Here is a 113,626-nt window from a genome sequence, read left to right on the forward strand (position 1 = left end):
TCCTTGCCATTAGTAGGGCGCCGCCCCATCGAACGTCCGCAGCGGACGGAAGTGGGCAGTCGGGGCTGTTGGCCTCCGTGCCAGTCTAGCATGGAGTGGCCTTTGCAAAGCCGCCGCGCTGCATGAAATCCGGCGGCTTCCACCCCTCACGCCAACTAAAGTGCCGCGCGCTACGTCAAGCGCCCTATTCGCGGGTCCGCGAATAGGGCGCTTGCTGTTCACCTTTATTGAAAAACGCCCCATGTAAGAGAAGGCTTACATGGCGTAAGCATTTGCCCTCAACGGCACGACCAAGGTCAAATTTCCGGTTCGTTACGTAGCATTACACGCGGCAAAACGTTAGCGTGACGGTAAAGCGGGCTTAAGCGAAGACCCGCCCCTGAGATCTCGCAGGTGGACGAACCTTGGATGTTTCGATCCTCTTTGAAGCAGTAAAACCGCTGTGGTGGTTGCTTCCCGTGGCGCTCACCCTGAGCGTCCTCAAGTCTCGCTGGTTCAAGGGCCTGTTCGGCGAGGCGTTCGTCAAGCTGATCGCCAGGGTACGGCTGTCGGCGGAGGAGTACCGAGGCATTCACAACGTCACGCTTGCCACGCCCGACGGTACCACCCAGATCGATCATATCCTGGTCTCCCGCTACGGCATCTTCGTCATCGAAACCAAGCACATGACGGGCTGGATCTTCGGCAGCGAAAGGCAGGGGCAGTGGACCCAGAAGCTCTACCGCAAGACCTTCAAGTTCCAGAACCCGCTGCGCCAGAACTACAAGCACGTGAAAGCGCTGGAAGCCCTGCTCGACGTGCCCTTGGAAGCCATTCACTCAGTGGTGGTCTTCTCGGGTAGTGCCGTCTTCAAGACCAACATGCCGGACAACGTCACCATCGGCGGTGGCTATGTGCGCTACATCAAGTCGTTCCGCGTGCCCGTATTGAACGATTTCCAAGTCCAAGAAGCATTGGAAAGAATCGAAACCGGCCGGTTGGCGCCCAATCGGGAAACGCACCGCAAGCACGTCAAACAGCTCAGGGCCCGCTTCGAATCCAGCTCCGACCGAACCTGCCTGAAGTGCGGAAGCGCAATGGTGCTACGCACCTCGAAACGCGGCGCAAACGTCGGCAACCGATTCTGGGGATGCTCGGCCTATCCCAAGTGCCGGGAGGTGCAGGACGTGGCGTAGGGCCGGGTAACTGCATCATTCGGTTTTTTCTCAAGATTCCTGTACGCAAGCCGATGATTCATAAAGCAAGCCAAAGTAAATAAATGGCTCAAATCGGATTCTAGCGTCATCCGGTGAAGGCATGTAGGCGGTCTGTGATCGTCGGGGAAGGGGGCTGATTAACAGCATCTCCTGGCGGTAGCGTGCCTGAACGTCTCGATGTTCCAGAGGGCTACGCATTCAGCGCTTGGTTCTGTGTGGCGGCTGCCACATAGCGTTCCACCGTAAGGTGCTCCAAGAAGCACGTACCTCGGGGCTTCCCATTCTGGCAGGGGTGTCGCACGCCCTGGAAGCGGATGAAGTAGCGTATCCAGTAGCAGTAGAAATTCTCAGTACGTGGGCTGTCGCGTTTCACACGCATGGTAGCCTTGACGCGGTAAAATCGTTCTAAAGCCGGGCCTTTTATGCATAAAGAGTACGGCTGATACAAGATGCTCTCGATGCTGGTTCATTCGCGAATTTTAGATTAAGTCGAGGAGACTGACATAAAATGACAGAAAAAGAAGGGGAAAAGCTGGTAAGCAGTAAGATTTTAGCAGTCGGTGCTTTGTACATTTTTACCTTTATAGGAGGTCATGCGCTCTATGTAGGTCGATATCGATGGGCGATGCTGTATATAACGCTAACGCTGCTGTTTTGGGGCAGTGCGTTCACACCTGCTTTAGGAAAGGGTGGGGCCTATGTAGACATAGGAACGTATCTGCGAATAGGGATTATGGTGCTCGGTATTATACTTGTGGTTGTTGATTTTGTGAGGATTGTTTTCTTTAAGTTCTGTGTAGTAGACGTGAAGCGAGCGAGCTTTAGTGCTTCGAGCCCCCCCTTCACCCTCTGAATAAAGCCATTACGCGATAGCTGTCGCTGAATCACTTCTTTCCAGTTGCTTCCCCTGGCGTTCCACAGCGAGGTACCAGGAAGGCGCGTACCTCGGAACCTCCCATGCTGGCAGGATGAGGCACGTCATGGAAGCGAATGAAGTAGCGTATCCAGTAGCAGTAGGTTTTCTCGGTACGTGGGCTGTCGCGTTTCACACTCATGGTAGCCTTCACCCGGTCCATCAGCTTCGGCGGTCGCCTGTGCGCGTCCATAAGCTGCTCCTTGCATTCCTTTTTCTGGTTTTTTATACAGCATATCCATTCCGGCTAAATGCGCAAGAACGCGAATTCTGTATAGGTTGCCTAGCTATTCTTAGTCTAATGAGATATCAATGGGTTAGGTGCGCAGCAGCAGGCTAGATAAGATTGTTGAACGCGCCGGCGCGTTCAAGATGATGAACGAGCGTGCTATCCAATATCTGTTATACGAAAATACATCAGAGCATGCATGGACACATTTGAGTTTAACGTCGACGAACAGCTAAGACCTGCAGTTGAGAGAAAGCTGACTGGCACAACTGTAATGGATAGTGAGATTTCGAGTCTTGCTTTGCCTGATGAAACTCATTTAAAACTAGCCGTTATCTTGTTGCGCACCTATCGGAAACTTGCACCAAACGCTATGCGGTGCAGATGTGTATTTGATCCAAGTTGCTCTCATTACAGCGAGCTAGCGTTTAGGCAGCACGGCTTACTAAGTGGAATAAAACTAACATATCACCGACTTGCCAGATGCAAGCCTGGTACTGGCGGAATTGATCTATCACACGTAAAGCATGGAGCTTGAATTATGCAATATAAAGTTGAATCTATTGGCGCAGAGTTTTCTGACAAAGCTATCAAAACACTCGAAAAGCGTTTTGAGTCAAAGGCATCTGAAGGGTTTAAATTTCATTCCGTCTTTCAAGTTTCTCAGCCTGGGTGTCTAGGTATTGGTAAAGGAACAACAACGTATTTAGCCGTTTATGTAAAAGAGTAACGTATAACAATTGGTTCAAACCGTTCGCTGCGCTCACTGGGACGGGCTAAAGCCCGCCCCTTAACCAAACGTTAGCAGCCAACTCAAGAATTCTGCGTATGAAATTTAAAGAAAGATTAATAAAACTGAGCAACACTGCGGGCCGCATTACTCGCAGACTTATAATTTACTTTTTATTTTTGATAAGTAGTACAACCCTGTTTGCTGTGTTAGAGCATCACGCCCAAAACTTAAAATTTCAAAATTTAGGTCTAATCGTGCTTTCGCCTTTAGCAATTCTAATTGCATTTAGCGGCCTAATGTATAATAGAGCAAGAGCAATCGACTCACCATCACAGCGATTCAGAAGCCTTTACTCCGCGGAAAGAACCCTAAGCGCATGCGTTCTCTATCTAGCTGCGCTCATTCTAGGGTTTGCAATAACAGTTCTACTACAGCCATATACCAGCGCGGACACTCCCGCAGCAAAAAGCAAATTCCTCATCTATTATTTCGCACCAATCATGCTCTGCCTTTGGTCGTTTGTAGAGTTTTCCAATGCCCTATTGGCCGCCTCGAAAAATCGGTTCCCAAAGCACTACTCCATCGTCGCCCGACAAGTAAGACGACTACAAAAATAGTGTAGGCTGCTAACAATGCGCTCAAATCGCTCACTTCGTTCGCCGGGACCGGCTAAAGCCGGCCCCTTAGCTTAATCGTTGGGCAGAATAAGTAGGAGGCCGTGTGGCTGAATCAAATGCGGATGTAGGGCAGCGAATTCAGGAGAAGTTCCAGTTCTACATACTGGGTCTAACATTTACGTTGCTCGGGCTAGCAATCCAGACCGCGACGTTTGGTGTTTCTGCGGTTTCAGATTCGCTTGAACTGCTGGGTTGGGCGCTCCTTTTTATCTCCGCTCTAACATTGGCGTCTCGCCTTGAATGGACTCCGCAGATTTACCACCTTTTTGATGTACAGCAAGAAATTGAACAGCAGCAACGCCAACTTCATGACGCACAGTTGCAGGGTACTCAGCATGTGACAGTACGAGGGACAGGAGAGAATATATATATTGAGGAAGTCCTGAGGCGTTTAGATTCCAAACTGAGTACTGCTAGAGGCCAGATTGAGCGAATTGATAAGGGTGCGGGAACGAAGTACAAAATTCACCGCTATGGATTTGTCCTGGGTTTAGGGGCTATTTTGATAGCGCGCGCTTGGACGCCCGCTATCGGGCTCTTCGGAGGGGCATGATATGCCCAACAAGGCCATGCAGTTGACGCTCCTGACGTCGCGCAACTGATGGCTGGCGTTAGGCCCTTATGCATAAGCGCAAAGTTAGGTGGATGCTCACCGCCCTCTTTCTGGGCCCTCTGATTTCGGCTTTAGTATGGATGTCGCCCATCTCGAGTGACTCCGGCAGCTTCGACACGGCTCAGGTACTGGTTATGGCCTTTGCTGTGTACGTTTTTTCGATGCAGGGACTGCTTATTATCGGTATACCTGCCCTCTTGATTGCACATCGTCTCAAGGTGGCTCACTGGTGGGTTGCGCTTGCCGTTGGGCTAGCCGCAGGCAGTATGTTCGGTGTGTTACTCAATCAGAGCGGGGTGTATTTGCTGCGCTACGCCTTGGCTGGTGGAGCACCCGCGGTCTTTACCTGGTGGTGTTGGAACCGTGCATACCAGCATGCCGACACGCGCGTTGAAGCCTAACTGCGCGTTCCAGCGGAACGCACCAGCTAGCGCTGGCGCGTCCGCTGAACTTGGGTGTTATAAGTCATGATGAATTTCACTGCCATAGAAAAGGAAGCCTTGCTCAAGTCGATCCAATATTGGATTGATAAGTGGGATTTTGAATGCCCCACATTGTTTGGTCTCGAAAAGTCCGACCTGATAGAGGTTGTAAAGAAGTGGCCGGCCTCATTGAGTACCGATGAGAAACGCACTTTGACTGCATGTCTTGGAAGCCTTCGAGAACTATTACATGGTGCGAGCGCTGTTTCCAGGGCAGTAGTGCCTGAAATAATAGGCATCCAGTACGAAGAGGCTTCCTCTTTGTGCGGGAAAATTCACAGCGAGTGCCAAAATGCCTTATAACAAGCCGCTCAAATTCGTTCCGGCCACAAAAGGCGTGGCCTCCACCGGACTCGCTAACGCTCGCCGTTTAGCGGGGCGTTAGATTTCTCAAGGGGGTCATGAGTAATGTACAACCTTTTAGTTACTGCCCATGATGGCGCATGGGATCTTCCAGCCTATGAGTACACAAGAGATAGATTTCTTGAGCATACTAATGACAAAGAAAGAACTCTATTTAAGGTTCTCACCGCTGAGCACATTGAGTTGCTAAAATCGTTCCCTTGCCTATTTGCTTATGAAGGTAAGAGTGAACCAGTACGAGTCGGATACATTCGCTCTCTCAAGGAAAGAAGTCGTTCGATTATGATCGAATATGAGTTTGAGAGTGATATTTCCCCAATTCCATTTTCAGACATAGCACCAATTCGCAACCTGCTGGATATAGGCGAATGGGAAATGAATCGTACTCACTGGGCTGTAAAAGATGAAGATTTGTTTGGTCGGTTACATTCAGCCGGGTTAATTGATCGGAAATTCATCAACCCCGTGGGACGAACAGGTAAGCTGGAAGAGCTGAGGTTTAAGGTCGCATTTTCATTCCCGGGCGAAGTTCGAGAATCCGTTCTGTCCATTGTAAATAGATTGAAAAGCTCGCTGCCAGCGGGAAGCATCTTCTACGACGATGACTTTACGGCGCAACTTGCGCGCCCCAATCTCGATAGTCTACTTCAAACTGTCTACCTCAAGAACTCAGATTTGATCGTGGTTTTCCTTTCAGGAGACTACGAAAGGAAAATGTGGTGCGGTATTGAGTGGCGCGCGATTCGGGGGATCATCAACAATAAGAGTGATCATGCAGTTATGTTCATTCGGTCAGATGATGCGGAAATCCCAGGAGTATTTGCACACGATGGGTACATTGACATGAATAGATTCAGTCCCGAGCAAATGGCTGATTTCATACTGGATCGAATCCGCCTCAACGAGCAGTGAGAAATCTAACAATCGGCTGTTGTCGGACGTTCCTACGCTGCGCTCCGGCACGCCGCAAAGCCGGGCGTTAGCACTCAAGGAGCTACATCAATGAAACATACCCAAGAAGAAATAAGCCAAATCTGGGATAACGTGAAGAACAATAAATATGCAGGGTCTTCAGCTCAACACCAGCCGGTGATATGCAGCGACGATGACGCGGAGCAATGTATTAGCATTCCGAACTCAGAGGGCACCGACCGAGAAGTTTATTCACGCAAAAACGAAGATGAAGAATGGAAAGTCGTACCATATGTAGGTGAACGTCACGCATGAAACTGGAGTTAACTTCTTACAAGGCCGGGCGCGGCTACGGTATCAGAAAGGAAAGGTAATGGCGCAGTTGGACAAGCTTGCTCAAATAATCACTCGGCGAAAAGAAAAAAAATTATCTGAGTTAAATTCGGGAATCCTCGCGATCATAGGTTCAGCATCATTTCTTATCGCGGGTTATTGGGGGCTTATGCTGTCGACAGTCGTCCCAGATATGGTGAAAGCGACAAATGAGCATGGTCTCCCTCCGCTGGCAATTGGGCTATGGCTGCTCTTGGGTGGGTATTCGGCTATTGTATGGTATTTTGGCTGCATCGCCTCACGTTGCCATTCTTTATTATACGAGCGTTGGTTCAAGTGATCTGCTGTGCTAACAATCGCAGGCATGGCGACGTCTTTTCCATTGCGGCTTCGCTCCATTCCAAAGCCGCGCATGCTGCGGGCGTTAACCACCCCCTGTCGATTTCGGTCAGCTCCGTTCGACGTTAGATTGCTACTCACAGCAATCACCGACAGAAGGGAGCCGATCATGAAGAACATGGCAAAGAACACGATCTGCCTTTGGTACGACGGCGGCGCTGAGGAAGCCGCGCGATTTTATGCCGAGACCTTCCCCGATTCGTCGCTCGATGCGGTGCACCGGGCCCCTGGGGATTACCCCTCGGGCCAGGAGGGGAGCGTCTTGACGGTCGAGTTCACCGTGCTGGGCGTGGCGTGCCTCGGGCTGAACGGCGGGCCTATGTTCAAGCACAGCGAGGCGTTCTCGTTTCAGGTGGCGACTGAGGACCAGGAGGAGACGGATCGCTACTGGAATGCCATCGTCGGCAATGGCGGCCAGGAGAGCGAATGCGGGTGGTGCAAGGACAAGTGGGGCATCTCTTGGCAGATTACGCCGATCGCGCTGACGAAAGCCTTCACCAGCCCCGACCGCGCCGCGGCCAAGCGGGCGTTCGATGCCATGATGACGATGCAGAAAATCGACATCGCCAAGATCGAGGCCGCCTTTCGCGGTTGAGAAAAAAGGACGGGCTTACCCAAAGCCGCCGACGCTACCCCAGCGTCGGCGGCTTTTTCTTTTCTATGGCCTCAACCCTCACGCTTCGATCCACACCTCATCGCCCTTGAAGCTCACCTTCCAGGTGCGCAGTTGCACGCTGTCGTCTTCCAGGCACTGGCCGTCTTCCAGGCGGAAGTGCTGCTTGTAGATCGGCGAGGCGACGACGAGCTGGCCCTTGAGGTCACCGACGATGCCGCGGGCGATGACGTTGGCGTTGGAGAAGGGGTCGTGGTGGTCGAGTGCGTAGAGTTCCTGCGCCTGACCGGGAAGGTAGAAGACTGCCACTTGGGCGGGGCCTACGGGGGTTTCCACCCAGGCGGCGACGCCGGAGAAGGGCACCAGGTCGGCGCGGGTGCAGAGGGTTTGCCAGGTTTGGGTCATGGTCTTGGCTGCTGCGTTGGCGATTGTCATAAGATGATTCCTAGCAATGGTATCGGGAAATCGGCGAGCGATTCGCACGCACAGCCATTTCCTTTAAGCCGGGCGGAGCTGGCCGCGCTCGGTGGTATAGATAATGTCCGGGTCCGGGCGCGCGTCGTTGACGAAGCTGCGGAAGCGCTTGAGCTTCTCCGGGTCGCTGATGGCGTTGGCCCATTCGCACTCGTAGGTATCGATCACGGCCTGCATTTGCCGGTCGAGTTCTTCGCCGATGCCGAGGCTGTCCTCGAGGATCACCTGCTTGAGGTAGTCCAGGCCGCCTTCCAGGTTCTCGCGCCATACCGAGGTGCGCTGCAGGCGGTCGGCGGTGCGGATGTAGAACATCAGGAAGCGGTCGATGATGCGGTAGAGCTGTTCGTCGTCGAGGTCGGTGGCGAACAGTTCGGCGTGGCGCGGGCGCATGCCGCCATTGCCGCACACGTACAAGTTCCATCCGTTCTCGGTGGCGATCACGCCGATGTCCTTGCTCTGGGCTTCGGCGCACTCACGGGTGCAGCCGGAAACGCCGAACTTGATCTTGTGCGGCGCGCGCAGGCCCTTGTAGCGGTGCTCCAACTGGATCGCCATGCCCACGCTGTCCTGCACGCCGTAGCGGCACCAGGTGCTGCCCACGCAGGATTTCACCGTGCGCAGCGACTTGCCGTAGGCGTGGCCGGTCTCGAAGCCGGCTTCGATCAGCTCGCCCCAGATCGCCGGCAGGTCTTCCAGGCGGGCGCCGAACAGGTCGATGCGCTGGCCGCCGGTCACCTTGGTGTAGAGCTCGTACTTCTGCGCCACCTGGCCCAGCACCACCAGCTTGTCGGGGGTGATCTCGCCGCCCGGCACGCGGGGAACGACGGAGTAGGTGCCGTTCTTCTGCATGTTGGCCATGAAGGTGTCGTTGGTGTCCTGCAGCGGGATGTGGGCTGCGTCGGTGATCGGCTCGTTGAAGCAGGACGCGAGTATCGAGGCCACCGCCGGCTTGCAGATATCGCATCCGAGACCGTGACCCACCTTGGAACCATGCTTTTCCATCAGTTCGCTGAAGGTCTTGATGCTCTCCACCCGCACGATGTCGTAGAGCTCCTGGCGGGTGTAGTGGAAGTGCTCGCAGATCGACTTGTCGACCTCCACGCCGCGGCTCTCGAGTTCGTGATCCACCAGGTTCTTGAGCAGGGCGGCACAGCCGCCGCAGCCGGTGCTGGCCTTGGTCGCGCCCTTCACCGCGCCGAGGTCCACGGCGCCGGCGTCGATCGAGGCGCACACGTCGCCCTTGGTGACGTTGTGGCACGAACAGATCATTGCCGTTTCCGGCAGGGCGTCCGGCCCCAGGGCGGGGGCGGCTTCGCCACCGGCGGGCAGGATCAGCGCGGCCGGGTCCTCGGGCAGGTCGATGCGGTTGGCGTAGTACTGGTGCAGGGTGTCGTAGTAGCTGTTGTCGCCCACCAGCATGGCGCCCACCACGCGCTTGCCGTCGCTGGAGACCACCAGCTTGCGGTACTGCTGCTTGATGGGGTCAAGGAAGCGGTACTGCCGCGCGCCGGGAGTGCGGTCGCCGTGGGCATCGCCGATGGAGCCCACGTCGACACCCATCAGCTTGAGCTTGGTGCTCATGTCGGCGCCGGCAAAGGTGGTACCACCTTCCAACAGCGTGGAGGCGGCGGCCTTGGCCATCTGGTAGCCGGGGGCCACCAGGCCGAAGATGCTGTTGTTCCACAGCGCGACCTCGCCAACGGCGAGAATCGCCGGGTCGCTGGTCAGGCAGTTGTCGTCGATCACCACGCCGCCGCGCTCGCCGATCTCCAGGCCGCAGTCGCGGGCCAGTTCGTCGCGGGGGCGAATGCCGGCGGAGAAGACGATGAGGTCGGTCTCCAGCACCTTGCCGTCCTGGAACACCATGCGGTGGCGGCTGGCCTCGCCGTCGACGATCTCCTGGGTGGCGCGCCCGGTGAGTACCTGGACGCCGAGCGCCTCGATCTTCTCGCGCAGCAGTTCGCCGCCTTCGCTGTCGACCTGCATCGGCATCAGGCGCGGGGCGAATTCCACCACGGCGGTGTCGAGGTTGAGCCCGCGCAGGGCGTTGGCGGCTTCCAGGCCGAGCAGGCCGCCGCCCACCACCACGCCGGTGGTGGCGGTCTCGGCGGCTTCGCGGATGGCGTCGAGGTCTTCCAGGGTGCGGTAGACCAGGCAGCCTTCGCGCTCGTTGCCGGGAATCGGCGGCACGAAGGGGTAGGAACCGGTGGCCAGCACCAGGCGGTCGTAGGCGTAGCGGCCCTGTGGCGTCACCACTTCGCCCTTGTCGCGGTCGATCTCGGTGACCGCCTCGTGCAGGCGCAGCTCGATGCCGTGCTCGGCGTAGTACTCGGCGGTGGAGAGTGCCAGCGAGGCGGCGTCGCGACCGCTGAAGTACTCGGAGAGGTGCACCCGGTCGTAAGCCAGGTGGCGCTCCTCGCCGAACACGGTGACTTCATAGCGCTGCGTGGCGCCCTGTTCGACCAGTTGCTCGACCAGGTGGTGGCCGACCATGCCGTTGCCGATAACGATCAGTTGCGGTTTAGCGGGCGTGTTCATGCGGCCTCCTTCGCGGGGCTTTGCGGTGATTCGTTCAGTGCATCGTCGAGCAGGAGTTGGGCATCGGCGGCGCCGAGCAGCAGGGCCGAGCGGCAAGCGGCCAGGTCGCGGCTCGCCAAGGCCTGCTCGAAGTACCAGGGGCCGGAGGCGGTGTCGCCGTAGAGCACGGCGCCTTCCAGGCGGCCGTCGCGCAGCAGCAGGCGGCGGTAGTCGCCCTGCTGGGGGTCGCGATAGCTGAGCACTTCATGGTCGGCTTCGGGATCGGTAGGGCCGAAGGCGTAGAGCGAGACGCCGCTGACCTTGAGCTTGGTGGCAGTGGGTGCTTCGACGTAACCGGTGCCGGGCTTGCCACAGAGACAATCGGCAAGTACCTCGACCTGACGCCAGATCGGTTCGACCAGGCCGTAGAGGTTGCCTTGATGCTCGCAGCACTCACCCAGGGCGTGGATCGCGGGGTCGGAGGTGGTCAGCCACTCGTCGACGACCACGCCGCGGTTGACGTCGAGCCCGACGCTGCGGGCAAGCGCCGTGTTGGGCACGATGCCGATGGCCACGACCACGCAGTCGGCGGCGAGCCGGGTGCCGTCGGCCAAATGCGCGGCGCACACCTGGCCGTCGGCGCCGGCTTCCAACCGTTCGAGCTGGGCATCGATATGAATATCCAGGCCGCGGCCACGCAGCTCCTTCTCGAGCAGGCGCGCGGCGGTGAGGTCGAGCTGGCGGTTCATCAGGCGGTCGTCGCGCTGCAGCAGGCTCACCTGCATGCCACGCTTGCGCAGGCCTTCGGCGGCTTCCAGGCCGAGCAGGCCGCCGCCGATCACCACGGCATTGCTGCCTTGTTCGGCTGCATTCGCCAGGGTGTCGGCGTCGTCCAGGTCGCGGAAGACGTGAACGCCCGGTAGCTCCAGCCCCGGCACCGGCGGGCGGGCCGGATTTGAGCCGGTGGCCAGCACCAGTCGGTCGTAGCCCAGTTCGCGGCCGGCATCGGTAGTCAGGCGCCGCGCGCTGCGGTCGATGTTCTCCACGCGCTCACCCAGCACCAGCTCGATGCCTTGTTCGGCGTACCACTCGGCGTCGCGCAGGGTGAGTGCCTCGCGCTCCATCTCGCCGGCCAGCAGGGGGGAGAGCAGGATGCGGTTGTAGGCCGGTGTCGTTTCGGCGCCGATCACGGTGATGCGAGCGGGTCGCTCCGGCCGGGCGACGAGCGCTTCGACCAGGCGATGGCCGGCCATGCCGTTGCCGACGATGACCAGGTGCTCGCTGGATGTCGTTGCGGGATGTCGCTGACCCATGGCTGACAGCTCCTCTCGATGCGCTTGCAGTAATGACGGGGCTAAAACGCAACGACGCCTCGGCGCGACCCCTATCGATCTGGAATCGAATCGGGAAGCGCAGAGACGTCGTTGTCGCGTTCAATGTCGGGCGACCGTCATTGGCCGCCGTTTACTCCATGAGTTTCAAGAACCCGGCCAGAATGCCGAAAGGGAGAAAATTTTACTTAGCGTACAGTGGCTTGGAATGGAGAGAGTGGCCGGCGTGAGTGCGTGCTCCCGCCGGCCATGCACATCACTGGTGCGTTGCGGCATCGAAATGCACAGGGCTGTAGCATGCCGCCAGCAGTGCCGGATCGAAGCGTCCACCCGCTTCTTCCAGCTGCCTGACGATGGGCGCGGCGAAATGCAGCGCTGCCTGCGGGGTGGGGCGCAGCATGTCGTTGCCGTAGAGCTGCTGATGGATCGGCGCAGCATCGAGGTCGAGCGATTCCAGGTGGCGCACCGAGCGATCCAGATAAGGCGGCAGGGCGAGCCAGCCGAGCGCCTGGCGGCGATTTTCGGGCGAGGTGGAAAGCCATTTGCTGGCATCGCGCAGGGCACGCAGCAGGGCGGCCAGCGTGGCCGGGTAGCGCTGCGCCCAGGAGCGCGTCACGCCGAGGACCTTTTCGGGGTGATCGGGCCACAGCTGGGCGCCGGTAGCCACCAGTTGACCCGTGCCGCAGTGGCGGGCCAGGGTGCCCCAGGGTTCGCCGGCACAGAAGCCGTCGATCTGCCCGTCGCGCAGGGCTTCCACCATGCGCGGCGGTGGCAGGGCGACCAGCTCCACGTCGCGGTCGGGGGCGATGTCGCCCAGGGTGAGCCATTCGCGCAGCTGGTAGTGCTGGCAGGAGTAGGGGTAGACCATGGCCAGGCGTGGGCGCTTGCCGCTGCCCGGCCCGCGCAGCCAGTCGCCCAGGGCCAGGGCGCTGTCGGAAGGGCTGTCGGTGAGTTCGGCACCGCTGGCCTCGCTCAGCGGCGAGGAGAGCGTCACGGTATTGCCGTTGCGGCTGAGCAGCAGCGGGGCCAGGGTATCGCAGGGCGCGCGGCCCAGCCCCATGCTCATGGCCAGCGGCATGGGGGCGAGCATCTGGGCGCCATCGAGCAGGCCGGCGGCGACCTTGTCGCGCAGGGTGGCCCAGGCGTTCTCCCGCGACAGGCTGACGTCGAGCCCCTGGGCGGCAAAGCAGCCCCGTTCGCGGGCGACGATCAGCAGGGCGGCATCGATCAGTGGGACGAACCCGAGGGTGATGCGCTCGAGTTCCGGCGAGGTGGCGTGGTGTTGCGGGCGGCTCATGAGCGGGATCCCCGTTTGTCGGCGGCTCGCCCTGGGGGCGAAATCGGGTTCAAGCGGTCGAGAATGTCGATGACGTTGTCTGCCACTTCGGCGATGCGTTGGCCGCGGTCCATGGCCAGCTTGCGCAGCATGCGGTAGGCCTGCTCCTCGTCGCAGTCCTGGTGCTTCATCAGCAGGCCCTTGGCCCGCTCGATGCGCTTGCGCTCGGTCAGTTGGTTGCGCGCCTTGTCGAGCTCCTGGCGCATGCTCTGGAAGGCGTCGAAGCGGGCGATGGCCACCTCGACGATGGCTTCGACCCGCTCGGGGACCAGGCCGTCCACCACATAGGCGCTGACGCCGGCCTTGAGCGCGGCCTGCAGCATGTCGGAGTCGTGCTGGTCGGCAAAGAACACCACCGGGCGCGGGTTCTCGCGGTTGAGCAGGGCCATGCTCTCGAGGGTGTCGCGGTCGGGGCTCTCCATGTCGATGATCACCACGTCGGGCTGGTGGCGCTCGACCATCTCGTTGAGGCTGGCCGGGCTCGAGAGCCGGCAGATGACCCGGTGCCCTTCGGCCATCAATGCCTCCTCGACCATGGCGGCACGTACCACCTCGTCGTCAACCAGCAATATGTTCAAGGGGGATGGCATGGTGGCGTCGCTCATTCCTGGCTAAGGCGTCTACCAACTTTCTAGCAAGAAGCATTCCAATTGCGGCTTCCCAGGCGACTTCCACCCTGCGGCAAGTGCCTGCCGCGAGTGTGATTGATGCGGCGCAGCATGGAAATCGCCTCTCCAGCACCAGTCTGGTGCATTCAGCCGTCGGCCGTGCCGGTGCATGGTGCGCTGCCGCATAATGAGGACGCCTGAGGTGCAACGGAGGAAAATGCATCTGGCTGAAACGCGCCGATTATTCGCCACATGGCATGCTTTCTGCTTGATATGAATCAGGTAAATTCAATGGGGCGCAATGTTCAGCGCCCCGAGCGGCAACGACGCCCGCCAACCGCCACCCCCTTGTGGGGACGGCCGTTGGCGGGCGTTGTCGTTTCGCGTCAAGACAGGAGATTCGCCATGCGTGAGGCCCGAACCACTTGCCCATACTGCGGCGTCGGCTGTGGCGTGCTGGCCAGCGTCGAAAACGGCGAGATCGTCGACGTGCAGGGCGACCCGGAGCACCCGGCCAACTTCGGACGGCTGTGCGTGAAGGGCTCGGCCCTGCACGAGACGCTGGGCAGCCATGGCCGCTTGTCCCAGCCCCGCGTCGACGGCGTCGAGGTCGACTGGGAAACAGCGCTGGCCACGGTGGCCGAACGGCTCACGGCGGTGCAGGCCACCCGTGGCCGCCAGGCGGTCGCCGCTTACCTTTCCGGGCAGCTGCTGACCGAGGACTATTACGTCGCCAACAAGCTGTTCAAGGGCTTTCTCGGCACGCCGCACCTGGATACCAATTCGCGGCTGTGCATGGCCTCGGCGGTGGCCGCCCACAAGCGTGCCTTCGGCGCCGATGCCGTGCCGTGCAGCTACGAGGACCTGGAAGAGGCCGAGCTGGTGGTGCTGGTGGGTTCCAACCTGGCCTGGAACCATCCGGTGCTCTACCAGCGCCTGAAGGTGGCCAAGCAGCGCAACCCGCTGCTGCGGGTGGTGGTGATCGACCCACGGGTCACCGATACCTGCGAGATCGCCGACCTCTATCTGGGACTGAAGCCGGGTAGCGACGCCCGCCTGTTCACCGGGCTGCTGGCGTGGATGGCCAAGCGCAACAAGCTCGACCGGGTCTACCTGGAAGCCCATACCCAGGGCTTCGAGGAAGCACTCGCCGCGGCGCGGGAGCAGGATGCCAGCGTGGAGGCCATTGCCGCGGACTGCGACGTCGATTCCGAGCGCCTGGAAACCTTCTTCTACTGGTTCGCCAGCCACCTGCACGTGGTCACGCTGTTCTCCCAGGGCGTGAACCAGTCCTCCAGCGGCACCGACAAGGGCAATGCCATCATCAACTGCCACCTGGCGGGCGGCAAGATCGGCCTGCCCGGCGCGGGACCGTTCTCGATCACCGGCCAGCCCAACGCCATGGGTGGGCGCGAGGTGGGGGGGCTTGCCAACCAGCTCGCCGCCCATATGGACTACGACACTCCCGGCGCGCGGGATCGCGTCACGCGCTTCTGGGCTACCGGGCGGTTGGTGCCGTGCCTGCCCGACGGCCCCGGGCACAAGGCGGTGGCGCTGTTCGAGGCGATCGAGCGCGGCGAAGTGCAGGCGCTGTGGATCATGGCCACCAACCCGGCTGTGAGCCTGCCGCGGGCCGACCGGGTGCGTGCGGCACTCGAGAAGTGCCCGCTGGTGATCGTCTCCGAGTGCATGGCCGACGCCGACCTGCTGGCCTATGCCGATATCGTGCTGCCGGCCTCGAGCTGGTCGGAGAAGGATGGCACCGTGACCAACTCGGAACGGCGCATATCGCGACAGCGCGGCCTCCTGCCGCCGCCGGGGGAGGCGCGCCACGACTGGTGGATCGTCTGCGAGGTGGCCAAGCGGCTGGGCTTCGGCGAGGCCTTCGACTACGCCCACCCGAGCGAGATCTTCGACGAGCACGCCAGGCTCTCCGGCTTCGAGAACGGAGAAGGCCCTGGCGAGGGCCGCCGGCTGTTCGATATTTCCGGCCTGGCCGGGCTCGACCGGGCCGCCTACGACGCCCTGGCGCCGATCCAGTGGCCGGTGAATGCCGGCGCCCCCCATGGCACCGCCCGGCTGTTCATCGACGGCCGATTCGCCACGCCGGACGGTCGTGCCCGCATGCTGCCGGTGCGCCCGCGCCCACCGGCCCAGGCGCTGGACGACGCCCGGCCGCTGCGGCTCAATACCGGGCGCATTCGCGATCAGTGGCACACCATGACCCGTACCGGGCGGGCGCCGCGGCTGATGAACCACCGCGCCGAGCCGTTCATCGAGATCGCCCCGGAAGATGCCGCCGAGCTGGGCGTGGCAGAGCATACGCTGGCCCGGCTGGAGGGGGCGGGCGGCAGCTATATCGGCCGGGTGCGGGTGTCGCGCGGTCAGCGCCGCGGCGAGGTGTTCGTGCCGATGCACTGGAGCCGCCATTTCAGCGCCACGGCGGGCATGGGGGCGCTGCTCGAGCCGCACCTCGACCCGATTTCCGGCCAGCCGGAATCAAAGCACGGCGCAGTGGCGCTGGAGCCGTTGCGGGTGGGCTGGGAGGCCACGCTGCTGGTGGCCGACGACCTGGGCGTGGCGCAGGCGGCCTGGTGCGACGAGAGCCGCTACTGGGCGCGCATTCCCTTGGGTGACTGCCAGCGCTGGCAGCTGGCCGGCGGTGAGCCAGAAGCGGCGGAGCGCGACTGGCTGGCCTGGCTGGAAGCCGAGCTGCCAGTGGCCCCCACGCTGTGGTGCACCGACCCCGCCAGCGGCCGCCTGCGCGCCGCCGGGGTCGATGCTGCCGGCCGTCTGCGCTGGTGGTTCATGTCGGGGCCGCCCAGGGAGCTACCGAACCTCGCCTGGCTGGCCGCGCGCTTCGGTGAGGCTACCAAAGGCGAGGGCCTGGAGCCGCCGCATCGTCGCCGCCTGTTGGCTGGCTGCGACGACGGCGCCGCCAACCAGGGGCCGGTGGTCTGTAGCTGCCATCAAGTGGGTCAACGCGCTATCCTAGGGGCCATACGCGAAGGCGACGACAGCGTCGAAGCGCTGGGCGCCAGGCTGGCTTGCGGTACCCAGTGCGGAAGCTGCATTCCCGAGCTGAAATCGCTTATCGAAGAGGAGAGGGCCCATGCGAGCGCTGAGCCAATTGAAGTCACTGCTGTCGCCTGAGCTGTTCCGTAAGGCACAGCTATCGAAGGCGCAGCTATCGAAAGTGCTGGGGCAGGCGGCTTTTTCGAGGCTGCACGGCCTGGGGCATATCGTGCGCTCGCCGTTCGGCCGCTCCACTCGCGCTGTCGCACCCACCGTGACCCTGGACGGCGACTGCCATGCCGGCCGTGTCTACCTGGTGGGGGCGGGCAGCGGCGATGTGGAGCTGCTGACGCTCAAGGCCGCACGGCTGCTGCAGCAGGCCGACGCGGTGGTCTACGACCGCCTGGTGGGTGACGACGTGCTGGCGCTGATTCCTGCCGGCCACGAGCGTTACTACGTGGGTAAGGAGCGTGGCCATCACAGCGTGCCCCAAGCCGAGATCGGCGCGCTGCTGGTGAAGCTGGCTGGGCAAGGCAAGTCGGTGGTGCGCCTCAAGGGCGGCGACCCCGGCGTGTTCGGGCGCATGGGTGAGGAACTGGCCGCGCTGGCCGAGGCCGGGGTACAAGCCGAGATCGTGCCGGGCATCACCGCCGCCTCGGCGGCCGCGGCCGGCATGGGCATTCCGCTGACCGACCGCGCCCACGCCCAGCAGCTGCGCTTCATCACCGCGCAGCTGTGCCGCAAGGATGGCGAGCCCGACTGGGCCGAGCTGGCGCGCCAGGACGAGACGCTGATCTTCTACATGGGCCTGACCAAGGTCGATGCCATCTGCACCGGGCTACGCCGTGCGGGGCTGCCCGACGACTGGCCGATCATGCTGGTGGCCAATGCCAGCCTGCCCGAGCAGGCCTCGCTTGTGGGTACCCTGGCCGACATGCCGGAACAGCTCGCCGCCAAGCCGCTGCCCTCGCCGTGCCTGATCGTGGTCGGCAGCGTGGTGCGCATGGTCGCGACCAGCCCGGCCGCGGCGCAGCCTGCTGCCGAGCCGCTGGTACGCTGAACCCACTCATCCGCTGGCCCGCCCGCTGCACCAAAGGCGGGCGAGCGGCACCCGCCTTGCACCGTCATGAACGCTCGGCTTGCTGACGCGAGGCAAGCCGCGTCGCCGAACTCGCCCAACCGGACTGCGCTGAACGCTGGCAAGTCGCCACTATCACGCCTGATTCTAATTTTCCTGAATACTTGGGTGCCAAACTGGCATGCAACGTGCTTGTTATCAGGCATGGGCCGTTCGTGTCCGCAGGTATCAGGTCAACGACGATCGACGTCCTGCCTGAGCGGTCCCTGACACAGCAACGAATCGCAGTAAGAAACCAGTGACGAACACAGGCAAAGGCGCCTGGAGCCGGCTTTCGGCTCCAGGCGCCTTTGCGTTCGTACGCCAGCCACGACCACTTTGCGAGACATTGAAAGCCATGTCCTATCTGCTCCCTTCCGAATTCGCGACCAAGATGGTGGATGCCGGCGAGTCCAAGCTCTACATGGCCACGCGGGATGCGCTGCTGCGCTCCTTCATGGCCGGCGCCATCCTGGCCCTGGCCGCCGTGTTCGCCGTCACCATCACCGTGCAGACCGGCTCGGCCATCCTGGGCGCCGCCCTGTTCCCGGTGGGCTTCTGCATGCTCTACCTGATGGGCTTCGACCTACTGACCGGGGTGTTCGTACTTACGCCCTTGGCCTGGCTCGATAAGCGGCCGGGGGTGACCATCAATCGAATCCTCAAGCACTGGGGGGTGGTCTTCACCGGCAATCTGCTCGGGGCGCTGACGGTGGCTTTCCTCATGGCGATCGTCTTCACCTATGGCTTCTCCACGCCGCCGGATGAGGTGGGCGTGGCGATATCCGAGGTGGGCAAGGATCGTACCCTGGGCTACAAAGAGTTCGGCGCCGCGGGCATGCTGACAGTGTTCATCCGCGGTGTGTTGTGCAACTGGATGGTTTCCCTCGGCGTGGTCGGGGCGATGATCTCGACCACCGTGGGCGGCAAGGTGATCGCCATGTGGATGCCGATCATGCTGTTCTTCTACATGGGCTTCGAGCACTCCATCGTCAACATGTTCCTGTTCCCCTCGGCGCTGATGCTGGGCGGCGATTTCTCGATCATGGACTACATGATCTGGAACGAGATCCCGGTGGTCGTCGGCAACCTGGTCGGGGGTATCTCGCTGACCGGCCTGACGCTGTACGCCACCCACGTGCGTACCGCACCGCTGCGTGACATCTGAGCGAGGCGTTGTGTTTACCCAGCGCGTGCTTGCCCAACGAGGGACGAGCGTGACGAGCCGCCTGCGCGTTGCCCTGGGCCAGTGTTCGGAACCGGGGCGCAAGCCGGTCAACCAGGACTTCCACGGTGCCTACGTGCCGCATGAGCCGCAGCTTTCGGCGAAGGGCATCGTGGTGGCGCTGGCCGATGGCATCAGTACCAGCAGCGTGAGCCAGGTCGCCAGCGAAGCGGCGGTGAAGGGCTTCATCGAGGACTACTACTGCACGGCCGAGAGCTGGACGGTGAAGAAGTCCGCGCAGCGGGTGCTGATGGCGACCAACTCCTGGCTGCATGGCCAGACCCGGCGCAGCGAGTTTCGCTGGGACAAGGATCGCGGCTATGTCTGCACCTTCACCGCGCTGGTGCTCAAGTCCGCCACGGCCCATGTCTTTCACGTCGGCGATGCGCGGCTCTACCGGTCGGTGAGTGGTGGCCTGGAGCCGCTGACCCATGAGCATCGGGCCTGGCTCTCGGCGGACAAGAGCTGTCTCAGCCGGGCGATGGGCGTCAGCGAACAGCTCGAGATCGACTACCAGGCGCTGCCCATCGCGGCCGGCGATCTGTTCCTGCTGATGACCGATGGCGTCTACGAACACCTGAGCGAGGCGCGTATGCACCAGATCCTCACCGAGCACGCGGCGGACCTGGATGCCGCTGCCCGCGCCCTGGTGCAGGCAGCCTTCGATGCGGGTAGCGATGACAATCTCACGGTGCAGGTCGTCAGGGTGGAAGAAGCGCCGCTGGGGGAGGCCGGCGAGCTGGGTTCGGGCGTGGCAGCGCTGCCGTTCCCGCCCCAGATCGAACCGCGCATGCTCTTCGACGGCTACCGCATCGAGCGCCGTGTGCACGCCAGCCATCGCAGTCACGCTTTCCTCGCGGTAGACCTCGACACCTCGGAACGCGTATTGATCAAGGCACTGGCAACCGAACTGCGGGAGGATCCGGCCCACGTGGAGCGCTTCCTGATGGAGGAGTGGGTCGCCCGGCGCATCGACAACCCCCACGTGGTGAAGGCGCACCGGTTGCAGCGTCGTCGAAGCTATCTCTACAACGTCACGCAGTATCTGGAGGGGCGCACCCTGGCCCAGTGGATGCGCGACAACCCGCGCCCCGAGCTGGAGACGGTGCGTGGCATCGTCGAGCAGATCGCCCGCGGGCTACGGGCCTTCCACCGCCTGGAGATGGTGCATCAGGACCTGCGTCCCAACAACGTGATGATCGATGCGGCGGGCACCGTCACGCTCATCGACTTCGGTTCGGTGCGCGTGGGCGGGATAGCGGAAAGCCGGCCGGGGCAGGGCAACGAACTGCTGGGCACGGCGGGCTATACCGCACCGGAGTGCTTTCTCGGTGAGCCGGCGACACCGCGTTCGGACATGTTCTCGCTGGCGGTGATCGCCTACCAATTGCTCACCGGGGCGCTGCCCTACGGCACCGAGGTCGCCAAGGCGCGCACTCGCGCGGCGCAGCGGCGGCTGGCGTATCGCCCGGCGCTTGCCACCAATCGCGATTTGCCGCCATGGCTCGACGAGGTGCTCAAGAAGGCGCTGCACCCCCAACCCGAGCGGCGCTTCGAGGCGCTCTCGGAGTTCGTCCACGAGCTGCGCCAGCCCGGCCCCGCCTTCCTCAAGAAGGCACGCCCGCCGCTGATCGAACGCGACCCCGTGCTGTTCTGGAAGGGCGTTGCCGCGCTGCTGGCGCTCCTGGTGCTCGTGCTGCTGCTCGAGTGAACCTGCTAGGCTAAAGCTGCATGGCGCCCGGAATGGCGCCGCTTGAATCTAGCCAGGCAGGGAGCCGACATGGCCGACAACAAGGAGGGTGGCGCCAAGAAGAGCGGCGTCAAGGAAGGCGGCGTTGAGACGATCTCGAGGTTCACCAGGCGGGCAATGATCTTTATCGGGCTCGCCAGCCTGGTCGCGATACTGCTCTATTTCGCCGCTCAGCTTCTCGATGTGCTTCTGCTGGTGTTTGCCGGCGTTCTGGTTGCCGTGTCGATCGATGGCGCGGTGCGTCTGTGCCAGTGCTACTTGCCGTTGTCACGTCAGTGGGCGTTGTCGCTCGCGCTGGCACTTATCGGCCTGCTGTCGTTCGGACTGTGGGCGCTGGTGGGGCCGCGCATGGCAGAGCAGATCCCGCAGCTGTTGCAACAGCTGCCCCAAGCGTTTCAACAGCTTCTCGCCTTGATGCGCGATCTGCCAGGCATCGAAACTGCGCTGAACGAAGTAGAGGAGCCGGCTCAGTTGCTCGGTCAGCCACTCATCGACCGATTCACTGGCTTTTTCTCCACTACCTTCGGCGCCATCGCCAGTTTCTTCCTGATCCTGCTGATAGGCTTCTACCTGGTACTGAGCCCGGCGAAGTACGTCAGCAACATGGTAATGCTGTGTCCGCCTGCCCACCGGGAACGCATGCAGCAGGTACTGTGCATGCAGGGCCGCGCGCTGCGCCTGTGGCTGCTCAGCCGGCTGGTGTCGATGGCATTCGTCGGGCTCTGTATCGGTATCGGCTTGGCCTTTCTCGGCGTGCCCATGGCCGGTGCCTTGGGTCTGATTGCGGGGCTATTCACCTTCATTCCCTACTTGGGGCCGATTATTGGCGCCATTCCCACCGTGCTGATCGCGTTGCTCGAGTCGCCCGAACTCGCGCTCTACGCCGTCGTGCTCTACTTCGTGGTGGAAACGCTGGAGTCCAACCTGGTGATGCCGCTGGCGGCGAAGGGCATGGTGCGCCTGCCGCCCGCCTATACCGTGGTCGTTCAACTGGCCGGGGCGGCCGTGGCCGGTGTGGCGGGCGTGATTCTCTCCACGCCGCTGGCGGTAGTCGCCGTGGTGGCGGTGCAGGCGCTCTACATCAACGACGTGCTGGGCGATGAAATTGAGGTGCTGGGAGGGCGCAAGGAAGAGTAGCGGCTAGGCCGCACTGCTCATGCGCCCTCTGCGCCTTTACTCAGGTGTCGCTTCTGCATCTCCTGGGCGGTAAACCAGAATCGTGAAGCGCGTGCCCTCGGCCTCTTCCAGGTTCATGAGTTTGTTCAGCAGATGCTGATTGAGCCGCTTGCCCTCATGTAGCAGCAACATGCCGCTGGTGGAGTGGATGTCCTTGGCAAGGATCATGCCCGGTTTTACCTGGCGGGTTTCCAGGGCCAGCACCGCTTTGCCGCCGGTTTGCAGTTCGGGGGTTTTCTCGCTGCAAAGCTTGACGAAGGCCTGGCAGAGTTCGGGATCATAGATGCGCCCGGCGAACTTGCGCAGCAGTGACAATGCCTGTGGGCGAGGCACCTGGCGTGGTAGAACCATGCCGCGCTGAAGCTCGATGAAATCCACGGCGATACCCAGCAGGCGCGCCCCATAGGGGATGGCTTCACCCTCCAGCCGATCGGGAAAACCGCTGCCGTTCCAGCGCTCACGGTGGTGGCGAATGATCCTGCCCACTCCCTTCAGGCGATGCAGCGCTATCACCAGGCTCTCGCCCATGATGGGATAGTGCTGATAGGTGACTCGCTCTTGGGCGGAAAGCTGCTCGGAGGGGGTGGAGATCAAGTGGTCGTCCCAGGTCAGCTTGCCCAGGTTGTAGAGCGTGGCTGCCAGGTGTAGGTCTTGCTGCAGTGCTTCATCCAGGCCGTAGGTCTCGCAGAAGGCGCTCAGCAGCGCGTCGACCTGATCATTAGGCTGTAGCGAGCGTGGCAGGCGCTGATGTATCAGGTCGGAGAGCATGCGGGCGGTGCTTACGTGCTGATGAAGGAGCTCATCGTATGTGGTCTCCAGCATCGCCTCGGTCTGTGTGAGCTCCTGCTGGCAGGCCTCGATACGCTGCTCCAGCAGAGCATTGAGCCCAAGAAGCGTTTGATTCTCGTCCTCCAGCGCCTTGAAGCGAAGCAGGGAGTCGATCTGCGTGAATAACACCATATCCGCTGGCTCAGAGGCCAGGCATGCCAGGGCAGCCTGAACGTTGTCCGAGCTTTGGACGGTATAGCCTTCTTGTTGCAACGATTCTGGCAGTGGCGATGTAGCCTGGGGATCGTCATCGACCAGGATAAGCTGTGTAGTTGGTATAACGGTTTGCGTGGATGACAGGTCTTGCGACAACTCTGGATTGCGTGTCGCCTCGTCGTCCATAGCTTCCTCCCCATTCTGGTGAGAACTGCGCCGAAACGGCTTTCACCTTGAGTTATCGGCAGACGGGAAGGAAGCTTTAGGGATCAGTTTGGAAGTTGTTCGAGGATGGTATCGACGCTGCTCTTGTCGACCACGCCGCGTTCGGTGTCGATGCCCACATAGGTGACCACGCCATCCTCGGCGATCAGCGCGAAGCGCAGGCTGCGCACGCCCATGCAGGCGCCGCTGGCGTCTTTCTCCATGCCGAGGGCGTGGGTCAGTTCGGCGTTGCCGTCGGCCAGCATCAGGATCGCCTCGGCGTTCTGGTCCTTCTGCCAGGCGCGCATCACGAAGGCGTCGTTGACCGCCATGCAGGCCAGGGTGTCGACCTTCTCCAGCACCTTGTCGGCCTTGATCACGAAACCGGGCATATGAGTATTCGAGCAGCCGGGCGTGAAGGCGCCAGGCACGCCGAACAGTACCACGCGCTTGCCGGTGAAAATCTCGCTGGTGGAGATGTCTTCGGGACCATCGGGGCCGATGGTCTTGATCTTCACGTCGGGGATCTTGTCGCCTACGGAAATGGGCATTGGCAGCTCCTGATCATGTCGTTGGTGGGAACACTGTAGTGCAATTCGGCAACCGGTTGCGTTGCCGAGTGTAGCCTTGGTCAGGTGCCCTGATAGGCGTCGAAGACTTCTTGACCGGTCATGTTGCTGGTCTCGTTGGCGAAGCGGTAAAACGCCGGTTTCTGGTCGATAAAGATCTGGGAGTCGAAGCTCCATGCCTCGCCGCCGTCTACCAGGCCTACCGGAATGGCATAGTGTTTGCCGGTCTTGAGACGGTAGAAAAGGTGGGTGCCGCAGCGCCGGCAAAAGCCCCGTTCGGCCCACTCGGAAGAGGTGTAGACCGTGATGTTCTCTTCGCCTTCGATCTCGACGTCACTGACCGACTCCAACGCCAGCAACGGGCCGCCGCCCCAGGTACGGCACATGTCGCAGTGGCAGGCGCCGACGTTCTGCTTGCTTACGGCCACGGCAACCTTCACTGCTCCGCACAGGCAGCTACCGCGTGCATTCATTCCGTCATTCATGGACTTCCCTCCGTCGGGCATTGGAATAATCTCCATGGCGAAGGATAGCCTCCGCAGTGAGGATTCGCAGTCTGTTGGCGCCAGGAAACGCAGCCGTGCGCGCCTATTGCTTTGGCGAGCCGGGATCCTCGAAGATGAAAGCTTGGCGGTGGAAGGCGGCTGCCGCCTTGGCTTCGGCCACGCCGACGAGCCCAGGCGTGGGGGCCTCTTCGCCGGCCAATACTGCCAGTACCGTTCTCACGCCACGAGACAGTGAGAGCAGGTGATAGCCGCCTTCCAGCACGAAGACCAACCGACCATCGCAGTGCTTTTGGGCCAATGTCTGTAGCATGCGCGTCATGATGGCAAAGCCTTCGTAGGAGACATTGAGTGCAAGGTCGAACGGGTGGGGATCGAAGCCGGCCGAGACCAGAATCAGGTCCGGCTGGAACCAGTTCGCTGCGGGGACCAGTATCTCCTCGAAGGCCTTGAGGTAAGCCTGGTCGCCGGCTCCTGCCGGCATGGGCACATTGACGGTGGTGCCTTCCCCGAGGCCCACCCCGACATCCTCGAGATGACCGGTGCCGGGATAGAAGGGTGAGGCACGGTGGATATCGAAGAGCATCACGTCGGGGTCGGCCCAGAAGATGTCCTGGGTGCCGTTGGCGTGATGGGCGTCCCAGTCGACGATCAATACGCGCTCGCAGCCAAGCTCGGCCCTGGCATGGGCCGCTGCCACCGCCACGTTGTTGAACAGGCAGAAGCCACGGGCACGGACGGGCTCGGCGTGATGTCCAGGTGGCCGCACCAGGGCGAAGGCGCTCTGGGTTCGCCCCTCGATGACGGCTTCCACTGCGGCGATGGTGGTGCCGGCGGCCACTTCTGCCGCCTCGACGCTCCCGGGAGAAACGGCGGTGGTATCGACGTCGAGCCAGGCGTTCTGGCCGCGCAGGTCGTAGACGTGATCCAGATAGGAGCTGGTATGGACCCGCCCCAGCTGCTCGCGGGTAGCTGCCTTTCCCGTTTCGAAGGCAACGCCGGGTACCGGTTCGAGTTCCAGCAAGTGATGGATGGCGGTCAGTCGTCCGGCATGCTCCGGATAGACCCAGGGAACCTTGAGTGCCGAGAGCAGCTCGCGCACACGTTGGTCCATTCTTCCCGGAAGGAAAGGTGCCTCGGAATCAGGCTGGTGAGATAAAACTCGTTCGTCATAAAAGGCGATCACGCTATTGGGTTCGGCCACGTGCTGCTCCTGGGCTGGGTCAAGGTTCATTTCCAGCATAGCGCCTATAACGGGGCTAGCGGCTTGAATCCAAAGTTGCCTCCTGAATCAGCATACGTAGCGCCGCAGCAGCAGCCGAGAGCGGATGGCGATGGCGTATGACGATGCCCAGCGGGCGCTCGACGTCGGGTGTCGTCAATGGCCGGTAGTCGATGCCGTCGGTAGCGATCTGGCGAAAGCTGAGCCGCGGCAGCACGCTGATGCCCAGCCCCGCGGCCACCATACGGCCCACGGTGGCGATCTGGCTGGCGTCGCAGAGGATCTCCAACGGCGCACCCACCTCGGCCATGATGCGGTCGATGTCCTGGCGTGAGCTGGAGAGACGGTTGATGCCGATGAATGGATGACCGGCCAGCTGCGCCCACTTCACGCTTTGCTGTTCGAGCAGCGGATGCCCAATGGGGCAGACCGCCACGTAGCGATCCACCAGCACCGGCTCGAAGGTGAGTTCCTCGGTATCGTGCGGTGCCACCGACAGGCCCAGGTCAGCGCGGCCCTCGCGCACCATCTGGCTGACCTGCTCGGCGAGTACGTCGTGCAGGCTCAGGTTGATGCGCGGGTAGCGGGCGTGAAAGGTGGCGATGATGCCCGGCAGCAGCCCCGCCGCCAGGGTGGGCAGGGCGGCCACGGTGACCTTGCCGCGCTGCTTGGAGAAGCGTTCCTCGAGGTCCTCGAAGGCTTCGGACCAGTCGTTGAGCAGGCGTACCGCCACAGGCAGGAAGGCTTCGCCCTCGGGGGTCAGGCTGAGCTGGCGCGTGGTGCGCGAGAACAGTGCTCCGCCAACCGTCTCCTCCAGCTTGCGCAGGGTGATGGAGATCGCCGGCTGGGAGAGATGTATGCGCTCGCTGGCTTCGGCCAGGCTGCTCGATTGTGCCACGGCAACGAAGGCACGCAGCTGCTTGATGCTCGGTTTCATTTATAAAGTAAAACACAAGTTAAAAACTATTCAATATACAAAACATAGGAGCCGCACCATGCTGACTGCGTGGGGCTACCCACGTGCAACACGACAACAACAAGCCCGCATGCCGGGCCCAAGGAGCCACTCATGAAGCCAACGCTGAAGACCCTGCTGGCGGCCGTCGCCGGCGCCACCTTTCTTACCGCAGGCATGGCGCAAGCCAACGAGCGCCTGCTGATCGGTTCGACTTCCAGTTCGTCGAGCCACTACGGCTACTTCGTCGCCGTCAACCAGATCATCAACAGCCAGGTCGAGGGGGTGAGCGCCTCGGTGGCCGAAACCGGCGCCACCGTCGACAACCTGCGCCGCCTTGGTCGCAACCAGATCGACATGGGGCTGGTCACCACCAACACCGGCTACCACGCCTATGCCGGCCAGGAGGACTTCGACGGTCGCCCGGTCGACAGCCGCCTGCTGTGGGTCTATACCGTGGCACCCCAGAACGTGGTGATGCGCCAGGATGCCGGTGTCTCCACCCTGGAGGAACTCGAGGGCGTGCGCTTCAATCCCGGTATCACCGGCTCGGCCACCGAGAAGACCACCGAGGCGGTCATGCGTACCCTCGGCATCTCGCCCGATTACGTACGCGGCTCGACCACCGATATCGTCGATGCCATGAAGGATGGCCGGGTGATGGGCTCCGCCAAGTCGGGGGTTGGCAACAAGCTCGACGGTTCGACCATGGATATCGCCACCTTCACGCCGATCAGCGTGATCTCGCTTACCGACGAACAGGCGGATACGCTGCGTGCGGAAATGCCCGACGTGGCCATCGTCGACGTGCCCGAGGGGGCCGGCGAGGGTATCCCGGCCTATACCACCTGGGCCTTCGGCGTTGCCGTGCACGCCCACCCGGACCTCGACGAAGAGACCGCTTATCAGATCGTCAAGGCGGTGATGGAAAACCCTGAGCCACAGGCCAACGCCTTCTCGGCGGTGCGCGACGAGGACCTGGCGCAGATGACCCTGGAGGTCGGCACTGTACCGCTACACGCCGGTGCGGCGCGTTACTTCGAGGAGCAGGGGCTGGAGATTCCCGAGGCCCTGCGGCCCGTCGAGTAACGCCAGGAGGCGATTGTCATGCGCGAGAACCTGACCAAGCTGCTGGCCCTCGCACTGGGTGGGCTGATCCTCTACACCTCGGCGACCGGCCCCTTCGAGAGCCTGATCCAGCGGGCCATCTTTCTCGCGTTGGTGATCCTGCTGGGGCTGGCGCTCTATCCGCTGGGCGCGGACAAGCGCTGGCGGCCGCTGGGGCTTGGCGTCGATCTGGCGCTTGCCGTCGGCACGCTGCTGGCCTGCGGCTACGTGGCGATGAACCATGAGCGCATTCTCGTCGAGCTGCCCTGGGCCACGCCGCGGGACATGCTCTTCACCGGCATGCTGGTGGTGACGGTGCTGGAGCTTTCGCGGCGCGCCATCGGCGTGATCTTCCCGCTATTGGTGCTGGCGGGGCTGGCCTATGCCTGGCTAGGGGCAGCGATACCCGGGCCGCTGGGCCACCGCGGCTTCGACCTCTACTACATCACCGAGACGCTCTACCTAGGCGACTTGGGTGTGTGGGGCATGCTGGTCGGGGTGGCGGCTACCACCATCGCCGCCTTCGTACTGTTCGGCTGCCTGCTGCTGCACACCGGCGGCGGCCAAACCTTCATGGACCTGGCGCTGCGCATCAGCGGCCGCTCGCCGGGCGGTGCCGCCAAGGTGGCCACCGTGGCTTCAGGGCTGTTCGGCATGGTCAGCGGCAGTGCGGTGGCCAACGTGGCCACCACCGGCAACTTCACCATCCCGATGATGAAGCGGCTCAAGTACCCGGCGCCCTTCGCCTCAGGGGTGGAGGCGGTGGCTTCCACCGGTGGCCAGATCGCCCCGCCGATCCTCGGCGCGGCGGCCTTTATCATGGCTGAGATCCTTGGCGAGAGTTACCTGCGCATCGCGCTCGCCGCGCTGTTGCCGGCCATCCTGTTCTATCTCGGCGTATTCCTGACCATTCACCTGGTGGCACGGCGGCGCAACCTGCAGGTGGTGCCCGATGACGAGCTGCCGAGCTGGCCCGAGGTGCTGCGCCCGGAGCGTATCATTCCGATCCTGGCGGCGCTGGGTGGGCTCTTCTACGGCGTGCTGTCGGGGCGCTCGATCCAGATGGCGGCCTTCTACGGCATCCTGATGACGGTGCTTACCTTCGTGCCCTTCGCCCTGCTGGCGCGCCGGCCGCTGCGTGAGATCGCCGGCAAGCTGCTCGCGGGGCTGATCGATGCCGGCAAGGGCATGGTGATCATCGGCGTGCTGCTGGCCGGGGCGCAGATGCTGGTGGCGATGATCGGCATGACCGGCATCGGTGTGACCCTGGCCAGCCTGATCGTCAACGTGGGGGGCCAGTCGCTGTTCCTGGTGGCCTTCATCGTCGGTGGCGTGTGCCTGATCCTGGGCATGGGCATTCCCACCACGGCGGCCTACGTGCTGGTGGCCTCGGTGCTGGCACCGGCACTCACCACCATCGGCGTCGAACCGCTGATCGCTCACCTGTTCGTGTTCTACTTCGCCACGCTCTCCGTCATCACGCCGCCGGTGTGCGTGGCGGTATTCGTTGCGGCGGGTATCGCCGGCACCAACTGGCTGCCGGCGGCCGGCGAGGCCGTGCGCCTGGCCGCGGCGATCTACGTGATTCCCTTCCTGTTGCTGATCTATCCGGCCCTGGCCGGCTTCGGCAGTGCCCTGGACATCCTTCTGGCCAGCTCCCAGGGCGTGGTATTCGTGCTCGCCTTCGCCTCGCTGATGTCGCGGGTGGCGATCACCGGCAACCGGTTGCTGGACGTGGCCGGGCTCGTGCTGGTGGTGGGCCTGGCGCTCATCCCCGGCTGGCTGACGACGGCAGGCGCGCTGCTGGTGCTGGTGGCACTTTACGCCCGCCGCCGCCAGTGCCTGGCCGCGGAGTCATCCCGCGAAAAGACGCCGAGCGCCCGAGGCATACCGGCCAAGGAGACCCACTCATGACCTTCCTGTTGGGCAGCGGGGCCGGCTTCTCCGGCGATCGCACCGATGCGGCCATTTCGGTAGTGGCAGAGCTGATCCGTCGCGGCCAGCCCGCAGCCTTGCTCTTCGAGACCCTGGGCGAGCGCACCCTGGCGGCGGCCCATCGCGCCATGCGCGACGACCCTGCGGCGGGCTACGAGCCGTTGCTGGAAGAAATGCTCACGCCGATACTCGACGACTGCCTGCGCCACGGGATTACCATTCTGGGTAATTTCGGTGCGGCCAACCCTGATGGCGCCTGTGGCGTGGTGGCCGAGCTGGCCGCCCGCAGCGAGCGGGGTGGGGCGAGAATCGGCCGGATACACGGCGATGACATCCGTGCGCGCCTGGGCGAGATTGACCTCGAGCGCTGGGAGGCGGAGAGCCGCGAGCTGCCCGGCGAAGAGGCTCTGATCTCGGCCAACGTCTACCTCGGCGCAGCGCCCCTGGTCGAGGCGCTCGAGCTCGGCGCCGAGGTGGTGGTCACGGGCCGTGTTGCCGATCCTGCGCTGTTCCTGGCCCCGCTGGTGCACCATTTCGGCTGGGCCTGGGACGACTGGGACCGCCTGGCCGCGGGCATGATGGCCGGCCATCTGGGGGAATGCGGTGCCCAGGTCACGGGCGGCTACTTCGCCGACCCCGGCTGCAAGGAGGTGCCGGGCCTGGCGCGGATCGGCTATCCGATCATCGAGGTGGAGGAGAACGGCAGCCTGGTGGTGACCAAGCCCGCTGGCACCGGCGGCATGGTCACCGAGCGCACGGTCAAGGAGCAGCTGCTCTACGAGGTGCACGATCCGGCCAACTACCTGACGCCCGACGTGGTGGTGGATCTTTCCTCCGTGCGGGTGGAGGAGCTCGGCCACGATCGCGTGGCGGTGACCGGTATCCGTGGCAAGCCCGCCCCGCAGCGGCTCAAGACTACCGTCTGCTACGAGGGCGGCTGGCAGGGCGAGGCGGAGATCTCCTACGCCGGGCCCAATGCCCTGGCCAGGGCCCGGCTCGCCGCCGAGGTGTTGCGCGAGCGGCTGACCTTTCGCGCGCCGCCGGAGCTGCGTTCGCGGCTGGATATCGTCGGTCACGCCAGCGTGTTCGACAGTGATGCCGGCGATTTGCAGCGTACGGTATCTGCCAGTGCCAGCGGCGACTATCGCCTGCGGCTCGCTGCGGAGCATGCCGAGCGACGCTGGGTGGAGCGCGCCACCCAGGAGCTGCTGGCACTCTACTGTGCCGGCCCGGCTGGCGGTGGCGGCGTACGTCGCCAGTTTCAGCGGCGGGTATGCACGGCTTCCTATCTGGTCAAACGCAGCGACGTGAAAAGCTGCGCCACGCTGTTCGATACGAATCCGGCTAACGAGAGGAGGGTGGCCGATGTCACTCGCTGAAACTAGCGTAGCTGCAGGCCCGATCGATGGGCGCGAGGTGCCGTTGCATCGCTTGGCCCATGCTCGTGCCGGTGACAAGGGCGATCGGCTCAACCTGGCGCTGTTTGCCTACGACCCACGCCACTACGAGACGCTGGTGGAACAGGTCACCGAGGCGCGAGTGCTGGCGCTGTTTTCCCATCGCGGGGCGAGCCGCGTGCGCCGCTACCTGATGCCTGGCCTTGCCGGCATGAACCTGGTGATTGACGACGTGCTGGAGGGCGGGGTCAACGGCGCGCTGAACCTGGACGGCCACGGCAAGACGCTCTCCTTCCTGCTGCTGGGCATGGGCATCGAGGTAAAGTAGGCGTGGGAGCAGTGAGGCGCCGCCATCCTGGGTGACGCCTCCTTGTCTATTGATTCCATATACTCCACCACGCGTCGTTGGCGATCAGCGCGAGGCGTCATCGAAGCGGTCGACTTGGCGCAGGCTAGGGAACAGACGCATCCAGGCGCCGACCACCGCGAGGGTTCCGAGGCCACCGATTACCGCCGCTGGCACCACGCCTAGCCAGGCTGCCATGCTCCCGGCACGGAACTCACCGAGTTCGTTGGATGAGCCGATAAACAGCATATTGACGGCGTTGATCCGGCCGCGCATCTCGTCCGGGGTGGCCAGTTGGATCACCGTCATGCGCACATAGACGCTGATCATGTCGGCTGCGCCAGCGACCAGCATGGCGACCAGCGACACCCAGAACAGCGTCGAGAAGGCGAACACCAAGTTGGCAACGCCGAATATCGCCACTGCGATGAACATCACCAGCCCGGCATGACGCTTGATACCGCGCACGCCGAGATATATCCCCATCAGCAGCGCGCCCACGGCGATGGCACTGCGTAGCGCACCGAGCCCCTCGGGGCCGACGTGGAGTACCTCCTGGGCGTAGATGGGCAGCAGTGCAACCACCCCGCCCAGCAGCACCGCAAACAGGTCCAGCGAGATGGCGCCGAGGATGATCGGCTGGCGGCGGATATAGCCGATGCCGGCGGTAAAGCGCCGCCAGGCGGTGGCCTCCAGGGAGGTGGCAGCCTCGCTGAAGCGAATCGGCACTGGCAGCAGCGAGATCAGGGCAATCGCGAAGCAACCAAGGCAGGTGGCGTAAGCGAGGCTGCCGCCGCCCACTGCATAGAGGATCCCGCCTAGCAGCGGGCCACCTATCACGGCGACCTTCATGATCGCGCTGTTCAGGGCGATGGCCGGAGCGAGCTGGGCGCGTGGCACGATATTGGGCAGCAGGCTCTGCAGCGCCGGGCCGGTGAAGGCGCGGGCGCAGCCAAATAGCGCGAGCACGGTGTAGTAGGCGCCGACCCGCTCGCTGGCGGTCAGCGCCAGGCCGAGCAACAGGGCACTGCACAGCGCCTGTACCGTCCAGCTCAGCTGCAGGATGCGCTTGCGCGGAAAGCGGTCGACCAGGTCGCCGGCGGGCAGCAACAACAGCACCATGGGCAGGAACTGCGCCAGGCCAACATAGGCCAGCGACATCGGATCGCGGGTCATGGCATAAACCTGCCAGGCCACGACCACCGCTTGAATCTGCATGGCAAACACCGCAGCCAGGCGAGATAGCAGGAAACTCACAAAGCCGTGTTGACGATGCAGGGCGACCAGATCGTCGGCTGGGGAATCAGCGGCGTGGGCAGAGCTCATGGCGTGTCCGGCAGCGAATCGAAGCCTCGATTCTAGTGATTCCTAAAGGGATATTCACTCGGCTAATTAATAAATGGCTAACGATATGTGCATCAGCGCCATTCGGCGGCATTGCGTCTGAGGATGTCACAGAAGCCAGTCACCGGTTCACCGTAGAGGGTGTCCTTTCGCGTCAGCAGCCCAAAGGGTGACAGCGTGCGCCCGAGCAGTAGCGGTAGCCTTTCGATCAGGCCGGTTTGCAGATGGTCGCGCAGCACAGTCTCGGCCATGACCAGTAAAGCGTCGCTCTGCTGCACCAACTGCAATGCGGCGAAGATCGAGCCGCACTCGATGATATCGCGGGGCGAGACCAGCCCCTCCATCTCGAACTCCTTCTCCAGCGCCTGTCGGGCTGGCGTCGCCATGGGCTGGAGGATCCATGGCCAGGCCTCCAGCAGCTGCTCCAGCGGCGGCAGCCCGGTGGTGCAGAGCGGGTGGCCGCGGCGCACCACGGTGACCATGGTCTCGTTGCCCAGCGGCTCGAAGTCGAACTGGTTGTGTTGCACCGAGGTGGCATAACGGGCGATGGCGATGTCCACCTTGTCCTGCTCGAGCAATTCCACCAGTTGATCGCTGGTCTCGCCCATCAGCCGGATCTGCAGCAGCGGACGCTGGCGCTTCAACTCGATGATCGATTGGGCGACCAGGTCTGGTGCCGCCCCCATGATGGCGCCGACAGTCAACTGGCCGCGCCCACCGAGCTGGTAGCGATGCACCTCCTCGGCGCAGCGATCAAGGCGGGTCAGGGAATTGTCGGCGAAGTCGATCAGCATCTCGCCGAGTGGGGTGGGGTGCATGCCGCGGGCGGTGCGTTCGAACAGCTGGCAGCCGAAGACCTTCTCTATCTCGCTGAGCATGCGTGTCGCTGCCGGCTGCGACATATGCATGGCCGCAGCGGTCTGGTGCAGATTTCGACGCGAGCCTAGTGTCGAAATCATCAGCAGATGTTTATAGCGCAACCGGCCGATCAGCCCAGAATAGCCATCCATCGCAACAACTCCCGCTTATCTCGATACCTTGTCATTATGGAGACGACAAGGCATCAAGGTGTGAGACATTAGTCTAATCTCGCATATCGCCATAGATACCGGCACTTTGCTCCATGCCAGGTATCAAGCGGGGTTTGATTTCTTGATACCTTAAAGGTATCAGGAGCAGCGTGATTCTCATTGGTCGCTCACGCCGCCCTTGCGTAGAACTTCCTCATCAACGTCGTATTGTCCGACAAGAGGAAGCCATGATCGAAGTGACCATCACCCAGGTGCGCGCCTATACCGTCCGCGGCGGCGGCGCCGACTACCACGATCAAACCGAGGGGCACTGGATAGATGCGCAGATTGCCACGCCGATGAGTAAGTACCCTGAGTACCGCATGACTCGGCGCAGCTTCGGGCTCAATGTGCTTGGTACCTTGGTGGTGGAAGTCGAAGCCAGCGACGGCACCGTGGGTTTCGCGGTAACCACCGGTGGCGAGATCGGTGCCTGGATCGTCGAGAAACACCTGGCGCGCTTCATCGAAGGTAAGTGTGTCACCGAGATCGAGAAGATCTGGGATCAGATGTTCAATGCCACCCTCTATTACGGCCGCAAGGGGGTGGTGATCAATACCATCTCCTGTGTCGATCTGGCGTTGTGGGATCTGCTGGGGAAGGTGCGCGAGGAGCCGGTTCACCAACTGCTGGGTGGCCCGGTACGCGATGAACTGATCTTCTACGCCACCGGTGCGCGTCCCGACCTGGCCAAGCAGATGGGCTTTATCGGCGGCAAGATGCCGCTGGCCCATGGCCCGGCCGAGGGCGATGAGGGACTCGAGCGTAACCTGGCGCACTTAGCTGAGATGCGCCGTGCGGTGGGCGATGACTTCTGGCTGATGTACGACTGCTGGATGAGCCTCGACCTCAATTACGCTACCCGGCTGGCTCACGGCGCGCAGGAGTTCGGCCTGAAATGGATCGAGGAGGCGCTGCCGCCGGATGACTACTGGGGCTATGCCCAGCTCAAGCGCGATGTTCCCAAAGGCATGTTGGTCAATACCGGCGAGCACGAAGCCACCCGCTGGGGGTTCCGGCTGCTGATGGAGATGGAGTGCTGCGATGTGATTCAGCCCGACGTTGGATGGTGTGGTGGTATTACCGAGCTGATCAAGATCTCGGCCTTGGCCGATGCCCACAACAAGCTGGTGGTGCCTCACGGATCTTCCGTCTATAGCTACCATTTCGTGATTACCCGCCATAACAGCCCCTTCGCCGAGTTCCTGATGATGGCGCCCAAGGCGGATGAGGTGGTGCCGATGTTCAATCCTCTGCTGCTCGATGAGCCGGTACCGAAGAACGGTCGCATGGCAGCCTCCGCGCTGGGTAAGCCCGGCTTCGGGGTGCGGTTGAATCCGGAGTGTGATCTTTCTAGGCCGTACCAACATTGAGTATTAGTCTGGACACGCAATGACCTTTCTTTAGTAAGAAGGGGCATCAAACGTTGGAAGAATGAGAGAAACTATAATGAAACCAAATAAAGTTGTACGCAAAGCAATGTTTATGGCAACTGCTAGTGGTATCGTGGGACTGGTCTCCATGATGTCGGTCAGCAGTGCTTTTGCTGTCATTAAAATCAATTTTGCACATCACCTCCCTGCGGAATCAGAGCAGCATATGGCTGCCGAGCGGTTCCGTGACTTAGTGGCCGAATATAGTAATGGCGAAGTGCAGGTGCAAATTCTCCCCTCAGGGCAGATGGGAGGGCAAAGAGAGATCATAGAATCTGTAGAGCTCGGCACATTAGAGATGGGCTATGGAGAGTCTGGTCTTTATGCCAACTATGTGCCTGGGTTCGGGCTGCTGACGTTGCCCTTCCTTTATCGCGACACTGAACATTGGGAACAAGTCGTGACAGGTGAGATTGGTGATAGGCTGATTGAGCAGCTGGTCGACACATCAGGTGTCAGGCCGCTCAACTGGATCCTGGCAGGCTATCGCGATACCTATCTGGTGAATGACACAATAGAGAGCCCGGACGACTTCAAGAACTTGAAGATTCGTGTTCCAGAGTCGCCAGTTTTCGTCGGCACATTCTCTGCACTTGGGGCACAACCGACACCGGTTCCGATGCCTGATGTCTATACGGCTATGCAAACAGGGTTGGTTGATGCAATGGAAGGCACTCCGGAGGTTGGCTATACCTTCCGAATCTATGAGGTGGCTGAATCGCTTTCCAAAACGCGCCACATTCTATTTGATGGTAGCTTTGCCATCAATGAGAATTTCTATAACAACCTTTCTGATAGCAATCGTGAAGCAGTAACACGTGCAGCTCAGGAAGCAGCTGAAATGCAGCGAGGCGAGTGGGCTGAGCGCGAGCAGTCATGGCTCGATAAATTGACCGAAGAAGGCATCGCCATCATTGAAGTTGATCCTGAACCTTTCCAAGATGCTTTGGCAAGTTTTCGTGAGAAGTTTGCGGCCGATATCGGTGCTGTAGAGCTGCTAGAGTCTATTGACCAACAATGATTCTAGAAGGAGAGTGCAAATGCGTCATTATCTAGATCATGCATTTGCCATCTTGGGAGCCATGATCGTCGCCATATTTGCGACGATCATGGTTTTGATCTTCCTTCAGGTGATAAACAGGTTCTTTCTAGGGCTGCCACTTTTCTGGACAGAGGAAGTGGTCAGGATGCTTCTAGTTTGGCTGGTGCTGATGGGAACCCCTGTGGTGGTTTATAAATGCGATGAAATCAAGGTTGAACTTTTTCAGTTCAGACGTGTGCGCTTCGAGATGGTGAGGCGTACAGTTGTATCGACTCTGTCGATCATCTTCTGTCTCTTCTTGGCATACTGGGGGTACCTGTTCATGGAGCGCGCAATGGGAGCTATGCAGCCATCACTGGGGATTTCAAGAGCTTGGCTGTACGCCCCTATTCCCCTAGGCAGTGTGCTTACGATCATTGCCTTCATTGTTCGTCGTGATGAAGTAAGGGGGCCTTTGGACATAGAGGAAGTCGTATGATCGTTGCCTTGATGTTTGGGTTGTTCACGGCTTTTCTTGCTTTGGGCGTACCTATTGCCTTTGCCATGGGACTTAGCGCTGTCACCGTCTTGATCATTGATGGGGGAGTGCCGCTTTTGGTGCTTCCCCAGCGCTTCTTTAGCTCCTTGGATAGTTTTCCTTTGCTTGCAATACCATTATATATATTTGCTGGAAACTTGATGAATTATGGAGGTATAACTTCGGCTATTGTCGGCTTTTCCCGCTCTCTGGTAGGGCATATCCGTGGCGGGCTCGGCCAGGTCAATATCATGACTAGTGTGCTGTTCTCGGGTATATCCGGCTCGGCATCGGCAGACGTTGCTGCTGTGGGTGGAATGATGCTTCCAGCCATGAAGAAGGAAGGATACAAGCCGGAGTGGTCAGTAGTCATCACCGCGGCATCGGCAATATTGGGACCAATAATTCCGCCGAGTTTGCTGATGGTAATCTATGGTGCCATGACGGGACTGTCGATTGGCACACTTTTTCTGGCTGGCATCGTACCCGGACTTTTCTTGGCTGTCATTATGATGGTTTTGGTATATTGGAAAGCCGATGAAATAGGGGCTCCTCGTCATTCACGTGCTAGCCTATCAGAAACCGGAAAAGTGTTCTTGAAGGCAGCGCCAGCTTTGGTTATGCCTGTGATAATCGTTGGCGGTATACAGAGCGGGTTGTTCACTCCCACGGAAGCCGGAATCGTGGCTGTCGCCTATGGTCTTGGTTTCGGCTTGCTTTCTCACCGTCTGAATATCAGGAAGACCTATCGTTTTGCCTTGCAGTCTGCGGTGACCTCTGCAAGCATCCTGATTATTCTTGGTAGTGCGGCTTTATTTAGCTGGATTATCGCGCGTCAGGGAGTGCCCGCGGCGCTGGCCGCCTGGCTGGCCAGTGTGACCAGCGAGCCGGCTATCATTCTACTTCTGATCGTGCTGGCACTCATCCTGGTTGGAATGTTCGTCGAAACGATCTCGGCACTTATCCTGATGGTGCCGATCTTGACTCCCATTGCGCAAATGTTCGGCTTCGACATGATTCATTTCTCGGTCGTAGTGATCATCGCGTTATTGCTAGGTTCGCTGACACCTCCCGTTGCCTTGATAATCTTGCTGGGATGCAAGATAGCCGAGGTTGATTATATGAAAACCATGCGCCCGCTTGTTCCATTTTTCATGGTTCTGATAATCGGCTTGCTGTGCATCATGTATGTGCCACTGATTACGCTTGGATTGCCTGAGCTGTTGGGGGCTTTTGACTAACACTTATCTGACAGGACTCGGTTATGACAATGCCTAAGAACGCATTCAAGGCAGCACTTCATGAAGATGACACCCAGTACGGCCTGTGGGCCGGTTTCGGAACCGGCTATGCGGCCGAGATTGCCGCTACCACCGGCTTCGACTGGATGCTGATCGATGGCGAGCACGCTCCCAACACGCTACCGACCATTCTCGCCCAGCTCCAGGCAGTGGCGCCCTATGCCACTGCTCCGGTGGTGCGTAGCGTCAACCAGGATCCGGCATTGATCAAACAACTACTCGATATCGGTGCCCAGACCTTGATGGTGCCGATGGTCGAGAGTGCCGAGCAGGCTGCGGCCCTGGTGCGTGCGATGCGCTATCCGCCGCACGGCATCCGCGGGGTTGGGGGGGGCTTAGTGCGTGCCACTCGCTGGGACGGAGTGGACGACTACCTAACCCGCGCTCATGAGGAGCTTTGCCTGGTCGTTCAGGTTGAGTCGCCCAAGGGGATCGACAATGTCGAGGCGATCGCTGCCACCGCAGGCGTCGATGCGGTCTTCATTGGGCCCGCGGATCTCTCGATGGGCATGGGGCATCCCGGTAACCCGGGGCAACCCGAGGTTCAGGCTGCCATCGAGCATGCCATCGCGGCGATTCAGGCCGCCGGCAAGCCGGTGGGCATCCTCGCTCCGCGGGAAGCCGATGCACGCCGCTACCAGGCCCTAGGCTGCCAGTTTATCGCCGTGGGCATCGATATCAGCCTGCTACGCCAGGGGGCGCTGGAGACCATCGCCCGCTACAAGGGCGGGTCATCCGGCGCGTCGCCCTCGACCACCTACTGACATCCTTCACTGCATAGCGACAAGGGAGACAGAGCATGAGCCAGCCCACTACTTATCAGAACTACATCGACGGTGCGTTCGAGTCTACCCGCGACCACCTCGAGGTGTTCAACCCTGCCACCCAGGCGCTGCTATCCCGAGTGCCCGCCTCAGGAGGCGAGGAGGTCGAGCGCGCCTTGGCGGCGGCACGCCGCGCCCAGAAGGGCTGGGCGGCGACCCCCGCCGTAGAGCGGGCGGTTTTCCTGCACCGGCTGGCCGACACCCTGCGTGACAACGTGGCGCTACTGGCCAGGATCATTACCCAGGAGCAGGGCAAGATCAGCAGTCTGGCCGAGGTGGAGGTCAACTTCACTGCCGATTATCTGGACTATATGGCCGAATGGGGCCGCCGGATCGAAGGCGAGATCATCGAGAGCGATCGCGCCGGGGAAAACATCTTCCTGTTTCGCAAGCCCCTAGGTGTAGTGGCCGGCATCCTGCCGTGGAATTTCCCGTTCTTCCTCATCGCCCGCAAGATGGCGCCAGCGCTGGTGACCGGCAATACCATCGTTATCAAGCCCAGCGAGGAGACCCCCAACAACTGCTTCGAGTTTGCTCGGCTGCTGGACAGCTTAGGCTTGCCGAAGGGCGTTTTCAACGTGGTTAGCGGCACCGGTGCAGCGGCTGGCAGTGCTCTGACGTCGAGCCCTGAAGTAGACATGATCAGTTTCACCGGCAGTGTCCATACCGGTTCGCGAATCATGGCCAGTGCCGCTGACAACATCACCAAGCTCAACCTGGAGCTGGGGGGCAAGGCGCCGGCCATTGTGCTGGATGACGCCGACCTCGATCTGGCAGTCAACGCCATCCGCGGCTCGCGCATCATCAACACCGGCCAGGTTTGTAACTGCGCCGAGCGGGTCTATGTCCAGCGCGGCGTGGCCGATGAGTTCATCGCGCGCATGGCGAAGGCGATGAGCGCCACGTGTTTTGGCGACCCGCTGGCTGATGCCGAGGTCGAGATGGGCCCGCTGATCAACCGTGCCGGCCTCGACAAGGTGGCACGTATGGTCAAGACCGCTCGGGGGGAGGGCGCAGAGCTGATTACTGGTGGCGAAATTGCCGACCTGGGTACCGGCTATCACTACCAGCCTACCGTGCTTGCCGGCTGTCGCCAGACAATGGAGATCATGCAGCAGGAGATCTTCGGACCGGTACTGCCGATTCAGATCATCGACGATCTGGAGGAAGGCATCGTGCTGGCAAACGACTGCGAGTACGGTCTCACGTCCTCAATTTATACCCGCAGCCTCAGGAGCGCCATGCAAGCCTGTCGCGAACTCGACTTCGGCGAGACCTATATCAATCGCGAGAACTTCGAAGCGATGCAGGGGTTCCATGCCGGGGTGCGGAAGTCGGGCATCGGCGGTGCCGATGGCAAGCATGGGCTCTACGAGTACACCCATAGCCATGTGGTGTATTTGAAGGCTTAACCACCAGGAGATGTAGAGAGTTTGATGCTGCCAAACGACCTACCGCCACATACGGGTGGCGGTAGGTCGAAGGTTGCTTGCAGCAAGCGAGGGTCAGGCTTGAGCCCTGGCAGCGGCGGCGATGGCGGGCTTGTCGCGCCGCTGGGCCAGGCTCTCCACCTTGCGCTGCTTCTCGTAGAGAAAGCGCAGTACCTCCTGGCGGTAGTGGTTGTAGCGCGGGTCGTCGGCCAGGGCGATGCGGTCGCGGGGGCGCGGCAGGTCGATATCGAGGATCTCGCCGATGCGCGCCGAGGGGCCGTTGGTCATCATCACGATGCGATCCGAGAGCAGCACCGCTTCGTCCACGTCGTGGGTGATCATGATCATGGTGTTGCCCAGTTCGTCCTGGATACGCATCACCTCCTCCTGCAGGTGAGCGCGGGTGAGGGCATCGAGCGCACCGAAGGGTTCGTCGAGCAGCAGCACCTTGGGCTCCATGGCGAGTGCGCGGGCGATACCCACGCGCTGTTTCATGCCGCCGGAGATCTCCGCAGGGCGCTTGGCCAGCGCATGGCCCATGCCCACCATTTCCAGGTTCTTGACGATCCACTCGTGGCGCTCGGCCTTGTTCTTGGTGCGGGCGCAGGTCTTGTTCACCGCCAGGGCCACGTTCTCGTAGACGGTGAGCCAGGGCAGCAGCGAGTGGTTCTGGAACACCACGCTGCGGTCGGGCCCCGGCGAGTTGACCTCCTTGCCGTCGAGGATCACCGCGCCGGAAGTGGACTCGATGAGACCGGCGACGATGTTGAGCAGCGTGGACTTGCCGCAGCCGGAGTGGCCGATGATGGAGATGTACTCGCCGCGCTCCACGGCGAGGTCGATGCCCTTGAGAACCTGGCTTTCCACGCCTTTGCCGTGAAAGCTCATGTCGACGTTCTCGATGCTCAGATAGCGATTGGTCATGTTCTTTCTCCTCAGCCTTGGGCGGTGCCGCGGGTCACGCGATTGCCGATGAAGGCAACCAGGCGGTCGAGGGCGAAGCCGACGATGCCGACGTAGATCAGCGCCAGCACGATGTCGCTGATCATCGAGGCGTTCCAGGCGTCCCAGATGAAGAAGCCTATACCCACGCCGCCGATCAGCATCTCGGCGGCGACGATGGCCAGCCACGACAGGCCCACCCCAATGCGCAGGCCCGAGAAGATATAGGGTGCGGCGGCGGGCAGCATGATACGGGTGAAGTACTCCATGCCGTTGAGGCGCAGCACCCGGGCCACGTTGCGGTAGTCCTCGGGGATGTTACGTATTCCCACTGAGGTGTTGATGATGATCGGCCAGATCGCGGTGATGAAGATCACGAAGATGGCCGACGGGTTGCTGTCCTGGAACCCGGCCAGGGAGATCGGCAGCCAGGCCAACGGCGGTACGGTGCGCAGTACCTGGAACACCGGGTCGAGGCCGCGCATGGCCCAGGTCGATTGACCGACCAGCACGCCCAGGCCGATGCCCGCGACGACTGCCAGGGAGTAGCCATAAGCCACTCGTTCCAGGCTGGCGAGTATCTGCCAGGCCATGCCCACGTCGTTGCCGCCATAGTCGTAGAAGGGATTGACGATCAGGTCCCAGGTGTCACGCAGTACCTGGGAGGGAGCCGGCAGTGCAGCCCCTGGAACCGAGCAGAGAATCTCCCAAAGGGCGCCCAGCAGGGCGATGATCAGCACCGGTGGCAGCACCTTGTTAACCACCAGGTGCTGTACTTGCTGAACGCTGGGAACCCAGCCGGCTGGCGCCGACTTGGTCAGGGTGTTGCTGCGTTGCACTGTGTTCATGACGTTGTCTCCTGCATGTTCGATACGCCGGCACCTCAGGCGAGCCGCTTGATCTCGTGGCTGTCGAGATAGGCCTGGGGATCTTCGGGATCGAAGGTCTTGCCGTCGAAGAACGTTTCGACGCCGCGTGAGGTGGAGTCGGGGATGTCGGCGGAATCTATGCCCAGGGCAGCAGCTGCCTCGCGCCACAGATCTTCGCGATTGACCTGTTCGATCAGTGCCTGGCTGTCGAAGTCCTGCGGCAGGTAGCCCCAGCGCTTGTTCTCGGTGAGGAACCAGAGGTCATGGCTCTTGAACGGGTAGGAGGCGTGACGCTGCCAGTAGCGCATCATCTGGGGGTGGTCCTCGATCACCAGGCCGGTGCCGTAATCGAAGTTGCCCTGGATACGATCGATCAGATCGGCGTAGGGGGCGTGGATCCAGCGTCGGCGCGAGCAGATCTGGGCCATCTCTTCACGGTTGGCAGGGTCCTCGCACCACATCTGCGCTTCCATGATCGCCATCAGCAGCGCCTTGGTGGCGTTGGGATTGGCCTCGACATAGTCGGAGCGCATGGCGAAGGCCTTCTCGGGGTGGTCGTTCCACAGCTCGCCGGTGGTGTTGGCGGTGTAGCCGATACCCTGGTTGATCAACTGGTGGTTCCACGGCTCGCAGACGCAGAAGGTTTCCATGCTGCCGACACGCATGTTGGCCACCATTTGCGCCGGTGGCACGACGATGGTGGAGATGTCCCGGTTGGGATCGATGCCACCCGCGGCCATCCAGTAGCGAATCCACATGTCATGGGTGCCGCCGGGGAAGGTCATGGCGGCGTTGACGGCATCGCCGTTGGCGCGCTTGGCAGCGATTGCCTGGGCAAACTCGCTGGTGTCGAGGCGCACTTCGAGGTCGGCATGCTCGCGGCCCACCGAGATGCACTGACCGTTGAGGTTGAGCCGTGCCAGGATGCTCATGGGAACCGGCACGTTGTTGGACGTCATTGCGCCGCTGGAGATCAGGTAGGGCATGGGCGTGAGAATGTGGGCGCCATCGATGCCGTTGCGCTGCGAGCCGAGTACGAGGTTGTCGCGAGTGGTGCCCCAGGAGGATTGCTTGAGTACCTCCACGTCGGTCATGCCGTGGGCGGCGAAGAAGCCTTTCTCCACGGCAACGAACAGCGGCGCGGCATCGGTCAGGGCGATGAAGCCGAGCTTGGCCGAGGTGGTTTCCGGCTTGCTGCTGGCCAGTGCCCAACCAGCCGGCAGGCTACTCAGCAGGGCGGTGCTGCCGACGAGGCTGGCTGTTTGCTTGAGAAAACGACGGCGGTCGAGAGTATGGCCCTTGCGATTCTTGTTCATTGGAATGGCTCCCAGTAGGAAGGATCTGGCGACGAAAACGGCGCCTGCCCGGATTCGCATGACTTCGTCACGGGAACCTGGGCAGACGCCGTTGTCTGGTCCGAGTACTGCTTGGAAGCGCTGAACCGTCGTTGACTCAGCGGACGCTTAGGCTTTGCAGCTTGGGTGCCATGGAGCCATTGTTTTCAAGTTTACAAATATTAATCAATAGCTTGTGAATCAGTAAATGATATTTGTCAATAACACTGATTTGACACAAAGCGTCACAAAGGTGCGTGGCAATTGTGCATTGCACCATTGCCGCTCTCGCTAGCCGGTAGCATGGTCCCGCTTTTTTTCTCCTGGGAGCGGTTGCAGGATATCGGCGAGCCCCAATACGGTTTGAGCGATCTCGGCCATGCTCTTGCTCTGGTCCATGGCCATCTTGCGCAGGAAGGCGTAGGCCTGCTCCTCCGTTATCTGCTGATGGGCCATGATCAGTCCCTTGGCGCGTTCGATCAGCTTGCGCTCGCGCAGCGCCCGGCGGGTGTTTTCCAGCTCGTCGCTCAGGGCCTCAAGGCGGCCGGCCTGGGCGCGCATCAGTTCCACCAGCGAGCGGTTCAGCGACGAACCGACGACCCTGGCGGTGACTTCGCCCAGCTCATGGGTGGCGCTGCCATCGAACAGTTCCACGAGCTGCTGACAAACCGCCGGTGAAGCGTCACTCAGCTCACGGCGCAGGTCGTCGTGATGCGTCAGGCTGCGGCGCGCGTCGAGGGTCTTGGCCAGGCACAGGTTCGACAGCTCGCCGATCAGGAAGGCTTCCACCCGCTGAATGGCGTCGATGCGCAGGGTCGTCAATTCGTACCAGGTTTCGCCCAGGGGACTGGCGCTCTTGGGCAGCGCCGTGATGCCACAGGCCATTTCGCGCAGCTGCTGGATGCCGGCCAGGGTGCGGCTGGGCATCTCGCGCTGCCAGTGTTGTCGCCCCTCCTCGGTGGTGAATTCGAGACAGGTATCGAAGCAGCGCTGCTGGGCGTCGATCAGGTGGAGCAGCAATTGGCAATGAGCGTCGTCGAAGCCGCCGGAAGTAAAGCCGTAGGCGCCGCAGGCACGCTCTTGTCCGGCCAGCTCCTTGCCCTGCATCAGATGGAATATCGCCACCAGGGCCAGGGTGACTTCGGGGTCACCGGCCGTATCGGCGACTTCGAACACCACCGAAAGCAGAGCGCTCACCAGCTGGTTGAAGGCCTGGGTGGCGTCGTCGGGACTGGTCTGGAGTGCCTCGATGTCGCTGCGCAGTGCTTCCAGGCCGTCGAGGGCGTGCCAGACGTAGGCGATGCGCCTGAGTAGGCGGGCAGTGGTGGCGGGGCGCCCGGCGGTATCTCCCAGGGCGTCGAGGCGCACGCGCAAGGCCTGCTCGGTCGCCATGCACTCGTCGATGCGCTCGTGACGCCGCTCGGCGAAGCGCTGACCCTGTGATGCCAGGTAGACGTTCGAAGCGCCGCGCTCCTTCTGCAGGGCATGAACGAAGCGGCTGACGTCGCCGACGATATCGCAGGCCGCGGTGAGGTGTTCGAGGTCGTCTATTTCACAGCGCTTGGCTGTCAGTAGCAGGCGTTCGGCAGGCGTCATGGTTCACCTCTTGCTCACACGAGGGCCGCCGCCCTGTGGGGGCGGCGGCCGGGTAGCGGGCGAAGCCCGGCAATCAGGCTGCCGGGCAACAGGGAATCAGCGCAGCGACAGCGCGCCTGCCCCGGTATCCTCTCCCACGGCATCTCGATAGGCCTTGGCTTCCGCGGTTTCCACTTCGTCGGAGAAGCGCACCAGCAGCGCGCAGGAAGCCAGTACCAGCACGACCAGGCCGAGATAGAACAGCCCTTGTTGATAGGTGATGGCTTCGCTGCGGAACAGGAAGGCGGCGGCTACGGCGCCGACATTGCCGCCGGCACCGACGATGCCGGCCACTGCGCCTAGGGCCTTCTTGTTGATGAACGGCACCACACCATAGGTAGCGCCTTCGGCCATCTGCACGAACAGGCTGAACACCAGCATGATGCCGATGGCGTACGACAGCACGTGCATCTGCGAGAAGGCCACCAGGGCGATGCCTTCGCAGATCAGCGCGATGAACAGCCAGCGAACGCGTCCCTTGAGGCCACCGTTACGCGCGAACAGATCGGAGAAGACGCCACCCAGGGTGCGGGCGAAGACGTTCATCAGCCCGAACAGGCCGGCGATCATACCGGCGGTGGCCAGCGTCAGGTCGAACTTGTCGAAGAAGTAGATGGCGGCGATGTTGTTGATGGTCAGCTCGACGCCGAAGCAGATGGCATAGACCACGAACAGAGCCCAGACGCGGATGTCCTTGGCTGCGGCAAGGAAGCTCTTGCCGGCACTGTTCTCGCCGGTGGCTTCCGGCAGTTCGCCGCGTGCGCGCAGCTCACTGAAGTTGCCGTTCGGCGCATCCTGGGTGAACAGCCAGTAGCCGATGCCGGTGATGAACATCACCACGCCCGGCACCACCATGGCCAGCCGCCAGCCCAGGGTTTCACTGACGCCGAGCATCAGCAGGCCGGAGAAAATGAGCGGCATCACGATCTGGGTCGTGCCGCCGCCCAGGTTGCCCCAGCCGGCGCTGGTGGCGTTGGCCGTGCCCACCACGTTGGGGGCGAACATCATGGTGGTGTGGTACTGGGTAATGACGAAGGAGGCGCCGATGGCACCGATCGCCAGGCGGGCCAGCAGGAAGGTCTCGAAGCTGTTGGCGAAGCCGATGCTCATCACCGGGATCGAGCCGAGCAGCAGCAGGCCGGTGTAGGTCTTGCGCGGGCCGAGTCGATCGCACAGCACGCCGATCAGCAGCCTCACGATCACGGTGATCAAGACCGAGGCGATGATGGTATTGCCGATCTGGGTTTGGGTCAGCGACAGGTCTTCGCGTACCACCGCCATCAGCGGGGCGATGCCGAACCAGCCGAAGAAGCAGATGTGGAAAGCGAACCAGGAGAAGTGAAAGGCGCGCATCTGTGGTGTGCGCAGGCTCAGGAGGCGAATGCGGTTCGCCTTGTTGAGAATTTCCATGGGCTGTGACCTCGTACGGATTGTCGATACATGAGTTCGCCCTTCTCCGTTGAAGGTCAGGTCTGACGCACTCGTACTTCCCTTGGAAGCCTGGTCCACGCCTACCCGGCAATTTGATGTATATCAAGCAACCTGTTTGCCATACTTTTATTTAATCTTTAAAGACAGTGGGTTGTGCTTAAAACTGCGAGTGAAAGCGTCACCAGGTGCGGCCACTGACGTGGCAAACATGGTGCAGCGCGGTAGAAAAATGCCCCCTGCTGGTGCTGCCAGGGGGCATTAGGCCGTACGCAAGGAAGTGCGCGATGGCTCAGTACATGGCCAGCTGCGTGGGAGTACGATCGCAGCTGAGGAAGGCGGAGCTCTCCAGCCACTCGGGGTCGGGGTAGTAGGCGAACAGGTAGTGATCTTCCTTGATGCTGTCGATCAGGGGATAGGTCACTTCCTGGCGCACCGCGGGGCAGCCGTGGCTACGGCCCAGCCGGCCGGTCTTGCGAATGAACGCCTCGCTGACGTAATCGGCACCATGGATCACGATGGCGCGCTGGTAGGCCAGGTCGTTGACGCCCGCTTCCAGCCCTTCCAGGCGCAGCGAGTAGCCGTTGCGCCCGTAATAGCTGTACATGGTGCGAAACAGCCCCAGGCTCGACTGGTAGCTCTCCGGCGTGTTGGAGAATATTGTCGCCTCGGCATCGCCCGAGCCGCGGCCGTGGGAGACCAGTTCCTCGAACATCAGCCGCTCTTGCGCCAGGTCGAAGACCCACAGGCGTGGCTCGGTGGAAGGCCGGGAGAAATCGATGACCGCCAGCCGTTCGGCATCGGGCTCGGCGCAGGCCAGGGCATTGGCGGCAAGCGTCAGCACCAGCGGGTTGGCGCCGGGCGCGAGACGCGTCAGGGTTTGACTCAACGGGGCGGCGGCCGGGTAAGAGAGGCCTGCCTGAGCCAGGAAATTGCCGGCGTGGACGGTGGTGGAAAAGGTAGTGGGCAGGGCGACCAGCAAGGAAGCGGTCAGGGTCGATAGCGGAAGTCGCAGGGTCGGTAGAAAGCGCATCGTCGTACCTATGACGTTGACACCGCATTCGGCAGGCGCCACTCATGAAAAGATAATCGTAATTGGATGAAAAGACCTGGCTGGCTTGCAGCTAAATGTCAGGCACTATTATGAAGGGAGTGGCCAGGAAGGCCAGACCGTCTATCAACGGAGCAGGAGTCAAAGATGCGGCTTATTGCAAGGATGGGTGTGTTGATGCTGCTGCTTGGCCTCGCGCCACTGGCCTGGGCCGAACAAAGCGAGGCAGCAAGAGCGTGGGAGGATGAGCCGGGCGTGGTGGGAGAGCTGGCGCGTCAGGTTGCTTCGGAAAGGCCGCGAATTCAGGCGTTCTATGCCCAGCGTGACTATCGTCCGGCATGGCGGGATGCCGAAGCCGTGACTGCGTTCACTTCGGCGCTGCATACCCTCGAAAGCGATGGGCTCAGCCCCCAGGATTATCGCCCGGATGAGTTGAGGAATCGGCATCGAGCCGCCTATGAGGACGACGATGCCGAGGTGCAAGCGCAGTACGATCTGTTTGCCACGCGACAGCTGCTGATGGCACTCGATCATCTGCAGCGCGGCAAGGTCGATCCCGAGTCGCTCGATACGGGATGGGAGGTGCCTGTGGCACCTCCCGATTACCCCCTTGAGGCGGTGTCCGATGCCGTTGATGGACGAAGTTTAGAGACACTGATCGACGAGGTGCGGCCGGATTTCGTCCCCTACCAGCGGCTGCGCTCGGGGCTGGCGCGCTATCGCAATATCGAGAAGCTGGGAGGCTGGCCGCGCCTGCCGGAGCGTGAAGGGCCGCTGCGCCCGGGAGATGTCGACGAAGATGTCCCGCTGTTGCGGGAGCGTTTGGCGGTCGTCGGCGAACTCGAAATAATGGCCGCTGACAACGACATCTTCCCCGGAGGGGAGTTCGAGGCGCCCAACCCGCGCCGCTATGATGCAAGCCTCGAAGCCGCAGTGAAGCGCTTCCAGCGTCGGCACCTTCTGGAGCCGGATGGGATAATCGGGCGTCAGACCTTGGCTGCACTCAATGTTCCGGTGGAGCGCCGTATCGACCAGATCCGTCTCAACATGGAGCGTGCTCGCTGGCTGTTGCACGGGCTGCCGGAGTCCTTTGTGCTGGTCGACATTGCGGGTTACCGTCTCAATTACTTCCGGCCCGACGGTGAGATATGGAGTTCGCGCATCGTGGTGGGTCAGCCTTATCGGCGCACGCCCTCGCTACGTTCGGAAATCACCCACATGACGGTGAACCCCACCTGGACGATACCGCCCACCATTCGGCGCGAGGATGTGTTGCCCAGGGTGCGGCAGGATCTTGGCTATCTGTGGCGCGAGAGGATCCAGGTGCTGAGCCCTTCAGGACAGCCCCTCGACCCTTGGAACGTCGACTGGGACAACCCCGGCAATATCGTGCTGCGCCAGGCTCCTGGGCCGCAGAATGCCTTGGGACAACTCGTCATTCGTTTTCCCAACGATCATATGGTCTATCTCCACGACACCCCGTCTCAGAGTCTCTTCTCTCGCGAACAGCGTGCCTTCAGCTCCGGCTGCATTCGTGTAGAGAACATTCGCGAGCTGGGCCAATTGCTGTTCGACGATACTCGCAGCGATCAAGACGTGGAGCGACGGATAGACAGCGGCGAGACGCAGAACGTGCGCCTGACTCATCGCATGCCGGTCATCATCCACTACTGGACGGTGAACCCCGGCGACGATGGAGAACTCTCGTTCCGCCCCGATATCTACGAGCGCGACGATGCACTGCTTCGCGAGCTGGATCGCCCGCTGGCGCTATGAGCCAGCGAGCAGGGGATGAGGCCCCGGTCACGTCCTGTGACCGGGGCCTGGGCTAAGCCAGGCGCGCTCCGCAGCGGGGACAGACGTCAGACACGCTTTTGCTCACGCTTGGCTTGTCGCCTGAGATGACGCTTGCCTCGACCTTGTTGCCAGGCGCCAGGCGCTCCGGATGGATCGACTCCAGCTTGCCGCGCTCCCAGCGCAGGCCGATGTCCTTGAGCATGCGCGGGTCGCAGTCGCGCAGCAGGGCATCGCGCTGACGATTGGCGTAGAAGCTGCGTACGGCGCGAAGCAGGCGACGGGTAATGTGTAGTGCTGCCATGATCTCGGTCTCCTTGAGTGGAGGCCGGGAACTTGTGCGCGACGGGTGGGAAAAGTGCTATCCAGGCTTGGCCGCGACAAGTGCCGCGGCCAGCGTCCTTCAAATGTCGTCGTTTCGACGGCGGGCCCACGGCAGCAGCAAACAGGTACGCATCGCGTTAATGAATACGCGATGTTGCCAATTTGCCTTGTTGCCTGGAAGTAGCCGCATGAGGAACGCGTCTCGATTGAGGGGATTGGTTGGGATTGTGCCGCATCGACGATGCGACTCTTCCGTTATAGCCAATCGCTCAACAAGCGTCAACGGATGGAGGCGATATTTCGTGTAGCGCCTAGCGATAGCCCTCGGCCTGCAGCCGGAACAGCCTGGCATAGCGGCCGTTCTGGGCCATCAGGCTGTCGTGGTCGCCGCGTTCGATGACTTCGCCGCCGTCGATCACGAGGATCTGATCGGCGGCGCGCACCGTGGAGAAGCGGTGTGAGATGAGGATGGTCATCTTGTCCCGACGATGCTCGCGGAAATCGGCGTAGACCGCCGCTTCAGCGGCGGCGTCCATTGCCGCGGTGGGTTCGTCGAGCACCAGGATATCGGCGCTCTCGCGCATGTAGGCCCGGGCGAGGGCGATCTTCTGCCACTGGCCGCCGGAGAGCTCCTGGCCGCCCTTGAACCAGCGTCCGAGCTGAGTGTGGTAGCCGCCGGGCATGCTGCGGATGAACTCGTCGGCCAGCCCACGCTCGGCGGCCTGTTGCCAGCGTGCCTCGTCGGCGAAGGCCTCGACGTCGCCGGCGCCGAGGTTCTCGCCCACCTTGAGCTGGTAGCGTACGAAGTCCTGGAAGATCACGCCGATGCGCCGGCGCAGAGTGGCCAGGTCCCACTCGCGCAGGTCGCTGCCGTCGAGCAGGATGCGGCCCTCGCTGGGCTCGTAGAGGCGGGTCAACAGCTTGATCAGGGTGGTCTTGCCGGAGCCGTTGGCCCCGACCAGGGCCAGGCTCTGCCCAGGAGACACGTGCAGGGAAATGTCGTGTAGGGCAGGCTGCTCGGCGCCGGGATAGGTGAATCCGACCCGCTCGAAGCGAATGCCGTCGCCGGGGCGTGCGCCTTCGGTCAGGGTACCGCCTTGGGGGGCTACCGGCTGCTCCAGGTACTCGTAGAGGTTCGACAGGTAGAGGTTGTCCTCGTACATGCCGCTGATCGAGGTGAGGCTGGCGGAGAGCGCTGCCTGGCCCTGCTTGAAGACCATCAGGTACATGGTCATCTCGCCCAGGGTCAATGTGCCCGTGATGGTTTCCACCACCACCCAGGCATAGGCGCCGTAGAAGGCCAGCGTGCCCAGCAGGCCGAGCAGGAAGCCCCAGGTCTCACGGCGAATCGTCAGGCGTCGGTCTTCGCCGAAGAGGGTGTCGAAGATCTTGCGGTAGCGCTCGAGCAGCAGCGGCTCGAGCCCGAACAGCTTGACCTCCTTGATGCTGTCCTCACGGGCCAGCACGGTTTCCAGATAGATCTGCATGCGGGTCTGGGGGGAACGCCAGCGGAACAGGCGGAAGGCGTCGCCGGAGAACTTGGCCTCGGAAACGAACACCGGCAGCGCGCCTACCACCAGAATCAAGATCGCCCAGGGCGAGAACTGCACCAGCAGCACGCCGAAGCTGACCAGCGAGATGGCGTTCTGCAGCAGCGAGAAGGTCTTGTTGACCAGTCCCAGCGGACGAATCGAGGCCTCGCGACGCGCCCGGGTGAGCTTGTCGTAGAACTCGGAGTCCTCGAACTGGGTGAGCGAAAGGGTGCCTGCCTTCTCCAGGATCATGACGTTGACCTTCTGCCCCAGCAGTGCCCTCAATAGCGACTGCTGTGCCGAGAGCCCGCGCTGGGCCAGGGCGATGGCAGCGATCACGCCGGCTTCCGCCAGCACGTAGCGCATGACTGGCCAGGCGCTCTCGAAGGTCAGCGCAGCACCGGTTTCGCGGTGATAGGCCATGGCCTCGACCACCGAGTCGACGATCAACTGACCGATCCAGGCCGCCACCGCTGGCAGGATGCCGGCGATCAGGGTGCAGACCGCGAGCCCCAGGGTGAGTGCACGGGAAGTCTGCCACACCAGTACCAGGGCGCGGCGACTGTAGCGGAATACGCCAAAGAAAGCGTTCAGGCGGCTGCCGTCGGGTGGCGGTGGGGCGGGAGAGAGGCGGCGCATGGGTTGGCTGGGCCAGGGCTCCGTTCAAGAAACGACGCCCCGCTGAAGAGCAGGGCGTCGTATGGCGTGTTGCGAAGTAGCTGTGCTGGCTCAGTCGTCTTCGCGCTCGGTTTCGGGCGAGGCCTGGGCCACCACCGGCCCGGTCTGGCCGGAACGCAGTACGGCGAGCAGCGGCTCTGCTTGACGCTGGAAAGCCATCAGGCGTTCACCTTCGAGACTCTGGCTCTCCGGCAGTTCGACCTTCATGGCATCGACTGCGTTGTTGTTGACGATGACCTCATAGTGGAGGTGAGGGCCGGTGCTACGTCCGGTATTGCCCGACAGTGCGATGCGCTCTCCCATGGAGACGCGGTCGCCGCGATTCACCATGGCACGTGAAAGGTGCAGATAGCGTGTGCGATAGCCATTGTCGTGGCGTACCACGATGTAGCGGCCCGCCACGGGGTGGTTGCCGATCTTCTCGACGCGACCGTCGGCAGGGGCAATGACCGGCGTGCCGATGGGCATGGCCCAGTCGGTACCGCGATGCGGGCTGACCCGGCCGGTTACCGGGTGGGTGCGGCGCGGATTGAAACCGGAGCTCATGCGGTAGCTACCTTCGAATGGATAGCGGCTGAAAGCGGGGTCGAGGCTCTGGCCATCGGGGGTATAGAAATTGTTGTCGGCGCTGTTGCGTACCAGTGTCAGGTCCATGCGGGCACCTTGGTACTGGATGGCCAGTACGCGGGCGTCGAAGCTCGCTCCGTCGATGATGTCGGATTCGATCAGTACCTGGAATTCGTCGCCGCGGCGGGTGTCGCGGCGAAAATCGAGTTTCTTCTCCAGCAGGCGTGACACCTGTGCCACCTCGGTACTGGAGAGACCGGTGGCCTGGGCGGAGCGGGCAAAGCTGCCGCTGACGCTACCCGCGAACAGGCGCTGCGTGGCCTCGCCGGCGCGCTCGATGGTGGCGACGTCGAAACCGTCTTCGTCGCGCTCGAGCATGAAGCCTTCGCGGGCGTTCTTCATGATACGCATGGCCAGCAGGCGTTCCTGCTCGTCGAGCTGATACTCGAAGGTGTTGCCGACCCTCCAATGGGTCAGCAAGCGCTTGTCGGGCATGCTGTCGAGCAGGCGAATCGCCTCGCTGTAACCGAGGCCGAGTTCGTTCTGGGCCAGTACAGCGAAGGTATCGCCCTGCTGTACGGTGTAGGTGCGCCACTCCGGCACATGGGGTTCAGTGGCGGCAATCTCATGGTCGAAGTGGATTGGCCCATCTTCGAACAGCGCCAGCTCCTCGTCCGGATAGTCTTCGTAGGAGGTGGCGTCGGCGGCAAGCGCCTCGTCATCGGTATAGGTATCGTCGAGCATGCCACTGGCCAGGGTGCCGATCACCATGGCCATGTGCAGTGCGCCGGGATCCAGCTCCGTTACCAGCTCGATGTCGCTGCCATCGCCGGGTGTAGCGGGGGAAGCGACAGCGGCATCGGGCGGGGTGTCGGGTTCGGCAGAGGCAATAACGGGCGTTGCCGTTCGCCCCGCCTGGGCCACGGTGACCCCGGAAAGGTCGATGATCTCGCTGGGCTTCAACTGGGAGAGCGGAATGTAGTCACGAGTGGCGTCGATGGCCTGGGTAGCGATTTCGATGGCATCGGCGACTGAATAGCGTTCGCTGTTGAGGGCAGGGAGACCGGGGTGGGCCTCTGGCGACAGGGGAAAGAGAACGGTTTGGGGCACTTGGCCCTGTCGCTGGGTATTCTCTACGACGGTAACGATCTTTTGCACACCTAGCACAGTCACCATGGTGGCGACGGGTAACAGTAGCAACTTATGCGTGCGAGGCAGCGAATGGAGGATTCGCAACATGTGTATCGGCCATAAAAAAAGATGACAAGAATATAAAAAGGCACGGGAACCTTAACCCATGACATATGGCCTGCCTAGACTGTACATGCATACAGCAAGGTGCGGCCCAGAGCTTCGCTACCTAGGTTCTGGGCCGTAATTGCATTGTCGAACACTGTTCAACAATTGTTCATTGAACGTGAAGAAAAGGGGCAAGACAACCCCTTTCGGTAAAAAAGTGTCAGGGGAGGTTGAGCGTTCAATCGGTAAAGGTTCCGCTGCGATAGTCGTCCAGTGCCTGGTCGATTTCGTGTATGTGGTTCATCACGAAGGGCCCGTAGTGGGCAATCGGCTCACCATGGGGCGTACCGGCGAGTACCAGACACTGTGCACCATCGCGGCTGGAGAGGGCCAGTGTGTCTCCTGGGCCCAGCCGAGCTAGTTGGCCGGCGGTGACGTTCTCGCCAGCGATCTCCAGGGCGCCTTCGAAGACGTACACGGCCAGCGTCTCGCTGCTTGCCGAGAGGGTAAGTTTGCCGTCGGCCTGAAGCCGCGCATGGGCAACGGCTCCATCACCCGCCAGGGTATCCAGCGGGCCCGCCACGCTGTCGCCGTGCCGGGTGGTCCAGTTGCCGCCCAAGGCGATCAGATCGGCGCCTCTCTCTTCCAGGCGTGGCATTTCGCCGCTGCGCACGTCGCGGTAGCGTGCCTCGCTCAGCTTTTCCCGTGCCGCCAGGTTCAGCCACAGCTGGAAACCATGCAAGCCCTGGCTGTCGGTCAGCGGCATTTCGGAGTGGATGATGCCGCGGCCAGTGTGCATCCACTGGGCGTCACCCGCCTGGATGGTGCTGCTGTGCCCAAGGTGATCCTCATGGGTGATACCGCCATGGATGATGTAGGTCAGTGTCTGGATGCCGCGATGCGGATGCGGCGGAAAGCCGCCGATGTAGTCGTCGGGCCGGTCGGAGCCGAGCTCGTCCAGCATCAGGAAGGGGTCTAGTGCGCCGTCGAAACGATGGATGCGCTGGATGCGGACACCATCCCCATCCTGGCTGGGGTGGCTCCGTATCAGGCTCTCTATGCGGCGAATGCTGGGGCTGGCGACCATGGCCTGCGGCCTCCCACGGTGGTTCTGAATGGTGGATATGACTGGCATTCTAGACCGTATTTTTCGAAACTTAAGCGCAACGTTTCGCAGCTTTCATTCGAGGAAGTCGAATATGTCCCGCGTTACCCTGGCCCAGTGGCAGATGCTGGCGGCGGTCGTCGACCACGGTGGCTTTGCGCGCGCCGCCGAGGCGATCCACAAGAGTCCCTCGACCCTCAACCATGCCGTGCACAAGCTGGAGCAGCAGCTCGGCGTGCTGGTGCTGGAGCCGGTGGGTCGCCAGGTGCGCCTGACCGAAGCTGGAGAGATGCTGCTGCGCCGGGCGCGCCAGTTGATCGAGAGTGCCGATTCGCTGGAGGACGTTGCCGGCCGCCTTGCCGAGGGGCTCGAGACCGAGGTGGTCCTGTCGATCGACCAGATCTTCCCCACAGACGCCTTGGCGGCGGCGTTGAGCCGTTTTTCCGCGGCTTATCCCTATGTCCGTGTTCAGCTCCACGAGACGGTGCTCAACGGTGGAATCGAAATGCTCTACGATGGCCGCGCCGACCTGGCCATTTCGGGGCTGGCGGCGCAGGGCTTCCTCGGTGAGCCGCTGGTGACGATCCGCTTCATTGCCGTGGCCCATCGCGATCATGAGCTACATACCCTCGGCCGTGAACTCGACCTGCGCGATCTGCAGCGGCAACGCCAGCTTGTCGTACGCGACTCTGCGCTGCGTCAATCCATGGATGCCGGCTGGCTCAAGGCGGAGCAGCGCTGGACGGTAAGCCATCTCGAGACCTCCATCGACATGGTACGGCGCTGCCTGGGGTTTGCCTGGCTGCCCGAGACGCGCATCCATGATGAACTTGAGAGTGGTGTGCTGCGTCCGCTGCCGCTTGCAGCCGGAGGTATCCGTGAAGTTCCCATGCAGATGATCTTTCGCGACCGCGACCGTGCAGGACCCGCGACCCATGCCATGGCCCGGGCGCTGCATGAAGCGGTGGTCAGCACTTGTCCAGGGCAGGAATGATCGTTCGCTTTTTTCGATGTGAAGGGCGGAAAAACTGCGCTTGAGCATCGAACGGATCGGTTTACCCTGACTAATTACATGATCCGCTAACGGAGAACGTGATGGGCCTGTTGATCGACGGCAAGTGGCACGACCAGTGGTACGACACCAAGAAGCATGGCGGCGAGTTCGTACGTGAATCGGCCAAGCTGCGCGACTGGGTCACTCGTGACGGCAGCCCTGGTCCCGACGGGCAGCGTGCCGTGCCTGCCGAAAGGGGACGTTTCCACCTCTATGTCTCGCTGGCCTGCCCGTGGGCGCACCGCACCCTGATCATGCGTAAGCTCAAGGGGCTGGAGGCTGAAATCGGCGTCTCATGGGTCAGCCCGCTGATGCTCGATCAGGGCTGGACCTACCATGAGAACGAGGGCGCGAGCGGCGATCCGGTGAATGGAGTCGAATACCACCGCGAGCTCTACACTCTGACCGATTCGCACTATACCGGCCGGGTCACGGTGCCGGTGCTGTGGGACAAGCGAGAGGGGCGCATCGTCAACAACGAGTCCGCCGAACTCGTGCGTATCTTCAACGATGCCTTCGACGAGGTGACCGGCAACTGGCTCGATTTCTACCCCGCGGATCTTCGCGAAACCATCGATGCGGTCAATGAGGACGTCTACGAGCACATCAACAACGGCGTCTACAAATCGGGCTTCGCCACCGAGCAGGCGGTGTACGAGAAGCATGTGACGGCGCTGTTCGAGGCACTCGACCGCGTCGAGGCGCGTCTTGCCGAGAATCGCTATCTCGCCGGCGAATGGCTCACCGAGGCCGATATCCGTTTGTTCACTACCCTGGTGCGCTTCGATGCCGTCTATTACGGGCACTTCAAGTGCAATTTCAGGCGCATCGAAGACTACCCTAATCTCGCGCACTATCTGCGCGAGCTGTATCAGTGGCCGGGCGTGGCCGAGACGGTGGATATGGAGCACATCAAGCGCCATTACTACTACAGCCACGACACCATCAACCCGACGCGCATCGTGCCGAAAGGACCATTGCTCGACTTCGAGCGGCCGCACGATCGTGAACGCCTAGCGGGGCAGGGCGTACGCCAGAAAGGGTAGAGCGAGGGTTTCCGCCGCTCCTGGGGAGCGGCGGTGTCCAGCGCTGCCGCTCGCTCAGTAGGCGGCATCCGGCTGGTAGAACTCTTCGACGTTGTCGGCAGTGATCAGGTCGGCAGCCAGGATCACCCGCGACGGCACGCCGTGGTACATGTTGCCGAGGCGCTCCCCCTTCACCCCGTGCACGGCCAGGGCGATGGCGGAGGCGATCATGTTGGGGGGGTAGGTCACCGTGCCGCGTACCACCGGGTGGTCGTCGCGGATCATCTCGATGACCCGCTGTGAGCCGCCCCCGCCGACGATCAGTTGGATGTCGTCGCGCTGATTCTCCTCCACCGCCCGCAGCGCGGCAATCAACACGTCGTCGTCGCCGGCCCAGATCGCATCGACGTGCGAGTTGCTGCCGAGGAGATCCTCGGTCACGCTCAGGGCTCGCTGCGGGTTCCAGTCGGTGGTCTGGGAGTCGAGGATGTTGATCCCTGGGTAATCCTCCATCACTGCATTGAAGGCGTTGACGCGCTGGGAGTTGATCGGGATCGAGGGGCCTTCGAGTACCAGGATGTCACCTTGACCACCAAGCGCCTCGGCCATGTAGCGTGCCGCCTCTTCACCGAGCCCGGGGTTGTCCCCGGCGAGGAAGACGTGCTGGCTCGGCTCTTCCAGTTCGCGGTCGACCACCACCGTGTAGATGCCGGACTCGTAGGCTTCGGCGATCACCTGCTGCAGCGTGGCGGGATTGTGGGGCAGGATCACCAGCGCATCGATGTTGCGGATCATCAGATCTTCTACGTTCGAGACCTGAGCGGTGCCCGAACTGGCCGACAGCACCGTGAAGCTGACGTCGTCGTACTGCTCGGCCAGCTCTTCGGTGGCGCGCTGTGCCCACCACAGCAGGCCGGCGGTCCAGCCGTGGTCGGCCGATGGTACGGTAACGCCGATGTGGTAGTCATTGGCGCTGGCGGCAAGCGGTGTGCCGGCCAGGGCGGTGACCAGAGCGGCTTGTCTGAGAACGCGTGTTATCGTCATTGTTGTCACTCCGTTTCATCGTTGTAGAGACGAATGGGCTGGCATACCCAGCGATGACGGCACGACGGCTTTGCGGCCACCGGCCATCTCCAGTCAGCCGGTGCGCCGGTACTGCAGCAGCACCGCCAGCAGGATTACGGCCCCCTTGACCAGGCCCTGCAGGTAGGGGGAGACACCGGTCAGGTTGAGCATGTTATTGATGATGCCGAGGATCAGCGCGCCGATGACCGTGCCCCAGATCGAGCCGCGCCCACCGGACAGCGCCGTACCGCCGATCACCACGGCGGCAATGGCATCGAGTTCATAGAAATAGCCGGCGTCGCTGGGGCTGACCGAGTTGAGCCGCGAACTCAGCATGATGGCCGCTATGCCCACGCAGACTCCGGCGATGACGAAAGTGCTGAGTACCACCCGCTCGACGCGAATGCCGGAGTAGCGCGCCACCTGCGGGTTGGCGCCCACGGCACAGACATGGCGTCCGTAGGGGGTATGGAACAGCAGGATATGGGCGGCGATGGCGAGGCCGAAGAAGGCCCATACCGGAATCGGCAGGCCGAGGAAGAAGCCGCCGCCGATGCTGGAGAAGAACGGGTTGCGGGTCGTCACTTCACCGGCATCGGTAAAGTAGAGTGCCAGCGAGCGGAAGATCGACATGCTGGCCAGGGTGACCACGAACGCGGCCATGCGCCCTCGGGTGACCAGAAGCCCGTTGAACAATCCGAACAGCGAGCCCGCCACCACCGCGGCCAGCATGCCGAGGAGTACGGCCTGGATGGGGTCGGCGATGGAATTGACTACGTAGAGCAGCAGTACACCCACCAGCGCTACCATCGAGCCCACCGAGAGATCGATACCGCCAGCGATGATCACGAAGGTCATGCCGATGGCGATGATGCCGGTATAGGAGACCTGGCGCATCACGTTGGTGATGTTGCGCGCGCTGAGAAAGTACTCGCTGGCCAGCGACGAGAGTACGAAAAGAATGATCAGCGCCAGCAACGGCGCCAGGATGGTGGCGTTGATCGGCAGCCGGCGCAGCCGCTGCAGGCCCAGTTGCCCCATCGTCTTGGAGTTGGAAACGTCGTTCATTTCAATGCACCTCGGCTCCTGTCTGGCCGCGCTGACGAGCACCGGCGGCGTAGAGCATGATGTCCTGTTCGTTGATCTGGTCGTCGCTGAGCTCGGCGGCGATGCGTCCCTCGCGTATCACCAGCACCCGGTCGCACAGGCCGATGATCTCCTCCAGCTCCGAGGAGATGACCATCACCGCCTTGCCCTGGTCGGTCAGCGAGCGGATCAGCCGATAGATCTGTTGCTTGGTGTTGATGTCGATGCCGCGGGTGGGCTCGTCGAGGATCAGCACATCGGGATCAATGTCCAGCAGCTTGGCCAGATACACCTTCTGCTGGTTGCCGCCGCTGAGCAGTTGCACCGGGTTGCTGAGCTGCGCCGCCTTGATCGCCAGGCGCTGCTGGTACTCTTCGGCGCGTCGCCGCTCGGCGCGATGGCGTATCAGCCCGCGCACGTAGCGCGGCAGGCTCAGGGCGGTGATGTTCTCCATCACATTGAACGACAGCACCAGTCCCTTGCCCTGGCGGTCTTCCGAGAGATAGGCCAGGCCGTTGGCATGCGCCGCGCGCGGCGAGTCGATGGTCAGCGGCTTGCCGTTCAGCTCTATCTCGCCGGCACTCTTGCGCCGCAGGCCCATGATCGCCTCGGCGATTTCGGTACGCCCCGAGCCGACCAGGCCGGAGAGGCCCAACACCTCGCCGCGATGCAGCGTGAAGCCGATGTCCTCGAGCAGGCCGGGCACGTCAAGGCCGCTCACCCGCAGGGCTGCGGTGCCCGTCGTCGTACGCTTGTCGGGAAAGAGCTGCGACAGTTCGCGGCCGACCATCTTGCAGGCCATGTCCTCCTCGCTGAGCTCGCCGGTCTCGCACAGTTCGATCTGCCTCCCGTCGCGCAGGATCAACAGGCGATTGCACAGCTGCTTGACCTCCTTGAGCTTGTGCGAGATGAACAGCACCGCTACGCCCTTGGCGACCAGTGCGCGCACTACGTCGAACAGCACTGCGGCCTCCCGGTCGGTCAGCACCGTGGTGGGTTCGTCGAGAATCACGATACGCGCATCGTTGACCAGTACCCGTGCCACCTCGACCATCTGTCGCTCGGCCACGCTGAGCCGTTCGATGGGTTGCTCCGGGTCGAGCTCCACTTCGAGCGAGTGCAATACCTCGCGGGTGCGCTGGCGCATTCGAGCCCGATCGAGCAATCCGCCGCGGCGAATCTCCTGGCCCAGGAAGACGTTCTCGTAGACACGCAGGGTGGAGATCAGGTTGAACTCCTGGGGAATCATCGCCACGCCGTGACGGCGCGCCGTGATCGGATCGAGGGAGGTAAAGGTCTGGCCGTCGAGGATCACCCGGCCGGCGCTGGGCGTATAGACGCCGCTGATGATCTTGAGCAGCGTCGACTTGCCGGCACCGTTCTCACCGAGGATGCCCATCACCTCGCCAGGGGCGAGGTCGAAGGCGATGTTCTCGAGCACCGTGACTGGGCCGAAGGCCTTGCCGATACCCTCCAGGCGCAGGATGGGGTGGCTCATGATTCGCCTCCGGCGTCGCGCAGCGGGGTCCAGGCACCCGCCGCGCGGCTCGAAGCGAGCGTGGCGGCAATGAAGCGCATGCCGTCGACACCATCCTCCACGCCCGGCAGCCAGGGCGTCTCGAGGTCATGGTCGAGGCCGTCGCCGAGTGCCTGGTAGAGGTTGGCAAAGGCTTCCAGGTAGCCCTCCGGATGACCGCCGGGGATGCGAATGCCGCGGGCGATGTCGGCACCGAGCCTATCGTCGCGGCGCGTCAGGCGCTGGGTGGGGCCGTCGATCGGGGCGAAGTGGAGCTCGTTGGGCGATTCCTGCGCCCAGCGCAGGCTGGCCTTCTCGCCCACCACGCGGATGCTCAGCCCGTTCTCGAAGCCGGGCGCTGTCTGGCTGGCCCACAGCATGCCCCTGGCACCGTCGGCAAAGCGCAGCAGCGCGTGCACGTTGTCGTCGAGTTCGCGTCCCGGTACGGCATTGAACAGTTCGGCGCTGACCGCGCTGACGCGCTGGCCGCAGACGAACTGGGCCAGGTGGAAGGCGTGTACGCCGATATCGCCCAGGCAGCCCGCCGCCCCGGCCTTGGTCGGGTCCAGGCGCCAGGCGGCCTGGCGGTTGTCTGGCCCCGGCGCTTCGCTGAGCCACTCCTGGAGATACTCGACCTGCACGCTGCGAATGCGCCCCAGCTCACCGCGTGCCACCAGGTCGCGGGCGTGCTGGACCAGCGGGTAGCCGACGTAGGTGTGCGCCAGCACGAAGCGCTTGCCGCTGGCCTCGACGGCGGCCGCCAGGTGCTGTGCCTCGTCGACGCTCAGCGTCATCGGCTTCTCGCAGATCACGTGCCTGCCCGCTTCCAGGCAGGCCAGTGCCGCCGTGAAGTGCAGGTGGTTGGGCGTGACGATGGCGACGACCTCGGCGCCATCGCTGCGCTTGGCCTCTCCGGCAAGCAGGGCTTGGTAGTCGGCATAGCAGCGTGTCTCGGCGACGCCCAGCTCGCGGGCCGTGGCCCGGTTGCGCTCGGCCTGCGAGGAGAAGCTGCCGGCCACCAGTTCGAAGCGATCGTCCATGCGCGCGGCGATACGGTGCACGCCGCCGATCAGCGCTCCCTGGCCGCCGCCGACCATGGCCAGCCTCAGTCGTCGCGGCATCTCGTTGCGTGATGTTGCGTTCATGTCCGGTCTCCTCGGGTCAGTCGAGCCCCAGCAGGGCACGATTGGCTTGGCGGTCGGTGCCGGCATCGGCGAAGTCGTCGAAGGCGCGATCGGTCACCCGGATGATGTGCTCGGCAACGAACCGGGCCCCCTCGGCGGCTCCCTGTTCGGGATGCTTGAGGGCGCACTCCCACTCGATCACCGCCCAGCCATCGAAGTCGTACTGGGCCAGGCGCGAAAAGATGCCCTTGAAATCGACCTGGCCGTCGCCCAGCGAGCGGAAGCGCCCGGCGCGCTCCAACCAGGAGCTGTAGCCGCCGTAGACGCCCTGCTGGGCGGAGGGATGGAACTCGGCATCCTTGACGTGGAACATGCGGATGCGTGGGTGATAGCGATCGAGGAAGGCCAGGTGGTCGAGCTGCTGCAGCACCAAGTGCGACGGGTCGTAGAGGATGCAGCAGCGCGGGTGTCCATCGACCTCGGCGAGGAAGCGCTCGAAGGTGGTACCGTCGTGCAGGTCCTCGCCGGGGTGGATCTCGAAGCACAGGTCGACGCCTTCCTTGTCGCAGGCGTCGAGGATCGGCTTCCAGCGCCTGGCCAGTTCGGCAAAACCCTCTTCCACCAGCCCGGCGGGGCGCTGGGGAAAGGGGTACAGGAAGGGCCACAGCAGTGCACCGGAGAAGGTGGCCAGCGCATTCAGCCCCAGGTTGGCGCTGGCCCGGGCAGCGAGCTTGATCTGCTCCACGGCCCACGCCTGGCGGGCCTTCGGATTGCCGTGGAGCTCGGGCGGAGCGAAGCCGTCGAACAGGTCGTCGTAGACCGGGTGCACCGCTACCAGTTGCCCCTGCAGGTGGGAGGAGAGTTCGGTGACGACCAGGCCGTGCCTGGCCAGTACGGCCTGAATCTCCTGGCAGTACGCCTGGCTTTCCGCGGCGCGCTCCAGGTCGAACAGGCGCTTGTCCCAGGAAGGAATCTGGACGCCCTGGAAACCCAGCTCGGAGGCCCAGCGAGCAATGTCCTCAAGGCTGTCGAAGGGCGGCTCGTCGCCGGCGTACTGGGCCAGGAACAGCGCCGGCCCCTTGATGGTCTTCATCGAGTACCTCGTTTGTCGGTCTTGTCGGGCGCGGGCGATAAGCCCGGCGAAGATGTCTGTTGAATGTAATGGATTACATTGCAGCAGCAAGGTCAACAAGGGTCAAGGCAGTGCCAAGGGTTGTCGAAGCGGCGAATGGCGGCCGTAAAGACGAGCGAAATGCGCTGGCTGCGGGCTTGGTTACCCATCAAGACTAGATAATAGAGCACAAGGCCTTCGACTAAAGAAGGAGGTCTCAAGCCGCTCATGCAGCGCGACCGAGAGGAGTCGTGGAAGGTGCTGGCCTATGTTCTGGTGTAACGCTTTACATTCCAGCGATAGCCAACTCACAATAAGATGAGCGTGGCGGGGCGGTGCCGGCCACGGCGTTACCGCGGCGGGACGACCACGTTATGCTAAAAGCCAAGCCAGCAGCCAAGCGAACTCTCTCCATGCCCACCATCAAGGACGTCGCCAAGGCGGCAGGCTGTTCCACGGCCACCGTGTCACGGGCACTGGCCAGCCCGGAAAAGGTCACGGAGGCTACGCGCCAGCGCGTGGCGCGTGCCATTGCCGAGGTCGGCTATGCCCCCAACGTGGCGGCACGCAACCTGCGCCGCGCCGAGTCGCGAACGATCGTCACGCTGCTGCCCGACATCTCCAACCCGTTCTTCTCCGAAATCATCAACGGCATGGAGGAGGTAGCCCACCAGGCCGGCTACCAGGTGCTGATCGGCGACTGCGAGCGCGACCCGGCCAGGGCCGAGGCCTACTTCAACCTGCTGCCGACCAACCAGGCCGACGGCATCCTCCTGTTAACCTCCGACATTCCTCGTGAGTTGGTCAGTCGCGCCGATGCCCGAGCGGACTCGCCGCTGGTCATGGCCTGCGAATTCTTCTCCGATATCGACCTGCCCACCGTCGCCATCGACAACTACCAGGCCACTGCCCACGCCATCGACTATCTGATCTCGCTGGGGCATGAGCGTATCGCCTCGGTCTCCGGCCCCGTCGACAACCCCATCTGCCGCGATCGAACCCGTGGTTATCGCGACACGCTGGTCGCTCGCGGGCTTGCGAACTCAGTGCGGGTTGTGGAGGGCGACTTCGGCTTTCGTTCGGGTTACCAGCAGGGCCTGGCGCTGCTCGAGGACGCGGCTGTGCGCCCCAGTGCGATCTTCTGCCATAGCGACGAGATGGCCATCGGCGTGCTTAAGGCGGCTCGCCAGCTCGGCATTGGCGTGCCCGAGGCGCTCTCGGTGGTGGGCTTCGACAACATCGGCTTCAGCGAGTACTGCGAGCCGGAGCTGACCACCGTCAGCCAGCCTCGCCACGAGATCGGCCAGCAGGCGATGCGCATGCTGCTGAATATCCTGGCAGGAGAGGACGTGGTACGCCGGCAGACCCTGAGCACGCAGCTCATCGTGCGCAAGAGCACCGGGCGCCCAGGCGCCTGACGCGCGGCGGAAAGCTATTTCCTGGGCTGCTTGGCCAGCCACCTGTCCAGCGCATTGGCGAACTCGCGCCGGTCGGCGTCGCTGTAGCCCTTGGGGCCGCCGGTATGCTCGCCGCTCGAGCGCAACGTTTCCATGAAATCCCTCATCTGGACGCGGGCGCGAATGTTGTTCCGGTCGAGGATCTCGCCGCGGGTGGTCATCACCGCCGCGCCCTTGTCGATGGCTTCCAGGGCCAGCGGCAGGTCGGAGCTGATCAGCAGATCGCCGGGTTCGAGGCGTGCCACGATCTCGTTGTCGGCGGCATCGAAGCCATGGCTCACCGACAGCGACTTGACCCACTTCGAGGGCGGCAGGGGGATCGAGTGGTTGGCGACGAACCAGGCCGGCGTGGAGGTGCGCTCGGCGGCGCGTACGATGATCTCGCGCGCGACCTTGGGGCAGGCGTCGGCATCGACCCATAACGTGGGCATTCGGGCAGGCTCCTCGCGGAAGAATTCATGATTGTGTGATCGTAGCGTTGAAAGTACTGGTCATGAAACCAGTGTCGATGTTAGCATGCGCGCTCCTCGCATGTGTTGACCCCGCCATCATGACGATTCGCTCCAAGCGCCACGCGCTTGAGAGGCAATCACCGAGACAGGCAGCAAACGCTGCAACGTCCGAGATGTGAAGATGGAGCGCTACAGGATGCCGCCAACCGGGCGACATCGGCGCAAAAAGGTCGCCACAGCGGTTCCCGCCCGATGGCGCGAGCCGGATGCCAGGTGCGACCGGCGTCCCACGATAACGTGATCCGCTCTGTCCAGGCCGATTTGGGCCGTTACGACAGTGCCACCGACCTGCCCATGTGCTGTGTCGGGGATGCCTCAATGTGATTTGCCGGCGAGTGCCGGCCTACCAAGGTGTGATTGATGACCTCGACTTCTGTCGCTTCGCCGAGCTTCGGCGATCTTGCTCTGCTGCCTGCCGTTCTCGCCGCTGTCGAAACACTGGGTTACGAAACTCCTTCACCGATTCAGACACAGACCATTCCGGCGCTGCTGGAAGGGCGTGACATGCTGGGCCAGGCACAGACCGGTACCGGCAAGACCGCGGCCTTCGCGCTGCCTTTGCTTTCGCGTCTCGAGCTGACTCGCCGCGAACCCCAGGTGCTGGTGCTGGCACCCACCCGTGAGCTGGCTCAGCAGGTAGCCGCCTCATTCAGCAAGTACGGCCAGAACCTGCAGGGTCTGGAAGTCGTCACCCTGTGCGGTGGCCAGGAATATCGCGAGCAGCTGGGCGCACTCAAGCGTGGCGCCCAGGTAGTAGTGGGCACGCCGGGCCGGGTGATCGATCACTTGGATCGCGGTAGCCTCAAGCTCGACGGTCTGTCCTCCTTGGTGCTGGACGAAGCCGACGAGATGCTGCGCATGGGCTTCATCGACGACGTCAAGCGCGTTGTCGCCGATACCCCCAAGGAAGCCCAGCGGGTGTTCTTCTCCGCGACCCTGCCGACCGAGATCGAGCGCATCGTCAATCGTTACCTGGTCGACCCGGTGAAGGTGGCGATCGAGTCGCGCACCACCACCGGCGAGAACATCGAACAGCGTCTGGTGCGCGTCGACGGTGGCGCCAAGCTGGAAGCGCTGGCACGTATTCTCGAAGTCGAGCCGGTAGATGCCGCCATCGTCTTCGTACGCACCCGCGCCGCCTGTACCACGTTGATGGAACAGCTCTCCGCGCGTGGCGTGAACGTGGCCAGCCTTTCCGGCGACCTGGACCAGAGCCTGCGTGAGCGCACCATTCAGCGCCTCAAGCGCGGCAAGGTCGACGTGCTGATCGCTACCGACGTGGCCGCTCGCGGCCTCGACGTGCCGCGCATCACCCACGTCTTCAACTACGACCTGCCCCAGGATGCCGAAGCCTACACCCACCGCATCGGCCGTACCGGCCGGGCCGGGCGTACCGGCATCTCGATCACCTTCGTCGGCTTCCGCGAAGGCCGCAAGGTGGGCTGGATCGAGCAGGCCACCGGCCAGAAGCTCAGCGAGATGGAGGTGCCCGACGAGGCCGCCATCCGCGCCCATCGTGACGAAGTGTTCCATCAGCGCATCATCGGTTCCCTGACCGCCGGTGCCGAGGAGCAGCGTGCACTGGTCGAGCGTCTGGTGGCGGAAGGTCACGATCCGATCGAGCTGGCCTGTGCCTTTGCTGCACTGGCCCGTGCCGACGAAGCGCCCATCGGCCGCCTGCAGGCGCCGCGCAAGGAGCGTGTCGAGCGCGGCGGCGAGCGTGCCCCGCGTGACGGCAAGGCCCCGCGTCGCGAGCGTGACAGTCGTGGCCCGAGCGAAGGCATGACCCGCTATCGCGTAGCCGTCGGCCACAAGGACGGCGTCAAGCCGGGCCAACTGGTCGGCGCCCTGGCCAATGAGGGCGGCATCGAAGGCTCACGGATCGGTCGCATCGACATCCGCAACGCCTTCTCGGTGGTGGAACTGCCGAGCTCGCTGCCGCCCAGCATCCTGGCCAAGATGGCACGTGCTCGCGTTGCCGGTCGCCCGCTGGAGATCAGCGAGGACAGCGGTGCCCCCGAGCGCGCCCCGCGTCGTCGCCGTGAGGATGGCGAGGCTCCGGTGCGTCGCCGCACCAGCGCCTGAGCGCTCCGTTCGCCGCTAGCGGCGAACGTGTAAAAACAAGGCCCAGACCGGGAAACCGGCCTGGGCTTTTTCATGGGCACTTGCCAATTGCCATACTACCATACTAGTCTGGTCAGGGCGGCGACGCTCAGCTCAACAAGAAACGGAGGCGGTGCCATGACAACTCCCCTGCAGGCCATGTGGCAGGAAACGAGCGACGACGGCTCGGTTCGCGAGCGGCTCTATCGCGTGCTGCGCCAGTCGATCATTCGCATGGTGCTGGCACCTGGGCAGGCGCTATCGGAGAAGGAACTGGCCGATGCCTTCTCGGTGAGTCGCCAGCCGGTGCGCGAGGCCTTCATCCGACTTTCTGAGGCGGGCCTGGTCGAGGTGCGCCCGCAGCGTGGCACCTACGTGGTGAGGATCTCGCAGCAGGCCGTGCTCGAGGCCCGCTTCGTGCGTGAAGCGATCGAGGTGGCGGTGGCTCGCGAGGCGGCTACCCTGGGCGTCGCTGCGCAGACCCTGGATGAGCTGCGTGAACTGCTCGAGCGCCAGCGGCGCTGCATCGAGCCCAACGATTACGTCCGTTTCTTCCAGCTCGACGAAGACTTCCACCGCGCGCTGTCGCTGGGGGTGGGACACACCGCGGCGTGGCGTGTCACCGAAGAGGTCAAGGCGCAGCTCGACCGGGTGCGCTACCTGAGCGTCCCCGATAGCACACCGATCGGAAAGCTGGTCGACCAGCACTCGATGATCGTCGAGACCATCGCGCGACGGGACCCCGAGGCGGCGGCCAAGGCCATGAGCATTCACCAGCGCGAGATCCTGCATTCGCTGCCGGAGCTCATGCGTCGCTTCCCGGAGATGTTCGACGGTTCCCCCAGTCAGGTCTCGGCCGGTAACCCCACAGGCAGATAACCCAGCAACAACTTCAAGCACCAACGCCAGGCAACTCGACGCAATAACCACAACATACGTCAGGAGGCTCACATGAAAATCACCGTACTCGCTGCGGCCATCTCTCTGGCCGCCACCGCCAACCTGGCCCAGGCGGCCTACCAGTTGAACCTCTCCTCGGCGCTCAGCGCCCAGGACCCCATCGTCCAGGCCATGGAGGAGGCCAGCCAGACCATCGCAGCGCGCTCCGATGGCGAGCTCACCGTTCGGGTTTTCCCCAACAGTCAGCTCGGCTCCGACGAGGACGTGGTCGAGCAGATTCGCAGCGGCGCCAACGTCGCGGTGCTGATCGATGCCGGCCGTCTCTCCGAATACCAGCCGGAGCTGGGCATCCTCAGTGCGCCCTATCTGGTCGAGGACCATGCCGACTACGACCGCATCACCTCGTCGGAACTCTATCAGGGGTGGGTCGACAGCCTGGCCGAGAGCAGCGGCCTGCGCCTGCTCAACTACAACTGGTTCCAGGGCTCGCGCCACATGCTGACGAAGAAGCTGGTGGAAACGCCCGACGACCTGCGCGGGGTGCGCGTGCGTACCATCAACTCACCGGTGTGGCTGCGTACCATCGAATCGATGGGCGCCACACCCACGCCGCTGCCCTGGTCCGAGGTCTACTCCGCGCTGCAACTGGGCGCGATAGACGGCGCCGAAGCGCAGCTCACTGCGGCCGAAGGTCAGAATCTTCACGAAGTGATCACCCATATCGCCCTGACCGGTCATATCCACCTGATGACTGGGCTGGCCACTTCCGAGCAGTGGTACCAGTCGCTGCCGGAGGAGCTGCGCACCATTCTCGACGAGGAGCTGCGCAACGCCGGTGAGGCGGCCAGTCAGGCCACCGTCGATGCCCAGGCCGCCGTGCGCGAGCGCATGGAGGCACAAGGCGTGACCTTCACCGAAGTAGATGTGGAGCTCTACCGTGAGCGCGTTGCCGGCGTCTACGCAGAGCTCGGCTACGACCAGTACCGCGAACAACTGACCTCGGGAGAGTGAGCCGGTTGGCCCCTGCCGCCGTGCGGCGGGGGCTCTGGCCGTCGAGGCGGCCAAGCACGCGGGTTGTCTTCTGGTTCGAGGATTTTTCTTATGTGGTACTGGTATGACCGACTCGAGGCGTGGCTTGCCGTCGCGCTGTTGGGCGGCACTTCGCTGACCCTGCTGGTGAGTTCGACGGCACGCGCCATCGGCCAGCCCTTCGCCGGCGGCGCCGAGCTGGCCCAACTGCTGTTCATCTGGACCGCGGTACTGGGGGCGGACATCACCTTGCGCCATGGCGGGCAGGTACGTATCGACGCCCTGGCGATACGCTTGCCGCTGCCGTTGCAGCGCCTGGTAACCGGGTTCTGCCTGGTGCTGATGCTGGGCTTTCTGGCCCTGCTGGTGCGTTATGGCTTCCCATTGGCTCTGTCCAATTGGCAGCGTCCGATGGGCGTGGCCGGCCTGAGCTACGGCTATATCACCCTGGCACTTCCGGTGGGTGCCTCCCTGATGATCGTCTCGCTGCTGCGGCGCATCGTGGCCAAGGGCATCGTGCCGAGCCTGATGCCGGATGACGCTGTCATGGAGAAGATGCCATGACGGCCGCACTCCTGCTGGGCCTGGGGCTGTTGCTGATGGCCATCGGCATGCCCGTGGCCTTTGCCATCGGTATCGCCGGCTTCACCTACTTTTTCCTGCCGGAGACGTTCCTGCCGACCAACATCGGCGTGCAGCGCATCGTCTCGGCAACTCAATCGTTCCCGCTGCTGGCGGTACCGCTGTTCATCTTCATCGGGCACTTGATGAATGCCAGCGGCATCACGCCGCGGCTGATACGGCTTTCCACGCTGCTGGCCGGCTGGATGAGCGGCGGCCTGGCTCAGGCCAGCATCGTGCTCAGCACCCTGATGGGGGGTGTGTCGGGTTCGGCGGTGGCCGATGCCGCGATGCAGTCGCGAGTGCTGGGGCAGGGCATGATCAAGGAGGGCTATACCCCCGGGTTCTCGGGCGCAGTGTTGGCTATCGGCGGGTTGATCACCGCCACCATCCCGCCCAGCATCGGCCTGATCCTCTACGGTTATCTGGGCGAGGTGTCCATCGGGCGGCTGTTCATCGCCGGCGTGGTGCCCGGCTTCCTGCTGATGGTGGCGCTGATGGTGACCACCTACTTCGTTGCCAAGCGGCGCGGCTACGCACCGGTACGCGAGGGGCTGCCCTCGGGTCGTGAGGTTCTCTCTGCCGCGCGCAGCAGTATCTGGGCGCTGCTGTTCCCGGTGTGGCTGCTGGTGGGCATTCGCTATGGCCTGTTCACGCCGACCGAGGCGGGGGCCTTCGCGGTGGCCTATGCGCTGGTGGTGGGCTGCGTGATCCATCGCGAGATGGGGCTGAGCGAGATCCTCGCGGCGATGCATGCCAGCGTGCGCGACATCGGCATGATCATGCTGATCATCATGTTCTCGGGGATCATCGGCTACGTCGTCTCCTTCGAGCGGGTGCCGCAGACCATCGCCGAGCTGACGCTGGGGGTGTTCTCCAGCCAGGTCACGCTGCTGCTGACGCTGGCCGTGCTGCTGGTGCTGCTCGGCATGCTGCTCGAGGCCACGGTGGTGGTGATGCTGCTGACGCCGATCCTGGTGCCGGTGATCAAGGCCGCCGGCGTCGACCCGGTGCACTTCGGCCTGCTGATGATGACCCTGGTGACCTTCGGCGGCATGACCCCGCCGGTGGGTATTTCGATGTACACCGTATGCGGGATTCTGCGCTGCTCTTTCTTCGATTACAGCCGCGAGCTGCTGCCCTTTGCCCTGGCAGTGTTCACCGTGGTGCTGGGCATCATCTTCTTCCCCGACATCGTGCTGTTCCTGCCCAACCTGCTGATGGGCTGAGCATGAGTCAGCCGACAACGACGGAGCGTGTCATGACCTTCAATGATCGCATCGATTTCATGGGGCCCGATTTCCTGCTCGAGAACGAGCCGGCGCGCCGGCTCTACCACGAGCATGCCGCCGTCATGCCGATCTGCGACTACCACTCGCACCTGAGTCCGGAGGAGATCGCCGGCGACGTGCGCTTCGACAATCTCACCGAGCTGTGGCTCAGGGGCGACCATTACAAATGGCGGGCGATGCGCTTTGCCGGCATCGAGGAGCGGCGCATCACCGGTGAGGCGAGTGACCGCGAGCGCTTCCAGGCGTGGGCCGAAACGGTGCCGGAATGCCTCGGCAACCCGCTCTATCACTGGACCCATCTTGAGCTGCGCCATCCGCTGGGTATCGAGAACCTGCTGCTCTCGCCCGCCACGGCCGAGGAGATCTGGGCGACATCCCGCGAACGCCTGGCCACGCCGGAGTTGAGCGCCCAGGGCATTCTCCAGCGCTTCAACGTGCGCACCGTCTGTACCACCGACGATCCGGTCGACAGTCTCGAACTGCACCGCCGCCATGCCGAGAGCGGGGCGGCTCCCGGCATGCTGCCGACCTTCCGCGCCGATACCGTGCTCAAGATCGGCGAGCCCGGCTTCGCCGACTACCTCGGCGAGCTGGAGGCGGCCAGCGGCGTGGGGATCCGCGGCTACGACGATCTGCTCGCGGCGCTGTACCAGCGCCTCGAGCACTTCGCTGCCCATGGCTGCTGCCTTGCCGACCACAGCCTTGAGAAGCCGGTGTTCGTCGAACCGCCGAGCGTGGCCGAGCTCGATCGGCTGCTCGAGCGCCGCCGCCGTGGCAGAACGCTCAGCGGAGACGAGAACGCCAGCTTCACCACCGCGGTGCTGCTGTGGCTGGGACGCGAGTACGCCCGCCGCGGCTGGGTGATGCAGCTCCACCTGGGTGCGCTGCGCAGCCTGAGCCAGCGCGGCCTGGCCGAGATCGGCGCCAACAGCGGTTTCGATGCGATAGGCGACGTGACCTATGCCGAGCCGCTGGCGGCGATCCTCGATGCTCTGGATCGCGAGCGGGCGCTGCCGCGTACCGTGGTCTACAACCTCAACCCCCGCGACAACGAGATGCTGGCGAGCCTGGTCGGTTCGTTCCAGGGCGACGGCATTCCCGGCAAGGTGCAGTTCGGCGCCGCCTGGTGGTTCAACGACCAGCGCGACGGCATCGAACGCCAGCTCGTCACGCAGATGAACTTCGGCCTGCTGCGCCATTTCGTCGGCATGCTCACCGACTCACGCAGCCTGCTGTCGTTCTCCCGCCACGACTACTTCCGCCGCATCTTCTGCCAGATGCTCGGCGCGCAGGTCCAGCGCGGCGAACTGCCGAACGATCTCGATCGCATCGGCGAGCTGGTGCGGGCGGTGTGCTACGACAACGTACAGCGCTATCTCTTCGAACGATGAGCCGAGCCCTAATCACTTTCACAGCGACGGAACCTTCATGAAAATCAGCGACGCCTATGTGATCGTCACCTCGCCGGGACGCAACTTCGTCACCCTCAAGATCGTCACCGAGTCGGGTACCTACGGGATCGGCGACGCCACCCTCAACGGTCGCGAGATGGCGGTGGTGGCCTACCTCGAGGAGCACGTAATCCCTGCCTTGATCGGGCGTGACGCCAGTCGCATCGAGGATATCTGGCACTACCTCTATCGCGGTGCCTACTGGCGCCGGGGACCGGTGACCATGGCGGCGGTGTCGGCGGTGGACCTGGCGCTGTGGGATATCAAGGCCAAGGCAGCCGGCATGCCGCTCTACCAGCTGCTCGGCGGCAAGAGCCGCGAGCGGGTGATGACCTACGCCCACTGCACCGGCAAGGACATCGAGGGCTGTTTGGCCGAGGTCGAGAAGCACGTCAAGCTCGGCTACCGGGCTGTGCGCGTGCAGGCCGGGGTGCCCGGCATTCCTACCATCTACGGCGTGGCCAAGCGTGAGGGCGAACGCTACGAGCCGGCGGATTCCGAACTGCCCGCCGAACACGTCTGGAGCACCGAGAAATACCTCAATCACGTGCCCAAGCTGTTCGCCGCGGTGCGTGAACGCTTCGGCGACGAGCTGCACGTGCTGCATGACGTGCACCACCGACTGACCCCCATCGAGGCGGCGCGCCTGGGCAAGGCGGTGGAGCCCTACCATCTGTTCTGGCTCGAGGACTGCGTGCCGGCCGAGAACCAGGAGAGCTTCCGCCTGATTCGCCAACACACCACCACGCCGCTGGCGGTGGGGGAGGTGTTCAACTCGATCCACGACTATCGCGAGCTGCTCGAGAACCAGTGGATCGACTACGTGCGCACGCCGCTTTCCCACGGCGGCGGCATCACCCACGTACGGCGCATCGCCGACCTGGCCGCGCTCTACCACGTGCGCACCGGGTTCCACGGGCCGACGGACCTGTCGCCGGTGTGCCTGGGTGCGGCGATCCACTTCGATACCTGGGTACCCAACTTCGGTATCCAGGAGCACATGCCCCACACGCCGGAGACCGACGCCGTCTTCCCCCACGACTACCGCTTCGAGGACGGCCATTTCCTGGTCGGCGAAGCGCCGGGCCATGGCGTCGATATCGACGAAGCCTTGGCCAAGCAATACCCCTACAAGCGCGCCAGCCTGCCGGTCAACCGGCTGGAGGACGGCACCCTGTGGCATTGGTGAGGAGAACGTATCGATGAAAGCCTTTCAGGTAAACGCGCCGCTGGACTACGCCGTCGTCGAGGCCGAGGTGCCCCGCGCCGCGGCCGGCGAGGTGCTGGTGAAAGTGGCCTTCGCCGGGATCTGCGGCTCAGACATGCACATCATCCACGGCGCCAACGCCTTCGTGCGTTTCCCGCGCATCACCGGTCATGAGTTCGCCGGCATCGTCGAGGCGCTCGGCGAGGGCGTCGAGGGCATCGAGGTCGGCGACAGGGTGTGCATCGATCCGGTGGTCAGCTGCGGTAAGTGTTATCCGTGTCGTATCGGCCGCCCCAACGTGTGCAGCGCAATGCAGGTGATCGGCGTGCACCGTGACGGAGGCTTCGAGGAGTGGGTCAACGTGCCGGCGGCCAATGCCCACCGCCTACCTGAGGGGCTGGCGCTGGAGGCCGGTGCACTGGTGGAGCCCTATTCCATCGCCGCCAACGTGCTGGAACGCATGCAGCCGCTGCGCGGCGACCGCCTGCTGGTCTATGGCGCCGGCGTGATCGGCCTGACCATCCTGCAGATGGCCCGCGCCCAGGGCATCGAGGACATCACCGTCATCGACCTGATCGATGAGCGCCTGGCCACGGCCCGTGAACTCGGCGCCACGCGCACCTGGCACGGCAAGGACGATGTCGAGGCCGCGGTGAGCGAACTGACCGCGGGCGAGGGCATCCCGTTGATCGCCGATGCCGCCTGCGTGCCGGCGCTGCTGCCGCAGATGTTGCGAATCGCCTCGCCGGCGGGACGCATCGGCCTGCTCGGCTTCAACCCCACGCCCAGCGACCTGGTGCAGTTGGAAGTGATCAAGAAGGAGCTGACCCTGGTCGGCTCGAGGCTCAACAACCGCAAGTTTCCGGATGTGCTCGAGCGCATGGCCTCGGGGCGTCTCGATCCGCTGGCGCTGGTCAGTCACCGCCTGCCCTTCGACGACATGCCCGGAGCCATCGACATGCTCGATCATCATCCCGAAAGGGCTCGCAAGGTGTTGATCGACATTGGTGCCGACAACCGCACCTGAGCCAGCTCGATGCAGCAGGACATCGCCACGGCGATGCACATAACAGCAATAACCGCTTGAACAGCAAAACAAGGAGCTACGCCATGATCAAACGACTCATTACCGGCGCCGTCCTCGGGACGGCCCTGATGGCCAGCCAGGCCGCGCTTGCCGCCGACGTCACCCTGCGCTTCGGCCACCTGGCCAACGAGCAGAACATCTGGCACCAGGCCGCCGTGCGCTTCAAGGAGCTCGTCGAGGAAAATTCGGATGGGCGCATCGAGGTGCAGATATTTCCCAACGAGCAGCTCGGCAACGAGATGGATGTGATCAACAGCATCCAGCTCGGTACCGCGGACATCACCATCACCGGCGAGAGCCTGCAGAACTGGGCGCCCAAGGCAGCGATGATGGCGGTGCCCTACGCCTTCCGCGATGCCGAGCACCTGCGCCAGGCGGTGGAGAGCGAGATCGGCGAGCAGATCGAGGCGCAGATCACCGAGCGTGCCAATCTGGTGCCGCTGGCTTGGTTCGAGCGCGGGCCGCGTGAGCTGACCTCCAACCGGCCGATCCGCCACCCCGACGACCTCGACGGCCTTCGCCTGCGCGTGCCCAACGTGCCGCTGTTCGTCGACACCTGGGAAGCGCTGGGCGCAAGGCCCACGCCGATGGCCTTCAGCGAGGTGTTCACCGCCCTGCAGCAGAACACCATCCAGGCCCAGGAGAACCCGCTCAGCCTGATCGAGAGCGCCAGCTTCAACGAGGTGCAGGACTACGTGAACCTGACCGGCCACGTGCGTAGCTGGATCTACGTGGTGATCGGCCGCAACCGGCTCGAGAGCATGCCCGAGGATCTGCAGCAGATCGTGCGCGATGCGGCCCAGGAGATGCAGACCTACCAGGCCGAGCTGTTCGAGGAGGACCAGCAGCGCCTGGAGCAGGCCTTGCAGGAGCGCGGCATGGAGTTCATTGAGGTCGATACCGAGGCCTTTGCCGAGAAGGCGCGACCGGCCGTCGAAGCGGCTCTCGACGATGAGCAGCGTGCGCTGTTCGACGCCATCCAGAACCTGTGATTCACCCGGGCGGGCTCATGCCCGCCCACTCTCCACGGGGTCGACGGGCCCCAGCGAGGATACTCATGGATATTTCCCCGCAGCGTACCGAAGACGTGCCCGATAGCGAGCAGGTGTTAGCCAGCCTCGACGCCCTGTCCGCGGTACCCAGGATCGGGGGGCCGCTGGGCCGTGTCATCGGCTGGGTGGACACCCTCTTCGTACTGCTTGCCAACCTGGCCCTGATAGGTATCGCCGCGACCGTGCTGCTGCAGATCTCGGGCCGGCTGTTCCTGCCGTTCACCCTGTCCTGGACCGAGGAGCTGTCACGCTACCTGTTCATCTACATGGTGGCGCTGGCCGCCGGGGTGGCGATCCGCCGTCATCGGCACGTCAACGTCGAACTCTTCCATCACCTGCTGGGACTGCGCGCCCGTGCCGCCTACCAGGCGCTGATCTGCCTGCTGATCGGCGGCTTCGCCCTGATGGTGCTGCCCGCCGCCTGGCAGTTCGCCCAGAACGGCGCCTGGCAGACCTCGCCCACCCTGAGGGTGCCGATGCTCTACATCTTCTTCTCCACCGTGCTGCTGTTCGCCCTGGTGCTGTTCTATAGCGCCGTCGGCCTCGTCGAAGGCCTGGCCGCCGCTGTGCGGCCTTCGGCCGAAAATGACCGGGAGGGCGCGACATGGAAGTAATCGTGCTGTTCGGCGTGTTCCTGGTACTGCTGGTGCTGGGTCTGCCTATCGCCTTCGCGCTGGGCATCTCGTCGCTCGCCTACCTGCTGCTGGAAGGCATCTCCCTGACCATCGTGCCGCAGCGCATGTATTCGGGCATCGATACCTTCGTGCTGCTGTGCATTCCCGGTTTCGTGCTGGCCGGCAACCTGATGAACGTGGGCAATATCACCGAGCACATTGTGCGCTTCTCGAATGCCTTGGTCGGCCATATTCGCGGAGGGCTGGGCCTGGCCAACGTAGGCGGCTCGATGATCTTCGGCGGCATTTCGGGCACCGCAGTGGCCGATGCCGCCAGCATCGGCTCGGTAATGATTCCCGGCATGGCACGTTCCGGCTACGACAAGCCGTTTGCCGCCGCCGTTACCGCCGCTTCGTCGACCATCGGCCCGATCATTCCGCCCAGCGTACCGATGATCATCGTCGGCTCGCTGGCCGGCGTCTCGGTGGGGCGCATGTTCCTGGCCGGGGCCGTGCCCGGTCTGCTGCTGGGGGTGGCGATGATGATTACCGTCTACCTGCTGGCAGTGAAGCGCGGCTATCCCAAGGAGCGTCGCGCCACCCTGCGCGAGCTACTGCGCGAAGGACGCACGGCGTTCTGGGCGCTGCTGATGACCGCGATCATCCTCTACGGGATCATCGGCGGCTTCTTCACGCCCACCGAGGCGTCCATCGTCGCTAGCCTCTATGCGCTGGTGGTCGGCATGTACGTCTACAAGGGGCTGACCTGGCGCAAGCTGCCGGCGATTCTCACCGACACCGTGCTGACCTCGGCGGCGCTGCTGTTGCTGGTAGGGCTGGCCAACCTGTTCGGCTGGATCCTCACCAGCCAGCAGATCCCCCAGACCATCGCCGCGTTGATCATGTCCATCAGCGACAACCCTATCGTGGTGATTCTGATCATCAACCTGATCCTGCTCTTCGTCGGCGCCTTCATGGAGACCATTGCCGCGCTGATCATCCTGTTCCCGGCGCTGCTCGGCGTGGCCACCGGGGTCGGCATGGACCCGGTGCACTTCGCGGTGATGGCGGTGCTCAACCTGATGATCGGGCTGACCACTCCGCCGGTAGGGGTGTGCCTGTTTGTGGTCGCAGGCATCGGCAAGCTGCAGATGCTCACCGTGGCCCGCGCGATCCTGCCGTTCCTGGTGTGCAACATCGCCGTACTGCTACTGGTGGCCTACGTGCCGGCCATTTCGCTATGGCTTCCCGACCTGTTGATGGGGGCAAGATGAAGGACGTGACCCGCATACCCGCCGCCGCGCCGACCGGGCACATCGGTATCGTTCACCTGGGGCTGGGCGCCTTCCATCGCGCCCACCAGGCGGTCTACCTGGAACGCTATCGCCAGCGCAGCGGCGATGGCGCCTGGGGCGTGAGCAGCGCCAACCTGCGCGGCGGCGTGGCCTTGGTCGATGCGCTGCGTGACGCCGGCTACCACTACCACGTGGCCGAATACACCGATCGCGATCACGTCACCCTGCGCGAGACCGGCGTGATCGAGGAGGCGCTTTTCACGGGGCAGGACAAGCGTGCCGGCCATGAGGGTGACGGTCTGTGGGGACGCGATCTCGAGGCGTTGCTCACGCGCTTGGCGTCTCCCGACACTCGTATCGCCACCCTGACCGTTACCGAGAAGGGCTACTTCCTCAGCCCCGCCGAGGGCAGCCTGCTGCGCGACGATCCGCTGATCGCCCACGACATCGATCATCCGCAGGCACCGCGCAGCGCGCCGGGCATTCTGGTCGAGGCCCTCGCGCGGCGGCGCAATTCTGGAATCCCTCCATTTACGGTGCTGTGCTGCGACAACATGCCCGACAACGGCAGGCGCACGCGAGCGGCCGTGGTGCAGCTCGCCGCCTGTCGCGACGGTGAGCTGGCCGCCTGGATCGAGCGCGAGGTGGCCTTTCCCTGCAGCATGGTCGATCGTATCGTGCCGGCCATGACGGAGGTCGACTTCGAGCGCCTGGCCGAACTGGGCGTCGACGACCCCAATGCGGTAGTAGGCGAGGCCTTCTCGCAGTGGGTGGTGGAGGACGACTTCCCTCTCGGCCGGCCCGCCTGGGAGGCCGAGGGCGTGGAGATGGTCGCCGACGTGGCGCCGTTCGAGACCATGAAGCTGCGCATGCTCAACGGCAGCCATTCTCTGCTCGCATACCTGGGCGCACTGGACGACATCGAGACTGTCTTCGATGCGGTGAGCCGCGACGACCTGTGCAGGCTACTGCGCCGCTATATGCTGGAGGAGGCGGCGCCGACGCTCAGCATGCCCGCAGGGACTGACCTCGACGCTTATGCCGACTCGCTGCTCACGCGCTTCGCCAACGACAGCCTGCGCCATCGCCTGCAGCAGATCGCCATGGACGGCTCGCAGAAGCTGCCCCAGCGCTGGCTGCATGGCGCGCTGGCACGGCTCGAAACGGGAGGCCAGGTGCCATGCACGGCACTCGGCGTGGCGGCATGGATTCGCTATACCTTGGGAGTCGACCTGCACGGCAACGGCTATGCCGTCGACGACCCCATGGCAGCGACGTTCAAGCTGCTGCACGAGGCTCACGGCGAGGATGTCGTGGTTTTGGTGGCTGCCTTCATCGAACTCGACGCCGTGTTTCCGCCAGCATTGGCCGAGCACTCCGGCTTCGCTGCGTCGGTGGTGTCGGCCTATCGTCGCCTGACTACCCTGGGCCTCGACGCCGCGCTCGCGCAGCTCGACGCACCCACCTGATATCGCGAGGACCGTCATGGAACATACCTGGCGCTGGTTCGGCCCCAGCGATCCGATCACCCTCGACGAGATTCGCCAGACCGGTGCCACCGGCATCGTCACGGCGCTTCACGAGATACCCAACGGCATGGCCTGGCCAGTGGAAGCGATTGCCGAGCGCAAGGCGACGATCGAGGCTGCAGGGCTCTCCTGGTCGGTGGTGGAGAGCGTGCCGGTGCACGAGGCGATCAAGCAGGGCACCCCCGAGGGCGAACGCTACATCGCGGCCTATCAGAAGACCCTGCGCAACCTGGCGGCCTGCGGTATCGACATCGTCTGCTACAACTTCATGCCGGTGCTCGACTGGACCCGCACCGACCTCGCCTGGCGCCTGCCGGACGGGGGCCTGGCGCTGCGCTTCGACCAGACGGCCTTCGCCGCCTTCGATCTCTACCTGCTCAGGCGCCCCGGCGCCGAGGCCGAGTACGGCGATGCCGAACAGGCCGAGGCCAGGCGCTACTTCGACGACCTCGATGCCGACGGGCGCGATTCGCTGACCGATACCATCATCGCCGGCCTGCCGGGGGCGGAGGAGCACTATACCCTGGCGCGCTTCCAGGCGGCGCTGGATGGCTACGCCGATATCGGGGCCGAGCGCCTGCGCGAGAACCTGGGGGTTTTCCTGCGCGCCATCGTGCCGGTTGCCGAGGAAGTCGGTATACGACTGGCCATTCATCCGGACGATCCGCCGCGGCCGCTGTTCGGCCTGCCGCGGGTGGTGTCCACGCCGGAGGATGTCCAGTGGTTGCTCGATGCGGCGCCGAGCGAGGCCAATGGCCTGACCCTGTGCACCGGCTCCTACGGCGTTCGCGACGACATCGACCTGGCCGCCATGGCTCGCCGCTTCGGCCCACGCATCTACTTTGCCCATCTGCGCTCGACAAGGCGCGAGGCTTCCGACCCGCGCACCTTTCATGAGGCGCATCATCTGGGTGGCGACGTGGACATGGTGGGCGTTATCTCTGCCCTGGTGGTCGAGGAGCGGCGGCGCGAGCGTGAGGGTGGGCCACGCCTGCCGCTGCGACCGGACCACGGGCACCACATCCTCGACGACCAGCGCCGCAACACGCGCCCTGGCTATCCGCTCTACGGGCGCATGAAGGGGCTCGCCGAGCTGCGCGGCGTGGAGCTGGCGGTGCGGCAGCTGACGAGCTGAAGCCTACCCGGTGAAAACGATATGGCCCCGCCGGGCGTCCGGCGGGGCCATGTCGTGTTGTCACCCTGCGTTTTACTGACCGGGCGCGGCGACCTGGCCTGCAGCGAGGGCCGCATCGGGAACCTGCTCCATGCGCCGACGCTCTTCGTTGAGCACTGCCAGGGCCTGCTCTGGTGTCACTCGGGAGGCCGGTGTGAGCAGGCTGACTGCCACCCCGACGAAGAGCGCTACCGATACCGCCGGTATGCTGGGGTTGCCCCAATAGGCGTTCCAGTCGGCGTTGGCGATGATCGTCAGCGACGTCGCCGAGGCGCTGGCCAGGGTGGCGACCGCACCCTGCCAGTTGTAGCGCGGCCAGAAGCGACCCAGCAGGGCGCAGACGAAGAGCCCGGCCATGATGGTGGCGATCATGCGGGTGATATAGGTGATCACGTTGTCCGAGGTCAGGGCGAACGCCAGCGCCAGGCCGATGGTGGCGACCAGGGCGATGCGGGAGAAGCGCACCACGTTGCGGGCGGAGGGGGCCCGGCCGGTGGCCAGCACGTAGATGTCGCGCATCAGCGTGGAGACCCCGGCGATGGCGTCCGAGCTGGCACTGGACATGGTCGCCGAGAGACCGGCCACCAGCAGCAGCAGGCCGAGCCCCAGGGGCAACACCTCGGTGGCGAGGAAGGGGAAGGCGTAGTTGCTGTTCTCTAGACCGGGATTGAGCGCATGGGTGGCCATGCCGATGATCGCTGGAATGATCGAGAAGCCCAGGTAGAGCACGCCGGTGATGACGAACGAGCGACGCACGGAGGAGACCGACTCACCTGAGTAGATGCGTTGGCGGAACGAGGGGGTGGCGAGCACGCCGACGGCAATGACCGCCGCCAGCGACAGCGCCGGCAGGCCACCGATCGCCCCGATGCCGAGGAAGCTGGCCGCACCGGCGTCCATTCCCGCGGTCAGCCCCGAGAAGCCGCCGACCTCGACCAGGGCAAGCACGGCCATCAGCAGGAAGCCGGCGAAGAGGATGACCGCCTGCACGGTATCGGTCCACACCACGGCGAAGTAGCCGCCGATCACGCAGTAGATGCCGAAGCCCAGGGCCACCAGGACGCGCGCGGTGTTGAGATCGATGCCCGCCATCCAGGAGAGATAGAGCCCACCGCCCAGGATGTGTGCGCCCAGCCAGCCGATGCAGGCGATATAGATCAGTACCGCCACCAGGTTGCGCACCAGGCGGTTGGCGCCCACGTAGTAGGCGAGTTCCTCGCTCATGGTCATGAAGCGCAGCTGGCGCACCGGGGCGAACAGCAGCGCCAACAGCAGCACCCCGACGGCACCGCCGATGCCGTACAGCGCCCCGGCCCAGCCGTTGGCGTAGCCGAAGCCCACTGCCCCCATGCTCGAACCGGTGCCGACCATGGTGGCTACGGTGGTGCCGATGGTGAGGAATAGCGGCACGCTGCGCCCGCCGAGCAGGAAGTCGTCGCCGCTGCCGCGCTTGTGGCGGGAGATCCACCAGCCGAAGCCGATCATGGCGACGACGTACACCAGAAAGGTGGCAAGGAATATTTGACTGTTCATGGTAGCCTCTTGTCGTTGTTTGCCCGGCCGTTGCCGCGGTCGGGGTAAGCAATGTCACGATTGCCGGCGGGTCGGTCTTGTCTTGTGAGGCCCCGCCGGCGATCCGGTGTCGTGCCCTTGCCGGGGCACGACACCCCCTTTCTTACGTCCGGTCACGCCGGAAGCACTTCACGTCCACCTCCACCTTGCAGTCCACCACCAGGTCCTGGACGCTGCAGATGCGCGCCGGTGGGTTGTCGCCGAACACGTCGCGAAACACCTTGTTGAACGACGAGAAATAGCGCGCATCGGTGAGCACCGCCGTTACGTGCACCACGTCCTCAACGCAGTAACCGGCCTCGCGCATGATCGTCAGGCAGTTGTCAAAGGCGAGCCGGGTCTGCTCGACGATGCCGCCTTCGACCACCTCGCCGTCTCGCATCGGCGTCTGGCCCGAGACGTAGAGCCAGCCGCCGGCTTCCACTGCACGGGCGAACGGCAGCTTCTGTCCGCCGGTACCGACGCCGCCTTCGACGCCGTAACGGGTAATGCTCATGAAGATTCCTCCATGGAGTGGGTGTGAGGGGAACGCGTATCGGTAATGCGATTCGTACGGCGCAGCATGCGCCCGGCACGCTCGCCAGTAGCTGCGCCCTGGTGATAGCCAATGACACCGTTGACCATGACCATCTCGATGCCTCGTGCCGGGGCGATGGGAGTGTCGTAATCGGCGACGTCCTCGAGGATCGTGAGGTCGAACAGCGTCAGGTCGGCGTAAGCCCCGGGGCGGATCACGCCGCGGTCGTCGAGGCCGAAGTTGGCGGCCGACAAACCGGTCATCTTGCGCACCGCCTCGGCCAGGGACATCAGGCCCAGGTCGCGGCTGTAGCGCGCCAGCACGCGGGGAAAGGCGCCCCACAGCCGCGGGTGCGGATGTGGGTCGTTGGGCAGGCCGTCGGAGCCGACCATCGACAGCGGATGGGCTAGCACCCGGCGCATGTCGTCCTCGCTCATGTTGTGGTAGACCGCGCCGGCCGGTTGCAGGCGCTGCGCCGCGTCCAGCAGCGACACGCCCCAGTCGGCGGCGATGTCCGCGAGCGGTCGGCGGGCCTGCTCGGGATGCGGTTCGGACCAGGTGATGACGATCTCGATCTCGTCGGTGACCTGCCCCAGGTCGAGGGTCGAGGAGCCTGCCGTGTAGGGGTAGCAGTCGCAATGGGCGCACTGGTGCCGGGCCGCCACTTCGAGCTTTTCCAGGGCACGGGGCGCCCCGCCCCAGTTGCCGGCGCCGGCGCACTTCAGGTGGGAGATCACCAGCGGCACTCGGCCGTGACGTGCGGTGGCGAAGGCTTCGTCCATGGCCTCGAACAGCCCGGCGAATTCATCACGCAAGTGAGTGGTGTAGACGCCGCCGGCCCGGCCCACTGCGGCCACCAGCGCTTCCATTTCAGCCGTAGGGGCATGAAAGGCGTTGCGATAGGCGAGACCCGAACTCAACCCCAGCGCGCCTTCGCCGAGCGCTTGGCGCAGCAGGCGCTCCATTCCGGTGATTTCCGCATCGCTGGCGGGGCGAGCGAAGTCGTCCATCACCTGACTGCGCAGGCTGGTATGGCCCACCAGGGCGGCGACGTTGACGCTGGGGGTCGTCGTCTCCACTGCTTCGGCATAGGCGGCGAAGCTTGGATAGCGGAAATCCTCGGCCTGGCCCAGCAGGTTCATGGGGTCGGGCACCTCGCCCGCGAGGGTCACCGGGCTTGCGCTGATGCCGCAGTTGCCCACCACCACCGTGGTCACCCCTTGGGAGAGCTTGGGTAGCATCTCGGGGGTGCGAATCACGTTGGTATCGTCGTGGGTGTGCACGTCGATGAAGCCCGGAGTCAGATAGCGACCGTCGGCGTCGATCACCTCGTCGGCATGGGCGCTGGCCAGGTCGCCCACCGCGGCAATACGATCGCCGTGCACAGCCAGGTCGGCACGAAAGGGGGCGGCGCCGGTCCCGTCGACGATCCAGGCGTTGCGGATCAGCAGGTCGTAGCGCATGTCAGTCTCCCAGCGGCTGGCGATTGTCGCCGCCGCGATGGGCATCCAGGGTGAGTTTCAGGCGCCGCAGCTTGTCGCGGGAGCGTTCGCGGTGGCGCAGGGCGAGCTCCAGGGCCAGCACGTCGATGGCGGCGAGCATGGCGTAACGCGACGCCGAAGGGTGGTAGATGAAGTCGGTCTCGCGAGCCGCTACCGGCAGCATCACGTCGGCGTTTTCCGCCAAGGGCGAACCCGGTGCGGTGATCGCCACGACCTGGGCACCGTACTGGCGGGCGATGCGTGCCGATTCCACCATTTCCGGCGTATAGCCGGTCACCGAGAGCACCACTACCACGTCTTCAGGATCGAGGGTCGAGGCCACCATGCGCGGCAGCAGGGCCTGGGGGTAGGCGCTGATCGCGTAGCCGAGACGCACCAGGCGGAACTGCATCTCCTGAGCCAGCATGCTGGAGCCGCCGCCGGCGCCGAAGACGAGAATCTGGCGGGCGGCATCGAGCCGATCCACGGCGCCGGCCACATCGGCCTGGGCCATCAGGTCGCGGTTCACCGCCAGGGTCTGGGTGGCGATTTCGTAGACCGCGGCGGGGCCGTCCTCGGGAGCCGATTCCTGAATGAAGCGCCGGCCCGCGGCTAGTGATCGTGTCAGGCGGGTCTTGAGATCGCGCACGTTGTTGCAACCCGCGGCGCGGGCGAAGCGGGTCACGCTGGCATCGCTCACGCCGGCCCGGGCAGCGATCTCGCTGATGCTGGCCTCGGTGACGAAGTCGATATCGGCGAAGATCAGCTCGGCGACTTTCTTTTCAGCGTCACGCAGGCTGGCGAAGTCCGCCGTAATGCGGGAGAGGATGTCGATCTCTTGGCTCACCGAAGGGCTCCTGTGTCTTGCCTCGCTTGAAAAATATGTTAGTTTATAACCAATCGTCAAGTTGTTGTGAAAATAACTATCAGACGGTCGAGTCAAGAGCGAATCAAGAGGAGGTATTCATGCAAGAAGCGGGGAGCAGCATGGCGAAGGGAACTGGCACTGAAAGCGGAGGCGTCGACAAGGGAACCGTCGAGCTGGGGGCCGACCTGTTGAGCGGAGTCAGTCTGCCGGCGGCGGTGCTTCATGAGGCGCCGCTGGCGCACAATCTGGCGTGGATGCAGTGCTTCGCCGAGGCCCACGGCGCTCGCCTGGCGCCGCACGGCAAGACCACCATGACGCCGGCCCTGTTCCGGCGTCAGCTCAAGGCCGGGGCATGGGGCATCACCCTGGCCACGGCACCCCAGTGCCGTGCCGCCTTCACCCATGGCGTGCAACGCCTGCTGATGGCCAATCAACTGGTGGGGCGGGCCAACATGGCCATGGTGGCGGAGCTGGTCGCAGCCGGCGCCGACTTCTACTGCGTGGTGGATGGGGTCGATAACGTGCGCCAACTGGGCCGCTTCTTCGCCGAGCGCAACCTGCACCTGGCGGTGCTGATCGAACTGGGCGTACCGGGCGGTCGCTGCGGCTGTCGCAGCCAGGAGGCCGTGCAGGCCCTGGCCGAGGCCGTCGCGGCTGAACCGGCCCTGGTCCTCGCCGGGCTGGAGGGCTACGAGGGTGTTGTACACGGCGAGGACCCCGCCGCTGCGGTGCGCGACTATGCCCAGCGTCTGGTCGAGACCGCGCTGGCGCTGGATGCGGCAGGGCGATTCGATGTGGCCGAGCCCATCATCACCGCCTCAGGCTCCGCTTGGTACGACCTGATTGCCGAAGCGTTCCAGGCCGCTTCGCTACAGGATCGCTTCGTGCCGGTGCTGCGTCCGGGCTGCTACGTGGTGCACGACCATGGCCTCTATCGTGAGGCCCAGCGCGATGTGCTGATGCGGCGCCCTGACCTGCAGCATGGGCTCGAGCCGGCGCTGGAAGTGTTTGCCCAGGTACAATCGCTGCCCGAGCCTGGCCTGGCGATCGTTGCCCTGGGCAAGCGTGACATCGGTCATGACCAACTGCCGGTGCCCCTGCGTCGCTACCGCGAAGGAGGCGCTCCGGACGCAACGCTCTCTGTCGCAGGATGGCAGGTGGCCAAGCTGATGGACCAGCACACCTTCGTGCAACTGCCCGGAGACGCCGACGATATCGGCGTTGGCGATATCGTCGCCTTTGGTGCTTCCCATCCATGCCTCACCTTCGACAAGTGGCGCCAGCTGCTGCTGGTGGATGAGGCGCTGGAGGTCAAGGACAGCCTGGCCACCTGCTTCTAGTCGGCTTGAGGCGCAGGCTTCATTTCACACCTCGCGCTTGCCGTCGACCAGCCGCGACACACTCCAGGGGTTGCCGTCACGCAGCGGCTCGGGCAGCAGGCCCTCGGGCAGGGCCTGGTAGCACACCGGGCGCAGGAAGCGGAAGATCGCCGCGCTGCCCACCGAGGTGGTACGGCTGTCGGAGGTGGCCGGGTAGGGCCCGCCGTGAACCATGGCGTGACACACCTCGACCCCGGTGGGCCAGCCGTTGGCCAGAATCCGGCCCGCCTTGCGCTCGAGGATCGGCAGCAGTTGTTTCGCTGCGTCCAGGTCGCCGTCGTCCATCTGCAGGGTGGCGGTGAGCTGGCCTTCGAGCTGGCCGGCTACGCGCTTCACGTCCTCCAGGTCGGCGCACTCGATCACCAGCGAGGTGGCGCCGAACACTTCTTCCTGAAGTTCGGTCTCGTTCAAGAAGTCGTTCGCTGTGGTGACGAACAGCCCCGCCTGGCACGGGTGGGCCGATTCGCCCACCTGGCCGCGAGCGACCTCCCTGACCTTGCTGTTACTCGCCAGCCGGCCCACGCCCTGCTCGTAGGCGGCGTGGATGCCCGGGGTGAGCATGGTCTGGGCGGCGCTCTGCTTCACCGCATCCGCCGCGGCCTCGATGAAGGCGGAAAGCGCGGGACCCTTCACCGCGATCACCAGGCCCGGGTTGGTGCAGAACTGCCCGGCGCCCATGTTGAGCGAGGCGACGAAGCCCTCGGCGAGCTGGGCACCGCGTGCCTTGAGGGCCTCGGGCAGCAGGAGCACCGGGTTGATCGAACTCATCTCGGCGTAGACCGGGATCGGCTGCGGACGCGATTGGGCGGTCTTCATCAGCGCCGTGCCGCCGCCGCGGGAGCCGGTGAAGCCCACCGCCTGGATGCGCGGGTCACTGACCAGCGCCTGGCCGATCTCGCTGCCCGAGCCGAACAGCAGCGAGAACACCCCTTCGGGCAGGCCGCACTTCTCCACCGCCTGCTGTACCGCACGGCCGACCAGCTCCGAGGTACCGGGGTGGGCGGAGTGGCCCTTGACGATCACCGGGCAGCCGGCGGCCAGCGCCGAGGCGGTATCGCCACCGGCCACCGAGAAGGCCAGCGGGAAGTTCGAGGCACCGAACACCGCCACCGGGCCGAGCGGAATGTGGCGCTGGCGCAGGTCAGCGCGGGGCAGCGGCTGACGCTCGGGCAGGGCCGGGTCGATACGCAGATCGAGAAATTCGCCGGCGCGCACCACGGAAGCGAACAGGCGCAGCTGGCCGCAGGTACGGCCGCGCTCGCCCTCGAGGCGCGCCCGGGGCAGGCCGGTTTCCAACATGGCGCGCTCGATCAATGCGTCGCCGATGGCTTCGATCTCGGAGGCGACCGTCTCGAGAAACGCCGCACGCTGCTCCAGCGTGGTCTCGCGGTAAGTGCCGAACGCTGTCTCGGCCAGCTCACAGGCGCGCTCGACCTCGGCGGCAGTGCCGCCCCTATAGGTGGGCTCGAGAGTCTCGCCGGTGGCGGGGTTGACGCCATTGATGGGCTTGGAACTGCCGCTGACGGCCTCGCGGCCGATCAGCATCTTGCCTTCCAGGGTCATAAATAAACTCCTTGTCTGTTGCACCCCTAAAGCGATTTCACGTCGATAGGGACACTGTTCGCCTCAAAGCGTAGTGGATTGCGCAGGGGGCGACCGAACTCGGTCAGGCTGATTTCGAAGCGATCGCCGTCGCGGGTCTGGACGCCGTCGGCGAAGCTCAGGGTGGCGGTGCCGAAGAAGTGCACGTGCACGTCGCCGGGACGACGAAAGCCCGAATACTTGAAGTGGTGATACTCCAGGTTGGCCAGGCTGTGGGCCATGTTGGCCTCGCCGGTGAGGAACGGCTTCTCCCACACCGTCTCGTTGCCGCGCACGATTCGGCTGGTGCCTTCCAGATGCTTGGGCAACTCATCGATCAAAAGTTCCGGACCAAAGCTGCAAGCGCGCAGCTTGGAGTGGGCCAGCCACAGGTAGTTGAAGCGTTCGGTCACATGGTCGGAGAATTCGTTGCCGATGGCGTAGCCCACCCGCCAGGGCTGGCCGTCAACGCCGATCACGTAGAGACCGGCCAGTTCCGGCTCCTCGCCAGCATCCTCGGCGAAGTGCGGCACGGGGATCTCCGCTTCGGGAGCCACCACGCAGGCGCCGTCGCCCTTGTAGAACCACTCCGGCTGGGCGCCGGTCTCGCCGGGGGCGGGCTTGCCGCCCTCGATACCGAGCTTGAACATGCGCATGGAGTCGGTCAGTTGCTCGTCACTCTGCTGGGTCTTGGCATGCATGGCCGAGCGCGTATCGGCGCTGCCCAGATGGGTCAGGCCGGTGCCGGTTACCAGGCAGTGCGCCGGGTCGGGGTGGGTCAGCGGCGGCAGCAGGCGTTTCTCGTCGATCAACTGCTGGTAGTCGATCAGGTCGTCGTCAAGCCGAACGTCGATCACCGCCTGAAGAGACTGTCCGCTGGCAATGGCCAAGCGCGCCAGGGCGTAGATGCCTCCATCGAGACGAATCGGTCTGACGGCCTCATCGCTCTCCACCAGGGCGGCGCGCGGCTGCCCCTCCTCGAGATACTGGATCAGTCGCATGGTCGGCTTCACTCGATGATATGGAATTGATCGAAGTATTTTTCGTTAAGCGTCAGGCCCAGACCCGGCGTGTCATCGTCGAGATCGAGGAAGCCGTTGACCGGCTCGGGGTCGCCCTCGAACAGGTAATAGAACAGCTCGTTGCCGATCTCCACGTCGTGTACCGGGAAGAACTCGGACATCGGCGAGGCCAGCGTCGACATGGTCAGATGATAGTTGTGCATCTGACCGGCATGCGGGATGACCGGCACGCTGAACGACTCGGCAATGGCATTGATCTTGTGCGCAGCGGTGATGCCGCCGACACGGTTGGTGTCGTACTGGATCACCGATACCGCACGTTTTTCCAGCAACTGACGGAAGCCGTAGGAGGTGAACTCATGCTCGCCGCCGGAGATCGGAATGCTGGTAAGCCGGTTGAGCTCGGCGTAGCCATCGATGTCGTCGGCAAGTACCGGCTCCTCTAGCCAGCGTGGCTGGAAGCGCTCCAGCTTGGGCAGCATGCGCTTGGCGTACTCCAGGTTCCAGCCCATGTAGCACTCGAGCATCAGGTCGATGTCTTCGCCGATTACTTCGCGCACCGCAGCCACGCTGTTGAGGTTCTCACGCATGCCGACAGGGCCATCCTTGGGACCGTAGCCGAAGCGCATCTTCATCGCCGTGAAGCCCTGGTCGAGATAGGACTGGGCCTCGTCCTGCATGCTCTTGAGGTCGGTGCGGTAGAGCTTGGAGGCGTAGCAGGGGATCTTCTCCTTGGTACGACCGCCGAGCAGCTTGAAGACCGGCTTGCCTACCGCCTTGCCCATGATGTCCCAGATGGCAATGTCGACGCCGGAGATCGCCGCCATGCCAATTCCCTTGCGCCCCCAGGCATGGGTCGCGCGGTACATGCGCTGCCACAGGTACTCGTAGTCGAAGGGGTCCTGTCCGATCACCAGCGGTGCCAGGTACTGATCGATGATCGCCTTGGCAATACGCGGCGCCAGGGCAACGTTACCGAGGCCGATGATGCCGCTGTCGGTTTCGATCTCCACCGTGGTCCAGCCGTGGAAACGGAAGGTACCCATGGAGTCACCACGATCCCAAAGCTCATCCATGGCGTTGGAGCAGAAGTGCGGCTGGGCCGGCACGGTATGACCCTTCCATTCGAAGACACGAGTACGGACGCGAGTAATTTTCATTGTGACTTTCCTATCTCGAGAGTTGGCGCTCACGCGTGGGTGGCAAGGCGCTGCTGGCGAAGGTTCTTGCCCATGCGGCTGGCAATGGCGAAGGCGTTTCGGATCGGGCCGACATTGGCCTTGCCCTGTCCGGCGATATCGAACGCGGTGCCATGGGCGGGCGTGGTGATAGGAATGGGCAAACCACCCTGGACGGTCACTCCTTCCATGAACCCCAGTAGCTTGATGGCGATCTGGCCTTGGTCGTGGTACATGGTGACCACCGCATCGAACTCACCGTCGCGAGCCTTGATGAACAGCGTATCGGCGGGAAACGGGCCGCTGACCGGATAGCCTTGGGCGCGGCAAGCCTCGACGGCGGGAGCGATGACATCAATCTCTTCGCGCCCGCAGGTGCCTCCCTCACCGCCGTGGGGGTTGAAGGCCGCCACGGCAACACGAGGCGCGGCATTTCCGGCCAACTGCAGCGAGTCGTAGATCAACCGGCTGGCCGCCACGATACGCTCTTCGGTGATATAGTCGGCGGCATCCTTAAGAGGGATGTGTGACGAGATACGGGCGGTCCAGAGGTTGCCCAACGTATTGAATTCGCAGAAATACTCGTTGACGTTGAGGTAGTCGGCAAAGAAGTGCAACTCGTCTTCGTATTTGAGGCCGCCCTTCTTCATCGAGAACTTGTTGAGTGGCGCGAAGCAGATGGCATCCACGTCGCCGGCCAGCGCGGCGTCCATGCAGCGTGTCAGCAGCGCCAGCACCGAGGCGCCACCGGCGGCGGTCTCCTCCGCGTAGCCGACCTCTCCCTCGGAGAGCGTGTCCATCGCCAGGAATACCGGGCCGGAATGACGACGCGCTTCGGCGAACTCGCTTACCTCGGGCAGCGAGTGGCTGATGCCGGCCACTCGCTGTCCCTCCTGCCACAGCCAGCGGTCGCCGAGCAGCACGGTATGGACGTCGTCGAAAAGATCCTTTTCATTGAATAACCTGGCCACCAGCTCCGGACCGATGCCGGCGGGGTCACCGAGAATGACGGCAATAACTGGGCGTGAATCGTTCATGAGTCGCTCCTGCTCAGTAGAAGAGGTCAACGAGGTAAAGCGGAATCGCCGGGATATAGGTCACCAGCAGCAAGACGATGAACAGCACCCCGATCATCGGCATATTGACTCGGGTGGTATTCCACATGTCGGTCTTGGCAATCGAGCAAGCCGTTGCCAGCACCGAGGCCACCGGCGGCGTCTGCTGGCCGATCGCCAGGTTGAGGGTGAGAATCAGGCCAAAGTGAATGGGGTCGATACCGATCTGGTGCACCAGCGGCATGACGATGGGGACCACCAGGATGATCGCCGCGGCACCATGCAGGAACATCCCGAGCAACAGCAGCAGAATATTGAGTAGGGCCAGTACTGCGATGGGGTTCTCGGTCAACATGGTGATCTGCCGCGCCAGTTGCTGGGGCAACTGCATCTCCGTCAGGAACAGTCCCAGTACCGCGGAGGTGGCGACCAGCAGCATTACCACCGCGGTCTGGATGACACCCTCGTTGACCGCCCGATAGAGCATCTTCCAGTTGAACTCTCGGTAGATCAGCCCGCCTATGACGAGGGCCGCCAGTACCGCGATACCGGCCCCCTCGGTGGCAGTGACGAAGCCGCCGAAGATCCCGCCAAGAATGATCACCGGCAGCAGCAGCGCCCAGGCGGCCTCCTTGAATGCCTTGCCCAGACGACCCAGTGAAAAGGCCTCTTCCCGCGGCAAGTCGTACTTCACCGCGTAGTAGTAGCAGAAGCAGGCGAGCCCGAAGCCGCCCAGGATGCCGGGAATGATGCCGGCCACGAAAAGTTGAACGATGGAGACTTCGGCGATGGCGCCATACAGAATCATCGAAAGCGAGGGAGGGATGATGACCGCCAACGAGGCCGATGAGGAGGTGATGGCGGCGGAAAACTCCGGATTGTACTTCTTGCGCTTCATCTCGGGGATCAGCACCGAGCCGGTGGCCGCTACGTCGGCAACGGCCGAGCCGGATATCTCGGCAAAGAACATCGATACCCCGACGTTGACCATTGCCAGGCCTCCTCGCACGAAGCCGACCAGCGCCGTGACCAGGTTGATCAGCCGGGTCGAAATTCCCGAGGTGTTCATCAGCGCCCCGGCAAAAATGAACAACGGAATGGCGATCAATGGGAAGTTGGTGGCGCCATTGAATAGCGTCAGCGGCACATTGAGCAGATACTGCGGCCCCATATTGATGTAGACACCAGCGACCCCCACCACCCCAATCGCTACGGCAATGGGTACGTTGATCAGCACCAAGGCAAACAGTGCAGCGATAACGATCAGCAGAATCATGAACGGTTCTCCTTGAGGTCTTCTTCGGCCAGGCGGATCGCCTCCTCAATGGCCTCGTGCTCGCTGTCCACACCGGCGCGCATCTTTTGCCAGGCCTCGGGCAGCGTCAGGCACTCGCAAATGATGAACAGGGCCGCACTGATGGGTATGGCCGACTGGGTGACGGTCAGGCTGATGCTAGGCAGCGATACCAGGCGGTCCCAGGCCAGTATTTCGAAGACTTGGTAGCCGTAGTAGGCGATCACGGCGAAGAAACCGATGACGAGGGCTTCACTGATCACGAACAGGGACATTCGCAGCGCCGGGGGAGCGCTGCTGACGATGCCTGGAAACCCCATGTGGGCACGCTTGAGTGCCGCCAGATTCGCGCCATAGAAGGTCAACCAGGCCAACCCGATGGAGGCCACTTCGTCATACCAGGCGATCGAACTGCCGAAGGTCCGGAAGGCCACGGCAGCGAGCACGATGGAGGTCAGGGCCAGCAGCAGGAAAATGGTGAAGACTTCCAGCAGCTTTTCCAGCAGATAGCGTATGCGGTCAATCAGGACCATGGTGTTGCTCTCTTGCGGAAATAGGAGGGCGCCCGTGGGACGCCCGAATGAATCAAGGATCAGTCGTCGGCCAGTGCCATAGCGCGATCTACCAGCTCTTGGCCACCATCGACTTGCTCCGCGAACACCTCATATACGGGAGTGCTGGCATCAATGAAGGCGCCACGATCGACCTCGTTGATCGCGACACCGGCTGCGCGCATGGTCTCGAGCAGCTCTTCGTCCAGCTCGGCCCCTCTGGCAAAGGCCCACGCTTGGGTTTCGGCTGCGGCCTCGCTGATCGCCTCACGCACCTCCTCGGAGAACTGATTCCAGCCTCCTTGACCGGCAGTTAGCCAGATGGGGGTATAGACATGGTTGGAAAGCGACAGATACTCCTGAACCTCATGCAACCGAGCGCCGTAGATGTTGCTAAGCGGATTCTCCTGGCCGTCGATGACACCGGTTTGCAGCCCGACGAAGACTTCCGAGAATGCCATCGGTGTGGGGTTGGCTCCCCAGGTGGAAAACATCCGGGTACGCCAATCGCTTTGTGGCGTTCTAATCCTCAAGCCATCGAGATCGTCGGGCGTGGTAATGGCACGACGACTGTTGGTGATATGACGAAAGCCGTTTTCCCATGTCGAGACGATCTTGAGCCCGCGCTGCTCTGCACTCTCGGCCAGGTTCGTCATGACGATCTCATCGTCGATACGTTTGAGGTGGTCGCGATCCTTGACCAGATAAGGCAGGTCGAAGAGCGCAAAGTCGGGCGAAACGGACGACATGATCGAGGAAATCGCCGCTAGATCCACAGTGCCCATGCGCAGGCGCTGGATGAGCTGTCGCTCGTCGCCGAGTTGGCCACTGTCGTAGTACTCGATTTTGATATCGTCACCCAGGCGCTCCTGCAGCAAGCGCGTGAACTCCTGGGCAGTTTGGCCCTGCAGGCTCTGGGGAGAGCCGCCGATGGCGAAGACGAGCTTTTCCTGAGCCTGGGTGCTGCCTGCGGCAAGGATCAGAGAGAGGGCGGTGAGGGCGAGGGTGTGCTTGAGCATGGTGGGCATCCCGTGAGTTGTTATGTTGGGGCGTGGCGTAACTGGACTGCTGGTTGGTTGACCGTACCAGTTGGAGGTCAATCTAGACGGCAGCGTCTCATCCTGTCAAGCCATGGCATGTGGATTTAGAAGCCTTGAGCCGAGACATGGGTAGGGGTGGCATTCAAAGACTTTTCTGGTCTAGACTTCGTACCAGTAAAAGGAGAAATACCTATGGAAAAACTGGCATTCGCCTTCGAGAAGACCCTCGAGAACAAGACCAAGAAGGAAGTGCTGGCCGAGAAATTGATCGAGATGATCCTGACTGGCCTGCTGCGCGACGGGGACGTCCTGCCCAGCGAGCGGGAGCTGGCCCAACTGTTCGGGGTAAGCCGGGAAACGGTGCGCGGCGCTCTGTCGCAGCTCACTGCCCATGGGCTGATCAGCGTCTCCCACGGTAGCAAGACTCGTATCCGTGCCAGTGACGCGATCCTGGACCGCTTTCGCGCCACTCGCCCCGATGAGGCGTTGCAAGAGCTGAACCGCTTCGACATTGACAGCGTTTTCGAGAGCCGCATCGTGGTGGAAGCCGCCATCGCCCGGCGTGCCGCCATGCGAATCGATGCAGAGGGCATCGCCAAGCTGGAACGCCTGCTGCAGGCTCAGAGCCAGTTGTTCGACTCACCAGTGCACTTCCAGCTATCGGATCAGAACTTCCACAAGCTGATCTCGGAATACGCCGGCAATGAGATCTTGCTGCGCTATGCCGAGGAGCTCTATGCATACGGCTTGAACATTCGCCGTCAGGTCATGGTGGAAGAGGGCGCCATCGAGCGTAGCTATCGCGAACACGGACATATCGTCGAGGCGTTGAAGCGCGGTGATCCTGATGCTTCCGAGCGTGCCATGCTCGCCCACCTCGATAGTGTATACCGCACCACGAAGGCCAAGCTGAATGCCACTGTCCCCCAAGCCTGAAGCGTTCTATCGCATCGTCTTCCCGTCCACTGTCGAGAGGGGCCGGGTATACGGCACTTGCGTGTTCTCAGAGCGGTTTCACGTTGACAGGGGCACCGTTCGTCTCGAAGCGTAGTGGATTGCGCAGGGGGCGACCGAACTCGGTCAGGCTGATTTCGAAGCGATCGCCGTCGCGGGTCTGGACGCCGTCGGCGAAGCTCAGGGTGGCGGTGCCGAAGAAGTGCACGTGCACGTCGCCGGGACGACGAAAGCCCGAATACTTGAAGTGGTGATACTCCAGGTTGGCCAGGCTGTGGGCCATGTTGGCCTCGCCGGTGAGGAAGGGCTTTTCCCATACGGTTTCATTGCCACGCACGACGCGGCTGACTCCCTCCAGGTGCTCGGGGAGATCGCCGACCAGCAGCTCCGGACCGAAACTGCAGGCGCGCAGCTTGGAGTGGGCCAGCCACAGGTAGTTGAAGCGTTCGGTCACATGGTCGGAGAATTCGTTGCCGATGGCGTAGCCCACCCGCCAGGGCTGGCCGTCGTCGCCGATCAGGTAGAGACCGGCCAGTTCCGGCTCCTCGCCAGCATCCTCGGCGAAGTGCGGCACGGGGATCTCCGCTTCGGGAGCCACCACGCAGGCGCCGTCGCCCTTGTAGAACCACTCCGGCTGGGCGCCGGTCTCGCCGGGGGCGGGCTTGCCGCCCTCGACACCGAGCTTGAACATGCGCATGGAGTCGGTGAGTTCCGCTTCACTCACCTGTGTTTTCGCATGCATGGCCGAGCGCGTATCGGCGCTGCCCAGATGGGTCAGGCCGGTGCCGGTCACCAGGCAGTGCGCCGGGTCGGGGTGGGTCAGCGGCGGCAGCAGGCGTTTCTCGTCGATCAACTGCCGGTAGTCGACCAGGTCGTCGTCAAGCCGAACGTCGATCACCGCCTGAAGAGACTGCCCGCTGGCGATGGCCAGGCGCGCCAGGGCATAGGTGCCGCCATCGATGGCGATCGGGCGCACCGCCTCGGGGGTTTCCACCACGGCCACCCGCAGGTGATTCTGGTCAAGATACTGGATCAAGCGCATGCGAGTTTCCTTATATTGGTTTGGGCTCAGTTACCGCGTACGGCGGTGATATCGGGCAGCCAGGTGACGATGCCGGGGAAGGCGATCAGGAATACCAGTACTACCAGTAGCGCCGCGTAGTAGGGCAGCATCGCGCGGACCAGCGACTCCATCGAAACCTTGCCCACGCCACAGCCGACATAGAGGCAGGTGCCCACCGGCGGCGTCAGCAGGCCGATACCCAGAATGAAGGCCATCAGCACCCCGAAGTAGGCCGCATCGACCCCCACCGAGGTAACGATCGGCGTCAGCATCGGCGCCATGATCACCATCGCCGGGGTCAGATCCATCACGAAGCCCACCAGCAACAGCAGTGCGGCGACGATCAACAGCAGCAGGAACGGCTCCTGGGTGATCGCCTGCACCTGACGCACCAGGGTCTGCGGCACCATGTTGATGGTCAGGAACCAGGCGATGACAGTGGCAAAGGCCAGCAGTAGCAGCACCATGCCGGTCAGCCGTGCGGTACGGATCAGCATTCCCCACAGCTCACCCAGGCGAATTTCGCGATAAACGACCAGAGAGATGAACAGCGAGTAGAGCAGCGCCGCCACTGCCGCTTCGGTGGCGGTGAAGATCCCGCCGATGATGCCTCCGATCACGATGACCGGTAGTACCAGCGCCAGCCAGGCAGCCTTGAACGCTTGCCACAGGCGACCCAGTTCGAATTTACGGGTCTGCCCGGCGTGTTCGATGCTGGCCATGATGAAGGTGGTGACCATCAGGCCGAAGCCGATCAGCAGGCCCGGCACGATGCCGGCGATAAATAGCCGGCTGATCGAGGTCTCGGTAACGATGCCGAACAGAATCAGCGGAATCGATGGCGGGATGATGATGCCGATCACCGAGGAGACGGTATTGATCGCCGTAGCATGCGGGGCGGAGTAACCCTGCTGTTTCATCGACGGAATCATCATCGAACCGGTGGCGGCGGTATCGGCCACCGCCGAGCCGCTGATGCCACCGAAGAACATCGAGCCGGTGATCGCCACCTGGCCCAGGCCGCCGCGCACGAAACCGACCAGCGCACCGGCGAGCTCCATCAGCCGCCGGGCGATACCGCCGGCGCTCATCACTTCGCCTACCAGGATGAAGAAGGGAATCGCCAGCAGCGGGAAGTTGTTGACTCCGCGCACCGACTGCTCGATCAGGATCGACAGGGGGATGTCGGACATCATCGCCAGCACCACCGCGGCCACGCCGAGGCCGAAGGCGATCGGCAGCCCCAGGGCGATGGAGGCGAACAGAATTCCGAGAAAGATCCACAGCATGCGCTACGCCCCCTTGCCGGTGCGAATCAGGGTGATGCTGCGCCAGGCGCGCCAGATGGCCACGGCACCGATAAAGGCGGCGCAAAGCACCAGCGAGACGTTGATCAGGTTCCAGGGTACCCCGAGGATGGCGGTGCGTCCGGTGGAGCGGGTCATCACGATGTAGCCGCCCCAGACCAGCACGCCCATCAGCCCAGTGATGATCAGGTGCTGAACCAGGTAGAGCGCATGTGCGGCGCGGGGTTTGAGGCGGCGCACCAGGAAATCCACGGCGATATGTTCGTAGCGGGCGAAGGCTGCTGCGGCACCGATGAAGATCAGCCAGATGAACAGCATGCGTGCCAGCTCGTCGGCCCAGGGCAGCGAACGATTGAACAGCGCGCGGCCAATGACATTGGCCGACACCGACACGATCAGCGCCACCAGGATCGTGGCGATCAGGTGCTCCATGAGCACCGTCAGCCAGCGGAACAGGGCCGGTCCCTTGCGTGTCTCGACGTCGAGCTCGAGTGCCTTGCGGTTGGGGTCGTCGAAATATTCGGCCGGGTCAGGGGGCGGCGAGTGGGAGATATTCATGGTCGCTCCAAATGACAGTCAGGCGCAACGCGGGCCAACTTATGGCCCGCGCCTGTCGTCGTCATGCCGGGTCAATCGTTCATGGTGTCTTCGACGATCTGCTGGATCTCGGCGATCAGGTCCTCGCCGATACGCGGCCCCCACTGCTCGTAGACGGGCTGTACCGCTTCCTGGAAGGCCGCGATCTGGTCGTCGTCGAGGCGGGTGATGTGCATGCCGCGCTCCTCGAGCTGGTCACGGGCCCAGTCGTCGTACTCGGTGGCCAGCTGGATCTCGTAGGCTGCTGCCGCATTGGCGGCCTCCCGTACCAGCTCCTGATAGGCGGGATCGAGGCGGTCCCAGGTACGTTCGGACATCATGATGATGAAGGGGGTGTAGACGTGACGCGTCTCGGCGCCGTAGTCCTGCACTTCATGGAAGTTGGAGGTAAGGATGGTGCTCCAGGGGTTCTCCTGGCCGTCGATGACGCCTTGCTCCATGGCCGAGAAGACCTCGCCGAAGGCCATTGGCGTAGGGTTGGCGCCCAAGGCTTCCCAGATGCTCAGCTGGACCGGATTTTCCATGGTGCGAATGGTCAGGCCGCTGACGTCGAGCCCGGCAACATCGTCGGGGGATTCAACTGGCCGCACGCTGTTGGTCAACTGGCGGTAGCCGTTCTCGTGATAGGCAAAGGCCTTGATGCCGGTGCCCTCGAACTTGTCGAGCAGGCCAAGGGCGACATCGCTTTCCAGCACGGCGATGGCCGCTTCACGCGTTGGCAGCAGGAAAGGCAGGTCGAAGACGGCGAGTTCCTGGACGTAGGTGGTTGCTGGCGAGGTCGAGGGAATGGTCATGTCCAGCGAGCCGGTCTGCAGCATCTCCATCATTTGCGCATCGTCGCCGAGCTGGCTGTTGGGGAAGACGTTGACGGTCAGGCGACCTTCGGTGCGTTCGGAGAGAATGTCGCCGAAGTACCGGGTGGAAATATAGAGCGGCGAGGTCTCGGCCAGGCCGAGACCGACGCGGATGGTGTGGGAGCCGAGATCCTCGGTGATCACCTCGCCCTCGATGGGGGGCGGGTCGGACAAGTCGGGTGTCGTGGCATAGGCAAGGCTGCCGCCAAGGAGCGCGGCGCCGGTCACTGCCAGGGTGAGCTTCCAGGGGTGGTGCATGTTTGAGCCTCCATGCGCAGTGCCGCTTGGGGTGGTGCTCCAAGCATCTGCTTGACTGCGCGGTGCGTTCTTGTTGTCGGGTATCACGATATCGGCAGGGTGGCTATTCACCCGGCCTGGAATAGAATGTCGGACTTATCCTTTATTTGTTCAACATATACTTTTGTATGTATCGACTTGAAGAGTGCGAGCAACGTAAGGTCAGCTATAAGAGAAGGCAGATATTGCCGCCAGCATCCGCCGAGGGATAACCGCCAATGAGCCGCTTGAGCGCACTGTCGCATCGTCAACAGGGTCTGCTACTGACCGGTGGCGGGGCGCTGATCATGGCGCCTGATGCGTTGCTGATAAAGGTTGCCGATCTTCCCGATGCAGAGATTCTGATGTGGCGTGGTTATCTCTCGGCTCTGGGCTTTCTGCTGATCGCCCTGGTGCGCCATGGCCGCGGTACCCTGGCGGCCTATCGCCGCTGTGGCTGGACCGGCATCGCCGTGGCGCTGCTGTTCAGCCTGACCACCTGCGGTTTCGTATTGGGTAACCAGTACACCAAGGCGGGCAACGTGCTGATGATCCTGGCCGGCGCACCGCTCATTGCCGCGGCGCTGTCCTGGGTGATTCTCAAGGAGCGGTTGCCACGTCGAACCTGGCTGGCGATCTGGCTGTGCATGGCGGGCATTGCCATGATCGCGCTGGACGACGCAGGCGCCGGCTCCTGGGTGGGCAACGCCTTCGCCCTGATGGCGGCCACCACCCTGGCGATCAACTTCACGCTATGTCGTACGCGTCCTGGCGTGGACATGAGTCCGATGCTGGTCTTCAACGGCCTCATTGTCGGCAGCGTCGCCGGGCTGTTCTGGCTCGCTGGCAGCGAGCCGGCACTGCCGGCGACGAACCAGCTCGCCGTGGTGGTACTGCTGTGCCTGGTCATCGTGCCCTGCGGGGTAACCCTGCTGCAGCGTGGGCCGCTCTATCTGCCCGCCGCCGAAGTGGGCCTGCTGCTATTGCTGGAAGTGGTCGTGGGCACCCTGTTGGCCTGGTGGATCCTCGCCGAACAGCCGGCGCCGATGGCAATGGTCGGCGGCGTCCTCGTGCTTGGCACTCTGTTTGCCAAGGGGCTCTATGAACGTCGGCTGGAGCTGAGGCTGCGTGCAGGTAGCGACCCGGCGCTGCGGGCACCGGCAGACCGGTCGAGTGCGTTATGATTTTCAGGAGACGCATATCCATCTGCGTTTTTTCTTATATTTCTACCACAAGGCACCGTCATGTCTGATGTCACTATCGGCCTGGTGGGCGTGGGCAAGATCGTCCGCGACCAGCACCTCCAGGCCCTGGACGAAAGCCGCGATTTCCAGCTCGTGGCAACGGCGGATCCTTCGGCGCGCTTGGAAGGCGTGCCGGGATACGACTCGCTGACCGCCATGCTCGAGGCCCATCCCGAGCTGGAAGCGGTGGCGATTTGCACGCCGACGCACCTGCGCTATTCCCAGGCGCGCATCGCCCTGGAGGGGGGCAGGAGCGTGCTGCTGGAGAAGCCGCCCGGTGCGACCCTGAGCGAGGTGGCAGATCTGGTCGAGCTGGCCGAGCGCCAGGGCTGCACCCTGTTCGCGGCCTGGCATTCACGCTTTGCCCCGGGCGTAGCGCAGGCTCGCGAGTGGCTGAGAGAGCGGCGCATAGAGCGTGTCGAGATCGACTGGCGGGAAGACGTGCGGGTCTGGCATCCCGGCCAGGCGTGGATCTGGGAGCCGGCCGGCATGGGGGTGTTCGACCCCGGCATCAACGCGCTGTCCATCGCCACCGAGATCCTGCCTCGGGCCTTTTTCCTGCGCGATGCGCGGCTATGGATACCGAGCAACTGCCAGGCCCCCATCGCCGCGGCGCTGACCTTCAGCGATGCGGAGGCAACGCCGATCGTGGCCGACTTCGACTTTCGCCAGCCTAGTCCTCCGATCTGGAGCATTCACGTCGAGACCGATGCGGGACGGCTCAGCTTGCTGCAGGGTGGCCGTCGGCTAGAGATCGATGGCCGCTGCCTGCTCGAGGCCGAGGAGCGCGAGTATCCGGGACTCTATGCCCGATTCGCCGAACTGATCCGTGAAGGGCGCAGCGATGTGGATCTGGCGCCGTTGCGTCACGTGGCGGATGCCTGTCTCTCCGCCTGGCGTGAGCCGACGGAGCCCTTTATCGAGTGAGCTAGAGGAGTCCTTGCTGGCGCTGGAGAACTACCAGCTCCCGCAACATGCTCATCAGCGTCGCCGCGCCCGGGGAGAGCCGGCGACGTCTCAGGCTCACCAGGCCGAACGGCTGCACGCTGAGCCGTTGATGGAAAGGCAGGATGCGAAAGCGCGTCGGGGCACATAGCAGTTCGGCCACCTGACGCGTGGCGGCCGTGATCGTGTCCGAGCGGTCGATCAGGGCCAGTGCCACCAGTATGTCGGTGGTATCGACGACCTGCGCCGGTGGCTCGATGGCGTAATAGAGAAATAGCGCGTCGACCCGTTGGCGCATCAGCGCCCCCTGGGGCTGCAGCGCCCATGGATAGGCGGCCATGGCCTCCAGCGTCAACGGGTCGGCCCCCGTGAGTGGATGGCCTTCACGACAGACGAAGCAGATCTCCTCCTCGCCAATCTCCTCGAACACGAAAGGATCGGTGGAGAACCCGGCCGGTATCCGGGTAATGGCAAAATCCAGTTCTCCTTCCAGCAGCCTTGGCACTAGCCGCTTGCTGACGTCGACCTCGACGCTGACCTTGAGCCTGGGGTGGGTGCGGTGTACCCGCTCGATGGCGCTGGCAAGCAGGGTCACTGCCGGGGCCATCACCGTGCCGATGGCCACCTTGCCGGCGTTGCCCGCGAACAGAGCGTTGAGCTCCTCGCCGGTATTGTGAAGCTCCGAAAGCATGGCCTGTGCATGCCGGACCATCACCTCCCCGTACCAGTTCGGCACCAGTCCACGTGGGTGGCGATCGAACAGCTTGACCCCCAATAACGTTTCGACATCCCCCAGCAGCTTCGAGGCGGCCGGTTGGCTGATGCCCAGTTGGGCGGCCGCACGATGCAGGTTGCGCTCTTCGTCGAGGGCCAGAAAGAGCTGGAAATGGCGCAACTTTAGTCGTGCTTTCAGAAACCAGTCGTCATCCAGCGTGCGCATGGCGCCTCTCCGCTTCACCTGTCGATAGCATTTTATATATCAAAAAATGGAAAATTGCGTATTGGCTGGTTATGTCAGGGCTATCTACTGTAGCGGGGTATCCGCGATGACCGTGTCGCAACGACAACAACAATCCCGGGATCAAGGAGAAGATCATGCCACTCACGTACGTCTCGATGCGTGGTGCCGCTTCGCCCCTGCTGCTGAGTGCGGCGGCCGCTGTAGTGATGCTGGGCGCGGCCGAGGCACATGGTAGCGCCGAAGCGGCTTCAGGCAACGGGGCCGTGCGCGGTGTCGACCAATCGGTGTTTGGCCAGCTACCCGACGGTCGCCAGGTCGACGTATACCGCTTTATCAATGCCAATGGCATCGAGATGCGTGTCACCAACTATGGCGGCATCATCCTTTCGCTGAAGACACCCGATGTACGGGGTGAATTCGACGATATCGTGCTGGGTTTCGATTCGCTGGAAGACTACCTCTCCGACGAGTACCGCCAGGCCAATCCTTATTTCGGTGCCCTGATCGGACGCTATGGCAATCGCATTGCGGGCGGCCAGTTCTCGCTCGATGGGGAAACTTACTCGTTGGCGACCAACGATGGAGACAACCATCTTCACGGCGGCCGGCAGGGATTCGACAGGGTGCTCTGGCAGGCCGAGCCGTTCGAGAACGACGACGGGGCCGGCCTCATCCTTCGCTATACCAGCGAGGATGGCGAGGAGGGATATCCGGGCCGCTTGGAAGCCGAGGTGACCTACACCCTGACCGATTCCGACGAGCTGATCGTCGATTACCGGGCGGCGACCGACAAGGCGACTCCGGTCAACCTCACCCAGCACAGCTACTTCAATCTCGAGGGCGAGGGCGGCGGCAGCATCCTCGATCACCACCTGACGATCAACGCCGATGCCTTTACCCCGGTAGATGAAACCTTGATCCCCACGGGTGAGATTCGTCCAGTCGCAGGTACGCCGTTCGACTTTACCCAGCCGACGCCGATCGGCGAGCGCATCGAGCAGGACAATGAGCAGCTGACGTTCGGCAAGGGGTACGACCATAACTTCGTGCTCGCCGAGCAGGCCGCTTCTCCCAGTGAGCCCGTGCTGGCCGCCAGGGTCTGGGAGCCCGAGAGTGGGCGTCTGCTGGAGATCGCCACCACCGAACCGGCAATCCAGTTCTACTCGGGCAACTTCCTTGCCGGCGACCTGACGGGCAAGCGGGGCCAGGCCTACGAGCACCGCTCCGGGTTCGCACTGGAGACCCAGCACTATCCCGATTCCCCCAACCAGGCCGACTTCCCCTCGACGATTCTCGAGCCGGGAGAGACCTATCGCTCACGCACGATCTATCGGTTCTCCGCCCAGGAGACCGCTGGCTCGTAATGCATGAGTGGGAACGTCAACAACAACATCAGAAGAGACGTAGGAGTACGACATGCCCATGAAAACGACTTTCACTCGTCTGGTCCTGAGCGCCAGCCTGGCGCTCGGAACCGTCGGTGCGGTACAGGCTGCCGAAGAGGACGTCCGCATCGGTTTCATCGTCAAGAAACCCGAGCAGGCCTGGTTCATCAACGAGCAGCAGGCCGCCACTCAGGTCGGTGAAGAGCTGGGCTTTCGTGTCGTCCGGCTGGGCGGCGAAGATGGCCAGGAAGTACTCAGCGCCATCGACAACCTCTATGCACAAGGTGCCCAGGGCTTCGTCATCTGTCCGCCGGACGTTCGCCTGGGGCCGGCGGTCATGAACCGTGCCAACCAGTACGGCATGAAGGTGATCACGGTCGACGATCAGTTCGTCAATGGCAACGGAGAGCCGCTCGAGGGTGTGCCGCACCTGGGCATGTCGGGCTACAAGATCGGTCAGCAGGTGGGTGAGGCGATTGCCGCTGAAATGGAGGCTCGCGGCTGGGACCCGAAGGAGGTAGCGGCGTTGCGCATCACCAACAACGAGCTGCCTACCGCCAAGGAGCGCACCGACGGTGCCACCGATGCGCTGATCGAATGGGGCTTCCCCGCCGACAACGTCTTCGATGCGCCCCAGCAGAATACCGATACCAACAGCGCCTTCTCGGCCGCTTCGCCGGTCATCTCCCAGCGTGGCAATTTCAAGCACTGGATCATCTACGCCCTGAACGAAGAGAGCGTGCTGGGCGGCGTACGTGCCACCGAGCAGTACGGTCTTTCCGCTGACGACGTGATCGGCGTTGGCATCAATGGCTCCGGGGCGGCCTTTGCCGAGTTCTCGCGCAGCAACCCCACGGGTTTCCACGGCACCGTGGCGGTGAGTTCCACCCAGCATGGTCGCCAGACGGCGGAGAATCTCTATCGCTGGATCGCCGAAGGCGAGGAGCCGCCGGCCAACACCGAGACCTCCGGCACCCTGATGACGCGTGACAACTGGCAGGACGTGCGCGCCGAACTCGGGCTGTGAACGTGAGGGAAGGCGGCGACCGGGAGAGCGACATGACCGAACCCTATCTTCAATTCGACGGCATCAGCGTGGTCTTTCCCGGCGTGCGTGCGCTGGATAAGGTCAGCTTCGGCGCCCGCTCCGGCCAGGTTCATGCGTTGATGGGAGAAAACGGCGCCGGCAAGTCGACCCTGCTCAAGGTGCTGAGCGGGATCAACCGCGTCACTGAAGGGGCGCTGCGGATCGGCGGCAAGCGTCATGTGTTCGCCAACGCCCGTGAAGCGCTCGGCCAGGGCATCGCCATCATCTACCAGGAGTTGACGCTGGCACCCAACATGTCGGTGGCCGAGAACCTCCTTCTCGGCCAGCTGCCGGCTCATCACGGCTTCATCGACCGACGGCGACTGCGCGAACGGGCGATGCGCATGCTCGCGGAGCTCGGCGAGGGCAGCATTCACCCTTCGACCAAGGTGCGCGATCTCTCCATCGGCCAGCAGCAGATGATCGAGATCGGCCGTGCGCTGCTGCGCGACGCCCGCATCATTGCCTTCGACGAGCCGACCAGCAGCCTGTCGGTGCAGGAGACGCGTCAGCTCGAGCGCATCGTCTCCCGGCTGCGCGACGAGGGCCGAGTGGTGCTCTACGTCACCCATCGCATGGAAGAGGTGTTCAAGATGTGCGATGCGGTCACCGTGTTCCGCGACGGCAAGCACATCCGTACCCACGAGAGCCTCGATGCGCTGGATCACGGCACTCTGGTCAGCGAGATGGTCGGCCGCGACATCGAGGACGTCTACGGCTACCGCGAGCGCGCGCAGGGCGAAGTGGTACTCGAGATCGACGCCATCGAGGGCAGGGGGCTGAAGGCGCCGGTGAGCTTCGAGGTGAAGCGTGGCGAGGTGTTCGGTCTGTTCGGCCTGGTGGGGGCGGGGCGCAGCGAACTGATGCGGCTGGTGTGCGGCGCCGAGACCGCCAAGTCGGGCGAGGTGCGCTTCCAGGGGGTGGCGCGGCGCTTCGCCAGCCCCGGGGAGGCCATCCGCATGGGCATCGCCATGTGCCCCGAGGATCGCAAGTCGCAGGGCATCTTTCCCGTTGCCAGCGTGGCCGACAACCTCAACATCAGCTGCCGGCGCTTCTTCAAGCGCTGGGGGCTGCTGCGCGACCCGCACCGCGAACGTGCCAATGCCGAGGACTACATCCAGCGGCTGAGCATCAAGACGCCGGGGCCACGCGCGCCCATCGGCAAGCTTTCCGGCGGCAACCAGCAGAAAGTGATCCTGGCGCGCTGGCTAGCCGAGAAGATCGACCTGTTCGTGATGGACGAACCCACCCGAGGCATCGACGTGGGCGCTCGCCGCGACATCTACAACCTGCTCTTCGAGCTGACCGAGCAGGGCAAGAGCGTCGTGGTGATCTCAAGCGATCTGGCCGAGGTGAGTTCCATCTGCGACCGCATCGGCGTGATGCGCGACGGTGCGCTGGTCGACATCGTGCCGCGCCGTGAGGCCACCCAGGAACGCCTGCTGGGGCTGGCGCTGCCCGCCTGATCTTTCGAACGACCTTTCGAACAAGAGTCATCTGAGGGACTGCCCATGACCACCCACAAATTCGCTGAGGGAGATGGCGGCACGGCCGCGGTGCCACCGCGCCGCGGGCTGCCCAAGCCCCTGCGCACCCTGCTCGACACATCCGGCTTGATCGCCATCTTCGTGATCCTGTTCGTCGCCCTGGCAGTGTTCATTCCCGGCTTTCTCACCGGGCGCAACATGGTGGGCTTGCTGCTCTCCATCACCCTGATCGGCACCATCGCCACCACCATGATGATGGTGCTGGCGCTGGGCGAGGTCGATCTGTCTGTCGCCTCCATCGTCGCCTTCGCCGGTGTCGTCGCCGCCGTGGTCACTTCGGCTTCGGGCAGTGTATTGATCGGCGTACTCGGCGGCGTACTCGCCGGCGGGGCGGTGGGTGCCTTCAACGGCTTCGTGGTGGCGAAGTTCGGCATCAATTCGTTGATCGCCACGCTCGCCGCCATGGAGTTCGTGCGCGGCCTGGCCTACATCACATCCCGCGGCGATGCGGTGATGATCACCGTGCCCGAGTTCTTCGACCTCGGCAGCGCCTCCTTCCTCGGCCTGACCCTGCCGGTGTGGACCATGATCGCCTGCTTCGTGATCTTCGGTGTGCTGCTCAACATGACCGCGTTCGGGCGCAACGTGCTGGCTACCGGCGGCAACCCCGAGGCGGCGGCATTGGCCGGGGTCAACGTGCGCCGCCTCAAGATCATCGTCTTCGGCCTGCAGGGCGTGGTGGCCGGCATTGCCGGCGTGCTGCTCACCTCGCGCATGGGGCTGGGCGACCCCAACACCGCGATGGGGCTCGAGCTGGCCGTCATTTCCGCCTGTGTGCTGGGCGGCGTGGCGCTCTCCGGCGGCGTGGCCACCATTACCGGCGTGCTGGTGGGCGTGCTGATCATGGGCTGCGTGCAGAATGCCATGGGCCTGCTCAACGTACCCACCTTCTATCAGTACCTGGTACGCGGCGGGATCCTGCTGCTGGCGGTGATGTTCGACCGCTGGAAGCAGACCCGACGCCAGCGTGCTTGATCCTTCGGTTTCAGGAGATCTCGTATGACCGACCGCAAGCGTCCCTTGCGCAGCGCCCAGTGGTTCGGCACCGCCGACAAGAACGGCTTCATGTACCGCAGCTGGATGAAGAACCAGGGCATCCCGGACCACGAGTTCCAGGGCAAGCCGATCATCGGCATCTGCAACACCTGGTCGGAGCTCACGCCCTGCAATGCGCATTTCCGCAAGCTGGCCGAGCACGTCAAGAAGGGAGTGCTGGAAGCCGGTGGCTACCCGGTGGAGTTTCCTGTGTTTTCCAGTGGCGAGTCGTTGCTGCGGCCCACGGCGATGTTCACTCGCAACCTGGCGAGTATGGACGTGGAGGAGTCGATTCGCGGCAACCCGCTGGATGCGGTAGTGCTGCTGGTGGGCTGCGACAAGACCACGCCGGCGCTGCTGATGGGGGCGGCGAGCTGCGACATTCCCACCATCGTGGTGACCGGCGGGCCGATGCTCAACGGCAAGCACGAGGGCAAGGACATCGGTTCGGGTACCGTGGTCTGGCAACTCTCCGAGCAGGTCAAGGCGGGCAAGATCTCGATTCACGAGTTCATGGCCGCCGAAGCCGGCATGTCGCGTTCGGCGGGCACCTGCAACACCATGGGCACGGCCTCGACCATGGCCTGCATGGCGGAATCCCTGGGCACCTCGTTGCCGCACAATGCGGCGATTCCGGCGGTGGATTCTCGGCGCTACGTGCTGGCGCATCTCTCCGGCAACCGCATCGTCGAGATGGTCGAGGAGGATCTCACGCTCTCCAAGGTGCTCACCAAGCAGGCCTTCGAGAACGCCATTCGCACCAATGCCGCCATCGGTGGTTCGACCAATGCCGTGATTCACCTCAAGGCGATTGCCGGGCGCATCGGCGTCGAGCTAGACCTCGACGACTGGAGCCGCATCGGCCGCGGCACGCCGACCATCGTCGACCTGCAGCCCTCGGGGCGCTTCCTGATGGAGGAGTTCTACTATGCCGGCGGCCTGCCTGCGGTGCTGCGCCGGCTGGGCGAAGCCGACCGCCTGCCGCACAAGGAGGCGCTGACGGTCAACGGCAAGACGCTGTGGGAGAACGTCAAGGACGCGCCCCTCTACAACGATGAGGTGATTCGCCCGCTGGACAATCCCCTGCGCGAGGATGGCGGCATGTGCGTGCTGCACGGCAACCTGGCGCCGCGGGGGGCGGTGCTCAAGCCCTCGGCGGCGAGCCCCGAGCTGATGACCCATCGTGGCCGGGCGGTGGTGTTCGAGGATTTCGACGACTACAAGGCACGCATTAATGACCCCGCTCTCGAGGTCGATGCCAGCAGCGTGCTGGTGATGAAGAACTGCGGGCCGCGCGGATATCACGGCATGGCCGAGGTCGGCAACATGGGTTTACCCGCCAAGCTGCTGGAGCAGGGCGTGACCGACATGGTGCGCATCTCCGATGCCCGCATGAGCGGTACCGCCTATGGCACCGTGGTGCTGCACGTGGCGCCGGAGTCCGCCGCCGGCGGTCCGCTCGCCGCGGTGCGCGACGGCGACTGGATCGAGCTCGACTGCGACGCCGGCAAACTGCATCTGGACATCGAAGACGCCGAGCTCGGGGCCCGCCTGTCCGAGAGTGATCCCACCGCCGCGTCGCAGCGGATCGCCAGCGACGGGGGCTACCGCCAGCTCTACATCGAGCGAGTACTGCAGGCCGACGAGGGCTGCGACTTCGATTTCCTGGTCGGGTGTCGCGGTGCCGAAGTGCCGAGGCATTCGCATTGAGCCGGCTGGGAGGCGAGCGGAATATGGTCGACGGTTCGACGATCCAGTGCGTGTGGTCGGGCCGGGCGCAACTGGGAGAAGGCCCGCTGTGGTGCCCCGAGCGAGGAGAGGCCGGCCAACTGCTGTTTGTCGATATTCTAGGCCGCACCCTGCACGTCCATGACTTCGCCAGCGGCAGGACCCTTGGCTGGGCGCTCGATGAGTCGTGCTGCTGGCTGGCGCCGCGGGCCGACGGTGACGGCTTCATCGCCGGGCTCGCCTCGCGGCTGGTGCATCTGCGTCTCGACGAGGGTGGGCCGCGTATCGTCGGTGAATGGACCACGCCCGACGAGCCGACGGGCAACCGCTTCAACGACGCGGCGGTGGATACCCGGGGGCGGCTCTGGTTCGGATCCATGAGCGAGAATGGGGAGCGGGGACGGGGGGCGCTCTACCGGCTCGCCGGAGAGGAACTGAAGCGGGTTGACGATGGCTACGGCGTCGCCAACGGCCCTGCTGTCAGCCCTGACGGCAGGACCCTCTACCACAGCGACACGGCGTCCGGGATTGTCTACGCCTTCGATCTTTCGGCGGAAGGCGAGCTGACCGGGAAGCGCGAGCACCTGCGCTTCCGTGGTACCCAGGGCTACCCGGATGGCATGACCTGCGATGCCGAGGGAGGCCTGTGGGTCGCCCACTGGGGCGGCGGACGCGTCAGCCGCTTCCTGCCCGACGGAATGCTGGACGAGACCCTGATTCTGCCTGCCTCGCGGGTAACGTCCTGCGCCTTCGGAGGGCCCGAGTTGGACCAGCTCTTCATCACCACCGCGGCCGACGGTCGCGACGAGGAGGCACTGGCGGGCAGCCTGTTTTGCGTCGCGCCGGGGGTTCGGGGTCTGAGCTCGCCGGCCTTCAAGGCGTAGCGGTGGGCTCCTCCTCGAGCCAGTTGCCCAGCGTCCCTTCGCCCGGTTCGATGCCCAATGTCTCGGCCGTGTCCTGCAGCACGTCTCGTGCGGCCAGGAATGCCTCGCGTGGCTGGCGGGCACGGATCGCCTCCATGACCCGGCGATGGCGCTCGAAGCTGGCCTCGGGGTCGGCGGTGCTGTCGTTGGAGGTCTCCACCAGCAAGCGGATCGAGGGGCGCAGAATATGCGAGAGCTGCGCCCAAACGATGTTGTGGCTGGCCTTGAAGATGGCCACGTGGAAGGCGGCGTCATATTCGCTGTAGCGCTGACGCTCCTCTGCGCTGTCGGCGTGGAGATGGCGGCTCATGCCTTCCAGCGCCTCCTCAATGGCCACCAGGTCGATGGCCTTGGCGCGTCGCGCGGCCGTCATCGCCACGTAGGGTTCGACGTCCAGGCGGAAGGCCAGGATTTCGCGCTGGATGCGCGGGTTGGGTGAGGCATAGCGGGTCATCCACTCGGTCACCGACGGGTCGAGGATGTTCCACTCCTCGTAGTCGCGCACCTTGGAGCCGTGGCCGGAGATCCGCGCAATGATACCGACGTCGACCAACTGGCGCAGATCGCTCCTCACCGCCGAGCGGTTGATGGCGAATTGTTCGCAGAGATCGATCTCCTTGGGGACGAAGTCGCCGGGCTGATAGCGTCCGGAAAAGATGGCTTCGGCGAGATACTCCACCACGCTGGGGCGGGCAGGCTTTGCGGGGCGCTTCGGCGGCGTAGCGGTCATGGCAGCTCATGGCGATGATTTGCCTCGCAAAGTGCCATATGTTCAACATATAGGCAATGCGGCCTAGGTCGCAACGACAGGGCGGGAATGCCGCCTTGTCGTTGCGCAGCCTCTTGTCGGACGAAGCCTAGCGGCGATGGGCTCGCCACTGGCGTATACCGAAGGTCCACGGTGGCAGCTTGTCGGAGCGGTCGACGCGGTTGACCAGTGCACCCAGTGCCGGCGTGGCGATGGTGACGCTGTCGCCGATATGGTGGGTGAAGCCCTGGCCTTCGCCGTCACGATCCTGGATCGGCGAGAACATGGTGCCGAGGAATAGCATGAAGCCATCCGGGTACTGGTGATGCGCGCCGACGGTCTGGCGCACCAGGTTCAGCGGGTCGCGGCTGATCTCGCGCATGTCGCTCTCGCCTTCGAGCAGGAAGCCGTCGTCCTCGCCCTCGATGCGCAGCGTCACGTGGGCCTGACGCACGCTGTCCAGCGTGAAGCTCTCGTCGAACAGCCGAATGAATGGACCGATGGAGCAGGAGGCGTTGTTGTCCTTGGCCTTGCCCAGCAGCAGGGCGCTGCGGCCCTCGACATCGCGCAGGTTGACGTCGTTGCCCAGCGTGGCTCCCTTGGGTTCGCCTTGGGCATCCACCGCCAGCACGATTTCGGGCTCGGGGTTGTTCCATTTCGAGGTCGGATGCAGGCCGACGCGGGCGCCGAAACCCACTGACGAGAACGGCTGCGCCTTGGTGAACACTTCGGCATCGGGGCCGAGGCCCACCTCCATGTACTGTGACCAGGCGCCGCGGGCTTGCAGCGCCGCCTTGAGCGCCATGGCCTCGTCGGAGCCCGGTGCGATACGCGAAAGATCCTGGCCGATCACCTCGTTGAGTTCGGCACGCAGCTGGCTGGCCTTTGCTGCATCGCCGCCGGCCTGCTCCTCGATCACTCGCTCCAGCAGGCTCACGGCAAAGGTGACGCCGCAGGCCTTGATCGCCTGCACGTCGCAGGGGGCGAGCAGGTAGGGCGCTCGCTGCGGCTCGGCCAGGGAGTTCTGCAGCAGGGTGGCAACAGGGCCCAGCGATTCGCCTTCGGTGCCACGCGCGAAGGCGGCGGCATCGTCGCGGTCGAGCAGGTCGGCCATGCAATCGCACTGGGCGGAAATGTCGATCACCTCCCCTCGGCGTACCACCACCAAGGCCGGACCGTCGTCACGCCATACGCGGCCCACCAGTAGGGCCTGCTCTACATCCCGGGGAAGGTAAGCGGTAGTTTCGTTATCGTCGTTCACGTCTCATGCCTCGCGTTTGCCATCGACCAACCGTGACACACTCCAGGGGTTGCCGTCACGCAGCGGCTCGGGCAGCAGGCCCTCGGGCAGCAGGCCCTCGGGCAGGGCCTGGTAGCACACCGGGCGCAGGAAGCGGAAGATCGCCGCGCTGCCCACCGAGGTGGTACGGCTGTCGGAGGTGGCCGGGTAGGGCCCGCCGTGAACCATGGCGTGACACACCTCGACCCCGGTGGGCCAGCCGTTGGCCAGAATCCGGCCCGCCTTGCGCTCGAGGATCGGCAGCAGTTGTTTCGCTGCGTCCAGGTCGCCGTCGTCCATCTGCAGGGTGGCGGTGAGCTGGCCTTCGAGCTGGCCGGCTACGCGCTTCACGTCCTCCAGGTCGGCGCACTCGATCACCAGCGAGGTGGCGCCGAACACCTCTTCCTGCAGCTCGGGATCAGAGAGAAACGCCTCGGCTGCGGTGACGTAGAGCCCCGCCTGGCAGGCATGGGCCGACTCGCCCACCTGGCCGCGGGCCGCTTCCCTGACCTTGCTGTTACTCGCCAGCCGGCCCACGCCCTGCTCGTAGGCGGCGTGGATGCCCGGGGTGAGCATGGTCTGGGCGCCACTCTGCTTCACCGCATCCGCCGCGGCCTCGATGAAGGCGGAAAGCGCGGGACCCTTCACCGCGATCACCAGGCCGGGGTTGGTGCAGAACTGCCCGGCGCCCATGTTGAGCGAGGCGACGAAGCCCTCGGCGAGCTGGGCACCGCGTGCCTTGAGGGCCTCGGGCAGCAGGAACACCGGGTTGATCGAACTCATCTCGGCGTAGACCGGGATCGGCTGCGGGCGCGATTGGGCGGTCTTCATCAGCGCCGTGCCACCGCCGCGGGAGCCGGTGAAGCCCACCGCCTGGATGCGCGGGTCACTGACCAGCGCCTGGCCGATCTCGCTGCCCGAGCCGAACAGCAGCGAGAACACCCCTTCGGGCAGGCCGCGCTTCTCCACCGCCTGCTGTACCGCACGGCCGACCAGCTCCGAGGTACCGGGGTGGGCGGAGTGGCCCTTGACGATCACCGGGCAGCCGGCGGCCAGCGCCGAGGCGGTATCGCCGCCGGCCACCGAGAAGGCCAGCGGGAAGTTCGAGGCACCGAACACCGCCACCGGGCCGAGCGGAATGTGGCGCTGGCGCAGGTCGGCGCGGGGCAGCGGCTGACGCTCGGGCAGGGCCGGGTCGATACGCAGATCGAGAAATTCGCCGGCACGCACCACGGAAGCGAACAGACGCAACTGGCCGCAGGTACGGCCGCGCTCGCCCTCGAGACGTGCCTGGGGCAGGCCGGTCTCGGCCATGGCGCGCTCGATCAATGCGTCGCCGATGGCTTCGATCTCGGAGGCGACCGTCTCGAGAAACGCCGCACGCTGCTCCAGCGTGGTCTCGCGGTAGCTGGCGAAGGCCGCCTCGGCCAGCTCACAGGCGCGCTCGACCTCGGCGGCAGTGCCGCCCCTATAGGTGGGCTCGAGAGTCTCGCCGGTGGCGGGGTTGACGCCATTGATGGGCTTGGAACTGCCGCTGACGGCCTCGCGGCCGATCAGCATCTTGCCTTCCAGGGTCATGTGGGGCTCCTGCGGTTGTTGTCGATTAGGGGCTCGGACCGACGGGCGCACTTCCAGAGACGCCCGTGGGACATCCTGCGTGAGACAGTCACTAAGTTCAATTTCTTTACTTACCTGTCGATATCGACTTTGGTCGACAAGGCGGGCGGCGGTGAGTCGGGCTAATCCAGGTCGCTGGGGCCATGGATGATGCTGGCCAGGACCTGTGCCGCCGCGCCACGCGCGGCGACGAAGGTGGAGTCCTGGATCACCCGCAGTGGAACCTGCTGGGTCGTGCCGAGCAGGCGGCTCTGGTTGGCCTTGAAGTAGTCGAGGGCAGGGTCCAGCAGTGAGGCGCCGAGCTGGATCAGCGAGCCGCCGAGCACGATTTCAGAAGGATTCTGGGTATGGTGCAGATTGAGCAGCAGGATGCCCAGCGCCTCGCCGGCCCGGCGCAGCGTGACCTGTACGTCGGGCTCGTTCAGGCGGGGCAGCAGGGCCTCGATGAGGTCCTCCTCCTCGGCGATGCCCAGTGCGGCGCGGATCGACCAGCCGCTGACCAGCGTTTCGGCACAGCCGCGATTGCCGCAGTGGCAGTAGA

General features: G+C 63.5%; 102 protein-coding genes (1 of these 102 running past the window's edge). 52 read left to right on the forward strand and 50 right to left on the reverse strand.

Features of this window, described 5'->3' with window-relative positions:
- Positions 1-404 precede the first annotated feature (404 nt).
- Positions 405-1,175, forward strand: coding sequence for an NERD domain-containing protein (locus SPH52_RS16630; protein ID WP_411796165.1), 771 nt, complete (start codon positions 405-407; stop codon positions 1,173-1,175).
- A gap of 211 nt (positions 1,176-1,386) precedes the next feature.
- Here SPH52_RS16630 and SPH52_RS16635 read toward each other — a convergent pair whose 3' ends face one another.
- Complete coding sequence (locus tag SPH52_RS16635) at positions 1,387-1,644, reverse strand: phage integrase N-terminal SAM-like domain-containing protein (protein WP_411796166.1); 258 nt, start codon at positions 1,642-1,644, stop codon at positions 1,387-1,389.
- Between the two features lie 60 nt (positions 1,645-1,704).
- Here SPH52_RS16635 and SPH52_RS16640 point away from each other — a divergent pair, with 60 nt between their 5' ends.
- The gene (locus SPH52_RS16640; RefSeq protein ID WP_411796167.1) at positions 1,705-2,049 is read left to right on the forward strand and encodes a hypothetical protein; all 345 of its coding nucleotides are present in this window, start codon (positions 1,705-1,707) and stop codon (positions 2,047-2,049) included.
- Positions 2,050-2,080: 31 nt separating this feature from the next.
- Here SPH52_RS16640 and SPH52_RS16645 read toward each other — a convergent pair whose 3' ends face one another.
- Complete coding sequence (locus SPH52_RS16645) at positions 2,081-2,302, reverse strand: site-specific integrase (RefSeq protein WP_411796168.1); 222 nt, start codon at positions 2,300-2,302, stop codon at positions 2,081-2,083.
- 310 nt (positions 2,303-2,612) lie between these two features.
- Here SPH52_RS16645 and yidD point away from each other — a divergent pair, with 310 nt between their 5' ends.
- The 8 genes from yidD to SPH52_RS16685 all read left to right on the forward strand — a co-directional run bounded on the left by yidD (position 2,613) and on the right by SPH52_RS16685 (position 7,445).
- Positions 2,613-2,876, forward strand: a complete 264-nt coding sequence (yidD, locus tag SPH52_RS16650) for a membrane protein insertion efficiency factor YidD (RefSeq protein ID WP_411796329.1) — start codon at positions 2,613-2,615, stop codon at positions 2,874-2,876.
- Between the two features lie 3 nt (positions 2,877-2,879).
- On the forward strand, positions 2,880-3,068 hold the full coding sequence (locus SPH52_RS16655; RefSeq protein WP_411796169.1) for a hypothetical protein: 189 nt from the start codon (positions 2,880-2,882) through the stop codon (positions 3,066-3,068).
- A 723-nt stretch (positions 3,069-3,791) separates the two neighbouring features.
- Positions 3,792-4,301 carry a hypothetical protein gene (locus tag SPH52_RS16660; RefSeq protein WP_411796170.1) on the forward strand — a complete coding sequence of 170 codons (510 nt, stop codon included), beginning with the start codon at positions 3,792-3,794 and terminating at the stop codon, positions 4,299-4,301.
- 92 nt (positions 4,302-4,393) lie between these two features.
- The gene (locus SPH52_RS16665; protein ID WP_411796171.1) at positions 4,394-4,762 is read left to right on the forward strand and encodes a hypothetical protein; all 369 of its coding nucleotides are present in this window, start codon (positions 4,394-4,396) and stop codon (positions 4,760-4,762) included.
- Positions 4,763-5,251: 489 nt separating this feature from the next.
- The gene (locus SPH52_RS16670; RefSeq protein ID WP_411796172.1) at positions 5,252-6,118 is read left to right on the forward strand and encodes a TIR domain-containing protein; all 867 of its coding nucleotides are present in this window, start codon (positions 5,252-5,254) and stop codon (positions 6,116-6,118) included.
- Between the two features lie 90 nt (positions 6,119-6,208).
- Positions 6,209-6,433: a hypothetical protein gene (locus SPH52_RS16675; protein ID WP_411796173.1), complete on the forward strand. Its 225-nt coding sequence runs from the start codon at positions 6,209-6,211 to the stop codon at positions 6,431-6,433.
- Positions 6,434-6,491: 58 nt separating this feature from the next.
- Positions 6,492-6,791 carry a hypothetical protein gene (locus SPH52_RS16680; protein WP_411796174.1) on the forward strand — a complete coding sequence of 100 codons (300 nt, stop codon included), beginning with the start codon at positions 6,492-6,494 and terminating at the stop codon, positions 6,789-6,791.
- Between the two features lie 168 nt (positions 6,792-6,959).
- Positions 6,960-7,445, forward strand: a complete 486-nt coding sequence (locus SPH52_RS16685; protein ID WP_411796175.1) for a VOC family protein — start codon at positions 6,960-6,962, stop codon at positions 7,443-7,445.
- A 78-nt stretch (positions 7,446-7,523) separates the two neighbouring features.
- Here the strand turns inward: SPH52_RS16685 and nirD are convergent, their stop codons facing one another.
- The 5 genes from nirD to SPH52_RS16710 all read right to left on the reverse strand — a co-directional run bounded on the left by nirD (position 7,524) and on the right by SPH52_RS16710 (position 13,711).
- Positions 7,524-7,898 carry a nitrite reductase small subunit NirD gene (gene nirD, locus SPH52_RS16690; protein ID WP_411796176.1) on the reverse strand — a complete coding sequence of 125 codons (375 nt, stop codon included), beginning with the start codon at positions 7,896-7,898 and terminating at the stop codon, positions 7,524-7,526.
- 63 nt (positions 7,899-7,961) lie between these two features.
- The gene (nirB, locus tag SPH52_RS16695) at positions 7,962-10,475 is read right to left on the reverse strand and encodes a nitrite reductase large subunit NirB (RefSeq protein ID WP_411796177.1); all 2,514 of its coding nucleotides are present in this window, start codon (positions 10,473-10,475) and stop codon (positions 7,962-7,964) included.
- Complete coding sequence (locus SPH52_RS16700) at positions 10,472-11,767, reverse strand: NAD(P)/FAD-dependent oxidoreductase (RefSeq protein WP_411796178.1); 1,296 nt, start codon at positions 11,765-11,767, stop codon at positions 10,472-10,474. The genes nirB and SPH52_RS16700 overlap by 4 nt, the downstream gene beginning before the upstream one ends.
- A gap of 274 nt (positions 11,768-12,041) precedes the next feature.
- The gene (locus SPH52_RS16705) at positions 12,042-13,082 is read right to left on the reverse strand and encodes a CmpA/NrtA family ABC transporter substrate-binding protein (protein WP_411796179.1); all 1,041 of its coding nucleotides are present in this window, start codon (positions 13,080-13,082) and stop codon (positions 12,042-12,044) included.
- On the reverse strand, positions 13,079-13,711 hold the full coding sequence (locus SPH52_RS16710) for an ANTAR domain-containing response regulator (RefSeq protein WP_411796180.1): 633 nt from the start codon (positions 13,709-13,711) through the stop codon (positions 13,079-13,081). The genes SPH52_RS16705 and SPH52_RS16710 overlap by 4 nt, the downstream gene beginning before the upstream one ends.
- A 423-nt stretch (positions 13,712-14,134) precedes the next feature.
- Here SPH52_RS16710 and SPH52_RS16715 point away from each other — a divergent pair, with 423 nt between their 5' ends.
- The 5 genes from SPH52_RS16715 to SPH52_RS16735 all read left to right on the forward strand — a co-directional run bounded on the left by SPH52_RS16715 (position 14,135) and on the right by SPH52_RS16735 (position 21,973).
- Positions 14,135-16,882: a molybdopterin-dependent oxidoreductase gene (locus tag SPH52_RS16715; RefSeq protein ID WP_411796181.1), complete on the forward strand. Its 2,748-nt coding sequence runs from the start codon at positions 14,135-14,137 to the stop codon at positions 16,880-16,882.
- Complete coding sequence (gene cobA / locus SPH52_RS16720) at positions 16,842-17,804, forward strand: uroporphyrinogen-III C-methyltransferase (protein WP_411796182.1); 963 nt, start codon at positions 16,842-16,844, stop codon at positions 17,802-17,804. The genes SPH52_RS16715 and cobA overlap by 41 nt, the downstream gene beginning before the upstream one ends.
- Positions 17,805-18,219: 415 nt before the next feature.
- Positions 18,220-19,029, forward strand: coding sequence for a formate/nitrite transporter family protein (locus SPH52_RS16725; protein WP_411796183.1), 810 nt, complete (start codon positions 18,220-18,222; stop codon positions 19,027-19,029).
- A 49-nt stretch (positions 19,030-19,078) separates the two neighbouring features.
- Positions 19,079-20,797, forward strand: a complete 1,719-nt coding sequence (locus SPH52_RS16730) for a protein kinase domain-containing protein (protein WP_411796184.1) — start codon at positions 19,079-19,081, stop codon at positions 20,795-20,797.
- 69 nt (positions 20,798-20,866) lie between these two features.
- Complete coding sequence (locus tag SPH52_RS16735; protein WP_411796185.1) at positions 20,867-21,973, forward strand: AI-2E family transporter; 1,107 nt, start codon at positions 20,867-20,869, stop codon at positions 21,971-21,973.
- 36 nt (positions 21,974-22,009) lie between these two features.
- On the opposite strand, the gene SPH52_RS16740 is transcribed toward SPH52_RS16735, so the two are convergent.
- From SPH52_RS16740 to SPH52_RS16760, 5 genes are all read right to left on the reverse strand, one after another.
- The gene (locus SPH52_RS16740) at positions 22,010-22,972 is read right to left on the reverse strand and encodes an HD-GYP domain-containing protein (protein ID WP_411796186.1); all 963 of its coding nucleotides are present in this window, start codon (positions 22,970-22,972) and stop codon (positions 22,010-22,012) included.
- Between the two features lie 293 nt (positions 22,973-23,265).
- Positions 23,266-23,751 (reverse strand): peroxiredoxin, encoded by a 486-nt coding sequence (locus SPH52_RS16745; protein WP_411796187.1) that lies wholly within the window; start codon positions 23,749-23,751, stop codon positions 23,266-23,268.
- A gap of 80 nt (positions 23,752-23,831) precedes the next feature.
- Positions 23,832-24,254: a GFA family protein gene (locus SPH52_RS16750; protein WP_411796188.1), complete on the reverse strand. Its 423-nt coding sequence runs from the start codon at positions 24,252-24,254 to the stop codon at positions 23,832-23,834.
- 103 nt (positions 24,255-24,357) lie between these two features.
- Positions 24,358-25,386 carry a histone deacetylase gene (locus tag SPH52_RS16755; RefSeq protein ID WP_411796189.1) on the reverse strand — a complete coding sequence of 343 codons (1,029 nt, stop codon included), beginning with the start codon at positions 25,384-25,386 and terminating at the stop codon, positions 24,358-24,360.
- 145 nt (positions 25,387-25,531) lie between these two features.
- Complete coding sequence (locus tag SPH52_RS16760; protein WP_411796190.1) at positions 25,532-26,431, reverse strand: LysR substrate-binding domain-containing protein; 900 nt, start codon at positions 26,429-26,431, stop codon at positions 25,532-25,534.
- A 132-nt stretch (positions 26,432-26,563) separates the two neighbouring features.
- Here SPH52_RS16760 and SPH52_RS16765 point away from each other — a divergent pair, with 132 nt between their 5' ends.
- From SPH52_RS16765 to SPH52_RS16780, 4 genes are read left to right on the forward strand one after another with little or no spacing between them, the layout of a single operon-like run.
- The gene (locus SPH52_RS16765) at positions 26,564-27,538 is read left to right on the forward strand and encodes a TAXI family TRAP transporter solute-binding subunit (protein WP_411796191.1); all 975 of its coding nucleotides are present in this window, start codon (positions 26,564-26,566) and stop codon (positions 27,536-27,538) included.
- 18 nt (positions 27,539-27,556) lie between these two features.
- A complete protein-coding gene (locus SPH52_RS16770; protein WP_411796192.1) occupies positions 27,557-29,470 on the forward strand; it encodes a TRAP transporter permease in 1,914 nt (637 codons plus the stop codon).
- Positions 29,467-30,870 carry an acyclic terpene utilization AtuA family protein gene (locus SPH52_RS16775; protein WP_411796193.1) on the forward strand — a complete coding sequence of 468 codons (1,404 nt, stop codon included), beginning with the start codon at positions 29,467-29,469 and terminating at the stop codon, positions 30,868-30,870. The genes SPH52_RS16770 and SPH52_RS16775 overlap by 4 nt, the downstream gene beginning before the upstream one ends.
- The gene (locus SPH52_RS16780; protein WP_411796194.1) at positions 30,857-31,216 is read left to right on the forward strand and encodes a hypothetical protein; all 360 of its coding nucleotides are present in this window, start codon (positions 30,857-30,859) and stop codon (positions 31,214-31,216) included. Before SPH52_RS16775 ends, SPH52_RS16780 begins: the two co-directional genes overlap by 14 nt.
- Before the next feature lie 84 nt (positions 31,217-31,300).
- Here the strand turns inward: SPH52_RS16780 and SPH52_RS16785 are convergent, their stop codons facing one another.
- Together SPH52_RS16785 and SPH52_RS16790 are read right to left on the reverse strand one after the other, a co-directional pair.
- Positions 31,301-32,560 carry an MFS transporter gene (locus SPH52_RS16785; protein WP_411796195.1) on the reverse strand — a complete coding sequence of 420 codons (1,260 nt, stop codon included), beginning with the start codon at positions 32,558-32,560 and terminating at the stop codon, positions 31,301-31,303.
- 92 nt (positions 32,561-32,652) lie between these two features.
- Positions 32,653-33,588, reverse strand: coding sequence for a LysR family transcriptional regulator (locus tag SPH52_RS16790; RefSeq protein WP_411796196.1), 936 nt, complete (start codon positions 33,586-33,588; stop codon positions 32,653-32,655).
- A 248-nt stretch (positions 33,589-33,836) separates the two neighbouring features.
- On the opposite strand from SPH52_RS16790, the gene rhmD reads away from it, so the two are divergent.
- The 6 genes from rhmD to aldA all read left to right on the forward strand — a co-directional run bounded on the left by rhmD (position 33,837) and on the right by aldA (position 40,177).
- Positions 33,837-35,021, forward strand: a complete 1,185-nt coding sequence (rhmD, locus tag SPH52_RS16795) for an L-rhamnonate dehydratase (RefSeq protein WP_411796197.1) — start codon at positions 33,837-33,839, stop codon at positions 35,019-35,021.
- 76 nt (positions 35,022-35,097) lie between these two features.
- On the forward strand, positions 35,098-36,102 hold the full coding sequence (locus SPH52_RS16800) for a TRAP transporter substrate-binding protein (protein ID WP_411796198.1): 1,005 nt from the start codon (positions 35,098-35,100) through the stop codon (positions 36,100-36,102).
- Between the two features lie 19 nt (positions 36,103-36,121).
- Positions 36,122-36,601, forward strand: coding sequence for a TRAP transporter small permease (locus tag SPH52_RS16805; RefSeq protein ID WP_411796199.1), 480 nt, complete (start codon positions 36,122-36,124; stop codon positions 36,599-36,601).
- Positions 36,598-37,881 carry a TRAP transporter large permease gene (locus SPH52_RS16810; protein ID WP_411796200.1) on the forward strand — a complete coding sequence of 428 codons (1,284 nt, stop codon included), beginning with the start codon at positions 36,598-36,600 and terminating at the stop codon, positions 37,879-37,881. Before SPH52_RS16805 ends, SPH52_RS16810 begins: the two co-directional genes overlap by 4 nt.
- A 23-nt stretch (positions 37,882-37,904) precedes the next feature.
- The gene (locus tag SPH52_RS16815) at positions 37,905-38,705 is read left to right on the forward strand and encodes an aldolase/citrate lyase family protein (RefSeq protein WP_411796201.1); all 801 of its coding nucleotides are present in this window, start codon (positions 37,905-37,907) and stop codon (positions 38,703-38,705) included.
- Between the two features lie 35 nt (positions 38,706-38,740).
- A complete protein-coding gene (gene aldA, locus SPH52_RS16820) occupies positions 38,741-40,177 on the forward strand; it encodes an aldehyde dehydrogenase (protein ID WP_411796202.1) in 1,437 nt (478 codons plus the stop codon).
- A gap of 93 nt (positions 40,178-40,270) precedes the next feature.
- On the opposite strand, the gene SPH52_RS16825 is transcribed toward aldA, so the two are convergent.
- The 6 genes from SPH52_RS16825 to SPH52_RS16850 form a co-directional block, all read right to left on the reverse strand.
- Positions 40,271-41,119: an ABC transporter ATP-binding protein gene (locus tag SPH52_RS16825; protein ID WP_411796203.1), complete on the reverse strand. Its 849-nt coding sequence runs from the start codon at positions 41,117-41,119 to the stop codon at positions 40,271-40,273.
- Positions 41,120-41,130: 11 nt separating this feature from the next.
- Complete coding sequence (gene ntrB, locus SPH52_RS16830; RefSeq protein WP_411796204.1) at positions 41,131-41,985, reverse strand: nitrate ABC transporter permease; 855 nt, start codon at positions 41,983-41,985, stop codon at positions 41,131-41,133.
- Between the two features lie 35 nt (positions 41,986-42,020).
- Complete coding sequence (locus tag SPH52_RS16835) at positions 42,021-43,322, reverse strand: CmpA/NrtA family ABC transporter substrate-binding protein (RefSeq protein WP_411796205.1); 1,302 nt, start codon at positions 43,320-43,322, stop codon at positions 42,021-42,023.
- A 309-nt stretch (positions 43,323-43,631) separates the two neighbouring features.
- Complete coding sequence (locus SPH52_RS16840; protein ID WP_411796206.1) at positions 43,632-44,936, reverse strand: nitrate- and nitrite sensing domain-containing protein; 1,305 nt, start codon at positions 44,934-44,936, stop codon at positions 43,632-43,634.
- Between the two features lie 96 nt (positions 44,937-45,032).
- The gene (locus SPH52_RS16845) at positions 45,033-46,385 is read right to left on the reverse strand and encodes a NarK family nitrate/nitrite MFS transporter (RefSeq protein ID WP_411796207.1); all 1,353 of its coding nucleotides are present in this window, start codon (positions 46,383-46,385) and stop codon (positions 45,033-45,035) included.
- A gap of 310 nt (positions 46,386-46,695) precedes the next feature.
- Positions 46,696-47,436 carry a murein L,D-transpeptidase catalytic domain family protein gene (locus SPH52_RS16850; RefSeq protein WP_411796208.1) on the reverse strand — a complete coding sequence of 247 codons (741 nt, stop codon included), beginning with the start codon at positions 47,434-47,436 and terminating at the stop codon, positions 46,696-46,698.
- Between the two features lie 165 nt (positions 47,437-47,601).
- Between SPH52_RS16850 and SPH52_RS16855 the strand changes: the two genes are divergently transcribed.
- The gene (locus SPH52_RS16855; RefSeq protein ID WP_411796209.1) at positions 47,602-49,230 is read left to right on the forward strand and encodes a L,D-transpeptidase family protein; all 1,629 of its coding nucleotides are present in this window, start codon (positions 47,602-47,604) and stop codon (positions 49,228-49,230) included.
- 52 nt (positions 49,231-49,282) lie between these two features.
- Here the strand turns inward: SPH52_RS16855 and SPH52_RS16860 are convergent, their stop codons facing one another.
- The 4 genes from SPH52_RS16860 to SPH52_RS16875 form a co-directional block, all read right to left on the reverse strand.
- Complete coding sequence (locus SPH52_RS16860) at positions 49,283-49,552, reverse strand: hypothetical protein (RefSeq protein WP_411796210.1); 270 nt, start codon at positions 49,550-49,552, stop codon at positions 49,283-49,285.
- A 331-nt stretch (positions 49,553-49,883) separates the two neighbouring features.
- Complete coding sequence (locus SPH52_RS16865; RefSeq protein ID WP_411796211.1) at positions 49,884-51,743, reverse strand: ABC transporter ATP-binding protein; 1,860 nt, start codon at positions 51,741-51,743, stop codon at positions 49,884-49,886.
- A gap of 90 nt (positions 51,744-51,833) precedes the next feature.
- Positions 51,834-53,588: a peptidoglycan DD-metalloendopeptidase family protein gene (locus SPH52_RS16870; RefSeq protein WP_411796212.1), complete on the reverse strand. Its 1,755-nt coding sequence runs from the start codon at positions 53,586-53,588 to the stop codon at positions 51,834-51,836.
- 238 nt (positions 53,589-53,826) lie between these two features.
- Positions 53,827-54,675: a pirin family protein gene (locus SPH52_RS16875; RefSeq protein ID WP_411796213.1), complete on the reverse strand. Its 849-nt coding sequence runs from the start codon at positions 54,673-54,675 to the stop codon at positions 53,827-53,829.
- Between the two features lie 112 nt (positions 54,676-54,787).
- Between SPH52_RS16875 and SPH52_RS16880 the strand changes: the two genes are divergently transcribed.
- Together SPH52_RS16880 and SPH52_RS16885 are read left to right on the forward strand one after the other, a co-directional pair.
- Positions 54,788-55,687 (forward strand): LysR family transcriptional regulator, encoded by a 900-nt coding sequence (locus tag SPH52_RS16880; RefSeq protein WP_411796214.1) that lies wholly within the window; start codon positions 54,788-54,790, stop codon positions 55,685-55,687.
- A 101-nt stretch (positions 55,688-55,788) separates the two neighbouring features.
- Positions 55,789-56,793, forward strand: coding sequence for a glutathione S-transferase family protein (locus SPH52_RS16885; RefSeq protein ID WP_411796215.1), 1,005 nt, complete (start codon positions 55,789-55,791; stop codon positions 56,791-56,793).
- 54 nt (positions 56,794-56,847) lie between these two features.
- Here SPH52_RS16885 and SPH52_RS16890 read toward each other — a convergent pair whose 3' ends face one another.
- The 5 genes from SPH52_RS16890 to SPH52_RS16910 all read right to left on the reverse strand — a co-directional run bounded on the left by SPH52_RS16890 (position 56,848) and on the right by SPH52_RS16910 (position 62,656).
- Positions 56,848-57,816 carry a substrate-binding domain-containing protein gene (locus SPH52_RS16890; protein ID WP_411796216.1) on the reverse strand — a complete coding sequence of 323 codons (969 nt, stop codon included), beginning with the start codon at positions 57,814-57,816 and terminating at the stop codon, positions 56,848-56,850.
- Positions 57,817-57,909: 93 nt separating this feature from the next.
- Positions 57,910-58,905, reverse strand: a complete 996-nt coding sequence (locus SPH52_RS16895) for an ABC transporter permease (RefSeq protein ID WP_411796217.1) — start codon at positions 58,903-58,905, stop codon at positions 57,910-57,912.
- A gap of 1 nt (position 58,906) precedes the next feature.
- Positions 58,907-60,421 (reverse strand): sugar ABC transporter ATP-binding protein, encoded by a 1,515-nt coding sequence (locus SPH52_RS16900; protein WP_411796218.1) that lies wholly within the window; start codon positions 60,419-60,421, stop codon positions 58,907-58,909.
- Positions 60,418-61,584: a Gfo/Idh/MocA family protein gene (locus SPH52_RS16905; RefSeq protein WP_411796219.1), complete on the reverse strand. Its 1,167-nt coding sequence runs from the start codon at positions 61,582-61,584 to the stop codon at positions 60,418-60,420. The genes SPH52_RS16900 and SPH52_RS16905 overlap by 4 nt, the downstream gene beginning before the upstream one ends.
- 16 nt (positions 61,585-61,600) lie before the next feature.
- Complete coding sequence (locus tag SPH52_RS16910) at positions 61,601-62,656, reverse strand: sugar phosphate isomerase/epimerase family protein (RefSeq protein WP_411796220.1); 1,056 nt, start codon at positions 62,654-62,656, stop codon at positions 61,601-61,603.
- A gap of 431 nt (positions 62,657-63,087) precedes the next feature.
- Here SPH52_RS16910 and SPH52_RS16915 point away from each other — a divergent pair, with 431 nt between their 5' ends.
- The gene (locus SPH52_RS16915; protein WP_411796221.1) at positions 63,088-64,092 is read left to right on the forward strand and encodes a LacI family DNA-binding transcriptional regulator; all 1,005 of its coding nucleotides are present in this window, start codon (positions 63,088-63,090) and stop codon (positions 64,090-64,092) included.
- Positions 64,093-64,106: 14 nt separating this feature from the next.
- On the opposite strand, the gene SPH52_RS16920 is transcribed toward SPH52_RS16915, so the two are convergent.
- Positions 64,107-64,562: a YaiI/YqxD family protein gene (locus SPH52_RS16920; RefSeq protein WP_411796222.1), complete on the reverse strand. Its 456-nt coding sequence runs from the start codon at positions 64,560-64,562 to the stop codon at positions 64,107-64,109.
- A 441-nt stretch (positions 64,563-65,003) separates the two neighbouring features.
- On the opposite strand from SPH52_RS16920, the gene SPH52_RS16925 reads away from it, so the two are divergent.
- From SPH52_RS16925 to uxuA, 13 genes are all read left to right on the forward strand, one after another.
- The gene (locus SPH52_RS16925; protein ID WP_411796223.1) at positions 65,004-66,728 is read left to right on the forward strand and encodes a DEAD/DEAH box helicase; all 1,725 of its coding nucleotides are present in this window, start codon (positions 65,004-65,006) and stop codon (positions 66,726-66,728) included.
- A 156-nt stretch (positions 66,729-66,884) separates the two neighbouring features.
- Positions 66,885-67,625 carry a GntR family transcriptional regulator gene (locus SPH52_RS16930; RefSeq protein ID WP_411796224.1) on the forward strand — a complete coding sequence of 247 codons (741 nt, stop codon included), beginning with the start codon at positions 66,885-66,887 and terminating at the stop codon, positions 67,623-67,625.
- Between the two features lie 72 nt (positions 67,626-67,697).
- The gene (locus SPH52_RS16935) at positions 67,698-68,657 is read left to right on the forward strand and encodes a C4-dicarboxylate TRAP transporter substrate-binding protein (protein WP_411796225.1); all 960 of its coding nucleotides are present in this window, start codon (positions 67,698-67,700) and stop codon (positions 68,655-68,657) included.
- A gap of 90 nt (positions 68,658-68,747) precedes the next feature.
- The gene (locus SPH52_RS16940; RefSeq protein ID WP_411796226.1) at positions 68,748-69,239 is read left to right on the forward strand and encodes a TRAP transporter small permease; all 492 of its coding nucleotides are present in this window, start codon (positions 68,748-68,750) and stop codon (positions 69,237-69,239) included.
- Positions 69,236-70,525, forward strand: coding sequence for a TRAP transporter large permease (locus SPH52_RS16945; RefSeq protein WP_411796227.1), 1,290 nt, complete (start codon positions 69,236-69,238; stop codon positions 70,523-70,525). Before SPH52_RS16940 ends, SPH52_RS16945 begins: the two co-directional genes overlap by 4 nt.
- Positions 70,526-70,557: 32 nt before the next feature.
- Positions 70,558-71,979 (forward strand): glucuronate isomerase, encoded by a 1,422-nt coding sequence (gene uxaC / locus SPH52_RS16950; protein ID WP_411796228.1) that lies wholly within the window; start codon positions 70,558-70,560, stop codon positions 71,977-71,979.
- Positions 71,980-72,016: 37 nt separating this feature from the next.
- Entirely contained in the window at positions 72,017-73,228 is a 1,212-nt protein-coding gene (gene manD, locus SPH52_RS16955; protein ID WP_411796229.1) for a D-mannonate dehydratase ManD, read from the forward strand.
- Positions 73,229-73,241: 13 nt separating this feature from the next.
- Positions 73,242-74,273 carry a Zn-dependent oxidoreductase gene (locus SPH52_RS16960; protein WP_411796230.1) on the forward strand — a complete coding sequence of 344 codons (1,032 nt, stop codon included), beginning with the start codon at positions 73,242-73,244 and terminating at the stop codon, positions 74,271-74,273.
- 83 nt (positions 74,274-74,356) lie between these two features.
- A complete protein-coding gene (locus SPH52_RS16965; protein WP_411796231.1) occupies positions 74,357-75,325 on the forward strand; it encodes a TRAP transporter substrate-binding protein in 969 nt (322 codons plus the stop codon).
- A gap of 65 nt (positions 75,326-75,390) precedes the next feature.
- Positions 75,391-75,999, forward strand: a complete 609-nt coding sequence (locus SPH52_RS16970; protein ID WP_411796232.1) for a TRAP transporter small permease — start codon at positions 75,391-75,393, stop codon at positions 75,997-75,999.
- The gene (locus SPH52_RS16975) at positions 75,990-77,273 is read left to right on the forward strand and encodes a TRAP transporter large permease (protein WP_411796233.1); all 1,284 of its coding nucleotides are present in this window, start codon (positions 75,990-75,992) and stop codon (positions 77,271-77,273) included. Before SPH52_RS16970 ends, SPH52_RS16975 begins: the two co-directional genes overlap by 10 nt.
- Complete coding sequence (locus SPH52_RS16980; protein ID WP_411796234.1) at positions 77,270-78,763, forward strand: mannitol dehydrogenase family protein; 1,494 nt, start codon at positions 77,270-77,272, stop codon at positions 78,761-78,763. The genes SPH52_RS16975 and SPH52_RS16980 overlap by 4 nt, the downstream gene beginning before the upstream one ends.
- A 16-nt stretch (positions 78,764-78,779) precedes the next feature.
- Complete coding sequence (gene uxuA, locus SPH52_RS16985) at positions 78,780-79,958, forward strand: mannonate dehydratase (RefSeq protein WP_411796235.1); 1,179 nt, start codon at positions 78,780-78,782, stop codon at positions 79,956-79,958.
- Between the two features lie 72 nt (positions 79,959-80,030).
- Here uxuA and SPH52_RS16990 read toward each other — a convergent pair whose 3' ends face one another.
- From SPH52_RS16990 to SPH52_RS17005, 4 genes are all read right to left on the reverse strand, one after another.
- Positions 80,031-81,530: a sodium:solute symporter family protein gene (locus SPH52_RS16990; protein WP_411796236.1), complete on the reverse strand. Its 1,500-nt coding sequence runs from the start codon at positions 81,528-81,530 to the stop codon at positions 80,031-80,033.
- A gap of 142 nt (positions 81,531-81,672) precedes the next feature.
- Entirely contained in the window at positions 81,673-82,065 is a 393-nt protein-coding gene (locus SPH52_RS16995) for a RidA family protein (protein WP_411796237.1), read from the reverse strand.
- Positions 82,062-83,549, reverse strand: coding sequence for an N-acyl-D-amino-acid deacylase family protein (locus SPH52_RS17000; protein WP_411796238.1), 1,488 nt, complete (start codon positions 83,547-83,549; stop codon positions 82,062-82,064). The genes SPH52_RS16995 and SPH52_RS17000 overlap by 4 nt, the downstream gene beginning before the upstream one ends.
- Position 83,550: 1 nt before the next feature.
- Positions 83,551-84,414 carry a MurR/RpiR family transcriptional regulator gene (locus SPH52_RS17005; protein WP_411796239.1) on the reverse strand — a complete coding sequence of 288 codons (864 nt, stop codon included), beginning with the start codon at positions 84,412-84,414 and terminating at the stop codon, positions 83,551-83,553.
- 140 nt (positions 84,415-84,554) lie between these two features.
- Between SPH52_RS17005 and SPH52_RS17010 the strand changes: the two genes are divergently transcribed.
- On the forward strand, positions 84,555-85,775 hold the full coding sequence (locus SPH52_RS17010) for an amino acid deaminase (protein WP_411796240.1): 1,221 nt from the start codon (positions 84,555-84,557) through the stop codon (positions 85,773-85,775).
- Between the two features lie 24 nt (positions 85,776-85,799).
- On the opposite strand, the gene SPH52_RS17015 is transcribed toward SPH52_RS17010, so the two are convergent.
- Genes SPH52_RS17015 through SPH52_RS17045 form a run of 7 tightly spaced genes read right to left on the reverse strand, consistent with a single transcriptional unit; the run spans position 85,800 to position 93,514 of the window.
- Positions 85,800-87,377: an aldehyde dehydrogenase (NADP(+)) gene (locus SPH52_RS17015; protein WP_411796241.1), complete on the reverse strand. Its 1,578-nt coding sequence runs from the start codon at positions 87,375-87,377 to the stop codon at positions 85,800-85,802.
- Positions 87,378-87,403: 26 nt separating this feature from the next.
- Positions 87,404-88,396, reverse strand: a complete 993-nt coding sequence (gene araD1, locus SPH52_RS17020) for an AraD1 family protein (RefSeq protein WP_411796242.1) — start codon at positions 88,394-88,396, stop codon at positions 87,404-87,406.
- Between the two features lie 8 nt (positions 88,397-88,404).
- Positions 88,405-89,577: an L-rhamnonate dehydratase gene (locus SPH52_RS17025; RefSeq protein WP_411796243.1), complete on the reverse strand. Its 1,173-nt coding sequence runs from the start codon at positions 89,575-89,577 to the stop codon at positions 88,405-88,407.
- Between the two features lie 29 nt (positions 89,578-89,606).
- Positions 89,607-90,632, reverse strand: a complete 1,026-nt coding sequence (locus SPH52_RS17030) for a 4-hydroxythreonine-4-phosphate dehydrogenase PdxA (protein WP_411796244.1) — start codon at positions 90,630-90,632, stop codon at positions 89,607-89,609.
- A gap of 13 nt (positions 90,633-90,645) precedes the next feature.
- Positions 90,646-91,926, reverse strand: a complete 1,281-nt coding sequence (locus tag SPH52_RS17035) for a TRAP transporter large permease (protein WP_411796245.1) — start codon at positions 91,924-91,926, stop codon at positions 90,646-90,648.
- A complete protein-coding gene (locus SPH52_RS17040) occupies positions 91,923-92,477 on the reverse strand; it encodes a TRAP transporter small permease (RefSeq protein ID WP_411796246.1) in 555 nt (184 codons plus the stop codon). The genes SPH52_RS17035 and SPH52_RS17040 overlap by 4 nt, the downstream gene beginning before the upstream one ends.
- A gap of 59 nt (positions 92,478-92,536) precedes the next feature.
- A complete protein-coding gene (locus SPH52_RS17045) occupies positions 92,537-93,514 on the reverse strand; it encodes a TRAP transporter substrate-binding protein (RefSeq protein ID WP_411796247.1) in 978 nt (325 codons plus the stop codon).
- Positions 93,515-93,727: 213 nt separating this feature from the next.
- Between SPH52_RS17045 and SPH52_RS17050 the strand changes: the two genes are divergently transcribed.
- Positions 93,728-94,471, forward strand: a complete 744-nt coding sequence (locus SPH52_RS17050; RefSeq protein WP_411796248.1) for a FadR/GntR family transcriptional regulator — start codon at positions 93,728-93,730, stop codon at positions 94,469-94,471.
- A gap of 67 nt (positions 94,472-94,538) precedes the next feature.
- On the opposite strand, the gene araD1 (SPH52_RS17055) is transcribed toward SPH52_RS17050, so the two are convergent.
- From araD1 (SPH52_RS17055) to SPH52_RS17070, 4 genes are all read right to left on the reverse strand, one after another.
- Positions 94,539-95,531 carry an AraD1 family protein gene (gene araD1, locus SPH52_RS17055; protein WP_411796249.1) on the reverse strand — a complete coding sequence of 331 codons (993 nt, stop codon included), beginning with the start codon at positions 95,529-95,531 and terminating at the stop codon, positions 94,539-94,541.
- 26 nt (positions 95,532-95,557) lie between these two features.
- Positions 95,558-96,841 (reverse strand): TRAP transporter large permease, encoded by a 1,284-nt coding sequence (locus tag SPH52_RS17060; RefSeq protein ID WP_411796250.1) that lies wholly within the window; start codon positions 96,839-96,841, stop codon positions 95,558-95,560.
- Between the two features lie 3 nt (positions 96,842-96,844).
- Positions 96,845-97,417, reverse strand: a complete 573-nt coding sequence (locus SPH52_RS17065; protein WP_411796251.1) for a TRAP transporter small permease — start codon at positions 97,415-97,417, stop codon at positions 96,845-96,847.
- Between the two features lie 71 nt (positions 97,418-97,488).
- On the reverse strand, positions 97,489-98,568 hold the full coding sequence (locus SPH52_RS17070; RefSeq protein WP_411796252.1) for a TRAP transporter substrate-binding protein: 1,080 nt from the start codon (positions 98,566-98,568) through the stop codon (positions 97,489-97,491).
- 257 nt (positions 98,569-98,825) lie between these two features.
- On the opposite strand from SPH52_RS17070, the gene SPH52_RS17075 reads away from it, so the two are divergent.
- Positions 98,826-99,770, forward strand: coding sequence for a DMT family transporter (locus SPH52_RS17075; RefSeq protein ID WP_411796253.1), 945 nt, complete (start codon positions 98,826-98,828; stop codon positions 99,768-99,770).
- 60 nt (positions 99,771-99,830) lie between these two features.
- Positions 99,831-100,757: a Gfo/Idh/MocA family protein gene (locus SPH52_RS17080; protein WP_411796254.1), complete on the forward strand. Its 927-nt coding sequence runs from the start codon at positions 99,831-99,833 to the stop codon at positions 100,755-100,757.
- Between the two features lies 1 nt (position 100,758).
- Here SPH52_RS17080 and SPH52_RS17085 read toward each other — a convergent pair whose 3' ends face one another.
- On the reverse strand, positions 100,759-101,715 hold the full coding sequence (locus tag SPH52_RS17085; protein ID WP_411796255.1) for a LysR family transcriptional regulator: 957 nt from the start codon (positions 101,713-101,715) through the stop codon (positions 100,759-100,761).
- Positions 101,716-101,870: 155 nt separating this feature from the next.
- On the opposite strand from SPH52_RS17085, the gene SPH52_RS17090 reads away from it, so the two are divergent.
- The 6 genes from SPH52_RS17090 to SPH52_RS17115 are packed head-to-tail and all read left to right on the forward strand — an operon-like array spanning position 101,871 to position 109,402.
- Positions 101,871-103,100: an aldose epimerase family protein gene (locus SPH52_RS17090; protein ID WP_411796256.1), complete on the forward strand. Its 1,230-nt coding sequence runs from the start codon at positions 101,871-101,873 to the stop codon at positions 103,098-103,100.
- Positions 103,101-103,152: 52 nt separating this feature from the next.
- Complete coding sequence (locus SPH52_RS17095; RefSeq protein WP_411796257.1) at positions 103,153-104,148, forward strand: arabinose ABC transporter substrate-binding protein; 996 nt, start codon at positions 103,153-103,155, stop codon at positions 104,146-104,148.
- A gap of 32 nt (positions 104,149-104,180) precedes the next feature.
- A complete protein-coding gene (gene araG / locus SPH52_RS17100; RefSeq protein ID WP_411796258.1) occupies positions 104,181-105,674 on the forward strand; it encodes an L-arabinose ABC transporter ATP-binding protein AraG in 1,494 nt (497 codons plus the stop codon).
- A gap of 45 nt (positions 105,675-105,719) precedes the next feature.
- Complete coding sequence (gene araH / locus SPH52_RS17105; RefSeq protein WP_411796259.1) at positions 105,720-106,730, forward strand: L-arabinose ABC transporter permease AraH; 1,011 nt, start codon at positions 105,720-105,722, stop codon at positions 106,728-106,730.
- 24 nt (positions 106,731-106,754) lie between these two features.
- A complete protein-coding gene (locus SPH52_RS17110; RefSeq protein WP_411796260.1) occupies positions 106,755-108,500 on the forward strand; it encodes an IlvD/Edd family dehydratase in 1,746 nt (581 codons plus the stop codon).
- Between the two features lie 23 nt (positions 108,501-108,523).
- Positions 108,524-109,402 carry an SMP-30/gluconolactonase/LRE family protein gene (locus tag SPH52_RS17115; RefSeq protein WP_411796261.1) on the forward strand — a complete coding sequence of 293 codons (879 nt, stop codon included), beginning with the start codon at positions 108,524-108,526 and terminating at the stop codon, positions 109,400-109,402.
- Here SPH52_RS17115 and SPH52_RS17120 read toward each other — a convergent pair.
- The 4 genes from SPH52_RS17120 to SPH52_RS17135 form a co-directional block, all read right to left on the reverse strand.
- Entirely contained in the window at positions 109,392-110,171 is a 780-nt protein-coding gene (locus tag SPH52_RS17120; RefSeq protein WP_411796262.1) for a FadR/GntR family transcriptional regulator, read from the reverse strand. The two genes, SPH52_RS17115 and SPH52_RS17120, sit on opposite strands and share 11 nt — an antisense overlap.
- A gap of 127 nt (positions 110,172-110,298) precedes the next feature.
- Positions 110,299-111,450 carry a fumarylacetoacetate hydrolase family protein gene (locus SPH52_RS17125; protein WP_411796263.1) on the reverse strand — a complete coding sequence of 384 codons (1,152 nt, stop codon included), beginning with the start codon at positions 111,448-111,450 and terminating at the stop codon, positions 110,299-110,301.
- Positions 111,451-111,453: 3 nt separating this feature from the next.
- A complete protein-coding gene (locus SPH52_RS17130) occupies positions 111,454-113,046 on the reverse strand; it encodes an aldehyde dehydrogenase (NADP(+)) (protein WP_411796264.1) in 1,593 nt (530 codons plus the stop codon).
- A gap of 161 nt (positions 113,047-113,207) precedes the next feature.
- On the reverse strand, positions 113,208-113,626 hold the final stretch of the coding sequence (locus SPH52_RS17135) for an ROK family protein (protein WP_411796265.1). 787 nt of this gene lie beyond the right edge of the window; the window shows 419 of its 1,206 coding nt (coding positions 788-1,206); the start codon falls outside the window, past its right edge; its stop codon occupies positions 113,208-113,210.

Source organism: Halomonas sp. A29 (genome assembly GCF_046723295.1).
Taxonomy (GTDB): domain Bacteria; phylum Pseudomonadota; class Gammaproteobacteria; order Pseudomonadales; family Halomonadaceae; genus Halomonas.

Excerpts from the sequence above, each read along its gene's own strand:
- SPH52_RS17110 (WP_411796260.1), top strand. The coding sequence starts at position 106,755 with ATGACCGACCGCAAGCGTCCCTTGCGCAGCGCCCAGTGGTTCGGCACC.
- SPH52_RS17115 (WP_411796261.1), top strand. The coding sequence starts at position 108,524 with ATGGTCGACGGTTCGACGATCCAGTGCGTGTGGTCGGGCCGGGCGCAA.
- SPH52_RS16910 (WP_411796220.1), bottom strand. The coding sequence starts at position 62,656 with ATGAAGACCATCAAGGGGCCGGCGCTGTTCCTGGCCCAGTACGCCGGC.
- SPH52_RS16895 (WP_411796217.1), bottom strand. The coding sequence starts at position 58,905 with ATGAACGACGTTTCCAACTCCAAGACGATGGGGCAACTGGGCCTGCAG.
- SPH52_RS16735 (WP_411796185.1), top strand. The coding sequence starts at position 20,867 with ATGGCCGACAACAAGGAGGGTGGCGCCAAGAAGAGCGGCGTCAAGGAA.
- SPH52_RS16750 (WP_411796188.1), bottom strand. The coding sequence starts at position 24,254 with ATGAATGACGGAATGAATGCACGCGGTAGCTGCCTGTGCGGAGCAGTG.
- SPH52_RS16685 (WP_411796175.1), top strand. The coding sequence starts at position 6,960 with ATGAAGAACATGGCAAAGAACACGATCTGCCTTTGGTACGACGGCGGC.
- SPH52_RS16770 (WP_411796192.1), top strand. The coding sequence starts at position 27,557 with ATGCGCGAGAACCTGACCAAGCTGCTGGCCCTCGCACTGGGTGGGCTG.
- manD (WP_411796229.1), top strand. The coding sequence starts at position 72,017 with ATGAAAATCAGCGACGCCTATGTGATCGTCACCTCGCCGGGACGCAAC.
- SPH52_RS16810 (WP_411796200.1), top strand. The coding sequence starts at position 36,598 with ATGATCGTTGCCTTGATGTTTGGGTTGTTCACGGCTTTTCTTGCTTTG.
- SPH52_RS16670 (WP_411796172.1), top strand. The coding sequence starts at position 5,252 with ATGTACAACCTTTTAGTTACTGCCCATGATGGCGCATGGGATCTTCCA.
- nirB (WP_411796177.1), bottom strand. The coding sequence starts at position 10,475 with ATGAACACGCCCGCTAAACCGCAACTGATCGTTATCGGCAACGGCATG.
- SPH52_RS16980 (WP_411796234.1), top strand. The coding sequence starts at position 77,270 with ATGAAGGACGTGACCCGCATACCCGCCGCCGCGCCGACCGGGCACATC.
- SPH52_RS16940 (WP_411796226.1), top strand. The coding sequence starts at position 68,748 with ATGTGGTACTGGTATGACCGACTCGAGGCGTGGCTTGCCGTCGCGCTG.
- SPH52_RS16875 (WP_411796213.1), bottom strand. The coding sequence starts at position 54,675 with ATGGTCGCCAGCCCCAGCATTCGCCGCATAGAGAGCCTGATACGGAGC.
- SPH52_RS16655 (WP_411796169.1), top strand. The coding sequence starts at position 2,880 with ATGCAATATAAAGTTGAATCTATTGGCGCAGAGTTTTCTGACAAAGCT.
- SPH52_RS16680 (WP_411796174.1), top strand. The coding sequence starts at position 6,492 with ATGGCGCAGTTGGACAAGCTTGCTCAAATAATCACTCGGCGAAAAGAA.
- SPH52_RS16855 (WP_411796209.1), top strand. The coding sequence starts at position 47,602 with ATGCGGCTTATTGCAAGGATGGGTGTGTTGATGCTGCTGCTTGGCCTC.
- araG (WP_411796258.1), top strand. The coding sequence starts at position 104,181 with ATGACCGAACCCTATCTTCAATTCGACGGCATCAGCGTGGTCTTTCCC.
- SPH52_RS16975 (WP_411796233.1), top strand. The coding sequence starts at position 75,990 with ATGGAAGTAATCGTGCTGTTCGGCGTGTTCCTGGTACTGCTGGTGCTG.
- SPH52_RS17075 (WP_411796253.1), top strand. The coding sequence starts at position 98,826 with ATGAGCCGCTTGAGCGCACTGTCGCATCGTCAACAGGGTCTGCTACTG.
- SPH52_RS17000 (WP_411796238.1), bottom strand. The coding sequence starts at position 83,549 with ATGCGCTACGACCTGCTGATCCGCAACGCCTGGATCGTCGACGGGACC.
- SPH52_RS16835 (WP_411796205.1), bottom strand. The coding sequence starts at position 43,322 with ATGAACAAGAATCGCAAGGGCCATACTCTCGACCGCCGTCGTTTTCTC.
- uxaC (WP_411796228.1), top strand. The coding sequence starts at position 70,558 with ATGACCTTCAATGATCGCATCGATTTCATGGGGCCCGATTTCCTGCTC.
- SPH52_RS16935 (WP_411796225.1), top strand. The coding sequence starts at position 67,698 with ATGAAAATCACCGTACTCGCTGCGGCCATCTCTCTGGCCGCCACCGCC.
- SPH52_RS16815 (WP_411796201.1), top strand. The coding sequence starts at position 37,905 with ATGACAATGCCTAAGAACGCATTCAAGGCAGCACTTCATGAAGATGAC.
- SPH52_RS17090 (WP_411796256.1), top strand. The coding sequence starts at position 101,871 with ATGCCACTCACGTACGTCTCGATGCGTGGTGCCGCTTCGCCCCTGCTG.
- yidD (WP_411796329.1), top strand. The coding sequence starts at position 2,613 with ATGGATAGTGAGATTTCGAGTCTTGCTTTGCCTGATGAAACTCATTTA.
- SPH52_RS16890 (WP_411796216.1), bottom strand. The coding sequence starts at position 57,816 with ATGACGATAACACGCGTTCTCAGACAAGCCGCTCTGGTCACCGCCCTG.
- SPH52_RS16740 (WP_411796186.1), bottom strand. The coding sequence starts at position 22,972 with ATGGTGTTATTCACGCAGATCGACTCCCTGCTTCGCTTCAAGGCGCTG.
- rhmD (WP_411796197.1), top strand. The coding sequence starts at position 33,837 with ATGATCGAAGTGACCATCACCCAGGTGCGCGCCTATACCGTCCGCGGC.
- SPH52_RS16710 (WP_411796180.1), bottom strand. The coding sequence starts at position 13,711 with ATGCCATCCCCCTTGAACATATTGCTGGTTGACGACGAGGTGGTACGT.
- SPH52_RS17065 (WP_411796251.1), bottom strand. The coding sequence starts at position 97,417 with ATGAATATCTCCCACTCGCCGCCCCCTGACCCGGCCGAATATTTCGAC.
- SPH52_RS16780 (WP_411796194.1), top strand. The coding sequence starts at position 30,857 with ATGTCACTCGCTGAAACTAGCGTAGCTGCAGGCCCGATCGATGGGCGC.
- araH (WP_411796259.1), top strand. The coding sequence starts at position 105,720 with ATGACCACCCACAAATTCGCTGAGGGAGATGGCGGCACGGCCGCGGTG.
- cobA (WP_411796182.1), top strand. The coding sequence starts at position 16,842 with ATGCGAGCGCTGAGCCAATTGAAGTCACTGCTGTCGCCTGAGCTGTTC.
- SPH52_RS16725 (WP_411796183.1), top strand. The coding sequence starts at position 18,220 with ATGTCCTATCTGCTCCCTTCCGAATTCGCGACCAAGATGGTGGATGCC.
- SPH52_RS17120 (WP_411796262.1), bottom strand. The coding sequence starts at position 110,171 with ATGACCGCTACGCCGCCGAAGCGCCCCGCAAAGCCTGCCCGCCCCAGC.
- SPH52_RS16805 (WP_411796199.1), top strand. The coding sequence starts at position 36,122 with ATGCGTCATTATCTAGATCATGCATTTGCCATCTTGGGAGCCATGATC.
- SPH52_RS16745 (WP_411796187.1), bottom strand. The coding sequence starts at position 23,751 with ATGCCCATTTCCGTAGGCGACAAGATCCCCGACGTGAAGATCAAGACC.
- SPH52_RS16640 (WP_411796167.1), top strand. The coding sequence starts at position 1,705 with ATGACAGAAAAAGAAGGGGAAAAGCTGGTAAGCAGTAAGATTTTAGCA.
- SPH52_RS17045 (WP_411796247.1), bottom strand. The coding sequence starts at position 93,514 with ATGCTCAAGCACACCCTCGCCCTCACCGCCCTCTCTCTGATCCTTGCC.
- SPH52_RS16860 (WP_411796210.1), bottom strand. The coding sequence starts at position 49,552 with ATGGCAGCACTACACATTACCCGTCGCCTGCTTCGCGCCGTACGCAGC.
- SPH52_RS17070 (WP_411796252.1), bottom strand. The coding sequence starts at position 98,568 with ATGCACCACCCCTGGAAGCTCACCCTGGCAGTGACCGGCGCCGCGCTC.
- ntrB (WP_411796204.1), bottom strand. The coding sequence starts at position 41,985 with ATGAACACAGTGCAACGCAGCAACACCCTGACCAAGTCGGCGCCAGCC.
- SPH52_RS16825 (WP_411796203.1), bottom strand. The coding sequence starts at position 41,119 with ATGACCAATCGCTATCTGAGCATCGAGAACGTCGACATGAGCTTTCAC.
- SPH52_RS17015 (WP_411796241.1), bottom strand. The coding sequence starts at position 87,377 with ATGACCCTGGAAGGCAAGATGCTGATCGGCCGCGAGGCCGTCAGCGGC.
- SPH52_RS16645 (WP_411796168.1), bottom strand. The coding sequence starts at position 2,302 with ATGGACGCGCACAGGCGACCGCCGAAGCTGATGGACCGGGTGAAGGCT.
- SPH52_RS16755 (WP_411796189.1), bottom strand. The coding sequence starts at position 25,386 with ATGGACCAACGTGTGCGCGAGCTGCTCTCGGCACTCAAGGTTCCCTGG.
- SPH52_RS16925 (WP_411796223.1), top strand. The coding sequence starts at position 65,004 with ATGACCTCGACTTCTGTCGCTTCGCCGAGCTTCGGCGATCTTGCTCTG.
- SPH52_RS16920 (WP_411796222.1), bottom strand. The coding sequence starts at position 64,562 with ATGCCCACGTTATGGGTCGATGCCGACGCCTGCCCCAAGGTCGCGCGC.
- aldA (WP_411796202.1), top strand. The coding sequence starts at position 38,741 with ATGAGCCAGCCCACTACTTATCAGAACTACATCGACGGTGCGTTCGAG.
- SPH52_RS17030 (WP_411796244.1), bottom strand. The coding sequence starts at position 90,632 with ATGAACGATTCACGCCCAGTTATTGCCGTCATTCTCGGTGACCCCGCC.
- araD1 (WP_411796249.1), bottom strand. The coding sequence starts at position 95,531 with ATGCGCTTGATCCAGTATCTTGACCAGAATCACCTGCGGGTGGCCGTG.
- SPH52_RS16915 (WP_411796221.1), top strand. The coding sequence starts at position 63,088 with ATGCCCACCATCAAGGACGTCGCCAAGGCGGCAGGCTGTTCCACGGCC.
- SPH52_RS16930 (WP_411796224.1), top strand. The coding sequence starts at position 66,885 with ATGACAACTCCCCTGCAGGCCATGTGGCAGGAAACGAGCGACGACGGC.
- araD1 (WP_411796242.1), bottom strand. The coding sequence starts at position 88,396 with ATGCGACTGATCCAGTATCTCGAGGAGGGGCAGCCGCGCGCCGCCCTG.
- SPH52_RS16885 (WP_411796215.1), top strand. The coding sequence starts at position 55,789 with ATGGGCCTGTTGATCGACGGCAAGTGGCACGACCAGTGGTACGACACC.
- SPH52_RS17080 (WP_411796254.1), top strand. The coding sequence starts at position 99,831 with ATGTCTGATGTCACTATCGGCCTGGTGGGCGTGGGCAAGATCGTCCGC.
- SPH52_RS16785 (WP_411796195.1), bottom strand. The coding sequence starts at position 32,560 with ATGAGCTCTGCCCACGCCGCTGATTCCCCAGCCGACGATCTGGTCGCC.
- SPH52_RS16850 (WP_411796208.1), bottom strand. The coding sequence starts at position 47,436 with ATGCGCTTTCTACCGACCCTGCGACTTCCGCTATCGACCCTGACCGCT.
- SPH52_RS16675 (WP_411796173.1), top strand. The coding sequence starts at position 6,209 with ATGAAACATACCCAAGAAGAAATAAGCCAAATCTGGGATAACGTGAAG.
- SPH52_RS16900 (WP_411796218.1), bottom strand. The coding sequence starts at position 60,421 with ATGAGCCACCCCATCCTGCGCCTGGAGGGTATCGGCAAGGCCTTCGGC.
- SPH52_RS16965 (WP_411796231.1), top strand. The coding sequence starts at position 74,357 with ATGATCAAACGACTCATTACCGGCGCCGTCCTCGGGACGGCCCTGATG.
- SPH52_RS16765 (WP_411796191.1), top strand. The coding sequence starts at position 26,564 with ATGAAGCCAACGCTGAAGACCCTGCTGGCGGCCGTCGCCGGCGCCACC.
- SPH52_RS16960 (WP_411796230.1), top strand. The coding sequence starts at position 73,242 with ATGAAAGCCTTTCAGGTAAACGCGCCGCTGGACTACGCCGTCGTCGAG.
- SPH52_RS17010 (WP_411796240.1), top strand. The coding sequence starts at position 84,555 with ATGGCGAAGGGAACTGGCACTGAAAGCGGAGGCGTCGACAAGGGAACC.
- uxuA (WP_411796235.1), top strand. The coding sequence starts at position 78,780 with ATGGAACATACCTGGCGCTGGTTCGGCCCCAGCGATCCGATCACCCTC.
- SPH52_RS16845 (WP_411796207.1), bottom strand. The coding sequence starts at position 46,385 with ATGGAAATTCTCAACAAGGCGAACCGCATTCGCCTCCTGAGCCTGCGC.
- SPH52_RS17040 (WP_411796246.1), bottom strand. The coding sequence starts at position 92,477 with ATGGTCCTGATTGACCGCATACGCTATCTGCTGGAAAAGCTGCTGGAA.
- SPH52_RS17130 (WP_411796264.1), bottom strand. The coding sequence starts at position 113,046 with ATGACCCTGGAAGGCAAGATGCTGATCGGCCGCGAGGCCGTCAGCGGC.
- SPH52_RS16995 (WP_411796237.1), bottom strand. The coding sequence starts at position 82,065 with ATGAGCATTACCCGTTACGGCGTCGAAGGCGGCGTCGGTACCGGCGGA.
- SPH52_RS16945 (WP_411796227.1), top strand. The coding sequence starts at position 69,236 with ATGACGGCCGCACTCCTGCTGGGCCTGGGGCTGTTGCTGATGGCCATC.
- nirD (WP_411796176.1), bottom strand. The coding sequence starts at position 7,898 with ATGACAATCGCCAACGCAGCAGCCAAGACCATGACCCAAACCTGGCAA.
- SPH52_RS16840 (WP_411796206.1), bottom strand. The coding sequence starts at position 44,936 with ATGACGCCTGCCGAACGCCTGCTACTGACAGCCAAGCGCTGTGAAATA.
- SPH52_RS17035 (WP_411796245.1), bottom strand. The coding sequence starts at position 91,926 with ATGATTCTGCTGATCGTTATCGCTGCACTGTTTGCCTTGGTGCTGATC.
- SPH52_RS16880 (WP_411796214.1), top strand. The coding sequence starts at position 54,788 with ATGTCCCGCGTTACCCTGGCCCAGTGGCAGATGCTGGCGGCGGTCGTC.
- SPH52_RS17095 (WP_411796257.1), top strand. The coding sequence starts at position 103,153 with ATGCCCATGAAAACGACTTTCACTCGTCTGGTCCTGAGCGCCAGCCTG.
- SPH52_RS16990 (WP_411796236.1), bottom strand. The coding sequence starts at position 81,530 with ATGAACAGTCAAATATTCCTTGCCACCTTTCTGGTGTACGTCGTCGCC.
- SPH52_RS16970 (WP_411796232.1), top strand. The coding sequence starts at position 75,391 with ATGGATATTTCCCCGCAGCGTACCGAAGACGTGCCCGATAGCGAGCAG.
- SPH52_RS16760 (WP_411796190.1), bottom strand. The coding sequence starts at position 26,431 with ATGAAACCGAGCATCAAGCAGCTGCGTGCCTTCGTTGCCGTGGCACAA.
- SPH52_RS16775 (WP_411796193.1), top strand. The coding sequence starts at position 29,467 with ATGACCTTCCTGTTGGGCAGCGGGGCCGGCTTCTCCGGCGATCGCACC.
- SPH52_RS16715 (WP_411796181.1), top strand. The coding sequence starts at position 14,135 with ATGCGTGAGGCCCGAACCACTTGCCCATACTGCGGCGTCGGCTGTGGC.
- SPH52_RS16705 (WP_411796179.1), bottom strand. The coding sequence starts at position 13,082 with ATGAGCCGCCCGCAACACCACGCCACCTCGCCGGAACTCGAGCGCATC.
- SPH52_RS17050 (WP_411796248.1), top strand. The coding sequence starts at position 93,728 with ATGGAAAAACTGGCATTCGCCTTCGAGAAGACCCTCGAGAACAAGACC.
- SPH52_RS16905 (WP_411796219.1), bottom strand. The coding sequence starts at position 61,584 with ATGAACGCAACATCACGCAACGAGATGCCGCGACGACTGAGGCTGGCC.
- SPH52_RS16665 (WP_411796171.1), top strand. The coding sequence starts at position 4,394 with ATGCTCACCGCCCTCTTTCTGGGCCCTCTGATTTCGGCTTTAGTATGG.
- SPH52_RS17025 (WP_411796243.1), bottom strand. The coding sequence starts at position 89,577 with ATGAAAATTACTCGCGTCCGTACTCGTGTCTTCGAATGGAAGGGTCAT.
- SPH52_RS16800 (WP_411796198.1), top strand. The coding sequence starts at position 35,098 with ATGAAACCAAATAAAGTTGTACGCAAAGCAATGTTTATGGCAACTGCT.
- SPH52_RS16700 (WP_411796178.1), bottom strand. The coding sequence starts at position 11,767 with ATGGGTCAGCGACATCCCGCAACGACATCCAGCGAGCACCTGGTCATC.
- SPH52_RS16865 (WP_411796211.1), bottom strand. The coding sequence starts at position 51,743 with ATGCGCCGCCTCTCTCCCGCCCCACCGCCACCCGACGGCAGCCGCCTG.
- SPH52_RS16790 (WP_411796196.1), bottom strand. The coding sequence starts at position 33,588 with ATGGATGGCTATTCTGGGCTGATCGGCCGGTTGCGCTATAAACATCTG.
- SPH52_RS17085 (WP_411796255.1), bottom strand. The coding sequence starts at position 101,715 with ATGCGCACGCTGGATGACGACTGGTTTCTGAAAGCACGACTAAAGTTG.
- SPH52_RS17060 (WP_411796250.1), bottom strand. The coding sequence starts at position 96,841 with ATGCTGTGGATCTTTCTCGGAATTCTGTTCGCCTCCATCGCCCTGGGG.
- SPH52_RS16870 (WP_411796212.1), bottom strand. The coding sequence starts at position 53,588 with ATGTTGCGAATCCTCCATTCGCTGCCTCGCACGCATAAGTTGCTACTG.